Genomic DNA, 113,775 nt, shown 5'->3' on the forward strand with positions numbered 1-113,775 from the left:
CACCGCATTCGCGAGCAAGCCCGCTCCCACAAGGGGAATGCATTCAACCTGAGGATTTTGCGCAAAACATTGATCTAGAGCGGTATCCGCTTCACCCCGATCGGTTAAAAGATCCCCGTCAACAACTAAGCACCATCCAAGCAAGTAACGACAACTTCCCCCGCCACACGAGAAACATTCGCTTAAACCCTGCGCAAACAATATTCATTATCATTTGGCTCGCGAAAACTTCGTTACAGGTTAAACAAAACATAATTGATCAAAAGCCCGCTAATGCCCACGCCACAAGGGTTACAGCCCCATCGAGGTGCACTATGTCCTTATTCCATCGAATAATTTCGCTATAGGAATTTTACTTGCCCGGTGTTTAGCCATAAAATCACCGCGATTGATTGCACTGCGACATATCGTCACTGCATCGTTACTTTTTCGAGCTCAGAGACCTTTGCTCTCTGTTAAGGATTTCCAGCATGACCGAAGCGACAGGACTCATGGCCCACAACTGGGGCTTTGCCATTTTCCTCCTCGGTGTTGTCGGCCTTTGTGCCTTCATGCTCGGTGTTTCCAGCCTCCTCGGGTCAAAAGCCTGGGGCCGCAGCAAAAATGAACCGTTCGAGTCCGGCATGCTGCCTACAGGTGGCGCCCGCTTGCGGCTCTCAGCCAAATTCTATCTGGTCGCGATGCTGTTCGTGATCTTCGATATCGAAGCCCTCTTTCTCTTTGCCTGGTCTGTGTCCGTCCGCGAAAGCGGCTGGACCGGATTCGTCGAAGCTCTCGTTTTCATAGCAATTCTGTTGGCAGGCCTTGTCTACCTATTCCGAGTGGGCGCCCTTGATTGGGCTCCGGAAGCTCGTCGTAAGCGGCAAGCGAAGCTGAAACAATGAGGCTTTGGCGATGCAATACAATCTCACCAGGATCGACCCGGATGCTCCTAACGAGCAGTACCCCATCGGCGAACGGGAAACCGTTTCCGACCCGTTAGAAGACCAAGTCCACAAAAACATCTACATGGGCAAACTCGAAGACGTGCTGAGTGGCGCGGTCAACTGGGGGCGTAAAAACTCCCTGTGGCCGTACAACTTCGGCCTTTCGTGCTGCTACGTGGAAATGACCACCGCCTTCACGGCGCCCCACGACATCGCGCGCTTTGGCGCCGAAGTTATCCGGGCATCGCCGCGCCAGGCGGATTTCATGGTTATCGCCGGCACCTGCTTTATCAAGATGGCGCCGATCATCCAGCGCCTCTATGAGCAAATGCTCGAACCAAAATGGGTTATCTCCATGGGTTCGTGCGCCAACTCCGGCGGCATGTACGACATCTACTCCGTGGTTCAAGGGGTGGACAAGTTCCTGCCCGTGGACGTCTACGTGCCTGGCTGCCCGCCTCGCCCTGAAGCATTCTTGCAAGGCTTGATGCTGTTGCAGGAATCGATTGGCAAGGAGCGTCGCCCGCTTTCCTGGGTCGTTGGCGATCAAGGCGTATACCGCGCCGAGATGCCTTCGCAAAAGGAACAGCGCCGCGAACAGCGAATCGCAGTCACCAACCTGCGCAGCCCTGACGAAGTCTGATCCAGCCCCGCTTCTTTTATAGAACGAACACCTGGCTTCATTCTTTACGTTGACCGAAAGCGATAAAAAAACCATGACTACAGGCAGTGCTCGACGCATCCCGCCTTATAAGGCAGACGACCAGGATGTGGTCGTCGAACTCAATAACCGTTTTGGCCCTGACGCCTTCACCGCCCAGGCCACACGCACCGGTATGCCGGTGCTGTGGGTGGCGCGTGCCAAGCTCGTCGAAGTCCTGACCTTCCTGCGTAACCTGCCCAAGCCGTACGTCATGCTCTATGACCTGCATGGCGTGGACGAGCGTCTGCGCACCAAGCGTCAAGGGCTGCCGAGCGGCGCCGATTTCACCGTGTTCTACCACCTGATGTCGCTGGAACGTAACAGCGACGTGATGATCAAGGTCGCGCTGAGCGAAAGCGACCTGAGCATCCCGACCGTCACCGGTATCTGGCCCAACGCCAGCTGGTACGAGCGTGAAGTCTGGGACATGTTCGGCATCGACTTCCCGGGCCACCCGCACCTGACGCGCATCATGATGCCGCCAACGTGGGAAGGTCACCCGCTGCGCAAGGACTTCCCTGCCCGCGCCACCGAATTCGACCCGTTCAGCCTCAACCTCGCCAAGCAGCAGCTTGAAGAAGAAGCCGCGCGCTTCCGCCCGGAAGACTGGGGCATGAAACGCTCTGGCACCAACGAGGACTACATGTTCCTCAACCTGGGCCCGAACCACCCTTCGGCCCACGGTGCCTTCCGTATCATCCTGCAACTGGACGGCGAAGAAATCGTCGACTGCGTGCCAGACATCGGCTACCACCACCGGGGTGCCGAGAAGATGGCCGAGCGCCAGTCGTGGCACAGCTTCATCCCGTACACCGACCGTATCGACTACCTCGGCGGCGTGATGAACAACCTGCCGTACGTGCTTTCGGTCGAGAAGCTCGCCGGCATCAAGGTACCGGACCGCGTCGACACCATCCGCATCATGATGGCCGAGTTCTTCCGGATCACCAGCCACCTGCTGTTCCTGGGTACCTACATCCAGGACGTCGGCGCCATGACCCCGGTGTTCTTCACCTTCACCGACCGTCAGCGCGCCTACAAGGTCATCGAAGCCATCACCGGTTTCCGCCTGCACCCGGCCTGGTACCGCATTGGCGGTGTTGCACACGACCTGCCGAACGGCTGGGAGCGCCTGGTTAAAGAGTTCATCGACTGGATGCCCAAGCGTCTGGACGAGTACCAAAAGGCTGCGCTGGATAACAGCATCCTTAAAGGCCGTACCATCGGCGTTGCCCAGTACAACACCAAAGAGGCGTTGGAATGGGGCGTCACCGGTGCCGGTCTGCGTTCAACTGGCTGCGACTTCGACCTGCGTAAAGCGCGCCCGTACTCGGGCTACGAGAACTTCGAATTCGAAGTGCCGCTGGCCGCCAATGGCGATGCCTACGACCGTTGCATCGTGCGCGTCGAAGAAATGCGCCAGAGCCTGAAGATCATCGAGCAGTGCATGCGCAACATGCCGGCTGGCCCGTACAAGGCGGATCACCCGCTGACCACGCCGCCGCCGAAAGAGCGCACGCTGCAGCACATCGAAACCCTGATCACGCACTTCCTGCAAGTTTCGTGGGGCCCGGTCATGCCGGCCAACGAATCCTTCCAGATGATCGAAGCGACCAAGGGTATCAACAGTTATTACCTGACGAGCGATGGCGGCACCATGAGCTACCGCACCCGGATCCGTACCCCAAGCTTTGCCCACTTGCAGCAGATCCCTTCGGTGATCAAAGGCGAGATGGTCGCGGACTTGATTGCGTACCTGGGTAGTATCGATTTCGTTATGGCCGACGTGGACCGCTAAGCATGAACAGCACGCTTATCCAGACAGACCGTTTCACCTTGAGTGAAACCGAGCGCTCGGCCATCGAGCACGAGCTGCATCACTACGAAGACCCGCGCGCGGCGTCGATCGAAGCCTTGAAGATCGTCCAGAAGGAACGTGGCTGGGTGCCGGACGGCGCCCTCTACGCCATCGGCGAAATCCTCGGTATCCCCGCCAGCGACGTTGAAGGCGTGGCCACGTTCTACAGCCAGATCTTCCGCCAGCCGGTAGGCCGCCACATCATTCGCGTGTGCGACAGCATGGTCTGCTACATCGGCGGCCACGAGAAAGTGGTTGACGCGATCCAGACCAAACTGGGCATCGGCCTGGGCCAAACCACTGCAGACGGGCGTTTCACCCTGCTGCCGGTGTGCTGCCTGGGCAACTGCGACAAGGCGCCGGCGTTGATGATCGACGACGACACATTCGGTGACGTGCAGGCAACTGGCGTGACCCAATTGCTTGAGGGCTACCCATGACCCTTACATCCTTCGGCCCGGCCAACCTGATCAAGCGTTCGCCTGAGACCCACCCACTGACCTGGCGCCTGCGTGACGATGCCGAGCCTGTTTGGCTCGACGAGTACCAGGCCAAGAACGGTTATGCGGCTGCCCGCAAAGCCTTTGCCGACATGGCCCAGGACGACATCGTCCAGACCGTGAAAGACGCAGGCCTCAAAGGTCGCGGCGGTGCAGGCTTCCCCACTGGCGTGAAGTGGGGCCTGATGCCAAAAGACGAATCCATCAACATCCGCTACCTGCTGTGCAACGCGGATGAAATGGAGCCCAACACCTGGAAAGACCGCATGCTGATGGAGCAACTGCCCCATCTGCTGATCGAAGGCATGCTGATCAGTGCCCGCGCGCTGAAAACCTACCGGGGCTATATCTTCCTGCGTGGCGAGTACACCACCGCTGCCAAGCACCTCAACCGTGCTGTGGAAGAAGCCAAGGCCGCTGGCCTTTTGGGCAAGAACATCCTGGGTTCCGGTTTTGACTTCGAACTGTTCGTGCACACCGGCGCCGGGCGTTATATCTGCGGTGAAGAAACCGCACTGATCAACTCCCTCGAAGGCCGCCGTGCCAACCCGCGCTCCAAGCCGCCCTTCCCTGCCGCCGTGGGCGTGTGGGGCAAGCCGACATGCGTGAACAACGTCGAGACCTTGTGCAACGTGCCGGCGATCATCGCCGACGGCGTGGACTGGTACAAATCGTTGGCCCGTGAAGGCAGCGAAGACATGGGCACCAAGCTCATGGGCTTCTCCGGCAAGGTCAAGAACCCTGGCCTGTGGGAGCTGCCGTTCGGCGTGACCGCACGCGAGCTGTTCGAGGACTACGCCGGCGGCATGCGCGACGGCTACACCTTGAAAGCCTGGCAGCCAGGCGGCGCCGGTACCGGCTTCCTGCTGCCCGAGCACCTCGATGCCCAGATGTATGCCGGCGGCATCGGCAAGGTCGGCACCCGGATGGGTACGGGCCTGGCGATGGCGGTGGACAACACCGTGAACATGGTCTCGCTGCTGCGCAACATGGAGCAGTTCTTTGCCCGTGAATCCTGCGGCTTCTGTACCCCATGCCGCGACGGTCTGCCGTGGAGCGTCAAGCTGCTGATGGCCCTGGAAAAAGGCGAAGGCCGCGAGGGTGATATCGAAACCCTGCTGGGCTTGGTCGGTTTCCTCGGCCCAGGCAAGACCTTCTGTGCTCACGCACCGGGCGCCGTGGAGCCATTGGGCAGCGCCATCAAATACTTCCGCTCGGAGTTCGAAGCCGGCATCGCGCCTACCAGCGCCGCCGTCCCGCCTCTGGCAAGGCCGATCGTAGTCGGCGCGTAACGCTTAAAAAGGCGAAGGGTCCGTGCCCTTCGCTTTCTCATGTGCTGACGCCTCAAGGGCTGTGTAGATGCACATGAATAACAAGATTCCATTAGCCACGCCCGCTGACAACGGGCCAACGAAGAACTTTGAACCATGGCCACTATCCACGTAGACGGCAAAGCGCTCGAAGTCGATGGGGCAGACAACCTGTTACAGGCATGTCTGTCACTCGGCCTCGACATCCCGTATTTCTGCTGGCACCCCGCACTTGGTAGCGTCGGTGCCTGTCGCCAGTGTGCGGTCAAGCAATACACCGACGAAAACGACACCCGTGGTCGCATCGTCATGTCCTGCATGACCCCAGCCACCGACAACACCTGGATCTCCATCGAAGATGAAGAATCCAAGGCGTTCCGCGCCAGCGTTGTCGAATGGCTGATGACCAACCACCCCCACGACTGCCCGGTCTGTGAGGAAGGCGGTCACTGCCACCTGCAAGACATGACCGTGATGACCGGCCACAACGAGCGCCGTTATCGCTTCACCAAGCGTACCCACCAGAACCAGGACCTCGGCCCGTTCATCTCCCACGAGATGAACCGCTGCATCGCCTGCTACCGTTGCGTGCGTTTCTATAAAGACTACGCCGGCGGCACCGACCTGGGCGTATTCGGCGCCCACGACAACGTGTACTTCGGTCGCGTTGAAGACGGCGTGCTCGAAAGCGAGTTCTCCGGCAACCTCACCGAGGTCTGCCCGACCGGTGTGTTCACCGACAAGACTCACTCCGAGCGCTACAACCGTAAGTGGGACATGCAATTTGCGCCGAGCATCTGTCACGGCTGCTCCAGCGGTTGCAACATCTCGCCGGGCGAGCGCTACGGCGAACTGCGTCGCATCGAAAACCGCTTCAACGGTTCGGTCAACCAGTACTTCCTGTGCGACCGTGGCCGGTTCGGCTATGGCTACGTCAACCGCAAGGACCGCCCGCGCCAGCCACTGGCCGGTGGGGTCAAGCTGAGCCTGGACGACGCGCTGGATAAAGCCGCCGACCTGCTGCGCGGCCGCAACATTGTCGGTATCGGTTCGCCCCGCGCCAGCCTTGAAAGCAACTACGCGCTGCGCGAGCTGGTGGGCGCCGAGCACTTCTACAGCGGCATCGAAGCCGGTGAGCTGGAACGCATCCGCCTGGTCCTGCAAGTGCTGAACGACAGCCCGCTGCCGGTTCCGAACATGCGCGACATCGAAGACCACGACGCCATTTTCGTGCTCGGTGAAGACCTGACCCAAACCGCCGCCCGCGTGGCCCTGTCCCTGCGCCAGTCGGTCAAGGGCAAGGCTGAAGACATGGCCGACGCCATGCGCGTACAGCCATGGCTCGACGCGGCCGTGAAAAACATCGGCCAGCACGCGCTGAACCCGCTGTTTATCGCAAGCCTGGCTGAAACCAAGCTCGACGATATCGCCGAAGAGTGCGTGCACGCTGCGCCTGACGACCTGGCCCGCATCGGTTTCGCCGTGGCCCACGCCCTGGACGCCAGCGCCCCTGCCGTCGAAGGCCTGGACACTGAAGCCGTCGAACTGGCCCAGCGCATCGCCGACGCCCTGCTGGCCGCCAAGCGTCCCTTGATCATTGCCGGTACCTCCCTGGGCTCCAAGGCGCTGATCGAAGCCGCTGCCAACATCGCCAAGGCCTTGAAGCTGCGCGAGAAGAACGGTTCCATCAGCCTGGTGGTACCAGAAGCCAACAGCCTCGGCCTGGCAATGCTCGGTGGCGAGTCTCTGGACGCTGGCCTGCAAGCGGTGATCGACGGCAATGCCGACGCCATCGTGGTGCTGGAAAACGACCTGTATACCCGTACGGACTCGGCCAAGATCGACGCCGCACTGGACGCTGCCAAAGTCCTGATCGTCGCCGACCACCAGAAAACCGCGACCAGCGACCGTGCCGACCTGGTGCTGCCAGCCGCCACCTTCGCCGAAGGCGACGGTACCCTGGTGAGCCAGGAAGGCCGCGCCCAGCGCTTCTTCCAGGTGTTCGACCCGAAATACATGGATGCCAGCATCCTGGTGCACGAAGGCTGGCGCTGGCTGCATGCCCTGCGCGCCACCCTGCTGAACCAGCCGATCGACTGGACCCAGCTCGACCACGTCACCGCTGCTACCGCCGCGAGCGCGCCGCAGCTGGCCCGTATCGTCGACGCTGCACCGTCCGCCGCGTTCCGCATCAAGGGCATGAAACTGGCCCGTGAACCGCTGCGTTACTCCGGTCGTACCGCCATGCGCGCCAACATCAGCGTGCACGAACCGCGGACTCCGCAGGACAACGACACCGCGTTCGCCTTCTCCATGGAAGGCTACTCGGGCTCCGCCGAACCGCGTCAACAGGTGCCGTTCGCCTGGTCGCCGGGTTGGAACTCGCCGCAAGCCTGGAACAAGTTCCAGGACGAAGTCGGTGGTCACATCCGCGCTGGCGACCCGGGCACCCGCCTGATCGAAAGCACCGGTGACTCGCTGAACTGGTTCGCTGCGGTACCGCGTCCGTTCAACCCGGCCCAGGGTACCTGGCAGGTAGTGCCGTTCTTCCACCTGTTCGGCAGCGAAGAGAACTCTTCCAAGGCCGCACCGGTTCAAGAACGTCTGCCAGAAGCCTACGTGTCCGTGGCCAAGTCCGAAGCCGACCGCCTGGGTGTCAACGACGGTGCCTTGCTCAGCCTGACCGTCGCCGGCCAGACCCTGCGTCTGCCGCTGCGCATCAACGAAGAGTTGGGTGCTGGCCTGGTTGCCCTGCCAAAAGGCATCGCCGGTATTCCAGCGGCCATCTTTGGCAAAACCGTTGACGGTCTGCAGGAGGCAGCGCAATGACTTGGTTCACGCCGGAAGTAATTGACGTGATCATTTCGGTGGTCAAGGCCATCGTGATCCTGTTGGCCGTGGTCGTGGCGGGCGCGCTGCTCAGCTTCGTCGAACGTCGCCTGCTGGGCTGGTGGCAGGACCGTTATGGTCCGAACCGCGTTGGCCCATTCGGCATGTTCCAGATCGCCGCCGACATGCTGAAAATGTTCTTCAAGGAAGACTGGACCCCACCCTTTGCCGACAAGGTGATCTTCACCCTGGCACCGGTCGTGGCCATGAGCGCCTTGCTGATCGCCTTCGCGATCATCCCGATCACCCCGACCTGGGGCGTGGCGGACCTGAACATCGGCTTGCTGTTCTTCTTCGCCATGGCCGGTTTGTCGGTCTACGCGGTGCTGTTCGCCGGTTGGTCGAGTAACAACAAGTTCGCCCTGCTGGGCAGCTTGCGGGCTTCGGCCCAGACCGTGTCCTACGAAGTGTTCATGGGCCTGGCGCTGATGGGCATCGTGGTGCAGGTCGGCTCGTTCAACATGCGCGACATCGTTGAGTACCAGGCACAGAACCTGTGGTTCATCATTCCGCAGTTCTTCGGCTTCTGTACCTTCTTCATCGCTGGCGTCGCCGTGACTCACCGTCACCCGTTCGACCAACCGGAAGCGGAACAGGAACTGGCCGACGGTTACCACATTGAATATGCCGGCATGAAGTGGGGCATGTTCTTCGTCGGTGAATACATCGGCATCATCTTGATCTCGGCCCTGCTGGTCACGCTGTTCTTCGGCGGCTGGCACGGTCCGTTCGGCATCCTGCCGCAGTTGGCGTTCTTCTGGTTCTTCCTCAAGACCGCGTTCTTCATCATGTTGTTTATCCTGCTGCGCGCTTCCATTCCGCGTCCACGATACGACCAGGTGATGGATTTCAGCTGGCGCTTCTGCCTGCCGCTGACCCTGATCAATTTGCTGGTGACGGCTGCCGTTGTGTTGTTGAACACGCCCGCCGGCGCGGTTCAGTGAGGATTTGACCCATGTTCAAATATATTGGCGACATCGTTAAGGGTACCGGTACCCAGTTGCGAAGCCTGGTGATGGTTTTCGGCCATGGCTTTCGCAAACGCGACACCCTGCAATACCCGGAAGAGGCGGTGTACCTGCCGCCGCGTTATCGCGGCCGTATCGTCCTCACCCGCGACCCCGATGGCGAAGAGCGTTGCGTAGCCTGCAACCTGTGCGCCGTGGCGTGCCCGGTGGGTTGCATCTCCCTGCAGAAAGCTGAAACCGAAGACGGTCGCTGGTACCCGGACTTCTTCCGCATCAACTTCTCGCGCTGCATTTTCTGCGGCCTCTGCGAGGAAGCTTGCCCGACCACCGCGATCCAGCTCACGCCGGATTTCGAGATGGCCGAGTTCAAACGTCAGGACCTGGTGTACGAGAAAGAAGATCTGCTGATCTCTGGTCCCGGTAAAAACCCTGATTACAACTTCTATCGTGTTGCAGGTATGGCCGTTGCCGGTAAGCCCAAAGGCGCCGCACAAAACGAAGCCGAGCCGATCAACGTGAAGAGCTTGCTGCCTTAAGGAAGAAAGATGGAATTCGCTTTCTATTTCGCGTCCGGTATTGCAGTGGTGTCCACGCTTCGCGTGATCACCAACACCAATCCTGTGCACGCCCTGCTCTACCTGATCATTTCGTTGATCGCCGTGGCCATGACCTTTTTCAGCCTCGGCGCACCGTTCGCCGGTGTACTGGAAGTGATCGCCTACGCTGGCGCCATCATGGTGCTGTTCGTGTTTGTGGTGATGATGCTCAACCTGGGGCCGGCTTCGGTCGCCCAGGAGCGCGTCTGGCTCAAGCCCGGCATCTGGCTCGGCCCGGTCGTGCTGGCAGCCCTGCTGCTGGGTGAACTGCTGTATGTGCTGTTCGCTCACCAGAGCGGCCAGGCCATCGGCCACACCACCGTAGACGCCAAGGCCGTGGGCATCAGCCTGTTCGGCCCGTACCTGCTGGTGGTCGAACTGGCTTCGATGCTGCTGCTCGCTGCAGCCATCACCGCCTTCCACTTGGGCCGCAACGAAGCCAAGGAGCAATGACGATGCCTGCTATCCCTTTGGAGCATGGTCTGGCGGTCGCCGGCATCCTGTTCTGCCTTGGCCTGGTCGGCCTGATGGTTCGCCGTAACATTCTGTTCGTGTTGATGAGCCTGGAAATCATGATGAACGCCGCCGCACTGGCCTTCATCGTTGCCGGTGCACGTTGGGGCCAGCCAGATGGACAAGTCATGTTCATCCTGGTGATCAGCCTGGCAGCCGCCGAGGCCAGTATTGGCCTGGCGATCCTGCTGCAACTGTATCGTCGCTTCCACACGCTTGATATCGACGCTGCCAGTGAGATGCGCGGATGAACATGATCTTTCTGACTTTCGTATTTCCCCTGATCGGTTTCCTGCTGCTGTCGTTCTCTCGCGGGCGCTGGTCGGAAAACCTCTCTGCCCTGATCGGCGTGGGCTCCATTGGCCTGTCGGCCATCGTGGCCGCCTACGTCATCTGGCAATTCAACGTGGCGCCGCCGGAAGGCGGCCACTACACCCTGGTGCTGTGGCAGTGGATGTCGGTGGAGGGCTTCAAGCCCAACTTCGCCCTCTACATCGACGGCCTGTCGATCACCATGCTCGGTGTGGTCGTCGGCGTGGGTTTCCTGATCCACCTGTTCGCGTCTTGGTACATGCGCGGTGAAGCCGGCTACTCGCGCTTCTTCTCGTACACCAACCTGTTTATCGCCAGCATGCTGTTCCTGGTGCTGGGCGATAACCTGTTGTTCCTGTACTTCGGCTGGGAAGGCGTGGGCCTGTGCTCCTACCTGTTGATCGGTTTCTACTACAGCAACCGCAACAACGGTAACGCGGCGCTCAAGGCCTTTATCGTTACCCGTATCGGCGACGTGTTCATGGCCATCGGCCTGTTCATCCTGTTCCAACAGGTGGGCACGCTGAACATCCAGGAACTGCTGGTGCTGGCACCGCAGAAATTCCAGGTCGGCGACTTCTGGATCACCCTGGCCACCCTGATGCTGCTGGGCGGCGCCGTGGGTAAATCCGCGCAACTGCCGCTGCAAACCTGGCTGGCGGATGCGATGGCCGGTCCTACCCCTGTTTCCGCACTGATTCACGCGGCAACGATGGTAACCGCCGGTGTCTACCTGATCGCCCGTACCCACGGCCTGTTCACCCTGGCGCCGGACATCCTGCACCTGGTGGGCATCGTTGGCGGCGTAACCCTGGTACTGGCCGGCTTCGCTGCCCTGGTACAGACCGACATCAAGCGTATCCTCGCCTACTCGACCATGAGCCAGATCGGCTACATGTTCCTGGCCCTGGGCGTTGGCGCCTGGGACGCGGCGATCTTCCACCTGATGACCCACGCCTTCTTCAAGGCCCTGTTGTTCCTTGCTTCCGGTGCGGTGATCGTTGCCTGCCACCACGAGCAGAACATCTTCAAGATGGGCGGCCTGTGGAAGAAACTGCCACTGGCCTACGCCAGCTTCATCGTCGGTGGTGCCGCCCTGGCCGCCCTGCCGTTGGTGACCGCCGGTTTCTACTCCAAGGACGAAATCCTTTGGGAAGCGTTCGCCAGCGGCCACCAGAACCTGCTGTACGCAGGCCTGGTAGGCGCGTTCATGACCTCGCTGTACACCTTCCGCCTGATCTTTATCACCTTCCACGGTGAAGCCAAGACCGAAGCCCACGCAGGCCATGGCATTTCCCACTGGTTGCCATTGTCGGTGCTGATCATCCTGTCGACCTTCGTCGGCGCCATGATCACCCCGCCGCTGCACGGTGTACTGCCGCAAAGCGTCGGCCATGCCGGCGGCGATGCGCAGCACAGCCTGGAAATCGCCTCGGGCGCCATCGCCATCGCGGGTATCCTGCTGGCCGCGCTGCTGTTCCTGGGCAAGCGTCGCTTCGTGACAGCGGTTGCCAACAGTGGCATTGGCCGCTTCCTGTCGGCCTGGTGGTTCGCTGCCTGGGGCTTCGACTGGATCTACGACAAACTGTTCGTCAAGCCTTACCTGGCCATCAGCCATGTACTGCGCAAAGACCCGCTCGACCAGACCATCGGTTTGATCCCGCGTGCCGCCAAGGCCGGTCACACCGCCCTGAGCCGCAGCGAGACCGGCCAGTTGCGTTGGTACGCCGCGTCCATGGCTGCCGGTGCGGTTCTGGTGATCGGCGCCATCGTGGTGGTAGCGGTTTGACTATGAACATTGCCAACTTTGCGAACTTGCGAAAGGAAACGAGCCTGTCATGATTCTGCCCTGGCTAATCCTGATCCCCTTTATCGGCGGCCTGCTCTGCTGGATGGGTGAACGCTTCGGCGCCACCCTCCCCCGCTGGATTGCGTTGCTGACCATGTCCCTGGAACTCGCACTCGGCCTCTGGCTGTGGGCCCACGGTGACTATTCATTCGCTCCGGCACCGGGTGCCGATCCGACCTGGGCCATCGAGTTCAAGCACGTCTGGATCCAGCGCTTTGGCATCAACGTGCACCTGGCCCTCGACGGCCTGTCGCTGTTGATGATCCTGCTGACCGGCCTGCTGGGTATCCTCTCGGTACTCTGCTCCTGGAAAGAGATCCAGCGTCACGTGGGCTTCTTCCACCTGAACCTGATGTGGATTTTGGGCGGTGTTGTCGGCGTGTTCCTTGCGCTGGACCTGTTCATGTTCTTTTTCTTCTGGGAAATGATGCTGGTGCCGATGTACTTCCTCATCGCGCTCTGGGGTCACAGTTCTTCGGACGGCAAGAAAACCCGGATCTACGCGGCGACCAAGTTCTTCATCTTCACCCAGGCTTCCGGCCTGATCATGTTGGTGGCGATCCTGGGTCTGGTACTGGTCAACTTCAACAACACCGGCGTGATTACCTTCAACTACGCCGACCTGTTGAAAACCAAGATGTCCCTGACCACCGAGTACATCCTGATGCTGGGCTTCTTCATCGCCTTCGCGGTGAAGCTGCCGGTGGTGCCGTTCCACTCCTGGCTGCCGGACGCTCACGCCCAGGCGCCGACTGCCGGTTCCGTGGACCTGGCCGGTATCCTGCTGAAAACCGCCGCCTACGGCCTGCTGCGTTTCGCCCTGCCGCTGTTCCCGAATGCCTCGGCCGAGTTCGCGCCGATTGCCATGACCCTGGGTCTGATCGGGATCTTCTACGGTGCGTTCCTGGCCTTCGCCCAAACCGACATCAAGCGTCTGATCGCCTTCTCGTCCGTTTCCCACATGGGTTTCGTACTGATCGGCATCTACTCCGGCAGCCAACTGGCGCTGCAAGGCGCAGTGATCCAGATGTTGGCCCACGGTGTTTCGGCCGCTGCGCTGTTTATCCTCAGTGGCCAGTTGTACGAGCGCCTGCACACCCGTGACATGCGTGAAATGGGTGGCGTGTGGTCGCGCATCGCGTACCTGCCGGCCATCAGCCTGTTCTTCGCCGCCGCATCCTTGGGCTTGCCAGGCACCGGTAACTTCATTGGCGAGTTCCTGATCCTGATGGGTGCCTTCGTGCAAACGCCATGGATCAGCGCCATTGCTACCTCCGGCCTGGTCTTCGGTTCGGTCTACTCGTTGATCATGATCCACCGCGCCTACTTCGGCCCGGCCAAGTCCGACACCGTCCTGCAAGGGATGGATGCTCGCGAACTGATCATGGTGCTCGGCCTTGCGGTACTGCTGATCTACATCGGCGTGTACCCGCAACCGTTCCTGGACACTTCTGCCGCGACGATGCATGGCGTGCAGCAGTGGTTCGGCACCGCTTTCTCTCAACTCGCTTCGGCCCGGTAAGAGCGCTATGGAATTCACGATCCAACACTTTATCGCGCTTGCGCCGCTGCTGATTACCAGCCTCACCATCGTGGTGGTGATGCTGGCCATCGCCTGGCGCCGCAATCACTCGCAAACGTTCCTGCTGTCCTGTGCCGGCCTGAACCTGGCCCTGCTGTCGATCATCCCGGCCCTCAAGGTCGCGCCACTGGCGGTCACGCCATTGATGATGGTCGATGACTTTGCCCTGCTGTATATCGCGCTGATCCTGGTGGCCACACTGGCCTGCGTCACCCTCGCCCACGCCTACCTCGGCGAAGGCGGCACCGGCTACCCAGGCAACCGCGAAGAGCTGTATCTGCTGATCCTGCTGGCTGCGGCCGGTGGCATCGTGCTGGTCAGCGCACAGCACCTGGCGGGCTTGTTCATCGGCCTGGAACTGCTGTCGATCCCGACCTACGGCTTGGTGGCCTACGCCTTCTTCAACAAGCGCTCCCTGGAAGCCGGCATCAAGTACATGGTGCTGTCGGCCGCCGGTTCCGCGTTCCTGTTGTTCGGTATGGCCCTGCTCTACGCCGAAGCCGGCAGCCTGAGCTTCACCGGGATCGGTCACGCCCTGGCCACCACCAACAGCCCTGCGCCGATTGCCCAACTGGGCCTGGCGATGATGCTGATCGGCCTGGCGTTCAAGCTGTCGTTGGTGCCGTTCCACCTGTGGACCCCAGACGTGTACGAGGGCGCCCCGGCGCCGGTGGCCGCGTTCCTGGCTACTGCGTCGAAGGTGGCGGTGTTTGCGGTGATGGTGCGTCTGTTCCAGATCTCCCCTGCTGCCAACACCGGCGTGCTGAGCAACGTGCTGACCGTGATCGCCATTGCGTCGATCCTGTTCGGTAACCTGCTGGCCCTGACCCAGAACAACCTCAAGCGTCTGCTGGGTTACTCCTCCATCGCCCACTTCGGCTACCTGCTGATCGCCCTGGTGGCGAGCAAAGGCCTGGCCGTGGAAGCCATGGGCGTGTACCTGGTCACCTACGTGATCACCAGCCTGGGTGCATTCGGCGTGATCACGCTGATGTCGTCGCCGTTCAAAGGCCGTGACGCCGACGCCCTGTACGAATACCGCGGCCTGTTCTGGCGCCGTCCGTACCTGACCGCCGTACTCACCGTGATGATGCTGTCCCTGGCCGGCATTCCGCTGACCGCAGGCTTTATCGGCAAGTTCTACATCGTCGCCACCGGCGTTGAAGCCCACGAATGGTGGTTGGTGGCCTCCCTGGTGCTGGGCAGCGCCATCGGCGTGTTCTACTACCTGCGCGTGATGGTGACCCTGTACCTGATCGAGCCAAACCTGCGCCGTGTGGACGCCGAACTGCACTGGGAACAGAAGGCAGGCGGCGTGATGCTGCTGGCCATCGCCCTGCTCGCGTTTTTCCTGGGCGTGTACCCACAACCGTTGCTCACCCTGGTGCAGCATGCGGTGTTGGGTGTTTGATCGCTTAGTGTGATGTAAGTAAACAAAACGGCGCCTTCGGGCGCCGTTTTGTTTATGGAGAAATGAACTCGCACATTGGTTGAAATGCAATCAACTGTGGGAGATGTCGAGCTTTAGCGAGGCTTCGAAGGCGACGGTATTGCTGATAGAAGTGCTGGCTGATCAAACACTTTCGTGCGCAAGCCCGCGAAGCGATTAAATCTGCACATCAGAATCTTCTGACGCAACGCACCGCACAACCCGATATCACGGCCCCAACCCAACTCATAAAATGGCCATTTCTTACGCAACCTACCTAGGGTCATCATGAAACGGAACTTAGCCTCAGAGTTGGTCGAAGGTTTCAACGCACTGGCAAGCGAACGCCAAGGCAAAATCACCCTACGGACCCACAAGGTCCGCCTGAACAAACTCCCGCCCCTTATCGCAGAAGAAGTGATCGCGGTACGCCAACAGCTCAACCTCTCCCGCTCGGTATTTGCCATGTATCTGCGCACCAATACCCGCACCCTGGAGAACTGGGAGCAAGGCCGGGCCAAGCCCAATGCCCAGGCCGTCACCTTGATTCGTCTGGTGGCGCAATTTCCGGAAACCGTGACGCAACTTGCTGCGTTGAGTTAACACCCCATACCAGTGTGCGTGGGCTTGTGTGGGAGCGGGCTTGCTCGCGAAAGCGCAGTGTCAGTCACAGATACTTCGACTGACCCACCGCTTTCGCGAGCAAGCCCGCTCCCACATGAGTGATGTGGTGCTGGCGTTAGAACGCGATACCAACCTTCAGCCCGTACTCATCCCGCTTGAGCTTGGTGTTGTCGGCCACATCCGAGTCTTCATCGAGCTTGTACTCGGTGCGGGTGTAGTACAGGCCCGCCACCACCGGCAGGTCGCCATTGCGGTTCATCAGCAGGCTGACTTCGGCGTAGGGGTTGGTGCGGTCCTTGAGGTCCACGGTGTCGCTGCCCAGGCCGTCCACCTTGATCTTGGCGCGGCTGTCGAGGGTGCGACGGGCGCCGGCCTCGACACGCAGGGCCATGTCATCGAACTGGTGGTTGTAACCCAGGGCCGCCTTGGCGAACGGCGATTTGCTGGTGAGCTCCAGGTCGTAATCGTTGGAGTCCAGCTCGTAGCGGGTCCAGCTGTAGCCGCCACCGACAATCACATCAACCGAATTGCGCGCATCCAGCGCGGCGCGCCAGCCCAGGTCCAGGTCGGCCTGGCCATCCTTGAGCTTGTTATCACTTTTCTTGCCGTACTTGGCCTGGATACCGGCCTGGTAGATAAAGCCGGATTCGGCCGTGAGCTTGTTGCCGAAGTTGTAGAACAGGCCGGCTTCGGGCATGTCGTCCTTGTCACTTTCGCTGCCGCCTTCGAGCTTGAAGTCGTTGTAGCTGCCCAGGATGCCGAACGTGGAAATCGGCGCGGTGGACGGTGCGGCGAACCCCACGGCAGGCGCAGCGACCAGCGCCAGCAGCGAGGAACCTTTGAGGAATTTTCCGAATAGCTTGGACATCGTTTTACATCTCCTTGTCTGGTGAGCAAATTATTCAGGAACCGCTTCGAGCCCCAACCAGGGGAAAGGTTCGAAACAATCTGCACAAACTTGGCGGTAAAACGGTTCAGCGAACGCTCTATCTCAATCATCCTGCAGGTTTGCCACTACCAAGCCATCCAGTGCTTCACCCAGCTGTGGCAGCCCCGATAAGCGAATGCCAAAGGTTTCCTGCAACAACGTCATCAACTCATCGGCACTGCCCAGCGCGCGCTTCTCACTCGGCCTGTCCAGGTAATGCAACGCATAGTTGGCGTTGGCCAGGGTGTAGCGTTTGCCGGGCGCCAGGCGTGCAACCTTGAGTTGACCAACGAAGGGCGACTCCGGGTGCGTGGACACGTACCAGTTGCCAAGGGTGTAGTCGATATCCGTCTGCACTTGCAGATCGAACACATACAACCCACGCCACGCCTGGGCGACCTGCGCCCACAAGGTGTAACTACCCTGCCCGTCGTACGTGAGCCGATACGGCTCATGGGCCGTGGCCTGCACGGCCTCGGTGTCCAGCTGCAAGGGGCTGCTGGGCACCATGCCGCCAAAGCCCACGTCCGTGATGTACCGCGTGCCCTCCAGGGTCACCAGGCTCAAACGATGGGTACGCGCGGTGCGTGCATCCGGCGGCCCGCCCATCACCACCCGACCGGTGATGCCACGGGCGTCGAAACCCAATTCCTGCAACAGAGCCAGGAACATCTGGTTCAACTCATAGCAATAGCCGCCCCGCCCTTGCAGCAACACTTTTTGCTCGACGCTGGGCAGGTCGATCAGCACCGGCAAGTGCAGCAGGGTCGACAGGCTTTCAAAAGCGAACGTGCACACATGGCGCAGTTGCAGATCCCGGAGGGTTTGCAGGGTGGGCGGCGGTGGTGCGTCATAGCCCAGGCGTTGCAGGTAGAGCGAGCGATGGGTCAGGCCGGACATTGCACGATCCTTGGGCACAGGGCGAAGGCAACACTATGCCGCGCCTGCGTGCAGGTTGTCATTTTGAATGAACCTTTTTGAACGCTTCCCTATCCATTGATAACAACACAGGGAGGCAACATGAGTACCGCAAAAATCTACACCATCAATTACCAGCTACACGGTCAACCCAAATCCTTTGTGGTACGTGCCGAAGTGATGAACAACGCAGAGGCCTGGCACTGGGCGGCGGTGGATGCCGATATTGCACACGTCAGCCGCGTGGGCCGTGTGGGGCATGAGCAAGTGAAAAAAACCACGCGACCGTGGGCTGAGAAGTTCGGGATTACCGAAGTTACCTGGATAGCGCCCAAATAAGCCAAAGCCCCGCACGATGGCGGGGCTCCGGTTATGGCTTCAAGTCGCCCAATGGATCATAGGGCGGCTTTTTTTCGGCCTGCTCTTTCTCTTTATCCAGCGGCGCGATGGCGGGGCCAATCGGATCAACCTGCGGATCGCTCACATCCGGCGAGTCCGGATCAAACCCTAGTTCATCCTTACCACTGCCATGCTCACCCGAGCTTGGGCCTTTTGGGGAATTGCTCACGGTGTTCTCCTTGCTCAAAGTGGACGGGCTTTGTCGTGAAGGTTTTCCAGGTTTTCCTCGGCCTCTTCCACGTCTTGCTCCTGGCGATCGGCCGGGTCGTTGGGGCGCAGCGCGTCGTTGTCGCGCTCCTCTTCGCCGGGCATGCGGTCTGGGTTGGGTGTTCCAGGGGGTGGCTGTTTATACTCGGGCATGATGATTCACCTTAAGGTGGGTTACAGGTTTTAGAGAAACCCCGCGGCGCCATCGTTCAACTTGTTTACCCCATCCATGCGAAGATGCCACCCCGCCCCTTCTGGAGATTTGAACCGGATGTTCGAACTCAAACCTTGCGACCCCACCACCTACCGTCAGCAAACCCGCCGCAGCACGCTGATCGTGGCGGTGCTGTTCCTGTTGCTGGCCATGGGGCTATCGACCCTGGCCGTGATGCTGTTCGGCGAGCCCGGCGGCGATAACTTTCGCTTCAATGTCGGCGGCGTGTTTGCCGGCGTGCTGATGACCGTGGCCCTGGTACGTGGCCCGCTCTGGAGCAAGTCCTGGATGGCGGCAGCGGTGTATGGCTGGCAGCTCAAGCGCTGCCTGATGAGCGTGACCAATGTGATGCACAAGGTCACCGAGCGGGTGCAAGCGAATGATCCAACGGCGCTCAAGGTGTTGCGCTTTTATCACCTGGGGCTGACGCAGATGCATGAGCTGGACGCCAATTCCAGCGCTCAGGCGCAGATGGTGGGCGAGGTCGAAGCGCATAAAGCGAAGCTGCAGGCGTTGGGAATCGACACCGAGCAGAGCCGTTTTGACCCCGCTTGGCTCGAAACCCTGAAAAGCGTTTGAAGACTCTACTGTCTACTTGATGTATGAAGGTCCAAATCTGGGAGCGGTTTACGCCGCAGAAACCTTGGCCCGCCAGCAAAATACCGCACTCACCGCAATCGCCGCCCCGGCCATGCCAAACACCCAGGGCGCCGAAGCGATCGGCAGCAGCAGCCCGGCCAGCAACGGCCCCAGGCCCGCGCCGATATCCCGCCACACCGCGTTAGAGGCCAACGCCGACACCCGCATCGACCCAGGGTTGCGCTCGGCCACCAAGGTGGTCACCAGCGGCAACTGCAGGGCGCGCAGCACCAACACCGCCGCCGCGCCGACAATCACCCAGTAGCTGCCAAACGCCGTGAGGGCCAGGGCACTCAGGAACGAAAACAGCAACAGCATCGAGGTGGCGCCAAAGCGCTGGGCCGCACGGCCGCCCAAGGGACTCAGGAGCATTTCCGAGACATACCGCAGCGCCATCAAGCCACCGGCGATCAGTACCGCATCACCGCCAAGGATCTTCTGCGCCTGGATCGACAGGCCGAAAATAAACAGCCCATCCAGCGCCACACCTTCGATAAACGACCACAGGGCCACGCTGTCCGGCCACTTGAAGCGTCGCCCCGGTGTGTTGTGCAGATCATGCCCGACGGTGGGCAAGCCGCGCGCCATCCACAGGCCCACCAGGCAAGCCCCGGCCAGGATCAGAAAGATCGGGCGCGGCCCGGCCCACAGTGTCAGCCAGCCGCCCAGGGGCAACGCCAACATCGGGCCGAGGGCGATCAATGCCCTTGAACGCCCAGCCCGGCGTGCAGCACCAGCAGGTTCGGCGGTGGCCAACACCTGGGTCGACAGGTTCAACGCGGCAAAGCACAGGCCCCACACCAGGCGCAGTCCCAACAGGGCAGCAAACCCCGACAGCATCGAGTTGCCCAGGGCACACAGCGTCGCGGCGCCGGCGGCGATCATGCAGGTGAGGCGGTCGCCGTTGCGGGCGTAGAAATTCAGCACATGCCGATAGCCAAAAATCCGCACCAGACGGTTGGCTGCCAGTAACACCCCGGCCTGGGCCAGGGTGATGCCAAAGGCCTGGGATTCCATGGGCAGCAGCAGGTAAAGCAACACGTCGCTGGGCAAGCACAACGCCAGGGTCAACGCGGCGCGGCGGGACTGGGTGTCGGCGGTGCGAAGGGCCTGGCTGGTCATAAATCTGAAACATCCCGAAATATTCAGGTCGCCAAGGTAGCCTTAATCACACCTTTTTCCCATAGGGCAACAAGCGCAAACCGCTGGCGACGGCGCCCACCAAGGCAAATCCACAGCCCAGCCACAGCGCATAGTGCGGGCCGTTGCCCAGCGATAGGTGGAAGCACAGCGCGACTAACGACGCCCCCAGCGTCTGCCCCAGCAACCGCGAAATCGCCACGATGCCACTGGCCCCACCGCTGCGGGCAAGCGGCGCACTGGTCATCAATGCCTTGAGGTTGGGCGACTGGAAAAACCCGAACCCTGCACCGCACAACGCCATGCGCCAACCGATATCCAAGGCCGACGCACCCTCGCCCAGCCCGGCCAACGCCGCCATGCCCACGCTGAGCATCAACAACCCGATGCCGCATAGCACGCCCAGCGATACCCGATCCGCCAGGCGCCCCGCCACCAACGCCATCACCGCCACCACGGCCGGCCATGGCGTCATCAGAAAACCGGTTTCCACCTGGCTATGGCCCAGCACCGCCTGCAGCAAAAACGGCAGCGACACAAAAGCCAGGCCCTGGGCGCTGAATGCGCAAATCGCAGTGAGGGACGACAGGGCAAACACCGGCCGCTTGAACAGGTCCAGCGCCAACATCGGCGCCGGGTGCCCGGCCTGGCGGCGCAGCAGCAAGGCGCCGCACACCAGCGCTATGGCGATCAGGCCCAGGGTCAACGCGCCTTGGGCGCCGTGCACCGCCGTGCCCAGGCCCAACACCAGCAACGCGAACACCCCCGCGCACAGCAGCGCGGCCAATCGGTCAAAGGCATGCCCGGTCATCGGCAGCACCGGCAATGAACGCAGGCCCAAAGCCAGCGCCAACACACCCAACGGCACGTTGATCAGGTACAACCAATGCCAGGTGGTCACCGACAGGATCGCCGACGCCGCCGTCGGCCCCAAGGTAAAGGCCAGCCCCACCACCAGCGAGTTGTAACCCAGGCCACGCCCGAGCATTTTCGACGGGTAGATATGCCGCAGCAGCGCCGTGTTCACGCTCATGATCGCCGCCGCCCCCAACCCCTGCATCACCCGCGCAGCCGTGAGCGTGACCAACGAGCCGGCCAACCCGCAAAACAATGACGAGAGGATAAACAACAACAGCCCGCCCAAGTACACCCGGCGATGGCCCAGCACATCACTGAGGGACGCAAACGGCAGCACCGTGGCGATGATCGCCAACTGGTAGGCGTTGACCACCCAGATCACCGAGGCCGAATCGGTACCGATACCCTCGGCCAAGGTGGGCAACGCGGTGTTGACAATGGCCGTATCCAGGGTCGCCATGCCGATCCCCAGGGAGATCGCAATCACAGCCGGCAGGCGTTTATTGAGGGGCAGCCCATCGGCGACAGAAGACATGAACGATCCGCACAGGTGACAAAGGCGTCTAGATTACGGGCAGCGCGGATTTATTTCAGTGGGTGATTGCGTGGCTGACGTACTTTTCATGTTCGCCAGTGCCCAGTCTTGGCCATCACCCCTACCGCATCGGCGAACCCCGCCTGGGGCGCAGCGTTCAAGGTCACCAGCCCCACACAGCGGCTCGGCTTCAACCCCGCCGCTCGCGTGGCCACCCGCGCGCCCTGCTCCACCCCGGCCAGCACGGCTTCGGGGATATGCAGGGCGTTCATCAGTTCCAGCACATCCTGGCCCAGCACCGCCTCGTCCTGCTCGCGCAGGTACGGCACGATCACCCGAAAGCCCTGGGCCGCCAATGGCGCAGTGACCTGGGCAAACGCCCGTACGTCCGCCGCCAACAGGATAATTGCGTGGCCTTCCTGCGGGCCGAACGCTTCGTAGAGCAGTTCCAGGTCGTCGTCGGTACTCACCTGTTGCACGGCAAACGCCGGTGCGGCCGCCACCACAGCCGCCAGCAGCAAAAAACCACGTCGATCAAACATGACTCACCCCTACGATCAATTCACTGCCCAGCCAAGTGGCCAGGTACTCCCCCGCCTGCATCACACCCGCCTCTTCCCCCAGGCGCGTCACCAAAAATTCGCACAGACCGGCAAAGCTGCCGTCGGCCTGCAGGTGCAGCAACGCTTGCAACTCCAGGGCGTCCACCTGGCGCAAGCGCGAGGTGAACTGGCGACGCCACACCAGCAGGCCGCCTGCATCCGGCAGCATCATTGCCTCGGGTGCGTCCGTTTCCTGCCACAACGCCGACCAGATCGCCTCGGCGTTGGTAGTCAGGGCGCGATAGCGCAGGGACGGTGTGAAACCCAGCACCGCCGTGTCCCAATCCACACTGGCCAAGGCGTCCAGGGCCAAGGGCTGGGCGTCGGCGGCGACGAAGGCTTCGTTCAACGCCCATTCGATCCAGGCCAGTTCATGCACGTCCGGGTTATGCGGGAACTCCGCGTTCAAGGTGCGATAAAACAACTCCGGGTAAGCATCCAGGGTCCAGGCATGGGGTGGGTATTGGTCGATATGGCAAATGCAGGCCACCAGAAACACCTCCTCGCCCACCCAGCGTCGCAGGGTAGGAAACGCCTGCTCCAGGCACCCGACCAATTGCGCGCGGTAGTTGTTCTGGTACACCGCCAGGCCCGCGTGGTGATTGCCCAGCAACTGCGCCGACTCATCCGACGCACTCACCAGCCACTGGCCAAACGTGTGTTGCCACTGCGCCAGGTTCATCGCTGCGCTTCCAAATTCATCGCTGCGCTTGCAAGGGCCCGGGCCATGGACAGCTCTTGCAGCAACTCGGCCAACGGCGGAATTTCATCATCACGCTCGATCATGGTCGCCACCGGCCCCAGCCTGGCCATGGCCTGCGCGTATAGCGCCCAAACGCCTTCGCACACCGGGCTGTCGTGGCTGTCGATCAATAATTCGCGGCCCTGGCTATGCCCGGCCAGGTGCACCTGGCGCACCCGTTCGGCGGGGATGCCGTCGAGAAACGCCAGGGCATCAAAACCATGGTTGCTGGCGCTGACAAACACATTGTTGACGTCCAGCAACAGCTCGCAGCCGGTGCGCTGGGCCATGGCGGCGATAAATTCCCACTCGCTCATGGACGCGCCCTCGAAGGCCAGGTAGCTGGACGGGTTTTCAAACAGCATCGTGCGGCCCAGCACGTCCTGGGCCTGGTGGATATTGGCGCACACACGGTCCAATGCTTCGTCGGTGTAGGGCACAGGCAGCAGGTCATGGGAATTGAAATTGCCGGTGCGCGACCAGCTCAAGTGGTCAGATACGAACAGCGGTTCAATTTCATCGACCAAGGATTTAAGGCGATACAGATACGCTGCATCCAAACCTTCGGCGGTGCCGATAGACATGGACACGCCATGCAGCGCCACCGGGTAGCGCTCGCGGACCTGGCGCAGGATATGCCGAGGCTGGCCGCCGGCAACCATGAAGTTCTCGGAGATCACTTCGACAAAATCCACGGGCACCGGGGTCTCCAGAAAGTCGCTGTAATGCTCCTTGCGCAGCCCCAGGCCGTAGCCTGAAAAGTGGGGGTTGAGTGTCGACATAGCGGATCTCCGCAAAAATAAGTGGCAAACCCACGCGGGGCCTGCCGGGTGAATTACTTCGGTTCAGTCAGGGTACCGCCCGCCTTGAGGCACTCGGACGGGGTCTTGACGATCACGCCTTCGGCCTTGCAGCTGTTGAGGCCCTTGCAGTCGTTTTTGGCGGTGGCGCACAGGCTGGTGCCTTTGCAGGTGTTGACGCCGTAGCAGCGGCCGGGTTTTTCCGGTTGGTCGGCGGCGCTGGCAGCAGTGGCAAACGAGGCCGAAGCCATGGCGATCATGGCGGCCGCAGCGGCCAGGCTCAGACGGGATTTGAGAGCAGCGTTCATGGGTATTTCTCCAGGGTGTTGGGGGTTATTTGATAACGGAAGCCGCGTCTTCGATGACCTTCGCCACAGCCTCGGGCTGGGAGATGTACACCGCGTGGCTGGCCTTGATTTCGGTAACCTTGGAACCGGCGCGCTTGTACATCCAGCGCTGCAGGTCGGGGCTCAGGGCGCGGTCTTCGGTGGACAGAACGGCGTAGGTCGGCTTCTTGTGCCAGGCGGCGGCCCAGACGGTGCCGCCAAACAGCGCGGTGGTGGCCGGCACTTGGGAGGCGGCCATGAAGTCGGTGCGATTGGTGGTCAGGTCAGCGGCAAAGTCGGCGTTGAACTGGGTGCGATCAAAGAACAAATGACCGTCGCGGGTCGGCCGCACATCATCGCTGGGGGACGGCATGGAGCCGATCAACTGGCCCATGTTCTCGCCCACTTCCGGTTGCAGGGCCGAGACGTAGACCAGCGACTTGACCTTGTCACGGTCGCCGGCAATCGAGATCACGCCGCCGGCGGAACTGTGGCCCACCAGCACCACCGGGCCAACTTGTTGCTCCAGCACTTCACGGGCCTCGGCCACATCGGCGGCCAGGCTTTCATGGCCCTGATGCACCACGGTGACCTTGTAGCCCTTGTGGATCAGGATGTCGTGCACCACTCGCCAACCGGAACCGTCGACGAACGAACCGGGCACGATCACCACGCTTTTACCGGCGCCGGGTTGCGGCGTGTCGGCGGCCTGGGCCAGTACGGGAACAGTCATGGCCATGGCAAGGGCCAGGGAAGAAAGCATGCGCATAAAAAGTCTCCATCAAAGGGATAAACGTTTGCCTGACAGCAGGCGGTCCAACGACCAGGCCCCACCGCCCTTGGCCAGCAACGGCAACAACAGGCCGGCCCAGGTCAGGTGCACGGGCCAGGCGCTGGGGTACACAAACACTTCGATCACCAGCGTCATGACCAGCAGCGCGGCGGCGGCCGGGCGTGTCAGCAGGCCCACTACCAGCAATACTGGGAACAGGTGCTCGGCGTAGGTGGCCAAGTGAGCGGCCCAATCAGGTGGAATCAGGGGCAAGGCGTATTCGGAACGGAACAAGGTGTAGGTCGAGGGTTTGAGTTCCAGAAAGCCGGTAACCTTGGTGCGCCCCGACAGGAAGAACACCGCCGCCACCGCCACACGGGCCACCAGCAACAGCAGCGCGTCGGGCAGCAGGCGCTGGATCACGGCTGCTCCGTCAGGCTGCCGTAGCCTTTGGGGGTCTTGATCTGGGTGCAGGTGCCTTTGTCCACCAGCACCCAGGCGTTGCCTTGGTAGTCGGTGGTGGACGTGGCGGCGCACGAGGTGCCGGCACCGGCGGCGCAGTCATTGGCGCCAGCCAGGGACACGCCGAAGCATTTTTCCTGGGGCTTGGCCTCATCGGCATGGGCCACGGCGACGAAAGCGCTGAGGGACAGGGCAAGGGTTGCCGCGAGGGCTGCGTAGGGACGCTTCATGGGGTGAATCTCCTGGCTTGTCTGAAGAAACCAGGGCGCTGTGTGCGCGCCAGCTGGTGAACAGATTTAAAGCCAGGCGTGTATCCGCTCTGTGTCGCGAACCGCCCGCAAGATCATGACGGTGTATCAGAAGGGGTAGTGGACACAGTGTGATACACAGGCATAAAAAAACGCGCCATGACCGTGGGGGTCATGGCGCGTTTTTTAAGGCCTCTGGGCGATCAGTCTGCCAGGGCACTCAGGTCCAGATGCCCTTCCTTGATCGGCGGGCACCAGTAGTAGCCACCGGTCAACGGCGTACTGATGCGATACAGGCCGTCGACAATCCCATCTTCCAACCCGCTCATGCGCTTGAGTTGCGCTTCGAACGCATCAAACGAATGGCCGAACGCGAGAAACATCAACCCGGCCTGGCCATTCTCGGCCCAGGGCATCGAGCGGCGTACCACAAAAGCTTCCGGGGTGAAGCTTTCCTGGGCGGTGCGTTTGGTGTGGGCTGATTCAGGGGCGTCGTCGAGTTCTTCGTTGTCGCCGTGGCGGCGGCCGATGATATGGTCGCGTTCCTGGGCGGGCAAGGCGGCGAAGCCATCGAGGTCGTGCTGCCATTGCTGGATCGCGGCGAAGCTGGCGCCGCTGTCGGTGAGGGCGGCTTCGACGGCGGCGTCATCGTGGGGGTTTTCGGTGCCGTCTTCGTAGTCGGTGAGGTCAAAGCCGGTCTTGTAGCGGAAGCCTTCGGTCATTTGAACCAGGGCAAAGGCCGGGGCCAGGGCTTTTTCGAACGCACGGCTGCGCAACAGCAATTCTCCGCGATCCACGCCGTGCAACCACACCCACAAGGCATGTTGGGTGGACGGGTTGTGGGCGCCCGGCCCACTGACGGCGGGGAAACTGCGCAGGCCGTCGATCTGTGCACCGAGTGCGGTTACCAGCGGCTCGCCAAAACCCACCACTGCCGCCGAATCGGTCAACTGCACCAGCGCGTCCAGCGCAGCGGGTACGGCGGCCAGGGAATCCACGGCAAAAAACAGATGGCGTGCCTGCAACGGCACCGGTGCGGCAAGAATGCCCGGCTGGTACTGACTCATGTGAACTCCTTCAAGAAAGCCGCGCAGTTTAACCGGCGATCACGGCGCTGCGTAGGAGAAAGCGCACAAGCCTTGCCATAGAGCCTGTTGTTGGGTGACTCTCTAGTCATGTTTTGCAACTATTCCAGGGGTAGCGACATGACCACCAGCAACCTGCTCGCCCAGCTGTTTCCCAACTCCGCCGACGATGTTCCCGAGCAATTTCGCCTGGCGGCGCCCATTGAACAGCGTGATTACCTGGTCGACGGCCAGTTGCAGGTGTGGAACGGGCCACTGGCTCAAGTGCAAAGCCCGGTGCAGTTTGGCGAACACCGCGTGCCTATCGGCAGTACACCGCTGCTGGATGCCGACACCGCCCTCACCGCCCTCGACGCCGCCGTGCGTGCCTACGACCGTGGCCAGGGCGAGTGGCCGACAATGCGCGTGGTAGACCGCATCCAACACGTCGAAGCCTTCTTGCGGCGCATGCGTGAACAGCGCGACGCGGTGGTCAAGCTGCTGATGTGGGAAATCGGCAAGAACCTCAAGGACTCGCAGAAAGAGTTCGACCGCACCTGCGACTACATCACCGACACCATCAATGCCCTCAAGGAACTGGACCGCCGTTCCAGCCGCTTCGAGCTGGAGCAGGACACCCTCGGCCAGATCCGACGCGTGCCCCTGGGCGTGGCGCTGTGCATGGGCCCCTACAACTACCCGCTCAACGAGACATTCACCACGCTGATCCCGGCGCTGATCATGGGCAACACCGTGGTCTTCAAGCCGGCCAAGCTTGGCGTGCTGTTGATCCGCCCGCTGCTGGAGGCCTTTCGCGACAGCTTCCCGGCCGGGGTGATCAACGTGATCTACGGCAGCGGCCGCGAGACCGTCAGCGCACTCATGGCCAGCGGCAAGATCGATATCTTTGCGTTTATCGGCACCAACAAGGCCGCCAGCGACCTGAAAAAACTGCACCCCAAGCCACACCGCTTGCGCGCGGCCCTGGGCCTGGACGCGAAAAACCCCGGCATCGTGCTGCCCGAGGTGGACCTGGACAATGCAGTGAGCGAAGCCGTCACCGGCTCCCTGTCGTTCAATGGCCAGCGCTGCACCGCGTTGAAAATCCTGTTTGTGCATGAGCATGTGGTCGAAGGCTTCATCGACAAATTCAATAAGAAGCTGGCCAGCCTCAAGCCGGGCATGCCTTGGGAAGACGGCGTAGCGCTGACCCCACTGCCGGAAGTGGGCAAAGTGGACTACCTCAACGGCCTGGTGGCCGACGCCGCCCAACACGGCGCGCAGGTGGTGAATGAGAATGGCGGCACCAGCCGTGGCTCGTTCTTCTACCCGGCGGTGCTGTACCCGGTGAACCCGCAGATGCGCGTGTACCACGAGGAGCAGTTCGGCCCGGTGGTGCCGATCGTGCCCTACCGCGACCTGGAAACGGTGATCGAGTATGTGCTGGATTCGGACTTCGGCCAGCAACTGAGTATTTTCGGCACCGATCCCGAGGCCGTCGGCAAATTGGTGGATACCTTTGCCAACCAGGTCGGCCGTATCAATATCAACGCCCAGTGCCAGCGCGGGCCCGACACCTTCCCGTTCAACGGCCGCAAGAACTCGGCCGAGGGCACGTTGTCGGTACATGACGCGTTGCGGGTGTTCTCGATTCGCACCCTGGTGGCGACCAAGTTCCAGGAGAGCAACAAGGCGTTGGTGAGCGATATTCTGCGAAACCGTGACTCCAGCTTCCTGACAACCGACTACATCTTTTGAATGCTCGCAGATCCACAATGTGGGAGGGGGCTTGCCCCCGATTGCAGGAGCTCAGCCAGCACATCTGTCACTGACCGACCGCCATCGGGAGCAAGCCCCCTCCCACATTTGGACCCCACACTCCCTGATAGCCGAGGCCCCTTTACTACCGATGAACCTGCCCATGTTTGCCCGGCGCCTGTTGCGCCCGCTGCTTGACCCGTACCGCCGCTATCGCCACGCCAAGCTTATCCACGCCGTGCGCGTGTCCATCGGCCTGCTGGCAACTATCTTGCTGACCACCGGTATCAACCTGCCCCACGGCGAATGGGCGTCGGTGACCATGCTGGTGGTGATCGGTGGGTTGCAGCATCACGGCAATATCGGCAAGAAAGCCGTGGAGCGCGCCTACGGCACCTTGATCGGCGCCAGTGTCGGGTTGCTGTTGGTGGTGCAGGAGGCCTACGTCGGCCAGCCGCTGCTCACCTACCTGCTGATGTCGGTGGTGTGCGGGTTCTTTTCCTACCACGCCATTGGCAAGGGCGGGTATACCGCGCTGCTGTCGGCGATCACGGTGTTTATCGTCGCCGGGCACGGGGACAACCCGCTGTCGGACGGCCTGTGGCGCACCGTGGACATCCTGATTGGTATCGCCCTGGCCTTGGCCTTCTCGTTCGCCCTGCCGTTGTATGCCGTGTATTCATGGCGCTACAACCTGGCCAGTGCACTGCGCGATTGTGCCGAAATCTACAGCCGGATCATCAACGGCCAGTCGGTGACCGATGATCAACACCTGAAACTGCTCAATCGCCTGAATGCGGCGATGCTGCAACTGCGCTCACTGATGCCGTCGGTGTCCAAGGAAGTGCGCATCTCCATGACTGAGCTGGATGCTATCCAGCGGCATCTGCGCCTGTGCATCAGCACCCTGGAAATTCTTGGCAATACCCGCCCCGACCCCAGGGATGCCCAGGCGATGGCCAGGATGCAGGTGATGTTGAAGGCCGAGCACCGGCAGATCCGCGTGCAGCTGGTGGGGATGGCGCGCGCGTTGAAGTCTGGCGTGACAGAGCGGCTGGAACGGGTCGGTACAGGCGGCGGGGGCGAGCCTGCGCTGGACGCCCCGGTTTACAGTGCGCTGGATGGCTATCGATTGTTGACGTTGCAACTGGCGCAGAACGTGGACGCCATGCGCCAGCGGTTGGCCAAGAGCGCCGTGCACTGGAAAATCTGATGCCTGAGCCTCAGACAATACGCAAAGGTGTCGTCAGGGAGTAAAGCACCGGTAAATTTGTGCGCTTAAGGGTGTAAAAAATTGAAATATCTTTATTCAGATTTGAAGCCAGATCCTGAGGTAACACATCGAACCCCATGGCAACGCCTGGGATGTTCACAGGTTTCGGCAAATCGGCACTGTGCGCCCCCTGGATGTGCAACGTCACCCAATCACCGAACTCAACCTCGGAGAATGGCGCCTTAACCGGTGTGCCGAACGGAGAGACGTCCGCCAGTGCAAGCACACCATCCTGCGCCTGCTCAACGTCGGGTGCGGGCATATCAGCTTGCAGCTCACCAACGCGGATTACTCGGCGCAGGGACTCGCGGGGCCTTGCGCCTGCCTTGGTCGCGATGTAGAGCACTTCCATCTCTCGCCCTTTGAACAGTTTGAACGCTGAGTCCTTAACCACAACCCCCAATTCTTGCTCATCCTCAGGGATTTCCCCAAGGATGACGTGTGAGCTGTGTTCGATGGTCCCGCTGGGGCCACTGGCCAGCAGCTTCAACTCAATCCCATCGAATGATTTCCAAGTGGGTTGTCTCTGTATGCGGACGTGGACTTGCGGCAGGTCAGGGTCAATCGCACCGTCCGCTTCACCGTCGACATCGGGCGGCGGCCACTGCACGATTTCGCCATTGATCTTCAAATGACGATAATTGGAACGAGGGGAAAGCCCAGCGGGTCCTTCGAGCATGTAATAGGTATACGTGCTCCCCTTGGCGCTCGCGGCAACAATCCCATTGGGTATATCGAAATAATAGGCCCGCGCACTCGGAATCTCTCGGGTCTCCGTATGGGAAATCGACCCTCCATCACTGGTCGTGCCCGTCCAGAACACATGCGCATGGGTGTAGTGCTTGAGATCCTCCGTGAGCACGACGAACCCAATTTCCACCGCGCCGTTACCAATCTCTGCCAAGTCAAGTTCAGTGTCGACCGCAGGAATACTGACAAAGGGCGCTTCTCTACGCTGACTGTTGGCATGCACCGACACCAACTTGACCTCTGACCACGGCGCGCGCTCATCAGGCAGATTGCCGGTGGCCCCTACAACCGTCATAGCAACGGGGAGCATTTCGCTATCACCGCCAGCCTCGATCATTTCGGGAGTCACCTTGACCGTGATATCCCGATCGACCTCGTTGAGCTGTACCCAGTGGATGATCTTTTGTGACCCCCAGGCCAGTATCAGCTGATCATAAACGCGCATGTTCAGCCATTTTCGGCATGTGACGAACACCCCTACCTTGGCTTTTTGTTCGGAAACACCCTCCAAGTCCACTTCGGGTTCAAGTTCAAGTACCAAATTGCGATTTCCGCCGGCGATTGGCTCGGGCGCCTGCCCCCCAGGCCTGCCTAAATTAACCCTCAGGTTCAACGGGGGAGTCTGTGGGGGCCCATCCTCATTCGAGATGATCTTGCAGTACACCGGAAAAGCCCTGGGTTCACGAATGAATTGCACGGGAACCGTGAGCGGGAAACGGGTACGTGGTGGATCGCCATCGCGCACCAGATAAAACCCTACTGGAGATGAGCTTCCCCAGAACAGTTGGAACACTGTTCCCACAGGAGTCAGGAAAGGGTAAGTCACATGAACGACCAGGTCGCGTGTGGCATGCACAATACCTATCCCGCCGTCAGCATTTTCCACGTCCCCTTCAATGGCAGGAAACATTAAAGGAACATCAACCGGTTCGAGTTGATACTTGGCTTTTTTGCGGGACATTTATCAACTCCTTGCCGGGGATATTCAGCCTGCTTTCCATACACGGGGTGTGGGATAAAGCAGATACCCAAACAAGGTGTTCGCCAACTGTCAGAATTCACAGGTAGCGACGAAAGGTAGAACGCACTTATGAAGGACTAACTTTTTCTTACATTTTTTTCACGTTTTATTCACATCCTGAAACGTAGTGTGAAGCCTCATCCGTTACAAATGTTGCACATCAAGCCCGCCGCCCCAGCGGGCTTTTTTTTGCCTGGGATTTGGCCTAACGCGAGGCCTTGGCAACCGGCGCAGCGGCCTGTTCCCGAATGGCGCGCTGGGTGTCGAGCACCTTGGCCAGTGCATTTTCCGCTTCGGGGCTTTGCTGCGGTACACGAATGGCTGCCGACACCAGGGTGATCAACTTGGCCATCACTTCCGCGTCGGTGGCCGGACGGCCCAGGCTCATGGAGTTCATCAGCAGGCGCAGCTCGGTACCGGCCATGACCCCGGAGATGGCCTTGAGGGCAAATTGCAGACGCACCCCCAGTTCGTTGCGCGGCAGGTCCGGCAAGGCCAGGGCGAAGGCTTCGAAGAAACGCTGGAACACCGGCTGGTAATGCACCTTGAGGTATTCCTGGATAAACGGCGAGGTGTCGCTGTACACGCGGCCAAGAAAGCGGATGAATGAGCGCCCTTCCCCACTGGCGCTGGCCGGGTCGCTGCGCTCCAGGCCCATGGCCGGGGCAAACAGCACGCCCAGCAGGGTGTCGCAGTCCAGCGGGCCGTCGGACTCGGCCTCGCAGCGCGCCAGCAACTCCAGGCGCTGCTCGTTGAGGGGCTCCAGGCGTTGCATCAGCAGGGTCTTCATCAGGGAGTCCTTGTCCCCGAAGTGGTAGTTCACGGCAGCCAGGTTGACCTGGGCACGCTCGGTAATCTGGCGTAACAAAACCGCGTCGTATCCGTACTTAATGAAGAGGGCCTCAGTCGCATCCAGCAATCGAGTTTTGGTAACGTTTGGAGCGCTGAGTTTCTTCGCGACCATAAAGAGTTCCACGGCGGAAATATTGTTTTAAAAAATAATTTGATTTTTTATACCGGGGCGGCTTGTCGAAAGCAAGTAGTGACACTCCGCCATATTACCCAAAGCCTTGGCCTGCGGGCTTGCTGAGGGGAGTAGAAGGGCTTTGGGCACGCCCGGAAGGCACCCGGAGGGAATCGTTTCAAGGCGTAAAACCGCTCTACATCCACGGCTGGCGAAGTGCCTGGAAGGCGGTTACTATTCAAATAATATTTTAAAAACAAGAAATAAAACCAGTCCGTGACGCGTTCCAGGCAGCTCCCGAACTTGTTACAAAGCTTTACCGGGGGCATGGCGGCACCGTCGAGACTGAAGGCGTAGTCATGATGACAGATACCCCCGCGCACCCAGGCTTGATCTCCCTGCAAGGCATCGGCAAAAGCTATCAGCTGGCCGGGCAACACCTGTCCATTCTCAATGACGTCTGCCTGTCCATCGCCCGCGGCGACAGCTGCGGCATCCTCGGCGCCTCCGGCTCCGGCAAGAGCACCCTGCTCAATATCCTCGGCCTGCTGGATCTGCCCAACTGCGGCCAGTACCACTTTGCCGGCCACGATATCTTCAACGCCACCCCGGATGAACTGGCGGCAATCCGCAACCAGCAAATCGGCTTCGTGTTCCAGAGTTTCAACCTGCTGCCACGCCTCAGTGCCCTGGACAACGTCGCCCTGCCCTTGAGCTATCGCGGCGTCTCGCGCCATGACTCGGTGGAGCAGGCCTTGCGCATGCTCCACCAGGTGGGCCTGGCCGATCGCGCCCACCATCGCCCCGCCGACCTCTCCGGCGGCCAGCGCCAACGGGTGGCCATCGCCCGCGCGCTGGTGGGCAACCCGTCGGTGATCCTTGCAGACGAACCCACCGGCAACCTCGACAGCAGCACCGCGCAGGACATCATGGACCTGCTGCTGGCCCTCAACCGCGATCAGCAAGTCACGCTGATCATCGTCACCCACGACCCCCATATCGCTGCCCGCCTGGACCGCAAGATCCTGGTGCGCAATGGCGTGGTGCAAGAGGCGCCGCGCCCATGAGCCTGCGGGTCGAGCAGAGCCTCAGCCAACTGCTGCACGAAGCGTTAGTGAGCCTGCGCACCCTGGGCAAGCGTTCGATCCTGGCCCTGCTGGGCATTGTGATCGGCAGCTCATCGGTAGTGGCGCTGATCAATATCGGCCACAACGCGGCGGTGGATGCAGCAATGATTTTCAAGGACATGGGCACCGACACCCTGGTGGCACAGTTCCCGCGCAAGGGCAGCAGCACCGTGCTCATGCGCACCCAACTGGACCTGGATGCCGTGCGCCAGGCCGTACCGGGCATCGCCCACATCGGCGCCCTCAGCCTGTTCAGCGGCGCCGTGGTGTTTCATGGCCGTACCACCAACGCCAACTTTGTCGGCATCACCCCGGACGTCCCGCACGCCATGCGCCTGGACCTGCGCGACGGCCGCTTCCTGTCGGCCTTCGACAGCGCTGAAACCTACGCCGTCATCGGTGCCCAGGTCGCGCAAGCCCTGGGTACCCCAGGCGACCCGGTGAACCTGGGCGATCGGGTGCGCATCAACGACTACCTGTTCCTGATCGTCGGCATCCTGAACCCTCAGCCTCGCGCCATGCTGATGCCCATTCAGGGTGGCGAATCGCTGTTCATCCCCGCCGAAGGCATGCGCCGCATCTATGCCACGCCCGCGATCAGCAACATCGTCATCCGCGCCGCCCCCGGCCAGGACATGGAACGCATGGCCAAGGACGCCGCCACCGCGCTGCAAACCCAGCTCACCGACCACACGGTCGACATCCAGGTGCCCCAGCAAATGATCGACGGCATGACCCGGCAAAGCCGCACCTTCGCCTACCTGCTGCTGGCGCTGGGGGCGATTTCCCTGGTGGGCGGCGGTGTCGGAGTGATGAACGTGATGCTGATGAATGTCTCGGAGCGCCGTCGCGAAATCGGGATCCGCATGGCCCTCGGTGCGCGCCAGCGGGATATCCGCAACCTGTTCCTGCTCGAAGCCGTCACCCTGACTGCCGTCGGCGCGTTGTGCGGCGCAGTGCTGGGCGTGACCGCTGCGTGGCTGTATGCCTGGCTGTCAGGCTGGGCGTTCTCACTGGCCGCTCCCGCCCTGCCACTGGGGGTGGGCAGCACGTTGCTGGTGGGGTTGTTCTTTGGCATCTACCCGGCAGTGTCGGCCTCGCGGCTACCGCCGGTGGAGGCCCTGCGCGATGAATAAATGGCTCGCACTGCTGACCCTGGCTTGCCTGCCCGCCATGGCCTCCACCGTGGTGATCAACCCGTCGGCGCCCAGCAGCACCCGCAGCGGCTACGACCGTGGCGTGTCGCTCAATGCCCAGGTCACCACCCTGACCCTGGGGGACGCTGTGTACCTGGGCCTGCGCAACAACCCGGCGATCCGCAGCGCCTACCTGCAACGGGTGGCGCAAAAATTCGACCTGCGCGTGGCCGAAGACACTTTCAACCCCAAGCTGACCCTCAACAGCTATTACCGCGGCACCCGTGGCTCGGCCGACAACGCCCGCAACGCCAACCTCGCGCCCGCCACCAGCCTGCTAGGCGAGTACGGCACGCGCCTGAGCATGGCCTGGACCCAGCAACTGAACAACGCCGACCGTGCCGGGCGCTACCGCAGCGACGGCCTGGACCTGGCGATCATCCAACCCTTGATGCGCGGCGCCGGCTGGGACGCCACCACCGCGCCGTTGCGCCTGTCGCGCCTGTCGGAACAGGCCAACCGCCTGAACCTCAAGGCCACCGTGGCACAGACCATCAGCCAGATCATCGGCACCTACCGCGAACTGCTGCGCGCCCAGGAACAACTGACCATCGTGCAGGACGCCCTCAAGCGCTCCGGCACCCTGCTGGAAGTGAACCGTGCCTTGATCGCTGCCGGGCGCATGGCCGAGTTTGAAATCGTGCAGACCGAAGCCGATATCGCCACCCAGCAACTGGGGGTGGAAGAAGCCCAGAACCAACTCGACACCAGCCGCCTGGCCCTGTTGCGCCTGCTGGCCCTGGACCTGTCCACGCCCATCCGCGCCAGCGAGGCACTGGAGGCCAAGCCTATGCAGATCGACAAGCGCCAGGCCTTCAACCTGGCGCAGAACCAGCAACCGGAATACCTCGCCGCCCTGCTCGGCAGCCAGCAGGCCGACCTCAACCTGGTGATCGCCAAGGACTCCGGGCGTTGGCAGGTCGACCTGGTAGCCGGGGCCAACCAGGTGCGCGATGCCTACAACACCAGCGCCGGCAGCAGCAATAACCGCACCTGGGACAGCTACGCCGGCGTGCAGGTACAAATCCCCATCGGCGATATCAGCACGCGCCAGGCTGAGGTACGCGCGCGGGTGAATGTGGAAGATCAGGAGATTCGCATTGCCGACGCCCGCCAGGCCCTGGAGCGCAGCGTCAACGATGTGGTGCGCGACCTCGGCACGCGCTGGCGCCAATATGAAATCTCCCAGCGCGCCGTGGAGCTGTCCCGGCGCAAGATCGACATCGAGCGGGAAAAACTCAGCGCCGGGCGCTCCACCAACTTCCAGGTGCTGAGTTTCGAGACCGATTTGCGCAACGCCGAAAATGCGCAGCTCAATGCGCTGATCGCTTATTTGAACGCCCAGACCCAGCTCGACTTGACCCTGGGCATGACGCTGGAAAGTTGGGAAATCGCCCTCAATGACTACTAATAAAAAACGCCTGCTGGGCGCTGCCGTGATCCTGTTGTTGGGCGCTGCCGGGCTGCTCGGCCTACGCAGCCCGGCCACGGAGCCTTCCAACCCGGCCGAACAATGGCTGGCGGTCAAGCCCGACACACTGGTGCACCAGATCGGCCTGGTGGGCAAGATCGAGCCCGACACCACCATCACCCTCACCGCGCCCTTCGACGGCAATGTGCTGGCCAATCTGGTGGAGCAAGGCCAGCGGGTCGAGGCCGGCCAGGTGCTGCTGCGCATGGACCCCTCCACCCTCGAAGTGCAACTGCGCGATGCCCTCTCCGCCCAGCTTAAGGCGCGGCGCACGGTGCAAGAGATGCAGGACTGGGACAGCAGCCCCGCCGTCGCCCGCGCCCGACGCAGCCTGCGCACCACCGAAATGACCGCCGGCAATACCCAGCGCAAACTCACCGAAAGTGAAAACCTGTTCCAGCGCGGCATCATCCCGCGCAACGAACTGGACGAGCTCAAGCAGCAAACCCAACAACAGCAACTGGACCTCGCCTCTGCCCGCAGCGAGCTGCAACAGGCCCTCGACCAGGGCAAAGGCGAGTACCGCCAGATCGCCGACATGGAACTGACCAACGCCACGGTGCGCTACGACGCCCTGCACAAGCTGCTGGAGGGCCGGGAGGTCAAGGCGCCGTTCTCCGGCATCGTGGTGCCTGCGCCCGGTAACAACAGCGCTCAAGGCGCCAACAACACGAACGTTCCGATACAGGCCGGCAGCAAGGTCGGCCAGGGCCAGGTGCTGTTTGGCCTGGCCAATATCGAACGGCTGAAAATCACCGCCAAGGTCTCGGAGCTGGACATCAACCAACTGCGTCAGGGCCAGGCGGTGGAAGTGCTGGGCGATGGTTTCGATGGCGAACGGCTGAGCGGCTCGGTCAGCGTGGTCAGTGGCTTGGCGATTGCCAGTGACAGCCAGGGCAGTGCGCAGTTTCCGGTGACCCTGTCGATTCCCAAGCTCACGCCGCAACAGTTGCAGCGGGTGCGCTTGGGCATGAGTGCGCGGTTGACCATTGTGACCTACAACAATGAGCAGGCGATTGTGGTGCCAGCGCAGGCGATCGTTGGGGGTGAGGTGGAGTATCGGGAGGCGATGGATAGGCCGGTGGAGCGGGTGAAGGTGACGACCGGGCAGTCGACTCCGCAGGGGGTTGAAGTATTTGGTCTCAAGCCTGGGTTTGTTAAAACCTCAAGATAAATGATGATCCCATCCTGCGACAGCGCCATCAAGGTACGCCGCCGTCCAGTCGCTCAGCCTGGGCGCGTTGATGACAACCGGTTTAACGGGAAGTGAGCACCCCATAAGCCTGCCAATTTCAGCGCGGGTACAACCTTGAGCCGCTAACGGGATAACTCGTGTCCGGGGACCATCGCTCTGGCTGAGGGTGGCCGATCGTACGCACTAGCTCAACTCGGAATGTTCTTCTGTAGTAAGGAGGATATTGGCAGTGCAAGCGTAGCCAAGATCGTTGAAAGGTTGGTTAGAGAACGTTACACCAGATCTGCAATTCTCGATGCGACCAAATCTCAGTCTGAGATGAGATGACAAGTACCAAAAAACGAAATGCTCAGTGCTTCTCGAGTAAGCCCCTACAATTCTCCGCACCTGTGAACATTGACAGTAGTCAAGCTTACCTAATGGGTGTCTCCTCTAGCTTCGTGTTCATGCAATTTAACGGTCAACATATCTTTGGAGAACAGATCATGCCTAAAGGTCTCCCACGCATTGCAGATCTACCCTCAATAGAAACTGAAAATATGCATCCAAAAATAGATGGGGATGAGGATAATGTTGATGCCGGCATAGGGTTGTATCAAGTTGAATATGACCTTGTCGTTTACATGGCGCGACCGGACAATACCCCTGTGCTTACTACTTTTCGATTGCACTGGGGAAATATCGATACACCTATTGCAACTAAAACTCTTTACCCGGGAGACGAGGCGCTTAAGCGAATTGCTTTTACGATTCGACGCGAAAATATACGCGAACTTATCGTCGATCCAGTGTTTGTTGAAGTACGCCGACCTAGCGGGAACCCTTCATACACTGATCCGTTACGACTACGCGTTTATCTGCGTCGACCTGGGGGGAGAGATTTAAACCCCTCACCAGGTAACCAGAAGCTGGTATTTCAGTTGCCCATAGAGATTGTGCTCTACGGTCTTAGTGATGAACGAGCTCGTGAAGGCGTTGAAGTCCTCTTCCGATATTGGGAAAATATGGCTGCGTACGATCGTATATTCCTGGCTTGGGGTTCTCAGACCGTCACACGCTGGATTCAACCTTCGGAGGTGGGTACTGACATAAAAGTCACGGTCAGCTACGAGACCATTCGTGCGGCTGGGAAAAGTGATTTGATGCCTATCGCTTATCGAGTGCAGGGCCCTACAGGTAATAAGAGTGATCCTTGGGAGCCCTGGTCGGAGGAAGTTAGATTACGCGTATATTTAGACGACAAACTTCTTGCTCGTCCTTGGTTAGAATTTCCTGATTCTGGTTTCGATATCGACCTGGAGACGCTCGACGAGAATGATGCACAAGTTGGGTTGTATATTTTTGAATCAGATACCGTTGCGTACAGTCGCGTATTCATAATTTGGGCAGGGGTAGATGCTGAAGGCGGGTCCGTGCCGCACACAGACAGCCAGATAATAATGGGGGCAGGGTCTTACTTTTTTTCCATTCCCTACAAGTTGGTGAAAGCTATCGCCAGGGGCAGTGCTGCCGTGAACTACTTTCTGACTGGCGAAGGACAAAAGGATAAACCATCTGACTACCTGTTTCTCAATGTCCATGGCAATCCCGCACATTGGCCAGCGCCAAGTATTGACGAAGCCCCTGATAAGTACCTCGACCCCAATGTGCCCAAAGCCACAATACGCTTCCCGAGGCAACTCACTTGGGAGAGCCAGGATATTCTAACCATCGTGATTTTGTCTAAGGGGAACGACACCATCGAGTACAGCGATTGTCTAACGATCGGAGAGTTTCCTCCAGGCGACCAAATGGTATTAGACGTGCCAGGCCGTGAAATCAATAAATTTGATGGGCGATTTATTGAAGGCTACTACAGTGTTCGGCACCTCGACGAGACACCTCGCGAGTCGCTACGAAGAGAATGGCAAGTGGGCGACCCGCTATTAAGGGACCTTACCAGCTTCGATAGATACAACTGGAATATGTGGGAAAACACGGTTACCGAAAAGGGGGACCTTACTATAGATGGAGCTGAAAATATTTGTTGGCGGGCGACCAAGACGGCGAGCGAATTAATAGAGCCAGGAATTAAAAAATATTATAGCAGGCTAAAACAGCACGCTAAATATGAGCTGAGCTTTTACTGCAAATCAACAGGAAGCTCAGCCAATTCGGAAGTAAAAATTGATTTTTCCGGCTTGGTCATAAACAAATTGTTAAGCCCTAATAAAAACTGGGTAAAATTGAGCGAATCGTTTGAGCTTTCAGTGGGCGACATTGCCTTAAACAAAATAGTCAGCATTTCATTTAAAAATAACACCACCCATACTTTTTTAGTTGACCAGATCCAGCTAACAGAGGTACTTCAATAGAAGATGACTTCACACCAACCGGAAGGGCACTCATATTTTTACTGAGGGATAAACTGCCCCGGAGCAGCCCGGGGCAGTCAATTGATTTTAGGTCTTTTATACGCTGATTTTATGTGGATGCCCGCGGATCAAAATATTGATTTTCTACATTCCCCCCCCAAAGAACAAATGTGCCATCAGAACGCCGAGCTGCGAAGGATGGGTCCGGGCGGGGAGGGATTGGTGGTGGGTCAGGAGGCAACGCCACGTAGGGGAAGCGTTTAATTGAATACAGCTCTGTCACGCCACTTGATAAATACGAAGCCAGTTCGGGGGGGATTTCACCTGCATCCTCCATCGCTAAGGTCGCACCCCATACTAAAACAGCACCGTCTGTTCCTCCCTGCGTAGCAATAACCCCATACGCGCCGTTGGTGCAGTAGACATCTCGAATTAGACTGGCCATTAGCGTTTGCCGTAGCGCCTGACTCATCGTTCCACCGTGGGTAGCTAACCCCGTCACTACAACTGCGTTAGTGCGCCCATCATCATGTCGGCTTATTAGAAAAAAGCTGACATCGTTTGAATATAAACCGACATTGCCACCCACAATAATTGCACGGGAAGAGACATTGCAGTGTCGTTTTTGTCTCACGCGGCCCAGTGAATTGCGTTGTGGGTAACCAGGCAATGCATTTTTACCCTTTAATATAGTACTGAATTCTGTTTTTTCCTGTTCGGTCAGTGGAGCTCCTCCATACCTTATATCACCCCACGCTTCGGCCTCTCCGGCAGCATTGACCATCAAAAACGCCCAGCGAGCAGCCTTGCAGATAATGATGTTCCCCCTAATTGCCAGGCTCGCTGCGGAAGGAGACATGTTACCTCCCTCCAAAGGTCGTCCCCAACTGACTGCCCTGCGCCTGCTCCGAGTAATGGCACAAAAAACAGTTGTGGCAGCAATAACTGATTGTACACCACCATCATTCAGTATTTGCTCCAGCCGGTCAGGGGGAATAGTGCCACCTCCGGTTGGGTGTCCCCAAACAGCTATGTCACCCTCTTCTGAAATCGCGCAGAAAGATATAGCAGTCGCGACAATTCGAGTAATAAACATTGTATTGAGTTGGGCTCTGACGGCAGGTGGGATTAATCCACCGTTCTCTGGCTTACCCCAGGCGTATACTTTTCCACCACGAGTACGTACTGCAAACGCGTCGTCGGCAGCGTAAATGGCATCTGGCGGGTCAAACCACAACTCGCGCTGTATATCTTCCGGCACTTTTGATACCGGGTTGTTGGCCGGCCCAATCGCTGCAATGCTGTCAGACCCAGGAAGAGGGTTGTCATATATAATGGCAAAGGAATTACGTGTACTGTAAACCGATTTGACACCGCGTAAAGAAGGGAGTGCAGCTGGGATAGTTGCCCCCCAACACAATAACTGATTCGTGCTGCCTACCTCGACCAGTGCAGCGAAACTGAACTCTGATGAGAAAAGTTTTATAGCCTTGTTGTTTTTTAGAAAACTCTCTATCTCAGGGGGGACTGGCAAGCCCCAGCCTACTTGGCCTTTTAGGTGGACATTTCCCGTGGACGGGTGGTGCAGTGCGAAAACCCCACCGGTGGAGACGAAAAGTCGGTCTGCGGGCTCTGGTGTATGAAAAGAAAAATTTCCTCGTTGCTTTAAGTAACACCATTCATTCTCGTCTTCTGAAATCCCTTGAAAGTGAGCAAGAATTTCATAATTCGAAGAGAACGCCTCGACTCCTTCAGTGCCATCAGATGCAACAGGCACTACGGAGAGCTGTAAAAATTTGTGAGCGTCCGAAATTTTAAGCTTTATATCCAGCTGGCCTTCCTCAACGAGACGCTCACCATTGATATGCCAGTAAAATCGCGAGGGCCCCTCGCCACTGCCTCCATTGCTATCGTATTTATAATTGCCGCGAACGGTAGCGTTAATGTACACATCACCTATGATTTCTAATTGACTTGCACTAGGCACCGCCTGCACTGGATCTCTTGAGTTACTCATAATAAACTCCATCAAAAAAAGTCGTCGACATGCTCCAACCGATAGATCTTGTTGTTGTTTGGGTGGCGCAATTCGAGCTGAGCAAATCCGACAAATGAGGTGGTCGAATAACTCAAGCTAGTAAGGAATTATTTCATTGACAAAGTCCGTTTTTGCGCCCCATACAACATGACGACCATCGGTGCGCCTAGCAGCAAATGCTGCCGTGAGGCGTGTAGCAGAAGGTGTGATCGGTGGAAGTTTCTTAACTGAATAAAGTTGAAGTACATCTGAAGTCAGGCTATCACGCAGTTCGGCAGGAATTTCACCTGCCTCGTTTTGAGCGCTGGATCCGCCAAATACAGAAACTGCTCCCTCTATGGCACCTTGTGTACTGATGACGCCAAAAGCGCCGTTAGTAGAGTAGCTACTTTTAATTTTACTTGCCATTAATACTTGCCTGACAGCTGACGGCATCGAACCGCCGTAGCCATTATTGCCCCACGTAAACATATCATTGGTAGTGCCATCGGCATTCTGACTGAACAAAAAGAAACTTGTGTCATTTGAGCGCAGGGTGATCGCCCCCGCTGTTGTAATAAGTTTAGAAGAGCTGCTTAATTCTATGCCACAGCCACAATTATTATATTTTCTCTCTGAGGTGAGTTGATGCGATTCATCTACTTTAAATTCTTTGAATATTCCGGGCAGTTTTAATTTTAGACCGCTTGCATTTAATAGTTCTCCGGCATCCACAATATGATCATCGGCGGTTTCAGTAGTGGGAGTGGTACCGCCCATGGAGGATTGCCCCCATGCTTCAGCATCGCCATGTACATTCACCATGCAAAATGCATATGCGCTGCCTACGCACATCACAATTCCGCCGCGTGCGGACAGGGTGCGCGCGGCGTCTGACATTGTCCCGCCAGTAGATGATGCCCCCCAACTCAATGCCTTTCCTCGACGTTTTGTTATCGCGCAAAAAGCATCTCGGTTTGCTATGACCGTTTGAACCCCCCCCTCATCCAGAATAGATTCAAGATCAGAAGGGTTAAGGGTCCCGCCGCTGCTAACGTTGCCAATAGTGACGATAGACAACGCATCGGGGTTGCCAAATTTTTCGGGCCCAATCACGCAGAAGGCTCTGGCGGTGCATATAATTTTTGTGGCGTGTAGTCGATCCAATTGTATTCTTGTCTGCGGTGAAACAAATCCGCCATCGTCTTTTGCACCCCAACAGTAAACTTGGCCAGCTTGAGTTCTTACTGCAAATGCACTTTCGGTCGCACTGATTGCCACGGGCTTGTCAAACAATAACGCACGTTGAATATCTTCAGGGATAACACCCCCCTTCGCGGCATCCCCAATAGCCCCGATCGTATTTCTGCCCGGAGGAGGATTGTCGTAAATAAATGCGAATGCGCCAGAGTTACTATAAACATACTTTATGTTGTTCAGATCGACGCCTGGGTCTACCGCATTTGTGTTGCGACCCCAAACTAATATGCGCGTAGTACTTCCTACAACAGGCACTTGCGCCGCGAAGTCGGATGCAGTTGAGAACATTTTAATGGCGGGATTGTTTTGGAGGTAGCTGACGATATCGGCGGGGGGTACTCCACCATGGTCACTTCTACCTTTCGCAACTAAACTTTGAGTTCTGCCATTTAGCAACGTGAATGCCGCCGAGTTTGTGATTAATATTCTATCGCGCGACTCGTCATTATAAATAGAAAAACAGCCATGCTGTTTGATAAAACTATTTTCGCTTTCTTCGTTGGAAATATTCTGAAAGTCCCTACTCATCGTATACTCTGGGGAAAACGCCTCAATACCTTTTTCGCCTGCCTCAGATTTTGGAGTGATCGATACTCTGATACTCGAGTATGAAACTAAGTGACTTAACTGCAAATCCAAATCTGTCGTGCCTGCGTAAGTAACACCGTTAATTATCCATCGACACTCCGTATCCTTTTCTGGAGAGCCCCCGTTGGCATTATAGATGTAGGTGGCACGAATAACTGAACCCGGGGTGAGTTCACCAATGATGGCGACTTGAGTCGCAACAGGCGTGTTAAGTGAATTTTTCATGGTCTGTCCTCTGTACCTATCTGAGCAGATAACCGTTGGCGCCGCGCTCGGCACAGTCGAAACTGACCTTATTTCATATAAATTTCTACTGTGAAATCTGACAGGTCAGGATACCGCCTGTCCGATCTTTTAGCCTGCATCTCCACTTGGTCAGGCGTGAATGCATACACAAGTATTTTTCTCAATATTCTACGATGACGCACAACGCGAGGTCGGTGATGGTGAGGGTGATGGTCACATCGTTCGTATGGGGGGGAGAATTACCTAGATGTGCCGTTCTCGAATTAACCTCTCACCGATTTTGGCTACGTTTGCAGTGCCATCTAATGCTCACAGAAACGCCGGTGAGCACTGCCAAAATCGTCCTCACCACAGAAGAACATACCGAGTTGAGATCGCGCTTACTATCGGCCACTCTCAGCCAGCGCGAAGGTCGCCGGGCACGAGTTATCCCTTTAGCGTCTCAAGGTTGTACCTAGGCTAAAATCGGCAAACTTACGAGACTCTCACTTCCCGTTATCACCGGTTGTTGTCAACGCGTCCAGGCCGAACGACTGGACGGTTTAATCGGCAAGCCGGACTGGGACCGCCAGCCTTTATTACTACTCCAAACCCTGCAGCGCACCATTGTACAAGGCGCCAAACCACGCACTGGCGTACCTTGATGGAGCTGTCGCAACATGGCACCAGCCACCAGCCACCAGCCAAGGTTGCCTCTGGGCGACTGCGGCTTCGAGCGTTTTTGCTTGGGCACGGCAGATGTCCTAATCGTGGTCCACGAACGGTTTACCGCTTGCAAACACCTCAAATCCTGCCCGCGATACTGTCAGAATTAACAGATTGTGACGGGTGGTCTTTATAGGCGCAGCCACAGCCCCCTACCTGTTAACTCTGACAGTAGCGCCCGCACGCAATCCGTTATCTGATACCCCAACGGCACGGTTGTGTTTGCAGTCACGTGCAAAGGTCTATCAGGAGATCAATCATGCCAGCCAAAAAGACTGCAACCAAAACCAAAACCAAAACCAAAACAACCATGAAATCCAAAGCCGTTGCTGCGATGAATGACCTCGTGACGCTGACGCCTCAGGACAACCCCAAGAACCTGGACCGACTGTACATTCCCGGAGCGAGTGAATCTGTCGATGGTCACGATGTAGGCGTCGCCAAATGGCTGTTCAAGTCCGGCCTGACGATCGTCGTGTACAAAAACTGGAACGCGCAGCCGGGCGATATCATAACCGTTGGTATTCTGATCTCCTCCACTACCGTAGAGGCGTTGGCCATCAAGAAGTTGGAACCTGGCGAAGAGGCACAAGACAGCTATTACTTTGCGGTCGACCAGAACGACCTTCCCGACGGTTCGTATGCACTGGTCTACCTCGTTCACCACCAGGGCGGCCCTGATTACGATATGTCTTACGCGTTGGTCACGCAGATTAAAACCGAGCTGCCTGCAGGTGACGATAACGATCAAATCGAAGACGGGCATTCAGAGCTCATATTCAGTCTGTCCGAAACGACCCTTGTTCCGGACAATGCCAGCAAAGGCGTAATCTGCACGTTCCAACCCTACCCAAACATGCATCCGAAGGACAAAATCATTCTGCACTGGGGGTCGGTGATCATCACTCAAACCGTCGCAGGCAAGGACAAGCCTACGGACATCGAAGTGACGTACTCGGATATCGTCCAGGCCGGCGACAGCCACCGCTTGCCGGTGTGGTTTGAGGTCACCGACCAGGTGGGAAATATTCCTACCCCCGCCTCGGCGAACGCATACGTATCCGTGCTCCTAGACGTGACCAAAGAGCAGGGCCTGGCTATTGTGAACGCTGGCCCGCAAGGCTATATCGACCTGGAACTGGTGGATGAGAAGCCCGTTGAAGTGCAGGTGATCACTAATGAAAACGTCGGTCCCAACGGCAGTTTGTACGATGTCGAGTTTCGCGCTTACCCGCCCAATGGGGGCGTGCTCGTGCAGCACGCGTTCGTGACAATCACGAAGGCCGGCCAGCCTCATTCTGTTTTCATTCCCTACCCGACGGTGCTCGCTGCCGCTGAAGGCCGGATGGAGGTTAGCTTTGTGTTGAGAAGGACGTCACTACAACCTCTCACGGTTTATTCCGTGAAGCTCTTCACCATGGTCAGGGGCAGAGTTTCCCGCCTGGAATCACCGTTCGCAGAGAACTACCTCGACGATACTATTGCTGATGACCCTGCGCACATCGTTGTGCAGATTCCCTTTTTCGGCTGGCGCCAACCCACCGACAGGATTCTGCTGATCTTGCGCTATGTCAGGGCGTTGAACGACGTCATCCTCTTCGAAGAAGCCAAGGAGGTCGGTATCCATTGGCCTGAAAACGGGCCAGTCAAGCGCCTGATCTATCGGAAAGACCTGCAAAAATTCAAAGGTTACCGTCCTGAGTTCTATTACGTAATCCTGACGAACTTTACTCGGGCACATGCTATCAATTTGCACGAGTCGCTGCGGCGGGTGTTGACCATCTATTGAGTGGTTCGCCAGAGTGCACCGCAAGCGTGCCCACCCGTCAACCGCCGCCGCTAGGAGTAGGCGCGGCCCCAAGCCTGGATCGCCGTGTAGTGAGCGGGCTTGCCCCGCGCTGGGTGGCGAAGCCGCCCTACATCCAGACACCTCGGTCTGCCTAAAACACTGCGGCGTCCCGCCTGGGGCGGCTTCGCCACCCAGCGCTGGCAAGCCTGCTCACTACAAGGAATGCCATATTTAGAGGGTTGTCAGTTTCAAGGCCAACGCCTTCGCCTGAATCGCCACATCCGTCACCGCCGTGCTCTCCCACCACAGCCCCCGCAACGGCGGGCCCATGGCAAACAACCGCTGGCTCACCTGCCCCGCTGCGTCCACCACCGCCCCGCCCGCATCCGCTGCAATCCCCAATGCCAACGGCCCAGGCTGGATCAGCCCGCGTTTGAGCAACTGTTGCGGCAACGGTCGGGCCACGCGGCGCCAGTCGTACTCAATGCCGCTGGAGTTGATCAACGCTGCTCCTGACACATGCGTAACGGCTTGCTCGCCACGGTGACGCAAACGGATGGTCACGCCTTCACCTGAAGGCTCCAAGCCTTTGAACGACGCCGCCCGAATCCGCAACCGCCCCTCGTCATGCAACCGCGCCACCAACTGTGCGCTCAACGGCGGCGAACGGTGATGGTGGCTCTCCCACCAGGGCCGCACGTGCCGCACAAACTGGCGCTTTTCGCGCTCGCTGGCCTGGCTCCACAAGCGGCCGATATGGGCACGCACGGTGTCCAACGGCGCTTGCCAATCAATGCCCTGCGCCTGAGCGATGCGGCATTGGCGACGCACTTCCCGCAGCAATTGCAGCGGGCTGCGCAGGCTGTGGTCTTCGCCCAGAAAATCCACCCAGCCCGGCGGCTGCCGACGCACGTGGGGCAGCAGGCCATGCCGTGAAAAGATCTCAATGGGCCCACGATGGCCGGCCTGTTCCAGGGACACCACGGCATCCACCATGGTCAGTCCGGAGCCGATGATCAGCACCGTGGCCTGTGGGTCGAGCTGGGTCATGGCCCTCACGTCCCAGGGGTCTACCGCCGCTGCGTTCAAACCGCTGGATTGGGTTTGGGGCGTGCGCGCCGCCGGGAACATGCCAGTGGCCAATACCGCAAAGGCACCACGCAGTGCCGGGCCGTTATCCAGGGTCAATAACGCGCCGTGTTCATCCACTTGCAGATCAACCACCTCACCACGCACATGCTCCACCGTGGACGCCGACAACGCCTTGGCTTCGGCCAGCCGCTGCTGCGCATACAGGCCAAAAACGCCGCGTGGCGGAAACAGTTCGCTGATGGGCACAGGCTGCTCGTGCGCCTGCGGCCAGCCGCCCGCGCCGATATAGGCGGTGAGCCATTGGGTCAGGTCATCGGCGTTGTCCGGGTCGACGCTCATGCGTGCGGCGTTGCCGTTCAACGTGTGGCCCAGTTCGACCGCACTGTAGGCCTCGCCACGGCCCAGTTCGGCGCGCGGTTCAACCACCAGGATGCGGCGTTGGCCCGGCTGGCGCAGCAGTTGCACCGCCAGCATCGTACCGCTTAGCCCGCCGCCGATGATCAGGACATCAGCGTTGCGGATGGAGTCAGTCATGCAGGTTCGCCTTTACTGTTTACCCAGATAAATGTCATGCAAATCGCCCCGCGCCAACAACTCGGCAGCGCTGCCACTCAAGGCCACCCGGCCAGTATCCAGCACGTAGCCGTGGGCCGCATAGTTCAGCGCGACGTTGATGTTCTGCTCGGCGATCAAAAAGCTCACCTGCTGCTCACGGTTGAGCTGCGCGATGATTTCGAAGATCTCCTGCACGATCATAGGCGCCAAACCCATGGACGGCTCGTCGAGCAGTACCAAAGTAGGACGGGTCATCAACGCCCGGCCGATGGCAACCATCTGCTGCTCGCCGCCCGAGGTCAGGCCGGCGCGGGTGTGGCGCTTGGTCTTGAGCCGTGGGAACCAGGCGTAGATACGCTCAAGGTCGTGTTCCATGTCCTTGCGGCTCAGGCGCCGTACAAAGCCGCCGCTGCGCAGGTTGTCTTCCACCGTAAGCTGGCCGAACACATGGCGGCCCTCCAGCACATGCACCATGCCCTGGCGCACGCGCTGGCTGGGGTCGACGCCGGCCAGGTCTTGGCCTGCGTACTCGATCACGCCCCGGCTGACCTCGGCACGCTCGGCGCGCACCAACCCCGAAATTGCCTTGAGCGTGGTGCTCTTGCCCGCGCCATTGGCGCCGAGCAAGGCGACAATAGCGCCCTTGGGCACGCTCAGCGACACGCCGGCCACCGCCAGGATCGCGCCGTCGTAGATCACTTCGATGTCATTGACCGTCAGCAGCGACGGGTTGGCGGTTTCAACGGCGGGCTGGCTCATGCTTATTCATCCCCGGTACAGGTACGCGGCGTCAGGCCTTTTTCCTTGGCAAACGCAGCGGATTTTTCGTCAATCAACGGGCGCAGCAGCGCACGATCGGCAGCGATCCATTCGCTCACCAGCGTCCAGTTGGCGCCGTCCCACTGCTGCACCCGGGCCGAGCCGCCGCCTTCGTGGTCGCGGCACGACAGCTTGAGGTTTTGCATCAGGCCCAGGTAACCCATGGCCTTGAGGCGTGCGTCGTCGATGTTCAGGTGTTCCAGGCCCCAGCGGCCTTCTTCGCCATTGAGCGGGCGCTTGCCGAACTTGGCCTGGCCGGTGCGGATCGCTTCCACCGCCACGGCGGCGTTCACCAGGCCCGAGTTGTAGTAGACGCTGCCGAAGTTTTTCAGGTCTTTGAGGTCGCTGTGGCCCTTGTCGAGGATGTACTGCTTGAGGCGCTTGTGGATCTCAAAATCGGCACCCGCCGGGTATGGCGTCAGCGCCAGGTAGCCTTTGGCAGCAGCACCGGCGGGCAGCACGTCTTCGCTGGAACTGGCCCAGATGTCGCCGATGATATGGTCCACCGGGAAGCCGAAGCGTGCGGCGGTCTTCACCGCCACCGGGGTGGACACGCCCCAGGTGCGCAGGAACACCCAGTCCGGGTTGGCCTGGCGCACCTGGCGCCATTGCGCGGATTGTTCGTTGCCAGGGTCGGCCACCGGGATCTGGATATTTTCAAAGCCGTACTTCTCGGCGAGCAACTTCAGCGGGCCAAGGGTTTCGCGACCGTAGGCCGAGTCGTGGTAGACCGTGGCGATCTTCTTGCCCTTGAGCTTGTCGAACCCGCCCTCGCGCTGGGCGATGTAGTTCACCAGGGTGGAGGCCTCGCTGTAGAACGTGAGCATCACCGGGAAGTTATAGGGGAACACGGTGCCGTCGGTGGCTTCGGTGCGCCCATAACCGAGGGTGATCAGCGGGATCTTGTCCACCTCCGCCCGCTCACTCAGCGCATAGGCCGCCGGTGCGCCGTTGGGTTGGTACACCGCCACCGGCGCGCCATCCAGGCCGTTCTTGAAGCGCTCGTAGCACTCGATGCCCTTCTCCGCCGTCCACTCGGTCTCGCATTCTTGCCACACCAGTTTCACGCCGTTGATACCGCCTTCCACCTCGTTGATATAACGCAGGTAGTCAATCATCCCCGCCCACACCTGCACGCCGCTGGAGGCGTAAGCGCCCACGCGGTAGGTGGCCAGAGGGAAGAATTGCTGGTCGGCCGAAGCCACGGCCTGGGGTACTGCGCCGGCCAGTGCAGCCAGCGCAAAGGCGGTGCCGACCAGGGAACGTTTCAAGGATGCACGCATGGAGAGTTCTCTTAGAAGTTAGAAGCGCAGCGGCCACTGCCGCAGACGGTCACGCAGGTTGTGCAACAGGCGAATCAAGCCCTCGGGTTCCTTGATCAGGAACACGATGATCAACGCGCCAAAGATGATTTTCTGCAGGTTCTGCAACTGCCCCGCATCCACCGAGCCACCGAACAACGCCTGCCCGGCATGGCTGAGGAAAATCGGCAGCAAACTGATAAACGCAGCCCCCACGAAGTTGCCGGCGATGCTGCCCATGCCGCCGATAATGATGATGAACAGGATCTGGAATGAGCGGTTGATATCAAAACTGCTGGCACTGGCCGTGCCCAGGTAGGCAAAGGCCCACAGCGCCCCGGCAATACCGAGGTAGAACGAACTGACCGCAAACGCCAGGCGCTTGTAGCGCACCACCGGAATGCCGACCACGGCGGCGGCGGTGTCCATGTCGCGGATCGCCATCCAGTTGCGACCGACCTGGCTGCGCACCAGGTTGATCGCGGTCCAGGTCAGGATCACCACCGTGACCAGCGTCAGCAGGTAGCGGCCCAGCGGGGTATTGAGGTCGTGGCCAAACAGCGCAAGCTTGGGCGCGGAGATGGTGCCGGAGGAGCCATAGTTGTAGAACCAGGGAAACTTGACGAACAGCCACTCCAGAAAGAACTGCGCGGCCAAGGTGGTGACCATCAGGTAAAAACCCTTGATCCGCGAACTGGGCAGACCAAACAGCAAGCCCACCAACGCGCTGATAATCCCGCCCCCCAGCAGCGCAACCGGTAAACCCAATTCCGGCAGGCGCAGCAAAAAGCCGTAGGTGGCGAACGCACCAACCGCCATGAAACCGGCCGCGCCCACGGACGTTTGCCCGGTGTAGCCGGTGAGCAGATTCAGGCCCAGCCCCGCCAGGGACAGCACCAAAAATGGAATCAGGATCGCATTGAGCCAATAGTCATTGCCCCACAGCGGCACCACGACAAATGCCAGTGCCAACAGCCCGAGCAGGCCCCATGGGATACGCCGCTGGATCAGCACCAACGGCGCGGTTTCTTGCACAACAGGGATCGACATGGTTTCAGACTCGCTCGATGGCGCGCTCGCCGAACAGGCCGGCGGGACGGATATACAGGAAGGCCAGGGCCAATACATAAGCGAACCACGGCGTGATGCCGCCGCCAATCAGCGGGCCGATATACACCTCGGCGAGGTTCTCTGCGGCGCCGACGATCAGCCCGCCGACAATCGCCCCGCCAATCGAGGTAAAGCCGCCGATGATCAACACCGGCAAGGCCTTGAGCACCACCAGCGACAGCGAAAACTGCACGCCCTGGCGCGCGCCCCATAGCAGGCCCGCCACCAAGCCGACAATGCCCGCTACAGCCCAGACGATCTGCCAGATGCGATTGAGGTTGATGCCAATGGACAGCGCCGCCGTGGTGTCATCCGCCACGGCGCGCAGCGACACGCCGATGCGGGTCTTGTTGAACAGCAATGCCAACACCGTGACCAGCACCACCGCAGCGGCGGCGGCGATCAGGTCGAACTGGCTGAGCATCAACGGGCCGATGAACAGCGGCACGTCGTCGATGCCCAGGTCCAGGGCGCGTACTTGCGAGCCCATCAACCCTTGGGCCAAGCCTTCGATGATGAACGACAAGCCCAGGGTGGCCATGAACAAGGTGATCTGCGAGCGGTTCACCAGCGGGCGCAGTACCAGACGCTCGATCAGCAGCGCGCCGACGATCATCACGATCACCGTCAGCAACAACGCCAGGGCAAACGGCACGCCCTGATCATGCAGGCTGACGAAGGTCAACGCGGCAAACAGCAGCATGGCGCCTTGGGCAAAATTGAACACGCCACTGGCCTTGTAGATCAGCACAAAGCCGATGGCGACCAGGGAATACATGGTGCCGGCGAGCAGGCCGCCGAGCAGGGTTTCGAAGAAAAACGTCATCAGTGCACCACCCCAAGATAAGCCGCGATCACGTCCGGGTTGGCCTGCACCTGGGCCGGTGTGCCGTCGCCGACTTTGCGCCCGTAGTCCAGCACCACCACATGATCGGACAGGCCCATCACCACGCCAATGTCGTGCTCGATCAACACCACGGTGGTGCCGAGGTCACGGTTCACGTCGGCGACGAAGCGCGCCATTTCCTGTTTCTCTTCGGCGTTCATGCCGGCCATGGGTTCGTCCAGCAGTAACAGGCTGGGCCCGGCGATCAATGCGCGGCCCAGTTCCACGCGCTTTTGCAGGCCGTAGGACAGGTTGCCCACCAGCACATCGCGGTGGGCCTGCAACTCCAGGAATTCGAGAATGGCCTGGCCGCGCAGGCGGAAGGCCTCGGCCTCGCGCCGCGCACGGGGCAGCCCCAGGGCTTGTTCGATAAAACTGCTGCGCATATGCCGCGACAGGCCGGTGAGAATGTTGTCCAGCACGCTCATTTTCTTGAACAACGCGTTGTTCTGGAACGTGCGGCCAATGCCCCGGCGCGCCGCGCCCAGGGGGTCGATACGCTGCAAGTGCTGGTCTTCAAAAACGATCTCACCGGCGTCGAAGCGATACACGCCGTTGAGCACATTAAGCAACGAACTTTTACCGGCACCGTTGGGGCCGATCAGCGCGCAGATTTCACCGCGCTGCACCTCAAAGGACAGGGCATTGATCGCCTTGACCCCCTTGAACGACAGCGAGATATCCCGCACCTGGAGAATGGCTTGGCTCATGCGATGTCCCGTTTGAATTCGGCCAACCACGACGGTTCGGGGGTGGATTTGAGGGGTTGCCAGATATACGCCAGGCGTTGGAAGCCCAGCAGTTTGCGTACGCGGTTTTTCAGCAGGCGACGCAGGCCGCTTTGTGGGTGGGCGATGGCCCAGTCGCACAGGCGACGGCGCCAGGTACCGTGGGGTGCCAGGCGGCTTTCGATCTCGTCCGCCAAGTGCGCCAGGCGCGCCGTGGACAACAACAGGCCAGTGGGTGCGACTTCACGGCGATCCCGCTGCGCCGAGGCCATTCCTTCCGGGAAAGCCAGGCCATGGCCGCTGTTCAACCACTGCCCCAACACCACCACCAGGCCGCCTTGCCAATGGGTGCCCTCCTCGCTCCACAACACGCTTTCACCGCTGGGTTGCCACCAGCGGGCGAGGTGTTGCGCGGGGTCCACCGGGCCCAGCAGTTGGGCGAAATCCAGCAGATTGGCGCCTTGCCAATGCCGCGCGTGCTGGCGGCCTTGGGTGTAGGAATGGGTGGGGCGAATGCGCCACAGGTGGTGCTGCAACGCCTCGGGGTCGAGGTTGTCGGCCAGGGTCAGTACCTGCCCGCCGATGGACTGGGCAGCCAGGGCCAGCAGCAACAGGTTCGGTTCGAACGCACCGCTTAAGGCCAGCCGCGATTGCTCGCCGAAACCCTGCTGGCGCAAACCATCGGCCAGTCGCTCCACATCCCGCAGGATGTCGATCCAGCGCCACGCATACCACTGGCCATGGCGCTTGTGGCGCAGGGCAGTGTGCAGCGGTGTGATCTGCGCCCAGTGGTGCAGTTGTTCCAGGGCCTTGGGCAGGTCGCCGAGCAGTTCGGCGGGCCACTCCAATGCCTGCGGGCGTTTGAGCTCGTGCACGCTCATAGGGGTAATGCTCCTATTGGTGGGGTGTGCGTGCGGTGGTCCGCTGGCTGACGGGAGAATGAGTATGTGCTGCACGAGTTGTGCCGACGCGCAAAGCCCAGCAATTGGTGGGGGGAAACCGTCTTTAAGGAGGGGGCAGACATCCGCGGTAGAACATATTGTCTATTCACTGTTGCTGGACGAACACCTTGGCTGGCCTGCCCCTATGCAACGGCAGTACGTATTCGAGATAAAAATGTCCTGCTTTAAACCTGTCAACGTTGACAGTAGTCACCACCGTGCAACGCACCTAAGCTCGAAGAGCCTCGAGTTTCTGCAGCTTCAAACCTGACCTGGGAGGACACAAAATGGCAAACCCGAGCTCAACTCAAACAAAGGCCACCGTTGGTACCTGCTCCTGCGCAGTGGCAGGCGATCCGAACTTCACCGACTACACTGCCTCTCGGTTTTTCTTTGTTCCAAAAGACGCCACGGGTGAGTGGCATATCGTCACTTCAAACGGAAATACAGGCGAGTACCAGATACTAGGATTCACCCTTCCCAATAGAGGTAATCAGAACGACGTAGATTACTCACTTGGCCCTGGCAGTAACGCCTTCGTCGGCTACCAATCGGTGATACCGGGTGAGCAGCGACCCTATACAACCACCAGCGGAAACTTGAAGGTCACCGTGGACGTACAGAATAAAAAACTCACGGCGACGTTTGACCTTACCGCCGTAAACGGCTCAAGAACTGTTCACTTGACCCAAGGTTCAGTTGAAGTGGAGGGTTACAGTGACGAGCCAAAAACACAGGGTTCCGGCACTCTCAACGCGCTCATAGCGGGCGATGTAACGCTTGACTACGCATCGACCGACGTCTGGTTGTCAGACTCGCCAGTCAGCAACTTCCCTGACTCGTTCCTGGCGGGCTCACAACTGATTGAAAATCGCCCTGCCCCTCAGCACTTTCTCTTGTCAGTACAACTGGCAAACACCTTGGCTCCGGGCACCTACCCCATCGCCCTCGACAGCAGCGAAGCCAGGGTGACGTTCATAGACGCAACGAATCGCCTGGACGTTTTTCGAGGCACAAGCGGGCAGATCACAATCGACGAGCTCCCCCAAAGCAACCCTCTGGCCGGCAAGTTGCGGGCAACCTTGACCTGCCAAGCACTCAACGACGATAACGTGCGGGCTGTCTCGATCAGCAATTGCAGTATCAACATCGAAAAATGACGTCTGAATCGAGGCCATCAGAACAGTTGGCCCCACATTTGGAACTGCCCCGGACTCGGAAAACAGGCACGTCGCCAAACCTTGTGGGAGCAGGCCTGATCTCGCGAAGGCGGTGGGTCAGTCGACACAAAGCGTGTATGTCAGTCCGCTTTGGCGAGCAGGCCCGCTCCCACATTGGTTTTGTGTAGGTTTGATAGGTCACGATAGCTGGCGCCTGGGTGATTGGCGCCCAGTCGATCCCCATCACCAAACAGCTTCTCGCGCAACGTACCCTGGGCATATTCAGTCTTGTACACCCCGCGCTTCTGCAACTCCGGCACCAGCAACTCCACGACGTCGATGAAGGTTTCGTGGGTCAGCGCATAGGCCAGGTTGAAGCCATCCACGTCGGTGTCTTCTACCCACTCCTGCAACAGGTCCGCCACAGTTTCGGGACCGCCGACGAACAATGGGCCAAAGCCGCCGATACCGACCCACTCGGCCAATTCATTGGGCGTCCACACTTTGTTCGGGTCGGCGGTGGAGAAGGCTTCCACGGCCGATTGAATGGCATTGGTGTGCACATGCTTGAGGGGTTCATCGGGCTTGAACTGGCTGAAATCGATACCGGTCCAGCCCGAGATCAACGCCATCGCCCCTTCGTAGCTGACATAGGATTTGTATTCGTCGAACTTGGCCTTCGCCTTGGCATCGGTCTCGCCAACGATCACCGTCTGCAGGTTGAAGATCAGGATTTTCTTCGGATCACGCCCGGCCTCGGCGGCGCGGCGGCGAATGTCGGCCACGGTCTTTTTCAGCAACACCTTGGACGGCGCGGCGACGAATACGCATTCGGCCTGCTCGGCGGCGAACTGCTTGCCACGGCTGGACGCACCGGCCTGGTACAGCACGGGCGTGCGTTGTGGCGACGGCTCGCACAGGTGAATACCGGGCACCTGGAAGTGTTTGCCGACGTGGCGGATCTCGTGGATTTTACTCGGGTCGCTGAAGACCCGGCGCTCGCGGTCTCGCAGCACCGCGCCCTCCTCCCAACTGCCTTCCCAGAGTTTGTAGCAGACCTCCAGGTATTCCTCGGCGTAGTCGTAGCGCGCATCGTGTTCGGTCTGGGCTTTTTGGCCGAGGTTTTTCGCGCCGCTTTCCAGGTAGGAAGTGACGATATTCCAACCGATACGGCCCTTGGTCAGGTGGTCCAGCGTAGAAAGTCGGCGAGCGAACGGGTACGGATGCTCAAAGGACAGCGAAGCGGTCAGGCCAAAGCCCAGGTGCTCGGTAACCAAGGCCATCGGTGCGATCAACGACAACGGGTCGTTGACCGGCACTTGGGTGGCCTGGCGAATCGCCGCATCGCCATTGCCGTTGTACACGTCATAGATGCCCAGCACGTCGGCGATAAACAGCCCGTCGAACTTGCCGCGTTCAAGGATCTTGGCCAGGTCGGTCCAGTATTCCAGGTCCTTGTACTGCCACGAGCGATCACGGGGGTGCGCCCACAGGCCAGGAGATTGGTGGCCAACGCAGTTCATGTCGAAGGCATTCAAGCGGATTTCACGGGACATCACAGCACTCCGTTGAGGTAATAGTTGCCGACGATCTGGTACTTGGTGCGCAGTGGATCATCAAGGGTCGAGGGCAGCGCAGTACGCTGGCCGGTCAGTTCGAACTCGGCATTGCTCGCAGCAATCAAGGCTTCGGCCGCAGCGATCTGCGCTTCGGTGGCGGCCACCGGGCTTGGGTGGGTTGCGGCGCGTTCAAGCAACGCGGCGGCTACATCGACGCGGATCTGCAAGTCGCCGAAGCGGCTGATCACGTAGGGGTCATTGCTGGTTTCGACGTGGCGGCGGGTGCTATCCAAGAGTTGGCGCGCAAGGTTCAGGACGGTCATGGGTAAGCTCCTCAGTTCCAGGCGTGGCGCGCAGGCTTCACGCCGTTGAGCACGAAGTTGCCGATCAGGTGATATTTCCAGCGGGCCGGGTCGTGCAGGGTGTGGGTGCGGGCGTTGCGCCAGAAACGGTCGAGGTTGTGCTTGCCGGTAACAGAACGGGTGCCGGCCAGCTCAAAGAGTTTGCTGCTGGCGAGCAAGGCGGTTTCGGCCGACAGCACTTTGGCTTGGGCAACGACGAGTGAGGCGTGGGCGACGGTGTCTTCGCTGGGTTCGGCGAGCGCCTGGTCCACAGCTTTTCCGGCTTTGGCGAGAATGGCTTCAGTGCCGTGTACGCGCCACTCCAGGTCGCCGATGGCGGCAATGGTGAACGGGTCTTGCCAGCCGTGATCCTGCTGGCTGTCAATCCAGGGCCGTGCTTGGCGGGCGTAAATCTTGGCTTGCTCAAGGGCACCCACGGCGATGCCGGTATCAACCGCTGCCTGAATGATCTGCGAGATAGGCCCGTTGGCGGTGGGTTGGTCGAAGGCCAGATGGGCTGGGATAACCGCACTCAGGGGCACAGTCACACCATCCAGGGTCACGCCGCCACTGGCGGTGGTGCGCTGGCCGAAGCCGTCCCAGCTGTCGATCACGTTCAAGCCTTGGGCGTCTCGCTCCACAAAGGCGATGAACGCCTGGTCCTTTTCGTTATTGCCCACCGTGGGCACGATATGGGCGAACAGCGCACCGGTGCAGTAGAACTTTTCGCCGTTGATTTGCGCGGTGTCGCCGTGGAAGCGGATCTGCGTATCGAAGGTGCCGGAGTTTTTGCTTTTGGCTTCGGAGAACGCATTGCCGAAGCGATAGCCCTGCAAGACCTTGCCGAAGTAATACTGCTTTTGTTCTTCACTGGCGGTTTGCAGCAGGATGTCCACCACACCCAGATGGTTCTGCGGGATCTGCCCCAGGGATGGGTCGGCGGCGGAGATCAACTTGATCACCTCGGCCACCGTTACATAGGACACCTCGGCACCGCCATAGGCCTTGGGAATGGTGATGCCCCACAAGCCGCTGGCAGAGAACTCGTCGAGTTCGGCCACGGGCAGGCGACGCTCACGGTCGCGCTCGCTGGCCTCGACGGCAAAACGTTCAGCCAGGCGCGTGGCGACCTCGATGGCTTCCGCGTCCGAGCGGATGATATGGGCAGGGTGTTGAGGGTGGGCTGACATGGGCCGACTCCAGGCTCCGTAGGAATACCTGGGTGATTGCAGGAGTCGTGCCTGAAATTAATCGTCAGTAAAATCAGCAGGTTGCTGAAGAAATACAGGGTGATGCGGCGCTTTAAACCAGCAAAGTGTCCATCCGCTGTTGCCTGGCGAACAGTTAGATCACCACGTTGCGGATAAAGCGCACCGCCACCTCACCCTCATTGCGATAGGTGTGCGGTTGGTGGCTGGCGAACATGAAGAACTCGCCGGCGCCGATCAGGTTTTCCACCCCTGCCACCACCAGGGTCAGGCTGCCCTCGAACACGAACAACTGCTCGCTCCAGCCTTCCAGGTCAGGGTCCGGGCAGTAACGGTCGCCGGGTTCCAGGCGCCACTCCCACAGCTCGACCTCACGGCGTGCGGTGGCCTTGGCCAACAACACCGCCTTGCTGCCGTCGATTTCCCCGGCCCAGGCCAGTTCGTTGATGCGGCTGTGGTCGCGCACGTCGGGGGCCTGGATCAGGTCGCTGAACGCCACGTCCAGCGCTTCGGCGACGCGGTCGAGGGTGGACAGGCTGACGTTCTTCTCCCCCGCTTCGATAGCCACCAGCATGCGCCGACTCACCCCGGATTTTTCCGAGAGCGCGGTTTGGCTCAAGTCGGCGGCATGGCGCAGGCGACGAACGTTCTGGCTGACGTGCTGCAGGACCGAGGCCCGTTGCGGATTTTCTTTGTGCACTATATTGCTCAGTGGGTGGGTGTGCGCAGTATACTGCCCAGCGTGCGGCGCATTGTGCGGTCCGTACCCTTCCCTTGCAAGACCAGAGCCGCCATGACTGCCCCAAAATCCCCCTCGCGTTTCAACCGTTTCAGCAAAGCCGAATGCATCCTGGTGTTTATCACCATGATCTGGGGCGGCACCTTTTTGCTGGTGCAACACGCCATGACCGTCAGCGGCCCGATGTTCTTCGTGGGCCTGCGTTTTGCGGCGGCAGCGATTGTGGTGGGGTTCTTTTCATTGCGCACCCTGCGCGACCTGACGCTGTTCGAGTTCAAGGCCGGGGTGTTTATCGGCGTGGCGATCATGTTTGGCTACGGGCTGCAAACCATTGGCTTGCAGACGATCCTCAGCAGTCAGTCCGCATTTATCACCGCCCTGTACGTGCCCTTTGTGCCGCTGCTGCAATGGTTGGTGCTGGGCCGTCGTCCGGGGTTGATGCCGAGCATTGGCATCATGCTGGCGTTTGCCGGGCTGATGCTGCTGACCGGGCCTGCGGGGGCCTCGCTGAATTTCAGTCCGGGTGAAATCGCCACCTTGATCGGTGCCGTGGCAATTGCCGCCGAGATCATCCTGATCGGCGCCTTTGCCGGGCAAGTGGACGTGCGCCGGGTCACCGTGGTGCAACTGGCTACGGCGTCGGTGCTGTCGTTCATGATGGTGGTGCCGATGGGCGAGGCGCTGCCGGGCTTTTCGTGGTTGCTGCTGTTCAGCGCGGTGGGCCTGGGCCTGACCAGCGCGGTGATCCAGGTGGCAATGAACTGGGCGCAGCAGAGTGTTTCGCCAACGCGGGCCACGTTGATCTATGCCGGTGAGCCAGTGTGGGCTGGGGTGGTTGGGCGGATTGCCGGGGAGCGATTCCCGCCGATTGCCATGGTTGGCGCGGTGTTGATTGTGGCGGCGGTGATTGTGAGTGAGATGAAAACCAAGGGGCAGAGGGCGGCCGCCTCATCCCGTAGGAGCGAGCCTGCACGCGAAGAACCTGAGAACAGCGCGTGAATCCGGGAGGCTCGCGTTTTCGTTGACGATTTTCGCGAGCAAGCTCGCTCCTACAATAGTTTTCGGCTTACCTTGTAGGATCCTGCCACATCTTGCCGTTTGGTGATCGTGAAAGCGGCACGTATGATGCATCCCAAACTCCCGCAGATTAGAAGCCTATGTCCCTGATAGTTCTACTGCTTCTGCCATTTATTGGCAGCTGTCTTGCGGCCTTGCTGCCGCACAATGCACGTAACACCGAATCCCTGTTGGCCGGCCTTGTGGCCCTGGTCGGCACTATTCAAGTCGCCCTGCTCTACCCCCAGATCGCCCATGGTGGCGTGATCCGCGAAGAATTCATGTGGTTGCCCAGCCTGGGCTTGAACTTCGTGTTGCGCATGGACGGGTTTGCCTGGCTGTTCTCGATGCTGGTGCTGGGCATCGGCACGCTGGTGTCGCTGTATGCGCGCTACTACATGTCGCCGGACGATCCGGTGCCGCGCTTCTTTGCGTTTTTCCTGGCCTTTATGGGTGCCATGCTCGGGCTGGTGATTTCCGGCAACCTGATCCAGATCGTGTTTTTCTGGGAACTGACCAGCCTGTTCTCGTTCCTGCTGATCGGCTACTGGCACCACCGCGCCGATGCGCGACGCGGTGCCTATATGGCGTTGATGGTCACCGGCGCGGGCGGCTTGTGCCTGTTGGCGGGGGTGATGCTGCTGGGGCATATCGTCGGCAGCTATGACCTGGACCAGGTGCTGGCGGCGGGCGATCAGATCCGCGCCCATGGGTTGTACCCGGCCATGCTGGCCCTGGTGCTGATCGGCGCCTTGAGCAAAAGCGCGCAGTTCCCGTTCCACTTCTGGCTGCCCCACGCGATGGCGGCCCCCACGCCGGTGTCGGCGTATCTGCATTCGGCAACGATGGTGAAGGCCGGCGTGTTCCTGCTGGCCCGCCTGTGGCCGTCGCTGTCCGGCAGCGAAGAATGGTTCTATATCGTCGGCGGTGCCGGCGCGATCACCCTGCTGCTCGGCGCTTACTGCGCAATCTTTCAGAACGACCTCAAGGGCCTGCTGGCCTACTCCACCATCAGCCATCTCGGCTTGATTACCCTGCTGCTGGGCCTCAATAGCCCGCTGGCCGCCGTCGCCGCGGTGTTCCATATCCTCAACCACGCCACCTTCAAGGCTTCGCTGTTCATGGCGGCGGGGATCATCGACCACGAAAGCGGCACCCGCGACATTCGCAAGCTCAGCGGCCTGGTCCGGCTGATTCCGTTTACCGCCACGCTGGCGATGGTTGCCAGTGCATCCATGGCCGGGGTGCCGCTGCTCAATGGCTTCCTGTCCAAAGAGATGTTCTTTGCCGAGACCGTGTTTATTTCCTCGACCGCCTGGGTGGAGTTCGCCCTGCCGGTGATCGCCACCATCGCCGGTACGTTCAGCGTGGTGTATGCCCTGCGCTTTACCGTGGATGTATTCTTCGGCCCCACCGCCACCAACCTGCCCCACACGCCCCACGAGCCACCGCGCTGGATGCGTGCGCCGGTTGAACTGCTGGTGTTTACCTGCCTGCTGGTGGGGATTTTCCCGGCCCAGGTGGTGGGTTCGATCCTGGCCGCAGCTGCCCTTCCGGTAGTAGGCGGCGTGCTGCCCGAGTACAGCCTGGCGATCTGGCACGGCTGGAATGCGCCAATGATCATGAGCCTGGTGGCCATGAGCTGCGGCGTGGTGCTGTATTTGATCCTGCGCAAGCAGCTCAAGCGTGGCCGCTTCAAATACCCGCCCCTGATCAGCTACTTCAATGGCAAGCGCGGTTTCGAGCGCAGCCTGGTGGTGATGATGCGCGGCGTGCGCAAGATCGAGAAACGCATCAGCACCAAGCGCCTGCAAACCCAGTTGTTCCTGCTGGTACTGGTGGCGGTGGTCGCCGGTGTGATCCCGATGCTGCACAGCAGCCTCAGTTGGGGTGACCGGCCGAAGATCCCCGGCTCCATCGTGTTCGTCACCCTGTGGCTGCTGGCGATTGCCTGCGCCCTGGGTGCCGCGTGGCAAGCCAAGTACCACCGGCTGGCAGCCCTGACCATGGTCAGCGTGTGCGGCCTGATGACCTGCATCACCTTCGTATGGTTTTCGGCGCCCGACCTGGCGCTGACGCAACTGGTGGTTGAAGTGGTCACCACGGTACTGATCCTGCTGGGCCTGCGCTGGCTGCCCCGGCGGATCGAAGAAGTCTCGCCACTGCCAAGCTCGTTGCGCAAGGCACGCATCCGCCGCCTGCGCGACTTCCTGCTGTCCACCGTGGTGGGCGGCGGCATGGCGCTGCTGTCCTACGCGATGCTGACGCGCCAGACCCCCAACGACATTTCCTCGTTCTACTTGAGTCGCGCCCTGCCCGAGGGTGGCGGCAGCAATGTGGTGAACGTGATGCTGGTGGACTTCCGTGGCTTCGACACCCTGGGCGAAATCACCGTACTCGGCGCCGTGGCACTCACGGTGTACGCGCTGTTGCGGCGCTTCCGCCCGTCGAAAGAAAGCATGCAGCTGCCCGCCCAACAGCGCCAACTGGCACCGGACGTGGCCACCGACCTGGTCAACCCACGCCAAGCCAGCGACACCGCCCTGGGCTTCATGATGGTACCGGCGGTGCTGGTACGCCTGCTGCTGCCGATTGCGCTGGTGGTGTCGTTCTACCTGTTCATGCGTGGCCACAACCAACCCGGCGGCGGTTTTGTCGCCGGCCTGGTGATGTCGGTGGCGTTTATCCTGCAGTACATGGTGGCCGGCACCCAGTGGGTCGAGGCGCAGATGAGCCTGCGGCCGATGCGCTGGATGGGCTTCGGCCTGTTCTCGGCCACGTTGACCGGACTCGGCGCGTTGTTTGCCGGCTACCCGTTCCTTACCACCCATACCTGGCATTTCAGCTTGCCGGTGCTGGGGGATATTCACGTCGCCAGCGCCCTGTTCTTCGACGTCGGCGTGTACGCCATGGTCGTTGGCTCAACGCTGCTGATGCTCACCGCCCTCGGCCACCAATCGGTGCGCGCACACAAACCCAGCACCCAGGCCAAAGTGGTCGCTGCAACAGAAGGAGCCGCCTGATGGAAGAAGTCATCGCAATTGCCATTGGGGTGTTGGCCGCCTCGGGCGTGTGGTTGATCCTGCGGCCACGGACCTTCCAGGTGGTGATGGGCCTGTGCCTGTTGTCGTACGGGGTGAACCTGTTCATTTTCAGCATGGGCAGCCTGTTTATCGGCAAGGAGCCGATCATCAAGGACGGCGTGCCGCAAGACCTGCTCAACTACACCGACCCGCTGCCCCAGGCCCTGGTGCTCACGGCCATCGTCATCAGCTTTGCCATGACGGCCTTGTTCCTGGTGGTGCTGCTAGCCTCCCGAGGCTTGACCGGTACTGACCATGTGGACGGCCGGGAGCCCAAGGAATGACGTGGATGAACCAACTGATCATCGCGCCGATCCTGCTGCCGTTGCTGACCGCTGCGCTGATGTTGATGCTCGGCGAAAAACGTCGCCCGTTGAAGGCGAAGATCAACCTATTCTCCAGCGTGATTGGCCTGGGCATCGCGATTTTGCTGCTGTACTGGACGCAAAAAGGCGGCCCCGGCTCGATTGGCGTGTACCTGCCGGGCAACTGGCAGGTGCCATTCGGCATTGTGCTGGTGGTGGACCAACTGTCGGCGCTGATGCTGGTGCTCACCGGCATCATCGGCGTGAGCGCGCTGCTGTTCGCCATGGCCCGCTGGGACCGGGCGGGCACCAGTTTCCACGCGCTGTTCCAGGTGCAGATGATGGGCCTGTACGGCGCGTTCCTCACCGCCGACCTGTTCAACCTGTTCGTGTTCTTCGAGGTGCTGCTGGCGGCATCCTACGGCTTGATGCTGCACGGCTCGGGCCGGGCGCGGGTGTCGGCGGGCTTGCACTACATTGCGATCAACCTGTTGGCGTCGTCGCTGTTTTTGATTGGCGCGGCGATGATCTATGGCGTCACCGGCACACTGAACTTCGCTGACCTGGCGTTGAAGATCCCGCTGGTGCCAGAGGCGGATCGTGGCCTGTTGCACGCCGGTGCCGCAATTCTTGCGACAGCATTCCTGGCCAAGGCCGGCATGTGGCCGCTGAACTTCTGGCTGGCGCCCGCCTATTCCTCGGCGAGTGCGCCGGTGGCGGCGATGTTTGCGATCATGACCAAGGTGGGCGTGTACACCGTGCTGCGCCTGTGGACCTTGTTGTTCTCCGGCCAGGCCGGTGCGTCGGCATTGTTCGGCGGCGACTGGCTGGTGTACGGCGGCATGGCGACCATCATCGGCGCCGGGCTGGCGATGATCGCCGCCCAACGCCTGGAGCGCATGGCCAGCCTGAGCATTCTGGTATCGGCGGGGATTCTGCTGTCGGCGGTCGGTTTCGCCCAGCCAAGCCTGACGGCGGGCGCGTTGTTCTACCTGGTCAGCTCGACATTGGCCTTGAGCGCGCTGTTCCTGCTGGCGGAGTTGATCGAGCGCTCGCGTTCAGCCAACGACCTGCCGCTGGATGAAGAAATCGATGCGTTGCCCAAGGCCATGGAATCGCTGCATCCTCGCCCTGGTGTAAACCTCGATGATGAACAGCAAGCCGTGGTCGGCCAGGTGATCCCCTGGACCATGGCGTTCCTGGGCCTGAGCTTTATCGCCTGCGCGCTGCTGATCATTGGCATGCCGCCGCTGTCGGGGTTTATCGGCAAGCTCAGTTTGTTGAGTGCGCTGGTCAATCCGCTAGGCCTTGGGGTTAGCGTTGACGCACCGATCCGCCCGGCGGCGTGGGGCCTTGTGGCGCTGCTGATCCTCTCCGGCCTCGCCTCGCTGATCGCCTTCGCGCGTTTGGGTATCCAGCGCTTCTGGACTCCAGAGGAGCGTCCTTCACCGCTGCTGCGTCGCTACGAGTGCGTGCCGATCTTCTTCCTGCTGGGCCTGAGTATCCTGCTGACCTTCAAGGCCGAGCCTTTGTTGCGCTACACCCAGGACACTGCTGTCAGCCTGAACAACCCCGAGCACTATGTGATGGCGGTGATGGCGACACGTCCCGTGCCCAGCCCTGAAAGCAAGGCCGCCGCGCTGGAGGTGCAACCATGAAGCGCCTGTTCCCTGCCCCGTGGTTGTCCCTGGCACTGTGGTTGTTGTGGCTGGTGCTGAACCTGTCCGTCAGCCCCGGCAACCTGCTGCTGGGCGCGCTGTTGGGCTTTCTTGCGCCGCTGCTGATGGCGCCGTTGCGGCCGTTGCCCATCCGCATCCGCCGGCCGGGGGTGATCATCCGCCTGTTCTTCGTGGTGGGCCGCGATGTGATCGTCTCCAACCTGCAAGTGGCCTGGGGCGTGTTGACCTGCGGCTCACGCCCACCGCGCTCGCGCTTTATCAAGATCCCCCTGGACCTGCGCGATGCCAACGGCCTGGCGGCACTGGCGATGATCACCACCGTGGTGCCCGGCACCATCTGGTCAGAACTGGCGCTGGACCGCAGCATCCTGCTGCTGCACGTGTTCGACCTGGACGATGAAGCGCAGTTTATCGAGCACTTCAAGACCACCTACGAGCGGCCCCTGATGGAGATCTTCGAATGAGCGCCCTGCTCTCCAATGCCATCCTGTTCAGCCTGTTCCTGTTTTCCCTGGCCATGGTGCTGACCCTGGTACGCCTGTTCAAAGGCCCCTCGGCCCAGGACCGGGTACTGGCGCTGGACTACCTGTACATGCTGGCGATGCTGATGATGCTGGTGCTGGGCATTCGCTACGCCAGTGACACCTACTTTGAAGCGGCGCTGCTGATTGCGCTGTTTGGCTTTGTGGGCTCGTTTGCCCTGGCCAAATTCCTGCTGCGTGGCGAGGTGATTGAATGATGCCGTTATGGGTGGAAGTGATCGTGGCGGTGCTGCTGGTATTGAGCAGCGTGTTTGCCTTGATTGGCGCAATTGGCTTGCTGCGCATGAAGGACTTCTTCCAGCGCATGCACCCGCCAGCACTGGCCTCGACGCTGGGGGCGTGGTGTGTGGCGTTGGCGTCGATTGTGTACTTCTCGGTGCTCAAGTCCGGGCCGGTGTTGCACGGGTGGTTGATCCCGATTTTGCTGTCGATCACCGTGCCGGTGACTACGCTGTTGCTGGCGCGTACGGCGTTGTTCCGTAAGCGCATGGCCGGTGATGATGTGCCGGCCGAAGTCAGCAGCCGCCGCTAATTCCTCAGGAAAATTCGGTTAAAAATGTGGGAGCGGGCTTGCTCGCGAATGCGGTACATCAGTCACACATGTATTGACTGACACTGCGCATTCGCGAGCAAGCCCGCTCCCACATTGGGCTCTGTGCTAGGCCAAAGATCGGATTCGGCGCACGTCAAAAAAATAGGAAAAGGAGTTCCACCCGACCATGAACATCAAATGTTCCGTATTTATCGCCGCCAGCGTTGACGGTTTCATTGCACGAGCCGACGGTGACATCGAGTGGCTTCACCGCCCGGAATACGAAACCGCAACCCTGAACGGCGTGACGTATGAAAGCTTCATCGCCACCGTCGATGCATTGGTCATGGGGCGCAAGACCTTAGAGAAGGTCCTGTCGTTTCCCGAGTGGCCCTATGAAGGTTTACCTGTCATTGCGTTGTCGCACCAGCTGCTGGAAGTTCCCGCACATGTGCAGGGCAAGGTCGAGGTGCTGGCGACGGATGTTGGCGCATTGGTCAACCAACTGGCTGAGCGCGGCATGAAGCATCTGTATATAGACGGCGGGCAGACGATCCAGGCGTTTCTTGAGGCCGGCCTGATCGATGAATTGATCATCACGCGTATTCCGGTGTTGCTGGGCAAAGGCATTTCGTTGTTCAGCCAGGTGGGCAGCGAGCACGAGCTTCGCCATCTCGGTACGGATGTGTCGGTCAATGGGTTTGTGCAGAGCCGCTATGGCGTTGCGAAGGCAGTGACTGCATGACGAACATCCCCCTCGCTTTGGTGGCGGGCATAGGCCGCCACAACCGCTCCATCGGCAAGGCCAACGGGCTGCTGCGCAACGTCCCCGACGACATGCGCCGCTTCGCCGCCAAGACCATCGGCAAGCCGGTGATCATGGGGCGCAGGACCTTTGAGTCGGTGATTGCACTCAGCGGGCGGCCGCTAGTGGATCGGCCGAATATCGTGCTTTCGCGTGATCCGGCGTATCAGCACAAACACGCAATTGTTTGCCGGTCCTTGGCATCCGCCCTGCAATGCGCAGCGGCGTTTGCGCCCGAAGAGATTCATATCGGTGGCGGGCCGGAGTTATATGACCAGGTGATCGACCGGGTAGACAGGCTATACCTCACCCTGTTCAACGACGATCACGAAGGCGAGGCCAAATTTCCCAGCTTCGAGGGTGAGTTCATCGAGGTCTGCCGGCATGGAGTCAGGGAACACCAAGGCCTTGAATATGAGTGGGTGGATTACGTGCGGCGCGCAGACTCTACCGATGTGAAGCGAGCACGGTAAAAAATGTGGGAGCGGGCTTGCTCGCGAAGGCGGTGTATCAGTTACACATGTACTGGCTGACACACCGCCTTCGCGAGCAAGCCCGCTCCCACATTTGGATTGGGCACCACTGGATTGGCTGCGTGACCCAGTAGAAACCCGCAGAAATTTCCGACAGCGTTTTAGGGTTGTCCCTCGGAAGATGGCTGCCTATTCTTCGGCGGTCGCTGCAAATTCAGCGACCGGGTTTCGCAGCCCGGTTAAACTCTAGACGCACAGCGTCCACCTCAAGATAGCGGGCGCTTTTTTATGCCTGATGTTATGGCGGCTGTGCGCGGGATACCTTTGGGTATGCCGGGTGCCTAGAGTCCCGGTCTGCGAACCTGCGTACAGCTGCCACCCGATTATCGTTTCGCAGCGATGGGTGGTGACTCCAATACTCTAGGAGCTTCGTCATGATCAAAGACAGTCCGAATCCGCCGTCAGACTCAACCGCGTTTCACACTGCTGCTCACGGAGCAATTAACCACTATTTGAATCCACCTGAGAAATCAGAAACTTCTGCTGACGGCAATGGCTTGTTTACCGTACGCGAAGGGGTGGACTTCGAGACACTTCTTATCAATGCATCAGAGGACCTGACGTCTGCTCAAGCCCTGGCGAGCCATTTAGCTTTCGAGGTTGATGGAACTCCGCGTAGCGTAGCGCTAGGGATATGTCGAATGTTGGAGGGAATTCAGTTAATGGTCGACAGCGCTGTTGCTAAATGCGAAACAACCACTCAAAGATAGCGCTCACAATGGGACGGTTTCGGTTAGATCTTGTAAACCCGTCCCTTTTTCTCAATTTCGCATCTATAAATGCAAAGCTGGCTCTGTTTTTAACTGCCCGCGAGAGTTCAAATCGTTGACCAACCAAAGCCCTGCTCTCGTCATCAGGCAAAATGTTGCGATAACGAATCCGGTGACGAAGCTATCACTCGCTCTCAGCGTCTTTTGATCCGACTTCACAATAGTGGTACGAATCGGACCAGAGCCCGCAAACGGTTGACCCACATCAATATTGAACAGCTCCACTGACTGAATATAGGCATCCAAGTCTAATGCTGAGAGCGCCCTATCAAAATCATGCCCGAAGTCGTTACGAACTTTGTTTAGCTTTTTTAAAGCATCCGCTAATTCGACAGGCAAGCCGAAAGCTACCGCCACCATTAGTTTTTCGTCAAAATACTTAAGCAATTCTCCTTTTCTACCCCTCTCAAAAAACTTTCGACTATGTGTTGGAATTCTTTCATCGAGATACACCTCCAAGAACCGCTCAGCAATCAGCTGCAATTTCAACACGCTTCCCGCTTCATCATTCTTCAACAATATGTCGGCATAATATTTAGGATCGATGAACAAATTAAAATTGTGATTCAGCTTAACCATTGCCATAACATCTTCCTTTATCAGATAAATACAAAAACGCCCCGAACCAGTCGGGGCGTTTTCCATTCAGCGTTTACCGATCAAGCCTGATCAGCCAACCGCCACGTCGTCCCACCCTTGCCGTCTTCCAACACCACGCCCATGGCAGTGAGTTGGTCGCGGATACGGTCGGATTCCGCCCAGTCCTTGTTGGTACGTGCGTTCAGACGCGCCTGGATCAGTGCATCCACTTCGGCCGCATCCACACGCCCTTCAGCGCCAGCCTGCAGGAAGTCCTCAGGCTTCATTTGCAGAACCCCCAGCACACTGGCCAGCTCTTTCAAGCGCGCCGCCAAACCCGCCGCTGCATCGAGATCGCTCTCGCGCAGGCGGTTGATCTCGCGCACCATTTCGAACAGCACGGCGCAAGCTTCGGGGGTACCGAAGTCGTCGTTCATCACCTGGGTGAAGCGCTCAACGAACGCTTCGCCACCGGCTGGGGCGACAACGGGTAAGCCTTTCAACGCATGGTAGAACCGCTCCAGGGCGCCTTTGGCGTCCTTGAGGTTATCTTCCGAGTAGTTGATGGCGCTGCGGTAGTGGCTCGACACCAGCAGGTAACGCACAACCTCTGGATGGTACTTTTCCAGCACGTCGCGAATGGTGAAGAAGTTGTTCAAGGACTTGGACATCTTCTCGCCATTGATGCGGATCATGCCGCAGTGCATCCAGGCGTTGGCGTAGGTCTTGCCGGTGGCGGCTTCGCTTTGGGCGATTTCGTTTTCGTGGTGCGGGAACTCAAGGTCGCTGCCGCCGCCATGAATGTCGAAGGTCTCGCCCAGGCAGCAGGTGGACATCACCGAGCATTCGATGTGCCAGCCCGGACGCCCGGCGCCCCATGGAGATTCCCAGCTCGGCTCGCCCGGCTTGGTGGCTTTCCACAGCACGAAGTCCAGCGGGTCTTGCTTGGCTTCGTCCACTTCGATGCGTGCGCCGATGCGCAGGTCTTCGATCTTCTTGCGCGACAGCTTGCCGTAGCCCATGAACTTGGCGACGCGGTAGTACACGTCGCCATTACCTGGGGCGTAGGCGTAACCCTTGTCGATCAGGGTCTGGATCATGGCGTGCATGCCGGGGATGTGGTCCGTGGCACGCGGTTCCATGTCCGGCTTAAGGATATTGAGGCGTGCCTCGTCCTCGTGCATCGCGGCGATCATGCGCTCGGTCAGCGCGTCGAACGACTCGCCGTTTTCGTTGGCGCGGTTGATGATCTTGTCGTCGATGTCGGTGATGTTGCGCACGTACGTCAAGTCATAGCCGCTGAAACGCAACCAGCGGGTCACCAGGTCGAAGGCCACCATGCTGCGGCCGTGGCCGATGTGGCAGTAGTCGTACACGGTCATGCCGCACACGTACATGCGCACCTTGTTGCCATCGAGCGGCTTGAAGACTTCTTTGGTCTTGCTGAGTGTGTTGTAGATCGTTAACACGACGATTCCCTTAAGACTGAATCACTGGCCCCACGAATCACGCAAGGTCACGGTACGGTTGAATACCGGAGCACCAGGTTTCGAGTCCTTGATATCCGCGCAGAAGTAACCTTCGCGCTCGAACTGGAAACGGTCTTCCGGCTGTGCTTCGCCCAACGACGGCTCGGCACGACAACCCGTAAGTACTTGCAGGGAGTCAGGGTTGATGTTGTCGAGGAAACTCGCGCTGTCTTCGGTCTTTTCAGGGTTCGGCGAGCGGAACAGGCGATCGTACAAGCGCACTTCACACTCGATGCTGGCCGCAGCCGGCACCCAGTGGATCACGCCCTTGACCTTGCGGCCTTCAGGGTTCTTGCCCAGGGTTTCCGGGTCGTAGGAGCAACGCAGTTCGACGATGTTGCCATCGGCGTCCTTGATCGCTTCGTCGGCGCGGATCACGTAGCTGCCACGCAGGCGCACTTCGCCGTTTGGCTCCAGGCGCTTGTAGCCTTTTGGCGGCTCTTCCATGAAGTCATCGCGGTCGATGTAGATTTCACGGCTGAATGGCAGCTTGCGCACGCCCAGTTCTTCTTTTTGCGGATGACGCGGCAGTTCGAGGTTGTCGACCTTGTCTTCCGGGTAGTTGGTGATCACGACTTTCAACGGACGCAGCACGCACATGGCGCGTGGGGCGCTGTGGTCGAGGTCGTTGCGGATGCTGAATTCGAGCATGCCAAAATCGACTACGCCGTCGGAACGGTTAGTGCCGACCATCTCGCAGAAGTTGCGGATCGAGGCAGGCGTGTAGCCACGTCGACGGAAACCCGACAGGGTGGACATGCGTGGGTCGTCCCAGCCATGCACGTGCTTTTCATCGACCAGTTGCTTGAGCTTGCGCTTGCTGGTGATGGTGTAGTTCAGGTTCAGGCGGCTGAACTCATACTGACGTGGGTGCGCAGGCACCGGCAGGTGCTCCAGGAACCACTCGTACAGCGGGCGATGGCTTTCGAACTCCAGGGTGCAGATGGAGTGCGTGATGCCTTCGATGGCGTCCGACTGACCGTGAGTGAAGTCGTAGTTCGGGTAGATGCACCACTTGTCACCGGTCTGGTGGTGGTGGGCATGGCGGATGCGGTACATGATCGGGTCGCGCAGGTTCATGTTCGGCGAGGCCATGTCGATCTTGGCACGCAGTACACGGGCGCCGTCCGGAAACTCACCGGCACGCATGCGGGCGAACCAGTCCAGGTTTTCTTCCACCGAACGGTCGCGGAACGGGCTGTTCTTGCCCGGCTCGGTCAGGGTGCCACGGTATTCCTTGGCCTGCTCCGGGCTCAGGTCGTCAACGTAGGCCTTGCCGGCCTTGATCAGCTCAACGGCCCAGTCGTGCAACTGGTCGAAGTATTGCGAGGCATAGCGCACTTCACCGGACCATTCGAAGCCCAGCCACTTCACGTCGCTTTCGATGGCGTCGATGTATTCCTGGTCTTCCTTGGCCGGGTTGGTGTCGTCGAAACGCAGGTGCGTGACGCCACCGAACTCCTGGGCCAGGCCGAAGTTCACACAGATCGACTTGGCGTGACCGATGTGCAGGTAGCCGTTGGGCTCTGGCGGGAAGCGGGTGACGATCTGCGTGTGCTTGCCCGAATCCAGGTCCGCCTGGATGATCGGGCGCAGGAAATTGACCGGGACGGCAGGTCCGGCCTTGGAATTCGAGGTAGGGTCGACAGTGGGCTTGCTCATAGGATCCTTGAACAGACAGGTTCGTGGCCGGGTAAGGCCAGATAAAACAAAGCGCTCATAATAGCCGAAGCCGTCAAGACACTGACAGAGCGTGGCCAAAAACTGCTGCATTTATTGCATGGGCGGTAAAAAACCACCTCGAAATTCCTACAGGTCACGCTAAACTGCGCCCCTTGGCCAAAGTTTTGCCAAATCGGTAAGGCGCCCCGGCGTCCACACCCACGAATTCCTTGAAAGAGAAACGACCATGACTCAAGTCAAACTGACCACCAACCACGGTGACATCGTCATCGAACTGAACGCCGAGAAAGCGCCGATCACCGTCGCCAACTTCATCGAGTACGTGAACGCCGGCCACTACGAAAACACCGTTTTCCACCGTGTGATCGGTAACTTCATGGTCCAGGGCGGCGGTTTCGAGCCTGGCATGAAAGAGAAGAAAGACAAGCGTCCAAGCATCCAGAACGAAGCGGACAACGGCCTTTCCAACGACAAGTACACCGTCGCCATGGCCCGTACCATGGAGCCGCATTCGGCCTCGGCACAGTTCTTCATCAACGTCGCCGACAACGCCTTCCTGAACCACAGCGGCAAGAACGTGCAGGGCTGGGGCTACGCGGTATTCGGCAAAGTGACCGAAGGCCAGGACGTCGTTGACAAGATCAAAGGCGTGCAAACCACCAGCAAAGCGGGTCACCAGGACGTTCCGGTAGAAGACGTAGTCGTCGAGAAAGCCGAGATCATCTAAGCGTGATATTGCTGATTTCAGACTTGCATCTGGAAGAGGAGCGCCCGGACATCACCCGGGCGTTTCTGGATCTGCTCCACGGCCGCGCCCGTGGCGCCCAGGCGTTGTACATTCTGGGGGACTTCTTTGAAGCCTGGATTGGCGACGATGGCATGACCCCCTTCCAGCGTTCGATTTGCGCGGCTCTGCGTGAGCTGAGCGACAGCGGCACCCCGATTTTCATCATGCACGGCAACCGCGATTTCCTGATCGGCAAGGCGTTCTGCAAAGCAGCAGGTGCCACCTTGCTCAAGGACCCGAGTGTCGTGCAGCTCCATGGCGAGCCAGTGCTCTTGATGCACGGCGACAGCCTCTGCACCCGCGACGTCGGCTATATGAAGCTGCGGCGCATCCTGCGTAACCCCATTGTGCTGTTTATCCTGCGGCATTTGCCTTTGCGCACCCGCCACAAGCTGGCGCGCAAGCTGCGCAGCGAGAGCCGTGCGCAAACGCGCATGAAGGCCAACGACATTGTGGATGTCACGCCCGAGGAAGTCCCGAAGGTGATGCAACAGTTTGGCGTGCGCACCCTGGTCCACGGCCATACCCACCGCCCCGCCATCCATAAGCTGCAGATTGGTGATCAGGCGGCCAAGCGTATTGTGCTGGGGGATTGGGACAAGCAGGGCTGGGCGTTGCAGGTGGATGAGCAAGGGTTTCAGTTGGCGGCGTTTGATTTTGTGAACCCGCAGTTGGCGTTGCCTGGGGCCTGAACCTCAAACACCACTGATCCATTGTGAACAAAGATCCAAATGTGGGAGGGGGCTTGCTCCCGATGACTGTGGCAGATTCAACACCTATGTTGACTGACCCACTGCTATCGGGAGCAAGCCCCCTCCCACATTTTTGACCGAGTACGTCCTGAAGTCAGTGCCCAGAAGCCTCCGGCCCAGCCTTGGCCCCAAACGGCGGCTTGGCCAACCACACCAGCAACATCAACCCCATGAACATCCACCCCAGCAACGTGAAGTAATCCACGGTGGACATCATGTACGCCTGGCTGGTGAGGATCTGGTCCAGCTGCGTGTAGGCCTTCTGCCCTGCCCCACCCAACGCGTCCAGCGCATTGCGGGTGGCGGAGTCGTAAGTGGTCATGTTCTCGCTCATGTAGGCATGGTGCTGGTCGGCCCGGCGAATCCAGATCCAGGTGGTCAGCGACGCCGCAAAGCTGCCGCCCAGGGTGCGCAGGAAGGTGGCCAGGCCCGCACCGTCAGCGATCTGCTGCGGTGGCAGGTCGGACATCAGGATGCTCAAGGTCGGCATGAAGAACAGCGCCACGCCAATGCCCATGAACAACTGCACCAGGGCGATGTGGGTAAAGTCCACCTCATTGGTGAAGCCCGCGCGCATAAAGCAGCTCAAGCCAATGGCCAGGAACGCCAGGCCCGCCAGCAGGCGCAGGTCGAACTTGTGCGCGTACTTGCCCACGAACGGCGACATCAACACCGGCAGGATACCGATCGGCGCTACCGCCAACCCGGCCCAGGTAGCCGTGTAGCCCATCTGGGTTTGCAGCCACTGCGGCAGGATCAGGTTGATGCCGAAAAAGCCCGCGTAGCCCAGGATCAACACAATGGTGCCGATCCGGAAGTTGCGGTAAGCAAACAACCGCAGGTTGACCACCGGGTGTTTGTCGGTGAGTTCCCAGATGATGAACACCGCCAGGGCAATCACCGAAATCGCCGCCCCCACGATGATGAAGTTGGACTCGAACCAGTCCAGGTCATTGCCCTTGTCGAGGATGATCTGCAGCGCGCCAACCCCGACGATCAGGCTCAGCAGCCCGACGTAGTCCATCGGCTGGTAACTGGTGACCACCGGGCGTTTCTTCAACTGCGAACGCACCACCATCACCGCGAAGATGCCGATGGGCACGTTGATGAAGAAGATCCACGGCCAGCTGTAGCTGTCGGTGATCCAGCCGCCGAGGATGGGCCCGGCAATCGGCGCCACCACCGTGACCATCGCCAATAACGCCAGCGCCATACCGCGCTTTGCGGGGGGGTAGACCGCAATCAACAAGGTCTGGGTCATCGGGTACAACGGCCCCGCCACCAAGCCTTGCAGCACCCGAAAGCCGATCAGCTCGGGCATCGAGGTGGAAATACCGCAAAGGAACGAGGCCAACACAAACAGGATGGTCGCCCACAGGAACAGCTTCACCTCACCAAACCGGCGGCTCAGCCAGCCGGTAAGCGGCAAGGCGATGGCGTTGCTCACCGCAAACGAGGTGATGACCCAGGTGCCCTGCTCCGAACTCACGCCGAGGTTGCCGGAAATGGTCGGCAACGCCACGTTGGCGATGGTGGTGTCGAGCACCTGCATAAAGGTCGCCAGCGACAGGCCAATAGTGGCCATCAACAGGCTGGGTGGCGTGAAGGAGGCGTTATTGCTCATTAGCGTTGCACAGCCTTGGGAGCGGCGATGCTGTTGTCATGGATCAGTTGGGTGATCATGGCGTCGGCTTCGGCCAGTTGGCGGTCGTATACGTTGGTGGTGAAGCTAGCCTTCTGCGGCGCCTGTTGCGCCAGTACCGGGCCGCTCTGGTCGTGCAGGTCCACGTTGACCACGGTGGACAGGCCTACGCGCAGTGGATGCTTGGCCAACTCGTCAGCGTTGACATGAATGCGCACCGGAACCCGCTGCACGATCTTGATCCAGTTACCGGTAGCGTTTTGCGCCGGCAGCAGGGCGAACGCGCTGCCGGTACCGGCGCCGAGGCTGTCGATGGTGCCGCTGAACTTGACGTCGCTGCCGTAGATATCCGACTCGATGTCCACTGGCTGGCCGATGCGCATATTGCGCAGCTGGGTTTCCTTGAAGTTGGCGTCGATCCACAGCTGGTCCAGCGGGATCACCGCCATCAACGCGGTGCCTGGCTGCACGCGCTGGCCCAATTGCACGGTGCGCTTGGCCACATAGCCGGTGACCGGTGCGATCAAGGTGCTGCGTGCATTGGTCAGGTAGGCCTGGCGCAATTGCGCGGCGGCGGCTTGCACGTCGGGGTGGGACGAGATCACGGTGTCGTCCACCAGGGCATTGCTGGTCTTGAGTTGTTGCTCAAGGTTGGTCAGGGCATTCTTCGCCGCGGTCAGGCTGTCACGGGCGTGGGACAGCTCCTCTTGGGAAATTGCCCCGCCCTGGGCCAGGGTTTTACGGCGATTGAAGTTGTCTTGGGCGGTTTGCACGTCGGCTTTCTGTGCATTGACCTGGGCTTTCATGCCATCGACGTTGCTGTACAAGCCACGTACCTGGCGCACGGTGCGGGCCAGGTTGGCCTGGGCACTTTGCAGGCCCACAGCGGCGTCGTTCGGGTCGAAATTGACCAGCACCTGGCCTTCGTGGACCAAGTCGCCATCATCGGCGCCGATGCTCACCACGGTGCCGGTGACCAGCGGGGTGATTTCCACCACGTTGCCGTTCACATAGGCGTCGTCGGTGCTTTCGTTGAAGCGCCCGTAAAGCTCATACCAGCCCCATACGCCCACGACGCCGAGGATGACGATCAGCGCCAGGCCAATCAGCATGACCTTGCGTTTGCGTGGGTTGGTGTCTTTTTCTGTTGCGGCGTTGCTGTCGGCAGTGGCCATGACTGATACCTCAAATTATTCCGTACGCGTTGCGGGGGTGGCGGCTGCCACGGTTGCGGCGTTGAACCCGCCACCCAGGGCTTGCATCAATTGAATCGACAGGTCGATCCGGGCGGCATTCAGGGTTGCCAGCTGGCGCTGGGCCTGCAGTAATTGCTGCTCAATGCTGAGCACATCCAGGTAGTTGCCAATGCCGGAGCTGTAGCGCTGCAGGCCGGTGTCGTAGGACTGCTGGGCGATGTCCGCGGCATGCTGCTGGGCCTGGATCTGTCGGCCGGTGTCGCGCAGTTGCGCGAGGGTGGTGCCAATGTCACCCAAGGCTTGCACCAGGGTTTTGTTGTACTGGGCCACGGCCAGGTCGTAGTCCGCATCGCGGGCATCGAGGTCGGCACGCAGGCGGCCGCCGTCAAAGATCGGCAGCGAGATGGTCGGCGCAATGTTGAAGAAGCGGCTGGCCGAACCGAACATCGCATCCCCCAGCAACGACTCGGCCCCAGCGCTCGCGCTCAGGTTGAGGTTGGGGTAGAAGCGGGTTTTGCTCGCGGCCACGTTCTTGCTCGCGGCCTCCACACGCCAGCGGGCGGCGATCAGGTCGGGACGGCGGCCCAGCAGTTCGGCCGGCAACACCGACGGCACGGCCACGGCGCTGGGCGTAAGCACGTTGGGGCGGGCCAGCTCGCTGCCACGGTCGGGGCCTTTGCCGAGCAACACCGCCAGGGCGATCTTGGCGCTCGCCAGTTGTTTCTCTGCATCGATCAGCTGCGACTGGGCGCTGGCTTCCAGGCTTTCGGTCTGCTGGTACTGGTAGTGGCTGTCGATGCCCGAGTTCAGGCGACGCTGGCCCAGGTCCAACATTTGGCGGGTGCGCTTGAGGTCGTCATTGGCCAGGTCACGCACGATATGGGCCTGGCCCAGGTCGCTGTAGGCCTTGGCCACGTTGGCGGCCAGGGTCAGGCGTGCGGCCTGCTGGTCGACTTCGGCGGCGCGGGCCTCGCCCAGCGCGGCTTCCCAGGCGGCGCGCTGGCCACCCCAGAGGTCGAAGTTGTAATTGAAGCTGGCGCCGATATTACGCACGGTGGAATAGGCATCGCCCTGCCCCAATGGATCCTGGTCCTTGGCCAGGCGCGAACGGGTTACACCGGCGCTGGCATCCAGGGTTGGCATGCGCGCGGCGTCGGCGGCAAAGGCGGCGGCTTGCGCCTGGTGGGCACGGGCGCTGGCCACTTGCATGTCGGGGCTGTTTTGCAGGGCCTCAACGACCAGGCTGTCGAGCTGTGGGTCGCCGAGGCTTTTCCACCAGTCGGCGCTGGGCCAGGCAGCTTGCGAAAGCGTCACGCCACTCAGAGACTGACCGGTTTGCAGGGTGTTGGCGTCGAGGTGTTTACCTTGGGTGTCGAGGCCACTGAAATTGGCGCAACCGGCCATGCTCATGGCGACCAACACCAGGCAAAGGGCACGTGTGTTCATCATTTACCTACCCGCAGCAGCGTGATCGAGTCACCTGCGGCTATCAGAATTTTCTTGAGGATGCGTTCCAGGTCTTCCAACTCGCCGGGTTCCAGGGAGCCGGCCAGTTGGTTCAGGGCGTCGGTGCCGACGTGGGGCAAGGTGTCCGCCAGTTTCTGGCCATCCGCAGTGAGTACGAGCTGCACCTGGCGACGGTCCTGGGCGGAACGTTGGCGTTCGAGCAAGCCCTTCTGCTCCAGGCGGTCGAGCATGCGGGTCATGGAGCCGCTGTCCAGCGACAGGTGGCGACACAGCTCGGCCGGGGTGTCGATGCCATAGAGCGCCATGATCACCAACACCTTGAACTGCGCGGCGGTGATGCCGTACGGCTCCATATGAGTGTCGATGATGCGGTCTTTGAGCAAAGCGGCACGGCCCAGTAACAGGCCGAGGTGGCAGTTGTGGAAGTTGTCGGGGGTGAAGTGTTTCATTGGGAAGTCACCTTATTACTGCCTAGGCAGTGAAAGTATGACCAGATGTTACTGCTTAGGCAGCGAATGTCAAATGGAATAATTAGCTTGCTTGGTAAATGTTGAAATCTTGAATTGGAATGCAGGCAAATGTGGGAGGGGGCTTGCTCCCGATAGCGGCGTACCAGTCAGCTTATTTGTAGCTGACCCACCGCAATCGGGAGCAAGCCCCCTCCCACACTTTTATTCCCAGTGAGGCTCTAGAAATCGCGTTTGTAGAAGATGTCGAGGGAGCTCGCCACCCCACTGGCCACTTCCAGATACACCTTCTTGCTCAACAAATACCGCAACGCAATGGTGCTCGCCGGCTCAAACACCCCCACCCCATAACGCAGGCTGAGTTTCTCGGTGATCTTGCCACTGGCCACCACCGCCGTATTGTTACCGCTGCCCTGGGTGTCGAGCTCAAAGTCCTGGATGCCCAGGTTCTTGGCCAGGTCCGAGGTAACCCCGGCGCTGCCCATCAGCCCCAGGCCCAGCGCAGCTTGGGCCAGCATGTTGTTGTCTTCACCCGTGGTACTCAGCGGACGACCCAGCACCAGGTAGGACAGCGCCTGCTCCTGGCTCATGGCCGGTTCCGAGAAGATTTGCGTGGTGGGCTGCTCGGCGCTGCCGCTCAGGCGGATACCGGCGATGATGTCGTCGGTCTTGCGGATGGCTTCGATGTCGAGGTACGGCTGGTCCAGGGGGCCGGCGAACAGCAGGCGCGCACGGCGCACATCGAGTTTTTGCCCGTAGGCGCGGTAACGGCCATCGTTGAGCCACAACTCGCCACGGGTATCGAGGTTGTCGCCGATATGCACATGGCCCTGGACCTTGGCGGTGAGGCCGAAGCCCGAAAAGTTGAGCTGGTCTTCGCCCACTGCCACGTCGATATCCATCGCCATGGCCATCGGCGGCTTGCCCTCTTCGGTCTGGCTGCCGACGATCACGGTGTCATCCGACACCTTGACGGTAGACGGTGGCAACTCGCGCACGGTGATATCGCCACGGGGGATGCGAACCTTGCCAGCGATGGCCAGCTTGTCGTCCTTGAGGCTGATTTTCAGGTCGGGCGCCACTTCCAGCACAGCGTAAGGCTCTACCGTGACCGGCAGTTGCGAGCCTTGCAGGCTGAGGTCCACCACCAGGGCCCGGCCCCAGTCGATCTGGCCCTTTAGGCTGCCCTGCCCGGCCTTGCCGCTGCGCCAGGCGCCATTGAGCTGCACACTTTCGCCCGCAATCAACGCCTGCACATTCAGGCCTTCAAGGCTGATGGGCAGCTCTGGCCCCGAGACTTCACCGCCCACCAGGTTCACGTTGCCGTTGACCTGGGGCTCCAGCAAACCACCCGAAATACGCCCATTGCCGTTGAGCTTGCCGCTGAGGGTTTCCACCATCGGCACAAACGGCCGCGCCACGGCGAGGTCGAGGCCCGCGAGGTTGAACGTGCCGGTGATCGGCTTGTTCTTCGCCAGGGGGTTGATCTGCGCCTGCACCATCAGTTCGCCCAGTTTGCCGCCGCGAAAGTTCAGCGCCGTGTCGATACGCTTGGGGTTGAGGGTGGTTTCCAGTTTCAACGTATCGTAGGGGAAGTCCACCCACTGGGTCTTGTCCTTGACCCGCAAGGTGCCGCCGCTGGCGTCTACCGAGACCACACCTTTAGGGCCGCTGTCGGGCAGGTCGAGTTGCACGTCGGCATTGAGCTTGCCTTGCCACGCGAAGTCCTTGGGCAAAAAAGCCGCCAGGCTGTCGATGGGGAACTGCTTGAGGTGGTAACGCAACTTGGGCTCGGGCATCAGGCGCTGGTCTTCACCGCACAGGCTGGCCGGGCCGGAGACCCAGCAGTGCGCAGCAAAGGTCAGCTTGCCATCGGCCAGACGCTCGATCTTGGCCGGGGCTTGCAGCTTCCAGTCCTGGCCACCGGCTTGCACGTCGCCACTGGCCAGGCGCCCGCGCCAGTTGCCTTTGTCGAGGTTGCCGTCCAGCGCCAGGGCCAGTTTTACCAATGGGCCGGCCAGGTCCAACTGCACTTTCTGGCTTTTGATATCGCCCTGGGCGCTGGCAGTGAGGGTGCCCACCTGGGTCTCGCCGGCTTGGATACCGCTGCCCTTAAGGTCGATCTTGGCGCGTTGGGCGCTGTCCAGCGTCGCATCAAGGGTCAGGTTTTGCAGGCGATTATCGGCAAGCGCCAGCTGCTGGCCCTTGAGGTCAAGCTTGCCTTGGGGCGCCTTGAGGCTACCGGCCACGTCGAGGCGGCCGTTGATTTGCCCGCGCAGTTGCGGCCACAGCTGGGCCAGGCGTGCCAGCTTGATATCGATCTGCCCGGCCAGGCGCTGTTGCAGGCTGCCGCTGCCGTTGATGCGGTTGTCCCCCAGGCGAATATCCAAGTTGGCCAGGGTCCACTGTTCGCCCGCGCCTTCGGCCTTGGCCGCCAGCACAGCGGTTTGCCCGCGCAGACGGCCCTTGAGGTCGAGGTCGGCGTTGAGCTTGAGTTGCTCGTTCTTAAACTCGCCCTTGCTGCGCAACGGGCCGGCCAGGGTGCCGGGCAGTTCTGCGACCCAGTACGCGGGGTTCAGTGCCGACAGGTCCAGCGCCGTGTCCCAGGCGATGCCATCGGCAAACTGTAGGTTCAGATGGCCTTCGGCTTTGCCTTGCCCAGCAGTGAGTTTCAGCTCAGGCAGGAAGATTTGCTTGAGGTCGCCGCTGAACGGCGTGACCACATTGAACTTGCCCGCTGGGCCATCGAGGTCGGCCGTGAGGTTGCCCAGATAGTTGCCGTCTTTGTAGGCGATTTCACCGTTAAAGGTGCGCAACACGACCTGGGGCTCGTCGATCAGTGGATAGAGGCGATGCCAGGGGAAGTCCAGCCAGTCGATCTTGGCGTCGGCGCTGAAACCCTGTTGCCAATCCAATTGAGCGCTGAGCTTGAGGCTTTGTTTGTCGCCCGCCGTCAGGTCCAGCCCGGCGAGCTGTGCGCCCTTGGCGTCAACCCTGCCTTGCAGCAGCAGGTCCACCGGGCCTTTTTCCGCTGGTAGCACCGCCTTGCCCAGCAATTGGTAGCCGCTTTTCAGGTCGCCCTTGGCGCTGAGGTCCAGCTGATTGAGTTGCAGGGTGTCGGGCAGGTCGGCGCTGGGTTTGAAGCCATCGGCGGTGATGTGCAACTGCGCGGGGAGGTTATCCGCCAAGGGTTGCAGCTCGCCCGCGAGTTTGGCGGGCAGGTAACCGCTGCTGTCAGCGTCGAGTTTGAGGGTCTTGAGCAGGTCGCCTTCGACCTTGAGCGCGACCTTCCACGGCGCCCCGCCCGGCGCGTACGGCAGGCTCAGGTTACCGCTGGCGGTCAACGGCCAATCGCCGATGGGTTGCAGCAGGCCAGTCAGGTCCAGCACCAGGCCGTCCCGCTGCAAGTGCACCGAGTCGATCTGCATACCGGCGGTGGTCCAGTGCGCCGCCAGTTGCAGGCCCTTGAGTTCTTCGCTGCCGTTATACAGCAGGCTACCGACGCGAACGTCGCCCAACTGAATGGCAATCGGCAGTTTCAACTCGGGCAGTTGGATCGGCCCGCTGCTCTGCTCGGTACTGGGCGCAAATTGCAGGCTGACTTGGTCCACATCCAACTGATTGATGCACAGGGTCATGCGCAACAGGCACGCGGGCGACCAGTCAAACGTCGATGTGGTGAGTTCGACACGGCTGCCATCCTGCTGCCATAGAAGGTGATCGGCGCTCCACTGCCCCCCTAAGTGGCCTTGGAAATTCTCCACCGTCAACCCCGGCACACGGCCCAACGCCCAGCGGCTGCCCGCCTGGGTGCCGAGCACCGTCCATAGAGCCAGCAACACCAGGGCGAGGACAGCCACCACGGCCAGCCCCGCTATTTTCACACCACGCATCACAGCTCAGGCCCCATGGAAAAGTGCAATCGAACGCCGCCCGGATCTTCGAGGGCATGGGCCAGGTCGAGGCGGATCGGCCCCACCGGCGAAACCCAGCGCACACCGATGCCTACACCGGTTTTCAGGCTGGGCAGGTCCAGGCTGTTAAAGGAGTTGCCCTGGTCGACAAAGGTCGCGACCCGCCATTTGTCGGTGATGGAGTATTGATACTCGGCGCTCAACGCCACCATATAGCGCCCGCCGATGCGGTCGCCCCGGTCGTTCTCGGGTGACAGGGTCTGGTACTCGTAGCCACGCACGCTCTGGTCGCCACCGGCAAAGAAGCGCAGCGACGGTGGCACCGATTTGTAGCCGTTGGTGGCGCTGCCGCCCACTTGTGCGCGGGCGAGGAAACGGTGGTTGTCCCACAGGGTGGTCAGGCCTTTGACCATGGCCGTGCCGTAAAGCAGGTTGGTGTCGGAACCTAGGCCCTCTTTGGCCACCTTGGAATCAAATTGCAGGCGATAGCCGTTGTGGGGGTCGATACGGTTGTCGCTGCGCAGGTATGAATAGCTGACGCCAGGCATCACCAGGTTACTGAGGCCCGAGTCGTTGCCCAGGCGATATTCTTCGCGCTGGTATTTGAGCGAGATCACCCGGGTCCAGCCGCTGGGCAACTTGCTGTGCCATTCAGGGCCTAAGGTGAGCAATTTACTCACGGTGTCGGTGTTGGCGATTTCTTCATTCTGGTAGCCACCGGCAAAGCGCAGTTTGTCGGTGAGGGGCGGGTCCAACGGAATGTCGTACCACAGGCCGACGTTCTGGCGCGGCGCCGAGAGTTCGGCTTCCCAACCGTAGCTATGGCCCTGGGGGTTGACCCAATGGCGGGTCCAGTTGGCCTTGCCGCGCGGCCCCACGTCAGTCGAGTAGCCCAGGCCGAGGCCCATGGTGCGCGGCTTGCGGGTTTCCAGTTGCACGGCCACCGGGATCACATCATCGGTCGAGGCAGCAGGTGTTGCGTCCACGCGCACGCCTTCAAAGAAGCCGCTGCCTTGCAGGTTTTGGTTAAGTTCGGCGATCAGTTCGGAGTCGTAGGGCGTGCCGCTTTTGAACGGCACCATGCGTTGCAGCAACTCGTCATCGAAGGGTGTGTCGCCCTTGAAGTTGACCTGGCCCAAGGTATAACGCGGGCCGCTGTCGTAGATCAGCTCGATATCGGCAACACCCGCCTGGGGATCTACCGAGAGTTTCTGGCGGGTGAAACGCCCGCTGAAAAAGCCGTAGCGTGATGCCTGGTTCTGGATCAGGCGCTTGGCGTCTTCGTAATGGCCGTGGTTGAGCACGGCGCCGGATTTGAGGTCGTCGCTGACGGGCACGCGAAACGCCTTGAGGTTCGCGGCCTGGCCGTCGACCCGAATGGTCACGTTGCGCAAATGCACCGGCTCGCCGGGGTCGATGGTGAGGGTCAGGCGCGGGTTCTTGCCGCCCTTCACATCGCTTTCGATCTGTGGCTGATAAAAGCCCAAGGCCTGGGCGGCTTTGCGCGCCTGCTCCTCAGCGCCACGGCTGAACCGCAGCAAGGCCTCTTCATCACGATCGCCCACCCCGCCGATGTAGCCTTCGATGTTGGCTTTCAACGCGTCGTTTGAGGGTTTGATGCGCACGTCCAATTCGCTTTGCGCCAAGGCGCCGCAGCTTGTGAACAGCAGAATCAAGCCGCTGGTGTATCTTCCTGGAAACTTCATAGGCGCGGATGCTACACGAGCTTGGGAGGTTGTTAGAACTCAGATGCATCTGAAAAATGTTGCCCTAAGCCGTTGCAGCCTGCACTACTTGAGGATTGGGGTGAAAAAAAACATGTTCCAGGATAGGTCCTACGGCAACCTCGCCGATTTCCTCATAGCCCTGGCGTTTGTAGAACTCCAGGTAGCGAGAATTCCCCGTGTCGAGTACCACACCGGACGAATGCGGGTCTTCGGCGCACCAATTGTGCACCGCTTCCAATAACTGCTCGCCGTAGTGCTTGCCCTGGAACTGCGGGTGAATGCCCAACAATGGCAGCACATGCACCGACTCGCTGGGCAGGCACGCCAGCACCGCGTGATGGTAGTCCAGGTAGCGCCGGGTACCGCGCACGCCGGTGCTCAGCCACATGCGTAATTGCCAGGCCCAGCTCTCGGTAATCCCCAGGCGCCGTTGCGGTGGAGCGATCAGGGCGATGCCGATCAGGCGGTCATTGACGAACAGGCCGATGGCGGGAAGTTTCTGAAAGAAATGCTGCTTGACCAACTCACGTACCGTGGCGCGTACCCGCTGTTCGTAGCCTGGGCGCTCAGCCTCGAAGATGTAGGCGAAGGTCGGTTCGTGCCGATACGCCTGATACAACAGTGAGCGGGCCTCGCGGGAATAACCGCTGTTGAGCAAGCGAATATCTGCAGTTGTGTCCGGCATACCATCAATCTCCCTGGGCGCGGCTCAAAAGGCCACGTTCTTATGGGTACGAACCTACACAGCACGAGTCGTTCCCAGACATTAGCAGTGCAACTGCCCTACCGCCACGCTGGCCCCCGTCCGACTTGTCGGCTAGCATCGCCCTTTTGCCAGGACCGGACTGCCGACCATGAAAATCGTCTCCTTCAATATCAACGGGCTGCGCGCCCGCCCTCATCAGCTGGCGGCACTGATCGAGAAGCACCAACCAGACGTGATCGGCCTGCAAGAAACCAAGGTCCACGATGACCAGTTCCCGCTCGCCGAAGTACAGGCCCTGGGCTATCACGTTTACTACCATGGGCAAAAAGGCCACTACGGCGTCGCGCTGCTGTCGCGCCAGCCGGCGCTGAGCCTGCACAAAGGTTTTGCCAGCGACGAAGAAGACGCACAGCGCCGGTTTATCTGGGGCACCTTCGCCGATGAAAACGGCCACCCGATCACCATCATGAACGGCTATTTCCCCCAGGGCGAAAGCCGCGACCACCCCACCAAGTTCCCGGCCAAGCAGCGCTTCTATGAAGACCTGCAACAGTTGCTGGAAAGCCAGTTCAGCAATGAGCAGGCGCTGGTGGTGATGGGCGACATCAACATCTCCCCGGAAGATATCGACATCGGCATCGGCGCCGACAACGCCAAGCGCTGGCTCAAGACCGGCAAGTGCAGCTTCCTGCCGGAAGAGCGCGAGTGGATGGCCCGCTTGAAAAACTGGGGCCTGGTGGACAGTTTCCGCCACCTCAACCCTACCGTGGCCGACCGCTTCAGCTGGTTCGACTACCGCAGCCGTGGGTTTGAGGATGAGCCCAAGCGCGGGCTGCGCATTGATGTGATTTTGGCCTCCAATGGCCTGCTGCCTCGGGTCAAGGATGCGGGGGTGGATTACGAGTTGCGTGGCTTGGAGAAACCTTCGGACCATGCGCCGATTTGGCTTGAGCTGAGCTGATTTCAAGCTGAGCGCATTCCTATTGTGGGAACAGGCTTGTGTGGGAGCGGGCTTGCTCGCGAAAGCAGGGTGTCAGTCAACGCATTCGAGTCTGACCCACCGCTTTCGCGAGCAAGCCCGCTCCCACATTTTGCCCTCTAGGGTGCCAGTCATATTTGTGAAACCTGTCTGACTTATTCTCGCGGCACTCCCTTTGGCTTGAGAAGGTGCCGGCATGAGGCTGCGCGTTCTGTTCCTGCTGGTCCTGCTTCCCCTGTTCGCAGTTGCTGCCCCCCTTCCCGTTCCTGACCAAGGTCCCGCGTTGCGCATCCAGGGCTCCAACACCATTGGCGCGGCGCTAGGACCGGCATTGGTCAAGGGGTTGATGGAGCAGCAGGGCTTGCAGGCGGTGCTCAGTGAACCCGCCGAAGGTGCCATTGAACAGCGCATCATCGGCAAGACGCGTCAGGGCAGAACGGTGATCATCGAAGTCGCTGCCCACGGGTCCAGTACCGGGTTCAGTGCGCTGAAAAAATCCAGCGCCGACCTGGCGGCGTCATCCCGGCCGATCAAGGACAGTGAACTGGTGGAGCTCGAACCCCTGGGCGATCTGAAAAGCCCGGAGGCCGAACAAGTGATCGCCATCGACGGACTGGCCATCATCCTCAACCCGCAAAACCCGCTGAATACCCTGAACACCGAACAACTGGCGCAGATCTTCAATGGCGAAATCAGCACTTGGGAAGCGTTGGGGGGCGTGGGTGGGGCTATTCATTTATATGCGCGCGATGATCAGTCCGGCACCTACGACACCTTCAAGGAACTGGTCCTGCGCCTGCGCGGCAAACCGTTGGCCGTGACGGCGCAGCGTTTTGAGTCCAGCGAACAGTTGTCTGACGCCGTCAGCCGAGACCGGCAGGGCATCGGTTTTATCGGCCTGCCTTATGTGCGCCAGGCCAAGGCTGTGGCGATTGTCGACGGCGACTCACAACCGATGTTGCCGCTAAACAGCCTGATCGCCACCGAAGATTACCCGCTGTCGCGTCGGCTGTTTTTCTACCTGCCGCCCTCTAGCCACAACCCCTGGGCCAAGGCGCTGGTGGACTTTACCCAGAGCAGCAAGGGCCAGGCGATTGTCGCGGCCAGCGGGTTTATTGCGCAGCAGGTCCAAGCGATGACCGTGGAGCCGCGCTCATCGATGCCCGAGGACTACCAAGCCATCGCGCGCCAAGCCCAGCGCTTGACCGTGAACTTTCGTTTCGAAGAAGGCAGCGCCAGCCTCGACAACAAGGCGCGCCAGGATTTGCAGCGGGTGGTGGCGTATCTCAAAGCCCACGGCAAGCTCGACAAGCAGGTGACGCTGGTGGGGTTTGGCGATGCCAAGAATAATCCGCAGCGGGCGGCACTGCTGTCGAAGTTGCGGGGCATGGCGGTGCGCCGGGAGTTGGTGAAAAGCGGCGTGGTGCTGAGGGATATCCGCGGGTTTGGTGCGCAGATGCCGGTGGCGGCGAATACGGCGGATGAGGGGCGGATCAAGAATCGGCGGGTGGAGGTTTGGGTGTACTGAGCCCTGGGTTTTTTGGTGTTGCTACTGGCCTCATCGGGGGCAAGCCCCCTCCCACATTCGACCGCATTCCTACTGAAGAAACGTGGTCAAGTGTGGGAGCGGGCTTGCTCGCGAATGCAGGCAACTCGGTCTTAATTATTGCCCGCTACGCAGCAACTCCCGAGGCACATACTTACCAAGCTCAAACTTGCCAATCGCCGCCCGGTGCACTTCATCCGGGCCGTCGGCCAGGCGCAGGGTGCGTTGCATGGCGTACATGTAGGCCAACGGGAAGTCATTGGAAACCCCGGCGCCACCGTGGATCTGGATCGCACGGTCGATCACCTTCAACGCCACATTAGGCGCTACTACCTTGATCTGGGCGATTTCGCTTTTCGCAACCTTATTGCCTGCGGTGTCCATCATGTAGGCCGCTTTCAGGGTCAGCAGGCGCGCCATGTCGATTTCCATGCGCGAGTCGGCGATCTTGTCGATATTGCCGCCCAAGCGGGCCAACGGTTTACCGAACGCGGTACGGCTGACGGCGCGTTTGCACATCAATTCCAGCGCGCGCTCGGCCATGCCGATGGAGCGCATGCAGTGGTGGATGCGGCCTGGGCCAAGGCGACCTTGGGCGATTTCAAAGCCACGGCCTTCACCGAGCAGAACGTTTTCGTACGGCACGCGCACATTGTCAAACAGCACTTCGGCGTGGCCGTGGGGCGCGTCGTCGTAGCCGAATACCGGCAGTGGTCGCACGATTTTTACACCGGGGGTGTCCACCGGCACCAGGATCATCGAGTGCTGCTGGTGACGCGGCGCGTCCGGGTTGCTCAAGCCCATGAAGATCAGGATCTTGCAGCGCGGGTCGCACGCGCCGGAGGTCCACCATTTTTTGCCGTTGATTACCCACTCGTCACCCTGGCGCTCGGCGCGGGCGGCCATGTTGGTGGCATCCGAGGAGGCCACGTCCGGTTCGGTCATGGCAAACGCCGAGCGGATCTCGCCGCGCAGCAGCGGTTGCAGCCAGCGCTCTTTTTGCTCTTCGTTGGCGTAGCGCACCAGCACTTCCATGTTGCCGGTGTCGGGGGCGGAGCAGTTGAACGGCTCCGGGCCCAGCAGGGAGCGGCCCATGATTTCGGCCAAGGGCGCGTATTCAAGGTTGGTGAGGCCGGCCCCCAGTTCGGATTCGGGCAGGAACAGGTTCCACAACCCTTCAGCCTTAGCCTTGGCTTTGAGCTCTTCCATGATGGCGGTGGGCTGCCAGCGGTCGCCTTCGTTGACCTGGCGTTCGAACACCGGCTCGGCCGGGTAGACGTAAGTGTCCATAAACGCGGTGACGCGTTCACGCAGTTCCTGAACCTTGGGCGAATAGGCGAAATCCATGAGCAGCTCCCTTCTCTGAGAGGTTGTTTAGGTCATGCAATCGATGCTAGAACAGCGTTGATAATTTACCTAGCCTATTCTCGGCGTGTATTAACATTCATCACCGATATATGATCGGGCTATCGCCACCTAACAATAAGAGCGCATCGCACATGAATCTGAGCAAGGTCGACCTCAACCTGTTTATCGTCTTTGACGCGATCTACACCGAAGCCAACCTGACCCGCGCCGGGCAGATCGTGGGCATTACTCAGCCGGCCGTGTCCAACGCCCTGGCGCGTCTTCGGGAAACCTTCAACGACCCGCTGTTTGTGCGCACCGCCCAAGGCATGGTGCCCACGCCCATGGCCCAGAACATCATCGGCCCGGTGCGCAATGCGCTGTCGCTGCTGCGGGTGTCGGTGCAGGAAAGCCGCATCTTCAACCCGCAACAGGCGGCCAAGACCTATCGCATCAGCATGACCGACCTTACCGAGGCGGTGATTCTGCCATTGCTGTTCCAGCGCCTGCGCCGCCTGGCGCCCACGGTGGTGATCGAAAGTTTCCTGTCCAAACGCCGCGAAACCACCAAGGAACTCGCCGCCGGACGCCTGGATTTTGCCGTGGACGCGCCGCTCAACACCGACCCCCAGGTGCGTCACGTCAAGCTGATGGAGGACCGCTACGTGTGCGCCATGCGCAAGGGCCATCCGCTGGCGGCCAAGGACAAGCTGAGCCTGGATGATTACCTGGGGCTGACCCACATTCATATCTCCAGCCGCCGCAATGGCCTGGGGCATGTGGACCTGGCGCTAGGCAAGATGGGGCTGCAACGCAAGATCGCGCTGCGTTCCCAGCATTACCTGATGGCCTCGCAAGTGCTGCAGCAGACCGACATGGTGATGACCGTGCCCGAACGCTTCGCCCGTCGCCATGAGCTGCACTGGTTCAACCTGCCGGTCAACGACGTACCGCCGGTGGAAACTCACCTGTATTGGCACGAAAGCACCGACCAGGACCCGGCGAACCGCTGGATGCGTGAGCAGATGATTGAGTTGTGCCAGCAGGTGACGGCCCATGAGAAGAAGCTGGATGGCAAGCAGGCTTGACGTTAACGTCAACCTGGCTTTAGCTTAGCGCCAAGACTTTCTTGAGCGCCGTCCATGAGCACCACCTACAGCATCTCCGACCTCGCCCGCGAGCTCGACATCACCACACGCGCCATTCGCTTCTACGAGGAACAAGGCCTGCTGGCCCCGGAACGCCGGGGCCAGGAGCGCATTTACTCGGCGCGGGACAAGGTCAGCCTCAAGCTGATCCTGCGGGGCAAGCGCATCGGTTTTTCCCTGGCCGAATGCCGCGAACTCATCGAACTCTACGACCCCACCAGCGGCAACCACGTCCAGCTCAACAGCATGCTTGCCAAGATCACCGAGCGCCGTGCGCAGCTGGAACAACAACTGCTGGATATCGAACAAATGAAGCTGGAACTGGACACCGCCGAAGAGCGCTGCACCCAGGCCCTGGCCCTCACCCTGCGCCAAGCCGGCCATTGACCAGAAGGTAACTGCCATGTCCCTCCCCTCCCATGTACGCCTGGTGGAAGTCGGCCCGCGCGACGGCTTGCAAAACGAAGCCCAGCCCATCAGCGTGGCAGACAAGGTCCGGCTAGTGGATGCATTGAGTGCTGCCGGTGTGGGCTACATCGAAGTCGGCAGTTTTGTCTCACCCAAATGGGTGCCGCAAATGGCCGGTTCTGCCGAGGTGTTCGCACACATCCAGCGCAAGCCCGGCGTGACCTACGCCGCACTGGCGCCGAACCTGCGCGGTTTTGAAGATGCGCTGGCTGCCGGGGTCAAGGAGGTGGCGGTGTTTGCGGCGGCGTCCGAGGCGTTTTCCCAGCGCAATATCAATTGCTCCATCAGCCAGAGCCTGGAGCGTTTTGTACCGATCATGGCAGCCGCCAAGCAGCAGGGCATCAGCGTGCGTGGGTATGTGTCCTGTGTGTTGGGTTGCCCTTACGAAGGCCAGGTTGCGCCGGAGCAAGTCGCCGCCGTGGCGCGGGAGCTGTATGCCATGGGCTGCTATGAGGTATCCCTGGGCGACACCATCGGCACCGGCACGGCAGGCGCCACACGCAGGCTGTTCGAGGTGGTGGGCGCGCAGATACCCCGGGAAAAGCTCGCCGGGCACTTTCATGACACCTATGGCCAGGCGGTTGCAAATATCTATGCCAGCCTGCTGGAAGGTATCAACGTGTTTGACAGCTCTATCGCGGGCCTCGGCGGCTGCCCCTATGCCAAGGGCGCCAGTGGTAACGTCGCCACCGAAGACGTGGTGTACCTGCTCGATGGCCTGGGTATCCACACCGGTATCAACTTGGAGGCATTGATTGGCGCGGGTCTGCAAATCAGCAGCGTGCTAGGCAGGCCTACGGGTTCGCGCGTGGCCAAGGCGCGTAACGCCGGTTGAGTAGCTTAGCCGTGACAATGTGTTACCGCACACCTACACATCGAGTAACACGGGAACATATTTTGTGATATTTGCCGTAGGTCATTTCTTTCAAAAAAGCTAAACCATTGATTTTAAAGGAATTTTAAAAGTTGGCACGGCTTCTGCTATCTCTATGGCATAACAAGAATAAAAAGCGCCAAACCTAATAAAAATAAGACGAAACGACTCTGATATAACAAAAACAACACGGCAGAGACGCAGCTAACAGATTTTTTTGGAGAAGATGTGCTTCGCAGGGAACGGCAATGCCGAAACCCGCGACCAGTAGAGAAAAATAAAACTACCTTCAGGTAGCTACCCACTGGTTGGATCGATCACGAAGAAGCAGGTCAGCGCTCAAAAAAATACGTTTGCTCTTGACCCCGGATGGGGGTCGCCAAAAACAGCGGTAAAGGGTCACGGCTGCCAAAAACAACAATAGGCCGCCCCTCAATAATAAAAAAAGAGCACGCAACGACAAATTAAAGGGGACCTTAGGGTCCCCTTTGTGCTTTCTGCGATTTGATAAATTCCGGTCGGACACCCATCAGAAAATGTGGGAGGGGGCTTGCTCCCTCCCACATTGGATCTGCGGTGTCAGGTAGAGCGAGTTCGCAACTCTTCAATCGAGATTTCGCGCATGCGAAATTTCTGGATCTTGCCCGTCACCGTCATCGGAAACTCATCCACGAACTTGAAGTGCCTGGGCGTCTTGAAATGCGCGATCCGGTCCTTGCACCAGGTCTGCAGCTCCAGCGCGTTGGCCACCTGGCCTGGGTGGAACTTGATCCACGCCACAATCTCTTCGCCGTAGCGCTCATCCGGAATACCAATGACCTGCACGTCCGCCACCGCCGGGTGAGTGAAGAAAAACTCTTCAAGCTCGCGTGGGTACACGTTCTCACCCCCGCGAATGATCATGTCCTTGTTGCGACCGGCGATGCACACGTAGCCCTGCTCATCCATGCTCGCCAGGTCGCCGGTGTGCATCCAGCCCGCGTCGTCGATGGCTTCGCGGGTGGCGTCAGGGTTGTTCCAGTAGCCGAGCATCACGCTGTAGCCACGGGTACACAGCTCGCCGATCTGGCCACGGGCGACGGTGTTGCCCGCGGGGTCGATGATCTTGCTTTCCAATTGCGGCTGGGTGCGGCCCACGGTGGTAACGCGGCGTTCCAGGTCGTCATTGGCGCCGGTCTGCAGCGACACCGGGCTGGTTTCGGTCATGCCGTAGGCGATCTGCACTTCGCCCATGTGCAACTCGCTGATGACCCGACGCATCACTTCGATGGGGCATGTGGCGCCAGCCATGATGCCGGTGCGCAGGTTGGTCAGGTCGAATTCGCCACGGCGGGGGTGATCGAGCATGGCGATAAACATAGTGGGCACGCCGTACAGTCCGGTGGCGCGCTCTTCGGCGAGAGCTGTCAGGGTCAACAACGGATCGAAGCCGTCATTGGGGTAAATCATCGTGGTGCCGTGGGTGATGCAGCCCAGGTTGCCCATCACCATGCCGAAGCAGTGATACAGCGGCACCGGGATCACCAGGCGGTCTTGGGCAGTCAGGCCGAGGCTTTCGCCGACCATGTAACCGTTATTGAGAATGTTGTGATGACTGAGGGTGGCACCCTTGGGGAAACCGGTGGTACCGGAGGTGTACTGGATGTTTACCGGTTGATCGAAGTGCAAGCTGGCCTGACGGGTATGCAGCTGCTCAGGCGGGACGCCTGCGCCGAGGGCCGCAAGCTGCGACCAGGGCATGAAGCCTGCGGGTGGCGTGGGGTCTAGGCTGATAACGCCGCGTAGGTCTGGCTTCAATTCCTGCAGCATGGCGTGGTAGTCGGAACTCTTGAACGCGCCCGCACACACCAACCATTGACAGCCGGACTGCCTGAGCACGTAGTCCAGTTCAGTGCTGCGATAGGCCGGGTTGATGTTCACCAGGACCACCCCGAGCTTGGCGCTGGCGATCTGGCTGATGCACCACTCGGCGCAGTTTGGTGCCCAGATCCCCAGGCGATCCCCCGCCTGCATGCCCAGGGCCAAGAAAGCACGGGCGTGCAGGTCAACCGCGTCGGCCAATTGCCGCCAGGTGTACCGGCGCTGCTGATGGCACACCACCAAGGCCTCGCCATCGGGAAAGTGTGCAACGGTGTTGTCGAAAGCCTGACCAATCGTCATGGCCAGCAAGGGTTTTTCCTGGGAGCCACGGCTGTAGCTCTGGTTCGGTTGTTCCATAACGACCCCTGTTGTCTTTTTTGTAGGTTGACGTATACGTAAACTACGATTGACAGCTTCGTAACGCAAGCTTACGTTAACGTAAAGGTGAGCACGTTCCCCCTTCTCTCATAAAAACAATGTTCAACTAAAGGTGCCTGTCCATGAGTTACCCGTCCCTGAACTTCGCCCTCGGCGAAACCATCGACATGCTGCGCGACCAAGTGCAGTCCTTCGTAGCCAAGGAAATCGCACCCCGCGCGGCCCAGATCGACAGTGACAACCTGTTCCCTGCCGATCTGTGGCGCAAGTTCGGTGACATGGGCCTGCTCGGGATCACCGTGCCAGAAGAATACGGCGGCGCCGGCCTGGGTTACCTGGCCCATGTGGTGACCATGGAAGAGATCAGCCGCGGCTCAGCCTCGGTGGCGTTGTCCTACGGCGCCCATTCCAACCTGTGTGTGAACCAGATCAACCGCAACGGCAACCACGCGCAAAAACTCAAGTACCTGCCTCAACTCATCAGCGGCGAACACGTTGGCGCCCTGGCCATGAGCGAGCCCAATGCCGGCTCCGATGTGGTCTCGATGAAACTGCGCGCCGACAAACACGGCGATCATTACGTGCTCAACGGCAGCAAGACCTGGATCACCAACGGCCCCGACGCCAACACCTACGTGATCTACGCCAAGACCGACCTGGAAAAGGGCCCCCACGGCATCACCGCGTTTATCGTCGAACGCGACTGGAAAGGCTTCAGCCGCAGCAACAAGTTCGACAAGTTGGGCATGCGCGGCTCAAACACCTGCGAGCTGTTTTTCGATGACGTGCAAGTGCCCGAAGAAAACATCCTCGGCGCCCTCAACGGCGGCGTAAAAGTGCTGATGAGCGGCCTGGACTACGAGCGCGTAGTGCTCTCCGGCGGCCCCACCGGCATCATGCAAGCCTGCATGGACCTGATCGTGCCCTACATCCACGACCGCAAGCAGTTCGGCCAGAGCATCGGCGAATTCCAGCTGATCCAGGGCAAGGTCGCCGACATGTACACCCAACTCAACGCCAGCCGCGCCTACCTTTACGCGGTGGCCCAAGCCTGCGAGCGCGGCGAAACCACGCGCAAGGACGCCGCCGGGGTGATTCTCTACAGCGCCGAACGCGCGACACAGATGGCGCTGGACGCGATCCAGATTCTGGGCGGCAACGGCTATATCAACGAATTCCCTGCCGGTCGCCTGCTGCGCGACGCCAAGTTGTACGAAATCGGCGCGGGCACCAGTGAGATTCGCCGCATGTTGATCGGTCGCGAACTGTTCAACGAAACCCGCTGAGGGCGCGATCCATGGCCACCTTGCACACTCAACTGAACCCCCGCTCGGCGGAGTTCGCCGCCAATAGCGCCGCGATGCGCCAACAGGTCGACGCCCTGCACAGCCTGCTCGCCCATGTGCAGCAAGGCGGCGGTGCCAAGGCCCAGGAGCGGCACACGTCGCGGGGCAAACTGCTGCCTCGCGAACGGATCAATCGCCTGCTCGACCCTGGTTCGCCGTTCCTTGAACTTAGCCAACTCGCCGCCCACCAGGTGTATGGCGAAGACGTGCCCGCTGCCGGGGTAATCGCCGGTATCGGCCGCGTGGAGGGCGTGGAATGCATGATCGTCGCCAACGACGCCACGGTCAAAGGCGGCTCCTACTACCCGCTCACCGTAAAAAAACACCTGCGCGCCCAGACCATCGCCGAGCAGAACCGCCTGCCCTGCATCTACCTGGTGGACTCCGGCGGCGCCAACCTGCCGCGCCAGGACGAAGTGTTCCCCGACCGCGAGCACTTCGGGCGGATCTTCTTCAACCAGGCCAACATGAGCGCCCAGGGCATCCCGCAGATCGCCGTGGTGATGGGTTCGTGCACCGCCGGTGGCGCCTACGTGCCAGCCATGGCGGACGAAGCGATCATGGTGCGCCAGCAAGCCACCATCTTTCTGGCCGGTCCGCCGTTGGTAAAGGCCGCGACCGGTGAAGTGGTAAGTGCCGAAGACCTGGGCGGTGCCGATGTGCATTGCAAGATCTCCGGCGTGGCCGACCACTATGCCGACAACGATGAGCACGCATTGGCCTTGGCCCGCCGCAGCGTGGCCAACCTGAACTGGCGCAAGCACGGCCAGTTGGTGCAACGCCCGTCGGTGGCACCGCTGTACGACAGCGAAGAGTTGTACGGCGTCATTCCCGCCGACGCCAAGCAGCCGTTCGATGTGCGTGAAGTGATTGCGCGACTGGTGGACGGCTCGGTGTTCGATGAGTTCAAGGCGCTGTTTGGCACCACGCTGGTATGCGGCTTTGCCCACCTGCACGGCTACCCGATTGCGATCCTCGCCAACAACGGGATTCTGTTCGCCGAAGCCGCACAAAAAGGCGCGCACTTTATCGAACTGGCCTGCCAGCGTGGAATTCCCCTGGTGTTTTTGCAGAACATCACCGGTTTTATGGTTGGCCAGAAGTACGAAGCTGGCGGTATCGCCAAGCATGGCGCCAAGCTGGTCACTGCCGTGGCCTGTGCCAAGGTACCGAAGTTCACCGTGATCATCGGCGGCAGTTTTGGCGCGGGTAACTATGGCATGTGCGGCCGCGCCTACGACCCGCGCTTTTTGTGGATGTGGCCCAATGCGCGCATCGGCGTGATGGGCGCCGAGCAGGCCGCCGGGGTGCTGGTGCAGGTCAAGCGTGAACAGGCCGAACGCGCCGGCAATGGTTTCAGTGCCGAAGAAGAAGCAGCGATCAAGCAGCCGATCCTTGACCAGTATGAAACCCAGGGCCACCCCTATTATTCCAGTGCGCGCCTGTGGGATGACGGTGTCATCGACCCGCTGCAAACCCGAGACATCCTGGCCCTGGCCCTGTCCGCCGCGTTGAATGCGCCTATCGAGCCGAGCCGCTTCGGCGTGTTCCGCATGTAAATGGAGCCGTACCCCATGAGCGATTTCAATACCCTCGAACTGATCACCGACCGACGTGGCTTTGCCACGCTGTGGCTCAGTCGTGAAGCCAAGAACAATGCCTTCAACGCCCAGATGATCCGCGAGCTGATCATCGCCCTCGACCAGGTACAAGCCGACCCGTCCCTGCGCTTTCTGCTGCTGCGGGGACGAGGCAAGCATTTCAGCGCCGGTGCCGACCTGGCCTGGATGCAGCAATCGGCCGAACTGGATTACCACACCAACCTGGACGACGCCCGCGAACTGGCGGAACTGATGTACAACCTGGCCAAGCTGAAAATCCCCACGCTGGCAGTGGTGCAAGGCGCGGCCTACGGCGGTGCACTGGGCCTGATCAGTTGCTGCGACATGGCCATTGGCGCCGATGATGCGCAGTTCTGCCTCTCGGAAGTACGCATCGGGCTGGCCCCGGCGGTGATCAGCCCCTTCGTGGTGCAAGCCATCGGCGAACGTGCGGCGCGGCGCTATGCCCTGACCGCCGAACGCTTTGGTGGCCAGCGGGCTCGGGAAATCGGCCTGCTGGCCGAGAGCTACCCTATCGACGACCTGCCCCGGCAGGTGGAGCGATGGATCGCCAACCTGCTGCAAAACAGCCCGGCAGCCATGCGTGCCAGCAAGGATCTGTTGCGGGAGGTGGGCAACGGCGCCCTCACCCCTGCCCTGCGCCGCTATTGTGAAAACGCTATCGCCCGCATCCGCGTCAGCGCCGAAGGCCAGGAAGGCTTGCGCGCGTTCCTGCAAAAACGTGCACCCAGCTGGCAGGCACAGGAGCCGCGTTCATGAGCACATTGACGACCCTGCTGGTGGCCAATCGCGGCGAGATTGCCTGCCGTGTCATGCGGACCGCCAAGGCCATGGGCCTGACCACCGTAGCCGTGCACAGCGTCACTGACCGGAACGCCCGGCACAGCCGTGAAGCGGATATCCGCGTGGACCTCGGCGGCAGCAAGGCCACCGACAGTTACCTGCAGATCGACAAATTGATCGCCGCCGCCCACGCCAGTGGCGCCCAGGCAATTCACCCCGGCTACGGCTTTTTGTCGGAGAACGCAGGGTTCGCCCGCGCGATTGAGGCCGCCGGCTTGATCTTCCTCGGCCCGCCCGCCTCGGCCATTGATGCCATGGGCAGCAAGTCCGCCGCCAAAACCCTGATGGAAACCGCCGGCGTACCGCTGGTACCGGGTTACCACGGGCAAGCCCAGGACCTGGACACCTTCCGCGCGGCCTGTGAGCGCATCGGTTACCCCGTGTTGCTCAAGGCCACGGCCGGGGGCGGCGGCAAGGGCATGAAGGTGGTGGAGGACGTCAGCCAACTGGCCGAAGCCCTGGCCTCGGCCCAGCGTGAGGCGCTGTCGTCGTTCGGCAATGGGCAGATGCTGGTGGAGAAATACCTGCTTAAGCCACGCCATGTGGAGATCCAGGTGTTTGCCGATCAGCACGGGCATTGCTTGTACCTCAATGAGCGCGATTGCTCGATCCAGCGCCGTCACCAGAAAGTGGTCGAGGAAGCACCCGCACCGGGGCTGAGTGCGCAACAGCGCCAGGCCATGGGCGAAGCCGCCGTGCGTGCGGCCCAGGCCATCGGTTACGTGGGCGCGGGCACCGTGGAGTTTTTGCTGGATGCGCGCGGCGAATTCTTTTTTATGGAGATGAACACCCGACTGCAGGTTGAACACCCAGTCACCGAGGCGATTACCGGCCTTGACCTGGTGGCTTGGCAGATTCGCGTGGCCCAGGGCGAGGCACTGCCGATCACCCAAGCGCAGGTGCCTTTGGTGGGGCATGCGATTGAAGTGCGGCTGTATGCCGAAGACCCGGCCAATGATTTCCTGCCGGCCACCGGGCAGTTGGCGCTGTATCGCGAATCTGCCGCCGGCCCTGGGCGCCGGGTGGACAGCGGTGTGGAACAAGGCGATAGCGTGTCGCCCTTCTACGACCCAATGCTCGGCAAGCTGATTGCCTGGGGCGAGGACCGTGAACAGGCACGCCTGCGCTTGCTCGGCATGCTTGACGAGTTTGCGGTGGGCGGGCTCAAGACCAACCTGGGTTTTCTGCGGCGCATCATCGGCCACCCTGCATTCGCGGCGGCCGAGTTGGATACCGGGTTCATCCCGCGTTATCAGGACCAGTTGCTGCCGGCGCCAGGGGCGTTGAGCGATGAGTTCTGGCAGGCGGCCGGGGCAGCCCTCATGCAGAGCATGCCTGCGGGTGAAGGGCCTTGGGCAGACACACGCGGATTTCGCGCGGGCTTGCCAGCACAGATATCTGTGCATTTGAGCTGCAATGGGCAGGATCGGTTGGTGACGCTGGCGGGCACCGCACAGCTGCAAGGCGAGCAGTTGCTGATTGAGCACCAGGGTGTGCGTCGCGCCCATCTGGCGGTTCGCAGCGAAGGCACCCTGTACTTGCGCTGGGATGGCGAGGTGCAAGCAGTGAGCCTGTTCGACCCGATTGCAGCCGTCGAGGCCAACCAATCCCATCAAGGCGGCCTCACGGCGCCGATGAACGGCAGCATCGTGCGCGTGCTGGTGGAGCCAGGCCAGCACGTTGAGGCAGGCACGCAACTGGTGGTGCTCGAAGCGATGAAGATGGAACACAGCATCCGTGCGCCCCAGGCCGGGGTGGTCAAGGCGCTGTTCTGCCAGGAAGGCGAAATGGTTGCCGAAGGTTGCGCGCTGGTGGAACTCGACACGGCGGATTAAAACCTGGCAGTGGCCTGCCTCGCACGTATTGCGCAGCGCGGCGGCCACGGCCTATGAGTCGGCCAGCAGCCATCAGGGCAACCAGCGGGACCTGGCGTTTTCAGTGGAGTATTTGATCGATATGGCCAACGCCAAGGTGGAGCGGTCGTTGCAGGCGCCACAAGCTCAGGCGAACGCATGACAGACACGAAAGAAAAATATTTCTATCTCATGGATAAAAACATTTGACTTGCAAATGATAATGATTATTATTGGACCCAGCTGATCGCGAGATCAGTCGATAGACCAAGAGACCTTAGGTCGGACTTTTGGAATATCTCCTCATCAGGCTAATCACGGTTTTTGACCCGGCTCTTTGGCCGGGTCTTTTTTTTGCCAGTTTCCCTGGCATGGCTTCAGGCTAATGAAGACTGTGTGTTGCTCGATGGCGCGCATGGTAGCAAAAGACTATCGCCAAAAGAAAGCCGAGCCAGCGCTCCAGGCCGGATCTTTGCGAATTAGCGCTTGAGAATCAATCTCATAATCCCTAAGCTGCGGCAGCGTCACGGATGACGCCCCCTACTCCTCTGCAACAATTTTTGCATCCAGCGTTTGCCCCACTCCTGTGTAAGATATCTGCCACAACACTCATATTCAGGCACCCAGACTATGACCGTGGCTTTGACCTCCATCAGGATCAGCACCGATTTCGACAGTGGCAATATCCAGGTACTGGATGCCCACGACGCCTACCAGCTTCTGCTCGCAATCAAACCCGATACCCGCAGCCAACATTTCCAATGGTTTCATTTCAAGGCCGAGGGCATGCATGTGGGCCACACCCACACCTTTCGCCTGAGCAACGCGGGCAAATCGTCCTACCCCCATGCCTGGGGTGACTACCACGCAGTGGCGTCCTACGACCACATCAACTGGTTTCGGGTGCCTTCGCGCTTTGATGGCGAAATCCTGCATATCAGCCTCAAGACTCGCGAAAAGCAAGCATGGTTTGCCTATTTCGAACCCTACAGCCGTGAGCGCCACGACTGGCTGATCGAGCAGGCCCTGAGCCGCGCCGGCACCCAGCTGCTGGCCACCGGCAAAAGTGTCGAAGGTCGTGATATCCAGCTGCTGCGGCGCGGCAAGGGCGGTGAAGGCCGGCGCAATATCTGGATCATCGCCCAGCAGCACCCCGGCGAGCACATGGCCGAATGGTTTATGGAAGGCATCATCGAGCGCCTGCAACAGGATGGCGATGCGCAACTGAAAAAACTGCTGAAGGTCGCCGACCTTTACCTGGTGCCCAACATGAACCCGGACGGTGCCTTCCATGGCCACCTGCGCACCAACGCCATGGGTCAGGACCTCAATCGCGCCTGGCAGAACGCCAGCCAGGAGATCAGCCCCGAAGTGCTGTTCGTGCAGCAGCAGATGGAAAAGTACGGCGTGGACCTGTTCCTCGACATCCACGGCGATGAGGCAATCCCCTACGTGTTCACCGCTGGCTGCGAAGGCAACCCCGGCTATACGCCGCGCATCGAACGGCTGGAAAAACAGTTCCGCGGCCACTTGAGTTCACTGACCCGCGACTTCCAGACCACCCACGGCTACACCCGCGATTTGCCGGGCGAAGCCAACATGACCCTGGCCTGCAACGCCGTGGGCCAGAAGTACGATTGCCTGTCGCTGACCCTGGAAATGCCGTTCAAGGACAACAACGACGCCCCCAACCCCCACACCGGCTGGTCGGGCAAACGCTCGATGCAACTGGGCAAGGATGTGTTGAGCAGCGTCGCCGATATCGTCAACGTCCTGCGCTAGTGTTTGCTGCCGGTCATGCTTTGCAGCACGCCATCGCGGCGGATCAACCCATGGAACAACGCCGCCGCCAGGTGCAACAGCACCGTCAAAAACAACAAATAGGCAAGGTACCCATGGGCCTTTCGCAATAGCGCAAACAATGGCGCATTAGCCCCCACCAGTGCGGGCAACTGCACCGAACTGCTGAGCATCACCGGGTCCCCTGCGGCTGAAATCATCGCCCAGCCCAGCAGCGGCAACACCAGCATCAAGCCATACAACACCAGATGCGACGCCTTGGCCGCCAGCACTTGCCACACCGGCAAGTCAGCGGGCAATGGCGGTTGGCGCGTGGAAAAACGCACCACCAGCCGCACGATCACCAGCGCCAGGATCGCAACCCCCAACGGCTTGTGCAGGTGGATCAGCCACTCATGCCGCTCGGAAACAGACGCCGCCAACCCAGCGCCGATAAACAGCATGGCAATCACCATCAGCGCCATCAGCCAGTGCAGCAGGCGCGCCAACGGGGCGAAAAACCGGGGTTGAGCATTCATGGCTTCGACTCCTGAGGGGCACTCTTCTGAAGACCAGTGTGCAACGGGCCGACTTCACCGGCGCGGCGCAGGTAGGAACTGGCGTATGCGGCCGAGCGCGCAGCCAGCAGTGGGTCATTGGAGGCTTCGATACCACTGGGCAAAATCAACGGATCGAAATTGATATCACGGCAATCGCCCTCGGCCTGCGGCTGACTGCTTTGCAGCACCAGGGTCCCGGCGTTGAGCACCTTGTGGTCACCGGTCCACGGTTTGCTGGCATCGTCCAGCGGGTCGCCGGGGTTGGCCAGGGTCATGTTCAGTTGCCAGCGCAACGGCCCGGCCGCCAGGCGCTGCACCAGGTCTTTTTCGAGGAAATCACCACCAGCCGGGGCACTCTCGCCCGCGACATCCAAGCTCTGTGGCACAACGCCCCAACGCACGGCCTGGCGCTTGCCATCGGCGCCCACCAGGTAGAACGCGTTGATGCCGTTATAGGTTTCGGTCGCATAGCTGGCCGACGGCTTGGCCGTCTTGACCCACGCCAGAAACGCCGCTGTTTCGGGGTGCGCCGCAAAAAACGCGGGCATCGCCGCCGGGTTCGGCTTGCCGGTAGCCGGGTCTGGCGCACCGGCCTTGAGCAAACCGTAGAACGCTTCAGGCGTGCCCACCGGGAACACCGGCATGCTGTTCATCCCCGTGCGCCATTGCTGGCCATTGGCCTGGCTGAACTGCAGGGCAAAGCTGCGGATCGGCACACTGCTGTCCGGTGCATAGGGGTTGCCGCTGGGCAGCGCAAACCGGCCGATCACGGGCGTCTTGGCCGCGCTGAACACCTGGGCACTGGAGTAGGAACGGGCTTCGCTGCTGCTCTCGAAATACCCGGCCACGCACACGCCCTTGGCATGGTTGCGGCGAAAGCCTGGGTGTACGCCGTTGTTGGTTTCCAGGGCGTTGACCAGGGTTTTCGGGCGCAGCCGTTGTGGGTCGAGGGTGCCGTTGACGTAGGCAAAGGCCCCCGCCACAACCGCAACAACGGCGCCGATACCCACTAGCCGCGCGATCAGGCTCGCGGTGCTTAACGGGGGACGGGGCGGTGATGAGTGATCTACCATGCAGGAACTCCAGGGCCATAGGCCTTAGGGGGTGAAACATAAGGTCGGAGCATTGAGACGAACGCCATTGCGCTCTATTCCCTGGCCTGCGATTTATTTTCCCAGGCCGGGAATAACCTTCAACGCCGCACGTCTCCCTAGTCCCAGCGTAGTGAACAGCCCAATTGCCATGCATGAACTCGACGAACCGTTACGTGAACTCATCCCCAGGCTGCGGCGCTTTGCCGTGTCCCTGACCCGTAACGCCAGCAGCGCCGACGACCTGGTGCAAGCGACCCTGGAACGGGCGCTCACCCGCTGGGCCGACAAACGCCAGGAAGGCGACCTGCGCGCCTGGCTGTTTTCGATCCTCTACCGCCAGTTCCTCGACGCCCATCGCCGCACCCGGCGTTATGCGCGCATGCTGGAATTCTTTACCGGCCGCGACGATGCACAACCCTCGGTGGAACGCACGGTGATCGCTCAATCCACCCTGCGAGCCTTCGATCAACTCAATACCGAACAGCGTGCGCTGCTGCTGTGGGTGTCGGTCGAAGGCTTGAGCTACAAGGAAGTGGCCGAAATCCTGGAGGTGCCCGTGGGCACCGTGATGTCACGCCTGTCCCGCGCGCGCCAAGCCCTGCGTCAACTCAGCGATGGCGAAATTGCCAGCCCTTCCCTGCGGATACTCAAATGATCAGTCTGCCCCCCAGCGAACGCGATTTGCATGCCTACGTCGATCACCAACTCCTGGAGAGCGATCGCCGTGTCCTTGAAACCTGGCTGGCGGCCCACCCGGACGTCGCAGCCCAGGTCCACGCCTGGCAACAAGACGCGCAATTGCTGCGCGCCGCGTTGAGCGGTGCCTTGCAACACCCCGTCAACCCGGACCTGGACCCGGCGCTGATCCGCCAGCGCATCAAACACCAATCGCGCCGTCATTTCGCCACGGCGGCGGTGCTGTTGATTGCCGTCAGCCTCGGCGGCCTGGGTGGCTGGCATGCCCGCGAAGCCACGCAGGCGCCGCTGCTGCCGATGGCCGACGCGATGCAAGCGTACCGCCTGTTTGCCCAGGACGGCATCATGCCCGCCGACTATCAGGCACAAGGTGGCGGCAATATGCAGGCCTGGCTCGACCGCTACTTCAACCAGGCCCACCGCCTGCCGGACTTGAGCGCCGCCGGCTTCACGCCAGTCAGCGGGCGTTTGCTCACCACCGACCAGGGTGCGGCGGCAATGGTGCTGTATGAAGATCAACAAGGTCGGCGCATCAGCTTTTATATCCGCCCACCAGGCCCGGATAATGGTTTTCTGCCCCGAGGCAGCCGCAGTGCCGACGGTTTGCGCGCCCAATACTGGTCCGGTGCCGGCTACAACTACGCGATGGTCAGCCCCGAAAACCAGCCTGCCACTGCGCTGCTGAGCTTTTAGAAACCCACGTCCAGCACCACGTTGTCGATATAGGTGCCTGCCGGTGGGGTGGTCTGGTCGGAGTAGATCCTGGCGTTGTAGTTGTACACCTGGCTGCCCACGCCCGTGCCGGTGCCCAGGCCATTGCCAGGGTTGATCTCGGCGGTCGAACTGTCGCGCCGCGCCGCGCCCACGCTGCCCCACCGGGTGGTGCCGGCGCTCTTGAAGATATCGTAGGCCAGGTAATTGCTGCCCGAGATCATCCGCCGTCGCCCACCCACGCCCACCGCGTTCTGGCCGTCGCTCATGCCCACCGTGTAGGTGCTGCCCTTGGTGCACGAGACACTCGCTTGGCCGGTCACGGTGGCAAAGCCACTGATCACCGGGGCGCTGCCAAAACTGATGGCTGGCGCGGTGATCTGGCAGTCATTGGTCACCGTCATCGTCACGGTGAGCGTACGGGTCTGGGGCGTCAGGTTCTTATCGCGCAACACACACAATGTGCCCACCCCCAGGCCCACGCAGTAGTCCCACGACCAGGCCAGGTTCAAGACTTCGGTATAAACCCCCGCTGCCACGTTACTGCCGGTGATGCTGCCCAGGTACAGCGGCAACGACTTATTGCCCGGCCCGGTCAACAGCCCGGCGGCGGTGGCAAGGCCATTGGGCCCGAAGTCGAACAGGGTGTTACGGGCAATGGGATAGCTGGAGGTGTTATTACCGTAGACCGTGTAGCGGATCACATCGCCAGTGGGGCCGACCATCCCCGCCGTCAGCGAAGAAATGGTCAGGTAAAAGTGATCGCTGGTGCCCAGGGCGATCAACGATTGCCCGCAGCTCAGCCCGCCGTTCAAGGTCGAACTGCCTTGGGAGGTGGTGTTCACCGTCACCGAACTGACCGAGCCAAACCCCGCCGGGGCCGTTGCCGCCACGCCACACACCGCCAGTGCCTGGCTCGACATGCCCACGCCTGCAACGGTCAACACCCCGCCTAGCCATCCCTTGCCCCTCACCCGCTCCCTCCTGGCTCAAGCCCTCATTGGCACACCAACGGCCCGATCAAAGGCACGTCCTGTTGCTGCTCATCGATATCGAATGTCGCCTGGCACGTACGCCCTTCGCCCAGGGTCACCTGCAAGGTGTTATGGGCTGCCAGATTGTCCAGGTACACCAGGCCATCCCAGCCCACCACGGCCTGCTGGCCGCTTTGCTCATGCACCACCAGGCTGCCCAGGGCCAGTTCCTGGTGCTGGCTGTCCACCAACGTGACGCTGGCAGCCAGCACCCGGCGCAGCGGGAATTCCAGCAGGTAGCCACTGCCCCGTCGCACCGACACCCGTTGCTCCACGTTCTGGCTCTGGATATTGGGCGGCAGGTTGAGCGGGTCGATTTCATACTTGGCGCGGTAGTAAGCGCTGCTCCACGGCACCAGCAATTTGCCATTGCGGTCGGTCTGGCCCACCAACTGGTTTTCGTAGCGCACCGGGATCCCGGCAAAACCCTGGGTACTCACCACCACAAAGGCATCGTTGATGCGGTTGGCGGCAAAGGTATCGCCGCCCATCCACACCAACGAACCGCTGGCATCGGCCCAGCGGGTCTGGGCATCGCTGCTGCCGTATACACCGGCTTGCAATTGCACCGATTGCAGGCGCCAGGTCAGGTCGGCCTGGCGGTAGGTGGGCCCATCACCCTGGGCATAGCCGAGGGTGTAGCCCACCCCGCCCTCGCTGGGCACCGCACTGCTGTAGTTGACGCGCTGGCGACTGGCGCCGTCCTTGCTGCGTTCGCTGCTCAGGGCCAGGCTGCCATTGAGGTCGAACGGGATCACCAGTTGCGCCTGCACGGCCCAGTTGCTGTCGCCGATCTCACGGTTGGCCGACAGGTAAAAACTGGTGTTATGCCACAGCGGCTTGCTCCAGCTCAGGTTGAGCAGGCGTGTGCGCGAGTCGTCCGCGGCCTGCACGTCGAAATAGCCCAGGCCCAGGCTGCCGAAGCGCTCCAGGTTGAGGCTCAGGGTCACCTGTTCGCTGCGCTTGCTCAGGCTGGCGTAAGGGGTGTCCACCAGGGTCAGGTCGGCGTATTCGTCGCGCCGCTCCACCCGCTGGTACGACAGGCTGTAGCGCGTGCTGTTGTATTGATAACCCAGGCTCAATTGCTGGCCGGTGCGGCCCTCGAACTGACTTTGGCTGAGCGCACTGTTGAGCACGCCGAAATTGCCCAGCCGCAGGTTGCCGCCCAACCCGCCCAGGGTCAGGTTACTGGCGGCTTCGGCATGGCTTTCCAGGGTCAGGTTGTCGGAATAGCCATACCGAAAGGTGCCGCTGGCCGCTCCCGGCCCGTAGGCGAAATCGCGCAGGGTGTAATCCCGGCGCAAGGTCCCGGCGGCTACCGAGAAATCCGTCAGGCCTTGTTGCAACAAGGTGCTGGTGACGTAGAACGGCACCGTGGTCGACACCTGGCGGCCCAGGGCATCGGTGGTCACCACCACCGCCTCCCCCGCCCCGTTGATAAACGGCACGTTGGTCAGGGTGTAGGGCCCCGGTTGCAGCAGTGCGCTTTCGGATTTATAGCCGTTGATAAACAGGTCCACCGACGACGGTACCGCCGCCTCGCCAGCAAATTGCGGCAAGGGGTAGGTCACCAGGTCCGGGCGTACGGCAAAGTCCCGCGACAGTTGCACCCCACCCAGGCGCACCGAACTGCTCCAGGGCAACGCGCCGCTGATCACGTCACCGGCCTCGTAGGTGAGCATTCGCTCATCGTCCGAGAAGCGCCAGGTGGTGTCGTAACGCCGATAGCCATTGTTGAGGGTGCTGTTGCTGATGCCGCCGGCCAGGGTCTGACGGTACTGCCCGGTATTGGACAGGGTGCCCCAGCTATCAAAGAACCGCAGTTCGTTCCAGGCGGCGAGGTAGCTGCCGCCCTCGTCCGTGTCGTTGAAGTACAGGTCATAGTTGAGCAAGGCACCAAAGCTGCTCATGGACTGGCTGCGCGGGTAGGCGTTGCGGTTACCGATGAACTGCGCCTGCAACCACGATGGCGGCACGTCCAGCAGCAGGCGCTGGCCGTTGCTGTCGTAGTCGCTGTGCAGGCCGGGGACCTTGTCCAGGGCGATGCTGCCGGTGGGTTCACCGGGCAGTTTCATGCCCACGTCCTGCAAGGCGCTGGCCGGCACGTAGAGTTGCCCGGCGCGTTGATCCACCGCAATGACGCGGCCGGTGTCCATCTGGTTGACCACCAGTTCCAGAAACAACTGTGCATCGGCGACAGCCTCCATACTGCTTGGCGGCGGCGGCAGGTCGCCAGCCACGCCTGGCGGCGCAAACAGCGCACCCCACAGCCCGCTCACCACTGCCACCGACGACCACAGACAACGAGCCCGACCACGACTCACCATGGCGTTGTGTCCTTCAATGGACATCTCCATCCTGTTGAACCAGAGGCTCAGCCTGTCCCGCTGCAAACCCCGTTACCGCTTCGGCGCAAGGTTCTCCAACTGCGCTGCGCCGTTGATTCGCACCTGCAAGGGCTGGTCGGCCGACAACGTATCCGGCACCGGCCAGCGCATGGTCGCGCCCGGCAGCACGTAGCCCAGCAGGCCATCCACCAGGGGGCGTGTCTGGCCGCCCTGTTTGAACGAGGCATCGGTCAGGCGCGCATGCACGGCGCCCTGGTTGCGCACTTCGATGTAATTGCGCCCGGCCACTGTGACCTTGTGCCAGCTCAGGTCCGGCTTGCCAGCACCTTTGGGGTCACGCTGACGCGTGGCGTCTTCCTTGCTCCACAGGCCCGTGCCATAGGCGAACAACGGCACCGAATAGCGCATCTGAAAGCGAATCGCCGCTGCCGTGGTCTTGCCTTCCGGCGGTGCGGGCAACTGCATGGGCGATGGGATTTCATCGATGATGATGCGGTAGGCCAGTTCCTGGCCCGGCGGTACTTCGCGGGTGCGGGTCAGGCGCACCAGTTGCTTCTGGCCCGGTTCGATCCTGGCCACCGGCGGGCTGCCAACGACGTCGCGCTGGTTCTGGTACTGCTCGTCAAACCCGCTCTGGCTCCAGGCAAATACCCGCACCTGCAGGTTGGCCGTCTCGGTGCCACGGTTTTCCAGCCAGAGCGCGCTGGCCTGTTGGTCGGCCTCCAGCACCGGATCGATCGGCCAGATCAGCACCGAGCTGGCGGCCTGCACAAGCCCGGCCGTGCACAGGGCACCCAAGGCAACACCCGCGGCCCACAACCGCCGGGAAGGTGAACGCATAAAACCACTCCTTATACCGATAGCCCTACCACGACAATTGCACCTGCAACGTGTCGCTGTACGTCCCCCCAGGCTGATTGCCCGGTAATTGCACCCGCCCGTAGATCGGCAGGCTGATGTTGTTGGCATTGGTGTAGGCCACGGCGACGCTCTGACTGATCCCCAGGCTCTGGCTGAACGCTGCATCGCGAAACAACTGGTAAGCCACCCGCGCACTGCCGGAGTTGAGCTGCAAGTTGCGCCCGGCACTGCTATGCAACCCGCCATCGACGCTCATGTTCAGCGTCACCCCCGGCGTGCATTGCAGCGTCACGCCGCCGGTCAGCGCAGCGGTCACCGTACTGGTGGCCAGCGCCGAATAACTGCCGTACGCCAACGCGCCATAGTTGCTGCCACCGCCCACCACCAGGCAGCCCGGCGTGATGGTGGCGCTCACCTGGAAGCTCTGGCTGGGCAACGCCGATAACGGCAGGGGCAGCGCCAGCCCGCAGGCCAGCAACGCACTGCGCCACATCACTAGAACGTCAGTTCCACGGCCACGGTGTCGGTGTAGTTGCCTGCCGGCAGCCCCGCCTTGCCCACTGCCCGGCCGTAGAGGTTGACGGTCTGTGCCACACCGGTACTGGTGGCAAGGGTGATCACGCCATCGATGGCCAGCAGCGCGGAGTGCCCGCTGTCGGTGTAGAAGTCATAGGGCACGAAATTGCCCTGCCCGTCGGCCAACGCGCGGGTACCACCGGCGGAGGCATTGTCATGGGCCCCGGCACGTACTTTGATGGTCGGCGTGGTCCCTGCCGAGCACAGCACCGACAGCGCCCCGCCCGTGCCGGTACCGCCGAGCAGTTGGGCGTCGGCATTGGTGAACAGGCTGTTGGTGGTACCGAAGTTCAGGCTACCGAAGTTCAGCCCGGTGGCTGCCCCGGAGCCGTTGACCTGGCAACTGGCAATCAGCGTCAGGCTGGAGGTGATCTGCCCCGTCACCGTGGTGGCGGCGTTGGCACTGGAGGCCATCGCCAGGCCTAGGGCACAAATGCCTAATCGAGCTACAAGTACATGCATGATATCCATCCTCATGGTTTACCAATCCAGAGTCACCGTCAGGGTGTCTGTGTAGATGCCGGCCGGTAAGGCCCTGGTATTCGCCACCACCGAGCCGAATACCGGGATCGGTATCTGGGTGCCCCTGGTCACGACGAAATTGCGTTGCTGGCCGATGCTGTAGGCGCTCTGCCCCAAAGGGTCTGCCGACAGCCGGTAGGGTATGGTCTGGCGGCCATTGCTCAGGCGCCGGGTGCTTCCGTCGCCGTGGGCACCGCCATCGATGGTCACGGTGAAACTGCTGACCAGCGACGGGTTGCAGGACACCGACAACGGCGCCTTGTCACCATCGGTCACACCAGCGGCCAGGGGGCTGTCCCAGGTCGGGCCGGCACTGCCGAAGTCCAGCATCGCCGTGCCGCCGGTGGGGCTGACAGGTGCTGTGTCCACGCCTTTGCTCACCTCGCAACTGGCGGTGATCACCAGCCGTGCGTGGATCTGCCCGGTGGCGGCAGCTGCCTGCGCATCATCAGCCAGCAGCAGCAGGCCACCCATGGCCACCAGGGCCAGGCCACGGCTCACCATGTGACCGTGACCTTGAGCAGGTCCGAATAACGACCGACGGCGGGAATGTCCTTGAGCGGTTCGATGCGCCCGTAGAGCGGCAGGTCGACGCTGCCGGAGTCCGGCACCCGGCCACTGAGGGGCACATCCACCGGCAGAGGAATACGCCGCGCGGCATCGGCGTAAATGCGATAGGGAATGGGTTTGCCCGAAGGGGTGGCGCTCAGGTAACGCACGTCGCCGGTGCCGCCATGCAGGCCGCCGTCGACGCGCATCTGGTAAGGCGTGTCGGGGTTGCACTCCAGGCGCGGCTGGCGCTGACTGATCAGCGCCGCACTCAGGGGCCCGGCCGGGTCATCCAGACGCGGCCCGCTGCCAAAATCCAATACGCCAAGTTGCTCGATGCCAGCTTCGCGGGTGGTGCCCACCAGCTGACAGCCCCGCTGCACGTCGATACGCACCTCCACTTGGAGTTGCGCACCATAAGCCGTGTTGCAGAGCATCGCGCCCATGACTGCCAGTACTGCCGTTCCCTTCACTGCCCCAAATCCTTGTACAGGGGTGACTGCTGTGTAGGAGGTTAGTCACTCAACGAGAAACTGCCAGTCTGGACAGGATTTCCTGCGCGCCATGCTTTTTTGAGATAGCTGGTGTGCCGCTTCTCTATTGGTCAAACCGCCACGAGCGCCCTAAAGTGAGCGACCACCGCCCTACAGAGTGATTTGCCTTGGCTGCGCGCTCCCTGATTCGTCGTCTACTCGGTAAAAAACCCGACACACTCGACGCCTCTGCCATCCCGTCTTTCTTTCAGCAAAAAGCCGCACAACAGGGCTATACCCTCAGCGCCGGGCAGACCCAAGCCATCACCGCCCTGGCCCGCGAAACCCAGCACCTGAGCGCCGGCCTTCCCACCCGCAGCCTGTACCTGCACGGGCCGGTGGGGCGCGGCAAAAGCTGGCTGCTGGACGGTTTTTTCCAGGCGTTGCCGATTGCCGACAAACAGCGTGTGCACTTCCACGATTTTTTTGCGCGTTTGCACCAAGGGATGTTCCAGCACCAGGGTCAGGACGATGCACTGGCAGTGACCCTGGATGAGCTGCTGGCTGGTTGCCAGGTGCTGTGCTTCGACGAATTCCACGTCCACGACATCGGCGATGCCATGCTCATCAGCCGCTTGTTCAAGGCCTTGTTCGAACGCGGCATCTGGGTGCTGGTCACCTCCAACTACGCGCCCGAAGGGCTGCTGCCCAACCCGCTGTACCACCAACGCTTCAAGCCGGTGATCGACCTGATTGCCGCGCGCATGCAAGTGCTGGAGGTCAGCTCGCCCCAAGACTTTCGCAGCCTGCCCCAGGCCCAAAGTACCCAGCGCTTTACCAGCGGCCACTACGTTTGGCCGGGCACCGCCAGCCAGCGGGAAATGCTTGACCTTCCGGCAGCAGACTGCCCGCCACAGCCGCTGATCGTCGGTAACCGCCAGTTACGCTGCCGCAGCGAGCAGGGCCGCACCATCGCCTTCACCTTCAACGACCTTTGCGAACAACTGACCGCGGTGATGGACTACCTGTTGCTGTGCCAGGACTTCGACCTCTGGATCATCGATGGCCTGCCGCACCTGGCCGACTGCCCGATTGCCGTTCAGCAGCGCTTCATCAACCTGGTGGACGTGCTCTACGACAAGGACAAGCAGCTGATCCTGATCGGCCCAGGCCCCCTGGCCGAATCCCTGGCGGGCCAGGCCATCGATCTGGCGCGCACTGCCAGCCGCCTGGGTCAATTAGGGCAGGTGAACGCGCAAGCGCTGCCCGACCCGCTATCATGAGCGGCTTTTACGCCTCCATTGCCCAGAGACCGCGCCGTTCATGCATACCCTCGCCCAACTCAAGGCCGGCCAACTGGCCGGTATCACGCGCCTGGACCTGTCCTGCGGGCTGACCGAATTCCCCCAGGAAATCTTCGAACTGGCCGACTCCCTGGAAATCCTCAACCTCAGCGGCAACGCCCTGAGCAGCCTGCCCGACGACCTGCACCGCCTGCCCCACCTGCGTGTGCTGTTCTGCTCGGACAACCGGTTTACCGCACTGCCCGAATGCCTGGGCCAGTGCGCCAAACTGAGCATGATCGGCTTCAAGGCCAACCAGATCAGCTACGTACCCGCCGCCGCCCTTCCACCGCTGCTGCGTTGGCTGATCCTCACCGACAACCAGATCAACCACCTGCCGGATGAACTGGGCCAAAGGCCGCTGCTGCAAAAATTCATGCTGGCCGGCAACCACTTGACCCATCTGCCGGAAAGCCTGGCCAACTGCCATAACCTCGAACTGCTGCGGATCGCCTCCAACCGCTTCACCCACTTGCCACACTGGCTGCTGGCGTTGCCGAGCCTGACCTGGCTGGCCTACGCGGGTAACCCGGTGGAAATGGCGGTTGATGTACGGGCGGACGAAACGACCCGTGAGATCCCATGGTCCGAGCTGGAACTGGCCGAGGTACTGGGCGAAGGCGCCTCGGGGGTCATTCACCAGGCGCTGTGGAAACCGGCGGGAAAACCCGTGGCCGTCAAACTCTACAAAGGCACCATCACCAGTGACGGCTCGCCGCTGCACGAAATGCAGGCCTGTATCGCGGCCGGACGGCACCCCAACCTGATCAAGGTGGAAGGTCGCGTCGTGGGCCACCCCGACGGGCAGGCCGCGCTGGTCATGGACCTGATAGACCCGAGCTACCGCAACCTCGCGGCCCTGCCGAGCCTGGCCTCGTGCAGCCGCGACGTCTACGAGCCCGGTACCCGTTTCAACCTGAAGGTGGCGCTGCGTATGGCACGGGGCATCGCGTCGGCGGCGGCACATTTGCACCGGCACGGCATCACCCATGGCGACCTGTATGGCCACAATATTTTGTGGAATGAAGACGGGGATTGCCTGCTGGGAGATTTTGGCGCGGCGTCGTTCCATGCCACGGCGGACACCTTGGAGACCCGGGCATTGCAGCGCATTGAGGTGCGGGCGTTTGGGGTGTTGCTGGGGGAGTTGTTGGAGCGGGTTGAGGGGCAAGCAAGTGAGGAGCTGCTAGCGTTGCGCGACAGCTGCTGCCAGCCGGATGTGTTGGCGCGGCCGGGTTTCGACGAAATTGAAGCCGTACTCAACTCCCACCAACACCACTAAACCCATGTGGGAGGGAGCTTGCTCCCGATAGCAATGTGTCAGTCAATGTAGATATCGACTGTTACACCGCTATCGGGAGCAAGCCCCCTCCCACATTTGGACTGTGTTCCTTCAGCCAGGAATCAGCCAGCCAACCCAACGAACATATCCTGCACGTCATCATGGTTGTCCAGCCCTTCCAGGAAGGCTTCAACCTCGGCCATCTGCTCATCGGTCAAGCCGCTCACCGGGTTCTTGGCGATGTAACCCAGCTTGGCCGACAGCACGGTGAAGCCTTGCTCCGGCAGCGCTTTCTGTACCGCGTCCAGGTCGCTGGTCTCGGTGATGAACAGGGTGCTGCCTTCTTCTTCGCCGTCTTCGAAATCCTGGGCGCCCGCTTCGATAGCGGCCATTTCCGGATCTGCATCCGGGGTATCCGGCGAGGCTTCGATCAGGCCGACGTGGTTGAAGTCCCAGGCCACGGAGCCGGAGGCACCCAGTTGACCCTTGCGGAACGCCACGCGGATTTCCGCTACGGTGCGGTTGATGTTGTCGGTCACGCACTCGACGATCAGCGGCACCTGGTGCGGCGCGAAGCCTTCGTAGGTCACGCGGTGGTACTGCACGGTTTCACCCAAGAGGCCCGCACCTTTCTTGATGGCGCGCTCCAGGGTCTCCTTGGGCATCGAGGCCTTTTTGGCCTGCTCCACCACCAGACGCAAGTGGGCGTTGGTCGCGGTGTCGGCACCGTTGCGGGCAGCGATGGTGATTTCTTTCACCAGCTTGCCGAAGATCTTACCCTTGGCATTGGATGCCGCTTCTTTATGTTTGACTTTCCACTGTGCGCCCATGACTCACTCTCTTCCTGTCCATCGCGCCCAAAC

At 60.6% G+C, this 113,775-nt stretch carries 102 protein-coding genes and 1 pseudogene; 52 read left to right on the forward strand and 51 right to left on the reverse strand.

Annotated features, from left to right (window positions below; translation table 11 throughout):
• The first annotated feature begins 470 nt into the window (after positions 1-470).
• The 14 genes from DYL59_RS08775 to DYL59_RS08840 all read left to right on the forward strand — a co-directional run bounded on the left by DYL59_RS08775 (position 471) and on the right by DYL59_RS08840 (position 16,038).
• Complete coding sequence (locus DYL59_RS08775) at positions 471-884, forward strand: NADH-quinone oxidoreductase subunit A (RefSeq protein WP_003219575.1); 414 nt, start codon at positions 471-473, stop codon at positions 882-884.
• Between the two features lie 10 nt (positions 885-894).
• Positions 895-1,569: a NuoB/complex I 20 kDa subunit family protein gene (locus DYL59_RS08780; protein ID WP_003174719.1), complete on the forward strand. Its 675-nt coding sequence runs from the start codon at positions 895-897 to the stop codon at positions 1,567-1,569.
• A 73-nt stretch (positions 1,570-1,642) separates the two neighbouring features.
• Positions 1,643-3,427: an NADH-quinone oxidoreductase subunit C/D gene (gene nuoC / locus DYL59_RS08785; RefSeq protein ID WP_038441751.1), complete on the forward strand. Its 1,785-nt coding sequence runs from the start codon at positions 1,643-1,645 to the stop codon at positions 3,425-3,427.
• A gap of 2 nt (positions 3,428-3,429) precedes the next feature.
• Positions 3,430-3,927 (forward strand): NADH-quinone oxidoreductase subunit NuoE, encoded by a 498-nt coding sequence (gene nuoE / locus DYL59_RS08790; RefSeq protein WP_105698603.1) that lies wholly within the window; start codon positions 3,430-3,432, stop codon positions 3,925-3,927.
• The gene (gene nuoF / locus DYL59_RS08795) at positions 3,924-5,279 is read left to right on the forward strand and encodes an NADH-quinone oxidoreductase subunit NuoF (RefSeq protein ID WP_105698604.1); all 1,356 of its coding nucleotides are present in this window, start codon (positions 3,924-3,926) and stop codon (positions 5,277-5,279) included. Before nuoE ends, nuoF begins: the two co-directional genes overlap by 4 nt.
• A gap of 135 nt (positions 5,280-5,414) precedes the next feature.
• Positions 5,415-8,126, forward strand: coding sequence for an NADH-quinone oxidoreductase subunit NuoG (nuoG, locus tag DYL59_RS08800; RefSeq protein ID WP_135288829.1), 2,712 nt, complete (start codon positions 5,415-5,417; stop codon positions 8,124-8,126).
• Entirely contained in the window at positions 8,123-9,130 is a 1,008-nt protein-coding gene (gene nuoH, locus DYL59_RS08805; protein ID WP_017137518.1) for an NADH-quinone oxidoreductase subunit NuoH, read from the forward strand. The genes nuoG and nuoH overlap by 4 nt, the downstream gene beginning before the upstream one ends.
• Positions 9,131-9,141: 11 nt before the next feature.
• Positions 9,142-9,690 carry an NADH-quinone oxidoreductase subunit NuoI gene (gene nuoI / locus DYL59_RS08810; protein WP_003174725.1) on the forward strand — a complete coding sequence of 183 codons (549 nt, stop codon included), beginning with the start codon at positions 9,142-9,144 and terminating at the stop codon, positions 9,688-9,690.
• Positions 9,691-9,699: 9 nt separating this feature from the next.
• Positions 9,700-10,203 carry an NADH-quinone oxidoreductase subunit J gene (nuoJ, locus tag DYL59_RS08815; RefSeq protein ID WP_003174726.1) on the forward strand — a complete coding sequence of 168 codons (504 nt, stop codon included), beginning with the start codon at positions 9,700-9,702 and terminating at the stop codon, positions 10,201-10,203.
• A 2-nt stretch (positions 10,204-10,205) separates the two neighbouring features.
• Positions 10,206-10,514, forward strand: coding sequence for an NADH-quinone oxidoreductase subunit NuoK (gene nuoK / locus DYL59_RS08820; protein ID WP_003174727.1), 309 nt, complete (start codon positions 10,206-10,208; stop codon positions 10,512-10,514).
• Complete coding sequence (gene nuoL, locus DYL59_RS08825; protein ID WP_135288830.1) at positions 10,511-12,364, forward strand: NADH-quinone oxidoreductase subunit L; 1,854 nt, start codon at positions 10,511-10,513, stop codon at positions 12,362-12,364. The genes nuoK and nuoL overlap by 4 nt, the downstream gene beginning before the upstream one ends.
• A 49-nt stretch (positions 12,365-12,413) precedes the next feature.
• Positions 12,414-13,946, forward strand: a complete 1,533-nt coding sequence (gene nuoM / locus DYL59_RS08830; protein ID WP_135288831.1) for an NADH-quinone oxidoreductase subunit M — start codon at positions 12,414-12,416, stop codon at positions 13,944-13,946.
• A 7-nt stretch (positions 13,947-13,953) separates the two neighbouring features.
• Positions 13,954-15,417 carry an NADH-quinone oxidoreductase subunit NuoN gene (gene nuoN, locus DYL59_RS08835; protein ID WP_122719564.1) on the forward strand — a complete coding sequence of 488 codons (1,464 nt, stop codon included), beginning with the start codon at positions 13,954-13,956 and terminating at the stop codon, positions 15,415-15,417.
• A gap of 306 nt (positions 15,418-15,723) precedes the next feature.
• Entirely contained in the window at positions 15,724-16,038 is a 315-nt protein-coding gene (locus tag DYL59_RS08840) for a helix-turn-helix domain-containing protein (RefSeq protein WP_135288832.1), read from the forward strand.
• A gap of 136 nt (positions 16,039-16,174) precedes the next feature.
• On the opposite strand, the gene DYL59_RS08845 is transcribed toward DYL59_RS08840, so the two are convergent.
• Positions 16,175-16,927: an outer membrane beta-barrel protein gene (locus DYL59_RS08845; protein ID WP_135288833.1), complete on the reverse strand. Its 753-nt coding sequence runs from the start codon at positions 16,925-16,927 to the stop codon at positions 16,175-16,177.
• Positions 16,928-17,050: 123 nt separating this feature from the next.
• On the reverse strand, positions 17,051-17,887 hold the full coding sequence (locus DYL59_RS08850) for an arylamine N-acetyltransferase family protein (RefSeq protein ID WP_135288834.1): 837 nt from the start codon (positions 17,885-17,887) through the stop codon (positions 17,051-17,053).
• Between the two features lie 120 nt (positions 17,888-18,007).
• Here DYL59_RS08850 and DYL59_RS08855 point away from each other — a divergent pair, with 120 nt between their 5' ends.
• Positions 18,008-18,244 carry a DUF6555 family protein gene (locus DYL59_RS08855; protein WP_135288835.1) on the forward strand — a complete coding sequence of 79 codons (237 nt, stop codon included), beginning with the start codon at positions 18,008-18,010 and terminating at the stop codon, positions 18,242-18,244.
• A gap of 31 nt (positions 18,245-18,275) precedes the next feature.
• On the opposite strand, the gene DYL59_RS08860 is transcribed toward DYL59_RS08855, so the two are convergent.
• The gene (locus DYL59_RS08860) at positions 18,276-18,473 is read right to left on the reverse strand and encodes a DUF6021 family protein (protein WP_135288836.1); all 198 of its coding nucleotides are present in this window, start codon (positions 18,471-18,473) and stop codon (positions 18,276-18,278) included.
• 14 nt (positions 18,474-18,487) lie between these two features.
• Entirely contained in the window at positions 18,488-18,664 is a 177-nt protein-coding gene (locus tag DYL59_RS31360; protein WP_167496669.1) for a hypothetical protein, read from the reverse strand.
• A 118-nt stretch (positions 18,665-18,782) separates the two neighbouring features.
• On the opposite strand from DYL59_RS31360, the gene DYL59_RS08865 reads away from it, so the two are divergent.
• Positions 18,783-19,304 (forward strand): DUF3087 family protein, encoded by a 522-nt coding sequence (locus DYL59_RS08865; protein WP_135288837.1) that lies wholly within the window; start codon positions 18,783-18,785, stop codon positions 19,302-19,304.
• A 48-nt stretch (positions 19,305-19,352) separates the two neighbouring features.
• Here the strand turns inward: DYL59_RS08865 and DYL59_RS08870 are convergent, their stop codons facing one another.
• The 10 genes from DYL59_RS08870 to DYL59_RS08915 all read right to left on the reverse strand — a co-directional run bounded on the left by DYL59_RS08870 (position 19,353) and on the right by DYL59_RS08915 (position 26,916).
• Positions 19,353-20,486: an MFS transporter gene (locus DYL59_RS08870; RefSeq protein ID WP_135288838.1), complete on the reverse strand. Its 1,134-nt coding sequence runs from the start codon at positions 20,484-20,486 to the stop codon at positions 19,353-19,355.
• A 46-nt stretch (positions 20,487-20,532) separates the two neighbouring features.
• Positions 20,533-21,897, reverse strand: a complete 1,365-nt coding sequence (locus tag DYL59_RS08875; protein WP_135288839.1) for an MFS transporter — start codon at positions 21,895-21,897, stop codon at positions 20,533-20,535.
• Positions 21,898-21,983: 86 nt separating this feature from the next.
• Positions 21,984-22,439, reverse strand: coding sequence for an alpha/beta fold hydrolase (locus tag DYL59_RS08880; RefSeq protein ID WP_135288840.1), 456 nt, complete (start codon positions 22,437-22,439; stop codon positions 21,984-21,986).
• Positions 22,432-23,181 (reverse strand): HvfC/BufC N-terminal domain-containing protein, encoded by a 750-nt coding sequence (locus tag DYL59_RS08885; RefSeq protein WP_135288841.1) that lies wholly within the window; start codon positions 23,179-23,181, stop codon positions 22,432-22,434. The genes DYL59_RS08880 and DYL59_RS08885 overlap by 8 nt, the downstream gene beginning before the upstream one ends.
• On the reverse strand, positions 23,178-24,023 hold the full coding sequence (gene bufB, locus DYL59_RS08890; RefSeq protein WP_135288842.1) for an MNIO family bufferin maturase: 846 nt from the start codon (positions 24,021-24,023) through the stop codon (positions 23,178-23,180). The genes DYL59_RS08885 and bufB overlap by 4 nt, the downstream gene beginning before the upstream one ends.
• 53 nt (positions 24,024-24,076) lie before the next feature.
• A complete protein-coding gene (gene bufA2 / locus DYL59_RS08895; RefSeq protein ID WP_135288843.1) occupies positions 24,077-24,349 on the reverse strand; it encodes a BufA2 family periplasmic bufferin-type metallophore in 273 nt (90 codons plus the stop codon).
• Between the two features lie 25 nt (positions 24,350-24,374).
• Positions 24,375-25,136, reverse strand: coding sequence for an alpha/beta fold hydrolase (locus DYL59_RS08900; protein ID WP_135288844.1), 762 nt, complete (start codon positions 25,134-25,136; stop codon positions 24,375-24,377).
• Positions 25,137-25,148: 12 nt separating this feature from the next.
• Positions 25,149-25,562: a DoxX family protein gene (locus DYL59_RS08905; protein ID WP_135288845.1), complete on the reverse strand. Its 414-nt coding sequence runs from the start codon at positions 25,560-25,562 to the stop codon at positions 25,149-25,151.
• On the reverse strand, positions 25,559-25,831 hold the full coding sequence (locus DYL59_RS08910; protein ID WP_135288846.1) for a BufA1 family periplasmic bufferin-type metallophore: 273 nt from the start codon (positions 25,829-25,831) through the stop codon (positions 25,559-25,561). The genes DYL59_RS08905 and DYL59_RS08910 overlap by 4 nt, the downstream gene beginning before the upstream one ends.
• A gap of 221 nt (positions 25,832-26,052) precedes the next feature.
• The gene (locus tag DYL59_RS08915) at positions 26,053-26,916 is read right to left on the reverse strand and encodes a Dyp-type peroxidase (RefSeq protein ID WP_135288847.1); all 864 of its coding nucleotides are present in this window, start codon (positions 26,914-26,916) and stop codon (positions 26,053-26,055) included.
• A gap of 138 nt (positions 26,917-27,054) precedes the next feature.
• Between DYL59_RS08915 and DYL59_RS08920 the strand changes: the two genes are divergently transcribed.
• Both DYL59_RS08920 and DYL59_RS08925 read left to right on the forward strand, forming a co-directional pair.
• Positions 27,055-28,671 (forward strand): NADP-dependent glyceraldehyde-3-phosphate dehydrogenase, encoded by a 1,617-nt coding sequence (locus tag DYL59_RS08920; RefSeq protein WP_135288848.1) that lies wholly within the window; start codon positions 27,055-27,057, stop codon positions 28,669-28,671.
• Positions 28,672-28,822: 151 nt separating this feature from the next.
• On the forward strand, positions 28,823-29,884 hold the full coding sequence (locus DYL59_RS08925; RefSeq protein WP_135288849.1) for an FUSC family protein: 1,062 nt from the start codon (positions 28,823-28,825) through the stop codon (positions 29,882-29,884).
• 10 nt (positions 29,885-29,894) lie between these two features.
• On the opposite strand, the gene DYL59_RS08930 is transcribed toward DYL59_RS08925, so the two are convergent.
• Both DYL59_RS08930 and DYL59_RS08935 read right to left on the reverse strand, forming a co-directional pair.
• Complete coding sequence (locus tag DYL59_RS08930; RefSeq protein WP_135288850.1) at positions 29,895-31,655, reverse strand: hypothetical protein; 1,761 nt, start codon at positions 31,653-31,655, stop codon at positions 29,895-29,897.
• A gap of 265 nt (positions 31,656-31,920) precedes the next feature.
• A complete protein-coding gene (locus tag DYL59_RS08935; protein ID WP_135288851.1) occupies positions 31,921-32,679 on the reverse strand; it encodes a TetR/AcrR family transcriptional regulator in 759 nt (252 codons plus the stop codon).
• Between the two features lie 359 nt (positions 32,680-33,038).
• Between DYL59_RS08935 and DYL59_RS08940 the strand changes: the two genes are divergently transcribed.
• The 5 genes from DYL59_RS08940 (at position 33,039) to DYL59_RS08960 (ending at position 40,022) form a co-directional block, all read left to right on the forward strand.
• Positions 33,039-33,746, forward strand: coding sequence for an ABC transporter ATP-binding protein (locus tag DYL59_RS08940; protein WP_135288852.1), 708 nt, complete (start codon positions 33,039-33,041; stop codon positions 33,744-33,746).
• Positions 33,743-34,942: an ABC transporter permease gene (locus DYL59_RS08945; protein WP_135288853.1), complete on the forward strand. Its 1,200-nt coding sequence runs from the start codon at positions 33,743-33,745 to the stop codon at positions 34,940-34,942. The genes DYL59_RS08940 and DYL59_RS08945 overlap by 4 nt, the downstream gene beginning before the upstream one ends.
• Positions 34,935-36,413 (forward strand): TolC family protein, encoded by a 1,479-nt coding sequence (locus tag DYL59_RS08950; protein ID WP_135288854.1) that lies wholly within the window; start codon positions 34,935-34,937, stop codon positions 36,411-36,413. Before DYL59_RS08945 ends, DYL59_RS08950 begins: the two co-directional genes overlap by 8 nt.
• Entirely contained in the window at positions 36,403-37,647 is a 1,245-nt protein-coding gene (locus tag DYL59_RS08955) for an efflux RND transporter periplasmic adaptor subunit (RefSeq protein ID WP_135288855.1), read from the forward strand. Before DYL59_RS08950 ends, DYL59_RS08955 begins: the two co-directional genes overlap by 11 nt.
• Positions 37,648-38,114: 467 nt before the next feature.
• Positions 38,115-40,022 carry a hypothetical protein gene (locus DYL59_RS08960; protein ID WP_135288856.1) on the forward strand — a complete coding sequence of 636 codons (1,908 nt, stop codon included), beginning with the start codon at positions 38,115-38,117 and terminating at the stop codon, positions 40,020-40,022.
• Between the two features lie 109 nt (positions 40,023-40,131).
• Here DYL59_RS08960 and DYL59_RS08965 read toward each other — a convergent pair whose 3' ends face one another.
• Both DYL59_RS08965 and DYL59_RS08970 read right to left on the reverse strand, forming a co-directional pair.
• Positions 40,132-42,039 carry an RCC1 domain-containing protein gene (locus tag DYL59_RS08965; protein ID WP_135288857.1) on the reverse strand — a complete coding sequence of 636 codons (1,908 nt, stop codon included), beginning with the start codon at positions 42,037-42,039 and terminating at the stop codon, positions 40,132-40,134.
• A gap of 117 nt (positions 42,040-42,156) precedes the next feature.
• Positions 42,157-44,112, reverse strand: a complete 1,956-nt coding sequence (locus DYL59_RS08970; RefSeq protein WP_135288858.1) for an RCC1 domain-containing protein — start codon at positions 44,110-44,112, stop codon at positions 42,157-42,159.
• Positions 44,113-45,097: 985 nt separating this feature from the next.
• Here DYL59_RS08970 and DYL59_RS08975 point away from each other — a divergent pair.
• Complete coding sequence (locus tag DYL59_RS08975) at positions 45,098-46,627, forward strand: hypothetical protein (protein WP_135288859.1); 1,530 nt, start codon at positions 45,098-45,100, stop codon at positions 46,625-46,627.
• 231 nt (positions 46,628-46,858) lie between these two features.
• On the opposite strand, the gene DYL59_RS08980 is transcribed toward DYL59_RS08975, so the two are convergent.
• The 7 genes from DYL59_RS08980 to DYL59_RS09010 are packed head-to-tail and all read right to left on the reverse strand — an operon-like array spanning position 46,859 to position 53,999.
• Positions 46,859-48,253, reverse strand: a complete 1,395-nt coding sequence (locus DYL59_RS08980; protein ID WP_135288860.1) for an FAD/NAD(P)-binding protein — start codon at positions 48,251-48,253, stop codon at positions 46,859-46,861.
• 12 nt (positions 48,254-48,265) lie between these two features.
• Positions 48,266-49,033: an ABC transporter ATP-binding protein gene (locus DYL59_RS08985; protein WP_135288861.1), complete on the reverse strand. Its 768-nt coding sequence runs from the start codon at positions 49,031-49,033 to the stop codon at positions 48,266-48,268.
• Positions 49,034-49,035: 2 nt separating this feature from the next.
• Positions 49,036-50,376: an ABC transporter substrate-binding protein gene (locus tag DYL59_RS08990; protein WP_135288862.1), complete on the reverse strand. Its 1,341-nt coding sequence runs from the start codon at positions 50,374-50,376 to the stop codon at positions 49,036-49,038.
• Positions 50,377-50,394: 18 nt separating this feature from the next.
• Positions 50,395-51,444 (reverse strand): branched-chain amino acid ABC transporter permease, encoded by a 1,050-nt coding sequence (locus tag DYL59_RS08995; RefSeq protein WP_135288863.1) that lies wholly within the window; start codon positions 51,442-51,444, stop codon positions 50,395-50,397.
• A gap of 4 nt (positions 51,445-51,448) precedes the next feature.
• On the reverse strand, positions 51,449-52,330 hold the full coding sequence (locus tag DYL59_RS09000) for a branched-chain amino acid ABC transporter permease (RefSeq protein WP_135288864.1): 882 nt from the start codon (positions 52,328-52,330) through the stop codon (positions 51,449-51,451).
• Complete coding sequence (locus DYL59_RS09005) at positions 52,330-53,100, reverse strand: ABC transporter ATP-binding protein (RefSeq protein ID WP_135288865.1); 771 nt, start codon at positions 53,098-53,100, stop codon at positions 52,330-52,332. The genes DYL59_RS09000 and DYL59_RS09005 overlap by 1 nt, the downstream gene beginning before the upstream one ends.
• The gene (locus DYL59_RS09010) at positions 53,097-53,999 is read right to left on the reverse strand and encodes an AMP-binding protein (protein ID WP_135288866.1); all 903 of its coding nucleotides are present in this window, start codon (positions 53,997-53,999) and stop codon (positions 53,097-53,099) included. The genes DYL59_RS09005 and DYL59_RS09010 overlap by 4 nt, the downstream gene beginning before the upstream one ends.
• A 347-nt stretch (positions 54,000-54,346) precedes the next feature.
• Between DYL59_RS09010 and DYL59_RS09015 the strand changes: the two genes are divergently transcribed.
• Positions 54,347-55,219 (forward strand): hypothetical protein, encoded by an 873-nt coding sequence (locus DYL59_RS09015; protein ID WP_135288867.1) that lies wholly within the window; start codon positions 54,347-54,349, stop codon positions 55,217-55,219.
• A 140-nt stretch (positions 55,220-55,359) separates the two neighbouring features.
• On the opposite strand, the gene DYL59_RS09020 is transcribed toward DYL59_RS09015, so the two are convergent.
• From DYL59_RS09020 to DYL59_RS09035, 4 genes are all read right to left on the reverse strand, one after another.
• Positions 55,360-56,775, reverse strand: coding sequence for an LLM class flavin-dependent oxidoreductase (locus tag DYL59_RS09020; protein WP_135288868.1), 1,416 nt, complete (start codon positions 56,773-56,775; stop codon positions 55,360-55,362).
• Complete coding sequence (locus tag DYL59_RS09025; RefSeq protein WP_135288869.1) at positions 56,775-57,101, reverse strand: acyl-CoA dehydrogenase; 327 nt, start codon at positions 57,099-57,101, stop codon at positions 56,775-56,777. The genes DYL59_RS09020 and DYL59_RS09025 overlap by 1 nt, the downstream gene beginning before the upstream one ends.
• An 11-nt stretch (positions 57,102-57,112) precedes the next feature.
• Positions 57,113-58,309 (reverse strand): SfnB family sulfur acquisition oxidoreductase, encoded by a 1,197-nt coding sequence (locus tag DYL59_RS09030; protein ID WP_135288870.1) that lies wholly within the window; start codon positions 58,307-58,309, stop codon positions 57,113-57,115.
• 154 nt (positions 58,310-58,463) lie between these two features.
• The gene (locus DYL59_RS09035; protein ID WP_135288871.1) at positions 58,464-59,027 is read right to left on the reverse strand and encodes a helix-turn-helix domain-containing protein; all 564 of its coding nucleotides are present in this window, start codon (positions 59,025-59,027) and stop codon (positions 58,464-58,466) included.
• Positions 59,028-59,120: 93 nt separating this feature from the next.
• Between DYL59_RS09035 and DYL59_RS09040 the strand changes: the two genes are divergently transcribed.
• The 10 genes from DYL59_RS09040 to DYL59_RS09090 all read left to right on the forward strand — a co-directional run bounded on the left by DYL59_RS09040 (position 59,121) and on the right by DYL59_RS09090 (position 68,311).
• Positions 59,121-60,065 (forward strand): DMT family transporter, encoded by a 945-nt coding sequence (locus DYL59_RS09040; RefSeq protein ID WP_135288872.1) that lies wholly within the window; start codon positions 59,121-59,123, stop codon positions 60,063-60,065.
• Positions 60,066-60,223: 158 nt separating this feature from the next.
• On the forward strand, positions 60,224-63,145 hold the full coding sequence (locus DYL59_RS09050) for a monovalent cation/H+ antiporter subunit A (RefSeq protein WP_135288874.1): 2,922 nt from the start codon (positions 60,224-60,226) through the stop codon (positions 63,143-63,145).
• Positions 63,145-63,489, forward strand: coding sequence for a Na+/H+ antiporter subunit C (locus DYL59_RS09055; protein WP_003192163.1), 345 nt, complete (start codon positions 63,145-63,147; stop codon positions 63,487-63,489). The genes DYL59_RS09050 and DYL59_RS09055 overlap by 1 nt, the downstream gene beginning before the upstream one ends.
• A complete protein-coding gene (locus DYL59_RS09060) occupies positions 63,486-65,168 on the forward strand; it encodes a monovalent cation/H+ antiporter subunit D (protein WP_135288875.1) in 1,683 nt (560 codons plus the stop codon). The genes DYL59_RS09055 and DYL59_RS09060 overlap by 4 nt, the downstream gene beginning before the upstream one ends.
• Positions 65,165-65,653 carry a Na+/H+ antiporter subunit E gene (locus tag DYL59_RS09065; RefSeq protein WP_135288876.1) on the forward strand — a complete coding sequence of 163 codons (489 nt, stop codon included), beginning with the start codon at positions 65,165-65,167 and terminating at the stop codon, positions 65,651-65,653. The genes DYL59_RS09060 and DYL59_RS09065 overlap by 4 nt, the downstream gene beginning before the upstream one ends.
• Complete coding sequence (locus DYL59_RS09070; protein ID WP_105522735.1) at positions 65,650-65,928, forward strand: K+/H+ antiporter subunit F; 279 nt, start codon at positions 65,650-65,652, stop codon at positions 65,926-65,928. Before DYL59_RS09065 ends, DYL59_RS09070 begins: the two co-directional genes overlap by 4 nt.
• Complete coding sequence (locus tag DYL59_RS09075; protein WP_026136444.1) at positions 65,925-66,263, forward strand: Na+/H+ antiporter subunit G; 339 nt, start codon at positions 65,925-65,927, stop codon at positions 66,261-66,263. The genes DYL59_RS09070 and DYL59_RS09075 overlap by 4 nt, the downstream gene beginning before the upstream one ends.
• A gap of 187 nt (positions 66,264-66,450) precedes the next feature.
• Entirely contained in the window at positions 66,451-67,008 is a 558-nt protein-coding gene (locus DYL59_RS09080; RefSeq protein WP_135288877.1) for a dihydrofolate reductase family protein, read from the forward strand.
• Positions 67,005-67,541 carry a dihydrofolate reductase gene (locus DYL59_RS09085; protein ID WP_135288878.1) on the forward strand — a complete coding sequence of 179 codons (537 nt, stop codon included), beginning with the start codon at positions 67,005-67,007 and terminating at the stop codon, positions 67,539-67,541. Before DYL59_RS09080 ends, DYL59_RS09085 begins: the two co-directional genes overlap by 4 nt.
• Before the next feature lie 434 nt (positions 67,542-67,975).
• Positions 67,976-68,311, forward strand: coding sequence for a DUF6124 family protein (locus DYL59_RS09090; RefSeq protein ID WP_135288879.1), 336 nt, complete (start codon positions 67,976-67,978; stop codon positions 68,309-68,311).
• Positions 68,312-68,374: 63 nt separating this feature from the next.
• Here DYL59_RS09090 and DYL59_RS09095 read toward each other — a convergent pair whose 3' ends face one another.
• The 3 genes from DYL59_RS09095 to DYL59_RS09105 are packed head-to-tail and all read right to left on the reverse strand — an operon-like array spanning position 68,375 to position 72,141.
• Positions 68,375-69,016: a hypothetical protein gene (locus tag DYL59_RS09095; RefSeq protein ID WP_135288880.1), complete on the reverse strand. Its 642-nt coding sequence runs from the start codon at positions 69,014-69,016 to the stop codon at positions 68,375-68,377.
• 14 nt (positions 69,017-69,030) lie between these two features.
• Positions 69,031-70,419 (reverse strand): cysteine--tRNA ligase, encoded by a 1,389-nt coding sequence (gene cysS, locus DYL59_RS09100; protein ID WP_135288881.1) that lies wholly within the window; start codon positions 70,417-70,419, stop codon positions 69,031-69,033.
• A gap of 21 nt (positions 70,420-70,440) precedes the next feature.
• Positions 70,441-72,141: a glutamine--tRNA ligase/YqeY domain fusion protein gene (locus DYL59_RS09105; protein WP_135288882.1), complete on the reverse strand. Its 1,701-nt coding sequence runs from the start codon at positions 72,139-72,141 to the stop codon at positions 70,441-70,443.
• A gap of 247 nt (positions 72,142-72,388) precedes the next feature.
• Here DYL59_RS09105 and DYL59_RS09110 point away from each other — a divergent pair, with 247 nt between their 5' ends.
• The gene (locus DYL59_RS09110) at positions 72,389-72,889 is read left to right on the forward strand and encodes a peptidylprolyl isomerase (RefSeq protein ID WP_135288883.1); all 501 of its coding nucleotides are present in this window, start codon (positions 72,389-72,391) and stop codon (positions 72,887-72,889) included.
• 2 nt (positions 72,890-72,891) lie between these two features.
• Complete coding sequence (gene lpxH / locus DYL59_RS09115) at positions 72,892-73,641, forward strand: UDP-2,3-diacylglucosamine diphosphatase (protein ID WP_135288884.1); 750 nt, start codon at positions 72,892-72,894, stop codon at positions 73,639-73,641.
• A gap of 154 nt (positions 73,642-73,795) precedes the next feature.
• Here the strand turns inward: lpxH and DYL59_RS09120 are convergent, their stop codons facing one another.
• From DYL59_RS09120 to DYL59_RS09150, 7 genes are all read right to left on the reverse strand, one after another.
• The gene (locus DYL59_RS09120) at positions 73,796-75,325 is read right to left on the reverse strand and encodes a DHA2 family efflux MFS transporter permease subunit (protein WP_135288885.1); all 1,530 of its coding nucleotides are present in this window, start codon (positions 75,323-75,325) and stop codon (positions 73,796-73,798) included.
• Positions 75,325-76,518 carry an HlyD/EmrA/EmrK family protein gene (locus DYL59_RS09125; RefSeq protein ID WP_135288886.1) on the reverse strand — a complete coding sequence of 398 codons (1,194 nt, stop codon included), beginning with the start codon at positions 76,516-76,518 and terminating at the stop codon, positions 75,325-75,327. The genes DYL59_RS09120 and DYL59_RS09125 overlap by 1 nt, the downstream gene beginning before the upstream one ends.
• A 15-nt stretch (positions 76,519-76,533) precedes the next feature.
• Positions 76,534-77,985: an efflux transporter outer membrane subunit gene (locus DYL59_RS09130; RefSeq protein WP_135288965.1), complete on the reverse strand. Its 1,452-nt coding sequence runs from the start codon at positions 77,983-77,985 to the stop codon at positions 76,534-76,536.
• Entirely contained in the window at positions 77,985-78,455 is a 471-nt protein-coding gene (locus DYL59_RS09135; RefSeq protein WP_135288887.1) for a MarR family winged helix-turn-helix transcriptional regulator, read from the reverse strand. Before DYL59_RS09135 ends, DYL59_RS09130 begins: the two co-directional genes overlap by 1 nt.
• Before the next feature lie 239 nt (positions 78,456-78,694).
• Positions 78,695-82,366, reverse strand: a complete 3,672-nt coding sequence (locus DYL59_RS09140) for a translocation/assembly module TamB domain-containing protein (RefSeq protein WP_135288888.1) — start codon at positions 82,364-82,366, stop codon at positions 78,695-78,697.
• Positions 82,366-84,093, reverse strand: coding sequence for an autotransporter assembly complex protein TamA (locus tag DYL59_RS09145; RefSeq protein ID WP_135288889.1), 1,728 nt, complete (start codon positions 84,091-84,093; stop codon positions 82,366-82,368). The genes DYL59_RS09140 and DYL59_RS09145 overlap by 1 nt, the downstream gene beginning before the upstream one ends.
• 64 nt (positions 84,094-84,157) lie before the next feature.
• The gene (locus DYL59_RS09150; protein ID WP_135288890.1) at positions 84,158-84,799 is read right to left on the reverse strand and encodes a GNAT family N-acetyltransferase; all 642 of its coding nucleotides are present in this window, start codon (positions 84,797-84,799) and stop codon (positions 84,158-84,160) included.
• A gap of 169 nt (positions 84,800-84,968) precedes the next feature.
• Here DYL59_RS09150 and xthA point away from each other — a divergent pair, with 169 nt between their 5' ends.
• Positions 84,969-85,781, forward strand: a complete 813-nt coding sequence (gene xthA / locus DYL59_RS09155) for an exodeoxyribonuclease III (protein WP_135288891.1) — start codon at positions 84,969-84,971, stop codon at positions 85,779-85,781.
• Positions 85,782-85,995: 214 nt separating this feature from the next.
• Positions 85,996-87,327 (forward strand): substrate-binding domain-containing protein, encoded by a 1,332-nt coding sequence (locus DYL59_RS09160; protein ID WP_135288892.1) that lies wholly within the window; start codon positions 85,996-85,998, stop codon positions 87,325-87,327.
• A 135-nt stretch (positions 87,328-87,462) separates the two neighbouring features.
• Here the strand turns inward: DYL59_RS09160 and DYL59_RS09165 are convergent, their stop codons facing one another.
• Positions 87,463-88,692, reverse strand: a complete 1,230-nt coding sequence (locus DYL59_RS09165; protein ID WP_135288893.1) for an acyl-CoA dehydrogenase — start codon at positions 88,690-88,692, stop codon at positions 87,463-87,465.
• A 152-nt stretch (positions 88,693-88,844) separates the two neighbouring features.
• Between DYL59_RS09165 and DYL59_RS09170 the strand changes: the two genes are divergently transcribed.
• From DYL59_RS09170 to DYL59_RS09180, 3 genes are read left to right on the forward strand one after another with little or no spacing between them, the layout of a single operon-like run.
• Positions 88,845-89,780 (forward strand): LysR family transcriptional regulator, encoded by a 936-nt coding sequence (locus DYL59_RS09170; protein ID WP_135288894.1) that lies wholly within the window; start codon positions 88,845-88,847, stop codon positions 89,778-89,780.
• 54 nt (positions 89,781-89,834) lie between these two features.
• Complete coding sequence (locus DYL59_RS09175; RefSeq protein ID WP_135288895.1) at positions 89,835-90,227, forward strand: MerR family transcriptional regulator; 393 nt, start codon at positions 89,835-89,837, stop codon at positions 90,225-90,227.
• 16 nt (positions 90,228-90,243) lie between these two features.
• Positions 90,244-91,143: a hydroxymethylglutaryl-CoA lyase gene (locus DYL59_RS09180; RefSeq protein WP_135288896.1), complete on the forward strand. Its 900-nt coding sequence runs from the start codon at positions 90,244-90,246 to the stop codon at positions 91,141-91,143.
• Between the two features lie 618 nt (positions 91,144-91,761).
• Here the strand turns inward: DYL59_RS09180 and DYL59_RS09185 are convergent.
• Complete coding sequence (locus DYL59_RS09185) at positions 91,762-93,399, reverse strand: AMP-binding protein (protein ID WP_135288897.1); 1,638 nt, start codon at positions 93,397-93,399, stop codon at positions 91,762-91,764.
• Positions 93,400-93,542: 143 nt separating this feature from the next.
• Between DYL59_RS09185 and DYL59_RS09190 the strand changes: the two genes are divergently transcribed.
• The 6 genes and pseudogenes from DYL59_RS09190 (at position 93,543) to DYL59_RS09215 (ending at position 100,866) form a co-directional block, all read left to right on the forward strand.
• Positions 93,543-94,706 carry an isovaleryl-CoA dehydrogenase gene (locus DYL59_RS09190; RefSeq protein ID WP_135288898.1) on the forward strand — a complete coding sequence of 388 codons (1,164 nt, stop codon included), beginning with the start codon at positions 93,543-93,545 and terminating at the stop codon, positions 94,704-94,706.
• Between the two features lie 11 nt (positions 94,707-94,717).
• Positions 94,718-96,325 carry a carboxyl transferase domain-containing protein gene (locus DYL59_RS09195; protein WP_135288899.1) on the forward strand — a complete coding sequence of 536 codons (1,608 nt, stop codon included), beginning with the start codon at positions 94,718-94,720 and terminating at the stop codon, positions 96,323-96,325.
• 15 nt (positions 96,326-96,340) lie between these two features.
• Positions 96,341-97,147 carry a gamma-carboxygeranoyl-CoA hydratase gene (locus DYL59_RS09200; RefSeq protein WP_135288900.1) on the forward strand — a complete coding sequence of 269 codons (807 nt, stop codon included), beginning with the start codon at positions 96,341-96,343 and terminating at the stop codon, positions 97,145-97,147.
• A complete protein-coding gene (locus DYL59_RS09205; RefSeq protein WP_135288901.1) occupies positions 97,144-99,066 on the forward strand; it encodes an acetyl/propionyl/methylcrotonyl-CoA carboxylase subunit alpha in 1,923 nt (640 codons plus the stop codon). Before DYL59_RS09200 ends, DYL59_RS09205 begins: the two co-directional genes overlap by 4 nt.
• Positions 99,067-99,082: 16 nt before the next feature.
• Positions 99,083-99,247, forward strand: a pseudogene (locus DYL59_RS09210) (DUF6124 family protein); the annotation flags it as partial.
• Between the two features lie 467 nt (positions 99,248-99,714).
• Positions 99,715-100,866: a M14 family metallopeptidase gene (locus DYL59_RS09215; protein WP_135288903.1), complete on the forward strand. Its 1,152-nt coding sequence runs from the start codon at positions 99,715-99,717 to the stop codon at positions 100,864-100,866.
• Here the strand turns inward: DYL59_RS09215 and DYL59_RS09220 are convergent.
• Positions 100,863-101,402 (reverse strand): cytochrome b, encoded by a 540-nt coding sequence (locus tag DYL59_RS09220; RefSeq protein ID WP_135288904.1) that lies wholly within the window; start codon positions 101,400-101,402, stop codon positions 100,863-100,865. The genes DYL59_RS09215 and DYL59_RS09220 overlap by 4 nt on opposite strands.
• Entirely contained in the window at positions 101,399-102,496 is a 1,098-nt protein-coding gene (locus tag DYL59_RS09225) for a catalase family peroxidase (protein ID WP_135288905.1), read from the reverse strand. The genes DYL59_RS09220 and DYL59_RS09225 overlap by 4 nt, the downstream gene beginning before the upstream one ends.
• A 169-nt stretch (positions 102,497-102,665) precedes the next feature.
• Between DYL59_RS09225 and DYL59_RS09230 the strand changes: the two genes are divergently transcribed.
• Both DYL59_RS09230 and DYL59_RS09235 read left to right on the forward strand, forming a co-directional pair.
• Entirely contained in the window at positions 102,666-103,172 is a 507-nt protein-coding gene (locus DYL59_RS09230) for an RNA polymerase sigma factor (protein WP_135288966.1), read from the forward strand.
• Positions 103,169-103,906: an anti-sigma factor family protein gene (locus tag DYL59_RS09235; RefSeq protein ID WP_135288906.1), complete on the forward strand. Its 738-nt coding sequence runs from the start codon at positions 103,169-103,171 to the stop codon at positions 103,904-103,906. Before DYL59_RS09230 ends, DYL59_RS09235 begins: the two co-directional genes overlap by 4 nt.
• Here the strand turns inward: DYL59_RS09235 and DYL59_RS09240 are convergent.
• The 7 genes from DYL59_RS09240 to DYL59_RS09270 all read right to left on the reverse strand — a co-directional run bounded on the left by DYL59_RS09240 (position 103,903) and on the right by DYL59_RS09270 (position 110,260).
• Positions 103,903-104,847, reverse strand: coding sequence for a Csu type fimbrial protein (locus DYL59_RS09240; RefSeq protein ID WP_135288967.1), 945 nt, complete (start codon positions 104,845-104,847; stop codon positions 103,903-103,905). The two genes, DYL59_RS09235 and DYL59_RS09240, sit on opposite strands and share 4 nt — an antisense overlap.
• Positions 104,848-104,921: 74 nt before the next feature.
• Positions 104,922-107,285, reverse strand: a complete 2,364-nt coding sequence (locus DYL59_RS09245; RefSeq protein ID WP_135288968.1) for a fimbria/pilus outer membrane usher protein — start codon at positions 107,283-107,285, stop codon at positions 104,922-104,924.
• Positions 107,286-107,357: 72 nt separating this feature from the next.
• The gene (locus DYL59_RS09250) at positions 107,358-108,146 is read right to left on the reverse strand and encodes a fimbrial biogenesis chaperone (RefSeq protein WP_135288907.1); all 789 of its coding nucleotides are present in this window, start codon (positions 108,144-108,146) and stop codon (positions 107,358-107,360) included.
• A gap of 25 nt (positions 108,147-108,171) precedes the next feature.
• Positions 108,172-108,660, reverse strand: a complete 489-nt coding sequence (locus DYL59_RS09255) for a Csu type fimbrial protein (RefSeq protein WP_135288969.1) — start codon at positions 108,658-108,660, stop codon at positions 108,172-108,174.
• 2 nt (positions 108,661-108,662) lie between these two features.
• Positions 108,663-109,205, reverse strand: a complete 543-nt coding sequence (locus DYL59_RS09260) for a Csu type fimbrial protein (RefSeq protein WP_135288908.1) — start codon at positions 109,203-109,205, stop codon at positions 108,663-108,665.
• Between the two features lie 18 nt (positions 109,206-109,223).
• The gene (locus DYL59_RS09265; protein WP_135288909.1) at positions 109,224-109,769 is read right to left on the reverse strand and encodes a Csu type fimbrial protein; all 546 of its coding nucleotides are present in this window, start codon (positions 109,767-109,769) and stop codon (positions 109,224-109,226) included.
• Positions 109,763-110,260: a Csu type fimbrial protein gene (locus tag DYL59_RS09270; protein ID WP_167496673.1), complete on the reverse strand. Its 498-nt coding sequence runs from the start codon at positions 110,258-110,260 to the stop codon at positions 109,763-109,765. The genes DYL59_RS09265 and DYL59_RS09270 overlap by 7 nt, the downstream gene beginning before the upstream one ends.
• A gap of 215 nt (positions 110,261-110,475) precedes the next feature.
• Between DYL59_RS09270 and zapE the strand changes: the two genes are divergently transcribed.
• Both zapE and DYL59_RS09280 read left to right on the forward strand, forming a co-directional pair.
• The gene (gene zapE, locus DYL59_RS09275) at positions 110,476-111,570 is read left to right on the forward strand and encodes a cell division protein ZapE (RefSeq protein ID WP_135288910.1); all 1,095 of its coding nucleotides are present in this window, start codon (positions 110,476-110,478) and stop codon (positions 111,568-111,570) included.
• Between the two features lie 40 nt (positions 111,571-111,610).
• On the forward strand, positions 111,611-112,912 hold the full coding sequence (locus tag DYL59_RS09280) for a protein kinase (RefSeq protein WP_135288911.1): 1,302 nt from the start codon (positions 111,611-111,613) through the stop codon (positions 112,910-112,912).
• Between the two features lie 122 nt (positions 112,913-113,034).
• Here DYL59_RS09280 and DYL59_RS09285 read toward each other — a convergent pair whose 3' ends face one another.
• Positions 113,035-113,742, reverse strand: a complete 708-nt coding sequence (locus DYL59_RS09285) for a YebC/PmpR family DNA-binding transcriptional regulator (RefSeq protein ID WP_135288912.1) — start codon at positions 113,740-113,742, stop codon at positions 113,035-113,037.
• Positions 113,743-113,775: the final 33 nt, after the last annotated feature.

Source organism: Pseudomonas kairouanensis (genome assembly GCF_004682055.1).
Classification (GTDB): domain Bacteria; phylum Pseudomonadota; class Gammaproteobacteria; order Pseudomonadales; family Pseudomonadaceae; genus Aquipseudomonas; species Aquipseudomonas kairouanensis.

Excerpts from the sequence above, each read along its gene's own strand:
- DYL59_RS08910 (WP_135288846.1), bottom strand. The coding sequence starts at position 25,831 with ATGAAGCGTCCCTACGCAGCCCTCGCGGCAACCCTTGCCCTGTCCCTC.
- nuoH (WP_017137518.1), top strand. The coding sequence starts at position 8,123 with ATGACTTGGTTCACGCCGGAAGTAATTGACGTGATCATTTCGGTGGTC.
- DYL59_RS09055 (WP_003192163.1), top strand. The coding sequence starts at position 63,145 with ATGGAAGAAGTCATCGCAATTGCCATTGGGGTGTTGGCCGCCTCGGGC.
- nuoG (WP_135288829.1), top strand. The coding sequence starts at position 5,415 with ATGGCCACTATCCACGTAGACGGCAAAGCGCTCGAAGTCGATGGGGCA.
- DYL59_RS08995 (WP_135288863.1), bottom strand. The coding sequence starts at position 51,444 with ATGTCGATCCCTGTTGTGCAAGAAACCGCGCCGTTGGTGCTGATCCAG.
- DYL59_RS09230 (WP_135288966.1), top strand. The coding sequence starts at position 102,666 with ATGCATGAACTCGACGAACCGTTACGTGAACTCATCCCCAGGCTGCGG.
- DYL59_RS09160 (WP_135288892.1), top strand. The coding sequence starts at position 85,996 with ATGAGGCTGCGCGTTCTGTTCCTGCTGGTCCTGCTTCCCCTGTTCGCA.
- DYL59_RS09215 (WP_135288903.1), top strand. The coding sequence starts at position 99,715 with ATGACCGTGGCTTTGACCTCCATCAGGATCAGCACCGATTTCGACAGT.
- DYL59_RS09105 (WP_135288882.1), bottom strand. The coding sequence starts at position 72,141 with ATGAGCAAGCCCACTGTCGACCCTACCTCGAATTCCAAGGCCGGACCT.
- DYL59_RS08880 (WP_135288840.1), bottom strand. The coding sequence starts at position 22,439 with ATGTTTGATCGACGTGGTTTTTTGCTGCTGGCGGCTGTGGTGGCGGCC.
- nuoJ (WP_003174726.1), top strand. The coding sequence starts at position 9,700 with ATGGAATTCGCTTTCTATTTCGCGTCCGGTATTGCAGTGGTGTCCACG.
- DYL59_RS09190 (WP_135288898.1), top strand. The coding sequence starts at position 93,543 with ATGAGTTACCCGTCCCTGAACTTCGCCCTCGGCGAAACCATCGACATG.
- DYL59_RS09140 (WP_135288888.1), bottom strand. The coding sequence starts at position 82,366 with ATGCGTGGTGTGAAAATAGCGGGGCTGGCCGTGGTGGCTGTCCTCGCC.
- DYL59_RS09145 (WP_135288889.1), bottom strand. The coding sequence starts at position 84,093 with ATGAAGTTTCCAGGAAGATACACCAGCGGCTTGATTCTGCTGTTCACA.
- DYL59_RS08975 (WP_135288859.1), top strand. The coding sequence starts at position 45,098 with ATGCCAGCCAAAAAGACTGCAACCAAAACCAAAACCAAAACCAAAACA.
- DYL59_RS08980 (WP_135288860.1), bottom strand. The coding sequence starts at position 48,253 with ATGACTGACTCCATCCGCAACGCTGATGTCCTGATCATCGGCGGCGGG.
- DYL59_RS09010 (WP_135288866.1), bottom strand. The coding sequence starts at position 53,999 with ATGAGCGTGCACGAGCTCAAACGCCCGCAGGCATTGGAGTGGCCCGCC.
- DYL59_RS09200 (WP_135288900.1), top strand. The coding sequence starts at position 96,341 with ATGAGCGATTTCAATACCCTCGAACTGATCACCGACCGACGTGGCTTT.
- DYL59_RS08870 (WP_135288838.1), bottom strand. The coding sequence starts at position 20,486 with ATGACCAGCCAGGCCCTTCGCACCGCCGACACCCAGTCCCGCCGCGCC.
- DYL59_RS09120 (WP_135288885.1), bottom strand. The coding sequence starts at position 75,325 with ATGAGCAATAACGCCTCCTTCACGCCACCCAGCCTGTTGATGGCCACT.
- nuoF (WP_105698604.1), top strand. The coding sequence starts at position 3,924 with ATGACCCTTACATCCTTCGGCCCGGCCAACCTGATCAAGCGTTCGCCT.
- DYL59_RS09000 (WP_135288864.1), bottom strand. The coding sequence starts at position 52,330 with ATGACGTTTTTCTTCGAAACCCTGCTCGGCGGCCTGCTCGCCGGCACC.
- DYL59_RS09250 (WP_135288907.1), bottom strand. The coding sequence starts at position 108,146 with ATGCGTTCACCTTCCCGGCGGTTGTGGGCCGCGGGTGTTGCCTTGGGT.
- DYL59_RS09060 (WP_135288875.1), top strand. The coding sequence starts at position 63,486 with ATGACGTGGATGAACCAACTGATCATCGCGCCGATCCTGCTGCCGTTG.
- DYL59_RS09085 (WP_135288878.1), top strand. The coding sequence starts at position 67,005 with ATGACGAACATCCCCCTCGCTTTGGTGGCGGGCATAGGCCGCCACAAC.
- DYL59_RS09245 (WP_135288968.1), bottom strand. The coding sequence starts at position 107,285 with ATGGTGAGTCGTGGTCGGGCTCGTTGTCTGTGGTCGTCGGTGGCAGTG.
- nuoE (WP_105698603.1), top strand. The coding sequence starts at position 3,430 with ATGAACAGCACGCTTATCCAGACAGACCGTTTCACCTTGAGTGAAACC.
- DYL59_RS08845 (WP_135288833.1), bottom strand. The coding sequence starts at position 16,927 with ATGTCCAAGCTATTCGGAAAATTCCTCAAAGGTTCCTCGCTGCTGGCG.
- DYL59_RS08900 (WP_135288844.1), bottom strand. The coding sequence starts at position 25,136 with ATGCGCATGCTTTCTTCCCTGGCCCTTGCCATGGCCATGACTGTTCCC.
- DYL59_RS09005 (WP_135288865.1), bottom strand. The coding sequence starts at position 53,100 with ATGAGCCAAGCCATTCTCCAGGTGCGGGATATCTCGCTGTCGTTCAAG.
- DYL59_RS09080 (WP_135288877.1), top strand. The coding sequence starts at position 66,451 with ATGAACATCAAATGTTCCGTATTTATCGCCGCCAGCGTTGACGGTTTC.
- DYL59_RS08875 (WP_135288839.1), bottom strand. The coding sequence starts at position 21,897 with ATGTCTTCTGTCGCCGATGGGCTGCCCCTCAATAAACGCCTGCCGGCT.
- DYL59_RS09150 (WP_135288890.1), bottom strand. The coding sequence starts at position 84,799 with ATGCCGGACACAACTGCAGATATTCGCTTGCTCAACAGCGGTTATTCC.
- DYL59_RS09195 (WP_135288899.1), top strand. The coding sequence starts at position 94,718 with ATGGCCACCTTGCACACTCAACTGAACCCCCGCTCGGCGGAGTTCGCC.
- xthA (WP_135288891.1), top strand. The coding sequence starts at position 84,969 with ATGAAAATCGTCTCCTTCAATATCAACGGGCTGCGCGCCCGCCCTCAT.
- DYL59_RS09220 (WP_135288904.1), bottom strand. The coding sequence starts at position 101,402 with ATGAATGCTCAACCCCGGTTTTTCGCCCCGTTGGCGCGCCTGCTGCAC.
- DYL59_RS09015 (WP_135288867.1), top strand. The coding sequence starts at position 54,347 with ATGGCAAACCCGAGCTCAACTCAAACAAAGGCCACCGTTGGTACCTGC.
- DYL59_RS08950 (WP_135288854.1), top strand. The coding sequence starts at position 34,935 with ATGAATAAATGGCTCGCACTGCTGACCCTGGCTTGCCTGCCCGCCATG.
- DYL59_RS08990 (WP_135288862.1), bottom strand. The coding sequence starts at position 50,376 with ATGCGTGCATCCTTGAAACGTTCCCTGGTCGGCACCGCCTTTGCGCTG.
- DYL59_RS09135 (WP_135288887.1), bottom strand. The coding sequence starts at position 78,455 with ATGAAACACTTCACCCCCGACAACTTCCACAACTGCCACCTCGGCCTG.
- DYL59_RS09180 (WP_135288896.1), top strand. The coding sequence starts at position 90,244 with ATGTCCCTCCCCTCCCATGTACGCCTGGTGGAAGTCGGCCCGCGCGAC.
- DYL59_RS09075 (WP_026136444.1), top strand. The coding sequence starts at position 65,925 with ATGATGCCGTTATGGGTGGAAGTGATCGTGGCGGTGCTGCTGGTATTG.
- DYL59_RS09090 (WP_135288879.1), top strand. The coding sequence starts at position 67,976 with ATGATCAAAGACAGTCCGAATCCGCCGTCAGACTCAACCGCGTTTCAC.
- DYL59_RS08920 (WP_135288848.1), top strand. The coding sequence starts at position 27,055 with ATGACCACCAGCAACCTGCTCGCCCAGCTGTTTCCCAACTCCGCCGAC.
- nuoN (WP_122719564.1), top strand. The coding sequence starts at position 13,954 with ATGGAATTCACGATCCAACACTTTATCGCGCTTGCGCCGCTGCTGATT.
- DYL59_RS08960 (WP_135288856.1), top strand. The coding sequence starts at position 38,115 with ATGCAATTTAACGGTCAACATATCTTTGGAGAACAGATCATGCCTAAA.
- DYL59_RS08965 (WP_135288857.1), bottom strand. The coding sequence starts at position 42,039 with ATGAGTAACTCAAGAGATCCAGTGCAGGCGGTGCCTAGTGCAAGTCAA.
- DYL59_RS09280 (WP_135288911.1), top strand. The coding sequence starts at position 111,611 with ATGCATACCCTCGCCCAACTCAAGGCCGGCCAACTGGCCGGTATCACG.
- DYL59_RS09040 (WP_135288872.1), top strand. The coding sequence starts at position 59,121 with ATGACTGCCCCAAAATCCCCCTCGCGTTTCAACCGTTTCAGCAAAGCC.
- DYL59_RS09020 (WP_135288868.1), bottom strand. The coding sequence starts at position 56,775 with ATGTCCCGTGAAATCCGCTTGAATGCCTTCGACATGAACTGCGTTGGC.
- DYL59_RS08850 (WP_135288834.1), bottom strand. The coding sequence starts at position 17,887 with ATGTCCGGCCTGACCCATCGCTCGCTCTACCTGCAACGCCTGGGCTAT.
- DYL59_RS08855 (WP_135288835.1), top strand. The coding sequence starts at position 18,008 with ATGAGTACCGCAAAAATCTACACCATCAATTACCAGCTACACGGTCAA.
- DYL59_RS09265 (WP_135288909.1), bottom strand. The coding sequence starts at position 109,769 with ATGGTGAGCCGTGGCCTGGCCCTGGTGGCCATGGGTGGCCTGCTGCTG.
- DYL59_RS09110 (WP_135288883.1), top strand. The coding sequence starts at position 72,389 with ATGACTCAAGTCAAACTGACCACCAACCACGGTGACATCGTCATCGAA.
- DYL59_RS08930 (WP_135288850.1), bottom strand. The coding sequence starts at position 31,655 with ATGTCCCGCAAAAAAGCCAAGTATCAACTCGAACCGGTTGATGTTCCT.
- DYL59_RS09125 (WP_135288886.1), bottom strand. The coding sequence starts at position 76,518 with ATGGCCACTGCCGACAGCAACGCCGCAACAGAAAAAGACACCAACCCA.
- DYL59_RS08935 (WP_135288851.1), bottom strand. The coding sequence starts at position 32,679 with ATGGTCGCGAAGAAACTCAGCGCTCCAAACGTTACCAAAACTCGATTG.
- DYL59_RS08985 (WP_135288861.1), bottom strand. The coding sequence starts at position 49,033 with ATGAGCCAGCCCGCCGTTGAAACCGCCAACCCGTCGCTGCTGACGGTC.
- DYL59_RS09130 (WP_135288965.1), bottom strand. The coding sequence starts at position 77,985 with ATGAACACACGTGCCCTTTGCCTGGTGTTGGTCGCCATGAGCATGGCC.
- DYL59_RS09030 (WP_135288870.1), bottom strand. The coding sequence starts at position 58,309 with ATGTCAGCCCACCCTCAACACCCTGCCCATATCATCCGCTCGGACGCG.
- nuoL (WP_135288830.1), top strand. The coding sequence starts at position 10,511 with ATGAACATGATCTTTCTGACTTTCGTATTTCCCCTGATCGGTTTCCTG.
- DYL59_RS09170 (WP_135288894.1), top strand. The coding sequence starts at position 88,845 with ATGAATCTGAGCAAGGTCGACCTCAACCTGTTTATCGTCTTTGACGCG.
- DYL59_RS31360 (WP_167496669.1), bottom strand. The coding sequence starts at position 18,664 with ATGCCCGAGTATAAACAGCCACCCCCTGGAACACCCAACCCAGACCGC.
- DYL59_RS09255 (WP_135288969.1), bottom strand. The coding sequence starts at position 108,660 with ATGTGGCGCAGTGCGTTGCTGGCCTGCGGGCTGGCGCTGCCCCTGCCG.
- DYL59_RS09025 (WP_135288869.1), bottom strand. The coding sequence starts at position 57,101 with ATGACCGTCCTGAACCTTGCGCGCCAACTCTTGGATAGCACCCGCCGC.
- DYL59_RS09235 (WP_135288906.1), top strand. The coding sequence starts at position 103,169 with ATGATCAGTCTGCCCCCCAGCGAACGCGATTTGCATGCCTACGTCGAT.
- DYL59_RS08885 (WP_135288841.1), bottom strand. The coding sequence starts at position 23,181 with ATGAACCTGGCGCAGTGGCAACACACGTTTGGCCAGTGGCTGGTGAGT.
- DYL59_RS09270 (WP_167496673.1), bottom strand. The coding sequence starts at position 110,260 with ATGGGCGCGATGCTCTGCAACACGGCTTATGGTGCGCAACTCCAAGTG.
- nuoC (WP_038441751.1), top strand. The coding sequence starts at position 1,643 with ATGACTACAGGCAGTGCTCGACGCATCCCGCCTTATAAGGCAGACGAC.
- DYL59_RS09065 (WP_135288876.1), top strand. The coding sequence starts at position 65,165 with ATGAAGCGCCTGTTCCCTGCCCCGTGGTTGTCCCTGGCACTGTGGTTG.
- nuoM (WP_135288831.1), top strand. The coding sequence starts at position 12,414 with ATGATTCTGCCCTGGCTAATCCTGATCCCCTTTATCGGCGGCCTGCTC.
- DYL59_RS09205 (WP_135288901.1), top strand. The coding sequence starts at position 97,144 with ATGAGCACATTGACGACCCTGCTGGTGGCCAATCGCGGCGAGATTGCC.
- bufB (WP_135288842.1), bottom strand. The coding sequence starts at position 24,023 with ATGTCGACACTCAACCCCCACTTTTCAGGCTACGGCCTGGGGCTGCGC.
- DYL59_RS08865 (WP_135288837.1), top strand. The coding sequence starts at position 18,783 with ATGTTCGAACTCAAACCTTGCGACCCCACCACCTACCGTCAGCAAACC.
- DYL59_RS08970 (WP_135288858.1), bottom strand. The coding sequence starts at position 44,112 with ATGAAAAATTCACTTAACACGCCTGTTGCGACTCAAGTCGCCATCATT.
- DYL59_RS09165 (WP_135288893.1), bottom strand. The coding sequence starts at position 88,692 with ATGGATTTCGCCTATTCGCCCAAGGTTCAGGAACTGCGTGAACGCGTC.
- DYL59_RS09285 (WP_135288912.1), bottom strand. The coding sequence starts at position 113,742 with ATGGGCGCACAGTGGAAAGTCAAACATAAAGAAGCGGCATCCAATGCC.
- bufA2 (WP_135288843.1), bottom strand. The coding sequence starts at position 24,349 with ATGAACGCTGCTCTCAAATCCCGTCTGAGCCTGGCCGCTGCGGCCGCC.
- DYL59_RS09225 (WP_135288905.1), bottom strand. The coding sequence starts at position 102,496 with ATGGTAGATCACTCATCACCGCCCCGTCCCCCGTTAAGCACCGCGAGC.
- nuoI (WP_003174725.1), top strand. The coding sequence starts at position 9,142 with ATGTTCAAATATATTGGCGACATCGTTAAGGGTACCGGTACCCAGTTG.
- DYL59_RS08940 (WP_135288852.1), top strand. The coding sequence starts at position 33,039 with ATGATGACAGATACCCCCGCGCACCCAGGCTTGATCTCCCTGCAAGGC.
- DYL59_RS08915 (WP_135288847.1), bottom strand. The coding sequence starts at position 26,916 with ATGAGTCAGTACCAGCCGGGCATTCTTGCCGCACCGGTGCCGTTGCAG.
- DYL59_RS08780 (WP_003174719.1), top strand. The coding sequence starts at position 895 with ATGCAATACAATCTCACCAGGATCGACCCGGATGCTCCTAACGAGCAG.
- DYL59_RS09185 (WP_135288897.1), bottom strand. The coding sequence starts at position 93,399 with ATGGAACAACCGAACCAGAGCTACAGCCGTGGCTCCCAGGAAAAACCC.
- DYL59_RS09260 (WP_135288908.1), bottom strand. The coding sequence starts at position 109,205 with ATGCATGTACTTGTAGCTCGATTAGGCATTTGTGCCCTAGGCCTGGCG.
- DYL59_RS08945 (WP_135288853.1), top strand. The coding sequence starts at position 33,743 with ATGAGCCTGCGGGTCGAGCAGAGCCTCAGCCAACTGCTGCACGAAGCG.
- DYL59_RS09240 (WP_135288967.1), bottom strand. The coding sequence starts at position 104,847 with ATGTCGAGCCAGGCACTGGCGGTGTGTGGCGTGGCGGCAACGGCCCCG.
- DYL59_RS09175 (WP_135288895.1), top strand. The coding sequence starts at position 89,835 with ATGAGCACCACCTACAGCATCTCCGACCTCGCCCGCGAGCTCGACATC.
- DYL59_RS09050 (WP_135288874.1), top strand. The coding sequence starts at position 60,224 with ATGTCCCTGATAGTTCTACTGCTTCTGCCATTTATTGGCAGCTGTCTT.
- DYL59_RS09095 (WP_135288880.1), bottom strand. The coding sequence starts at position 69,016 with ATGGAAAACGCCCCGACTGGTTCGGGGCGTTTTTGTATTTATCTGATA.
- DYL59_RS08775 (WP_003219575.1), top strand. The coding sequence starts at position 471 with ATGACCGAAGCGACAGGACTCATGGCCCACAACTGGGGCTTTGCCATT.
- DYL59_RS08955 (WP_135288855.1), top strand. The coding sequence starts at position 36,403 with ATGACTACTAATAAAAAACGCCTGCTGGGCGCTGCCGTGATCCTGTTG.
- DYL59_RS09070 (WP_105522735.1), top strand. The coding sequence starts at position 65,650 with ATGAGCGCCCTGCTCTCCAATGCCATCCTGTTCAGCCTGTTCCTGTTT.
- DYL59_RS08925 (WP_135288849.1), top strand. The coding sequence starts at position 28,823 with ATGAACCTGCCCATGTTTGCCCGGCGCCTGTTGCGCCCGCTGCTTGAC.
- nuoK (WP_003174727.1), top strand. The coding sequence starts at position 10,206 with ATGCCTGCTATCCCTTTGGAGCATGGTCTGGCGGTCGCCGGCATCCTG.
- DYL59_RS08840 (WP_135288832.1), top strand. The coding sequence starts at position 15,724 with ATGAAACGGAACTTAGCCTCAGAGTTGGTCGAAGGTTTCAACGCACTG.